The 115343-nt window shown below is 37.1% G+C and carries 86 protein-coding genes and 2 riboswitches (2 of these 88 cut by a window edge); of the genes, 59 read left to right on the forward strand and 27 right to left on the reverse strand.

All coding sequences use genetic code 11. The features are described from left to right. The 9 genes from SVZ03_03740 to putP all read left to right on the forward strand — a co-directional run. Positions 1–725: the 3' portion of a DegT/DnrJ/EryC1/StrS family aminotransferase gene (locus SVZ03_03740; protein MDY6933316.1), read on the forward strand. 376 nt of this gene lie to the left of the window's left edge; the window shows 725 of its 1101 coding nt (coding positions 377–1101); the start codon falls outside the window, past its left edge; the stop codon is at positions 723–725. A 572-nt stretch (positions 726–1297) separates the two neighbouring features. Beyond that, entirely contained in the window at positions 1298–1897 is a 600-nt protein-coding gene (locus SVZ03_03745) for a DapH/DapD/GlmU-related protein (protein ID MDY6933317.1), read from the forward strand. A 563-nt stretch (positions 1898–2460) separates the two neighbouring features. Continuing rightward, on the forward strand, positions 2461–4038 hold the full coding sequence (locus SVZ03_03750) for a hypothetical protein (protein ID MDY6933318.1): 1578 nt from the start codon (positions 2461–2463) through the stop codon (positions 4036–4038). 114 nt (positions 4039–4152) lie between these two features. Continuing rightward, entirely contained in the window at positions 4153–5202 is a 1050-nt protein-coding gene (locus SVZ03_03755; protein MDY6933319.1) for an acyltransferase family protein, read from the forward strand. Between the two features lie 250 nt (positions 5203–5452). Then, positions 5453–6751 carry a polysaccharide pyruvyl transferase family protein gene (locus SVZ03_03760; protein MDY6933320.1) on the forward strand — a complete coding sequence of 433 codons (1299 nt, stop codon included), beginning with the start codon at positions 5453–5455 and terminating at the stop codon, positions 6749–6751. Further along, positions 6735–7925, forward strand: a complete 1191-nt coding sequence (locus SVZ03_03765) for a Coenzyme F420 hydrogenase/dehydrogenase, beta subunit C-terminal domain (protein MDY6933321.1) — start codon at positions 6735–6737, stop codon at positions 7923–7925. The genes SVZ03_03760 and SVZ03_03765 overlap by 17 nt, the downstream gene beginning before the upstream one ends. 77 nt (positions 7926–8002) lie before the next feature. Next, a complete protein-coding gene (locus tag SVZ03_03770; protein MDY6933322.1) occupies positions 8003–9154 on the forward strand; it encodes an oligosaccharide flippase family protein in 1152 nt (383 codons plus the stop codon). Between the two features lie 45 nt (positions 9155–9199). Further along, positions 9200–10642, forward strand: coding sequence for an O-antigen ligase family protein (locus tag SVZ03_03775; GenBank protein ID MDY6933323.1), 1443 nt, complete (start codon positions 9200–9202; stop codon positions 10640–10642). A gap of 311 nt (positions 10643–10953) precedes the next feature. Further along, complete coding sequence (gene putP / locus SVZ03_03780; protein MDY6933324.1) at positions 10954–12432, forward strand: sodium/proline symporter PutP; 1479 nt, start codon at positions 10954–10956, stop codon at positions 12430–12432. A gap of 29 nt (positions 12433–12461) precedes the next feature. Here the strand turns inward: putP and SVZ03_03785 are convergent, their stop codons facing one another. Then, a complete protein-coding gene (locus SVZ03_03785; protein ID MDY6933325.1) occupies positions 12462–13490 on the reverse strand; it encodes a nitroreductase family protein in 1029 nt (342 codons plus the stop codon). A gap of 157 nt (positions 13491–13647) precedes the next feature. Continuing rightward, a complete protein-coding gene (locus tag SVZ03_03790) occupies positions 13648–15246 on the reverse strand; it encodes an AMP-binding protein (protein MDY6933326.1) in 1599 nt (532 codons plus the stop codon). Between the two features lie 587 nt (positions 15247–15833). Here SVZ03_03790 and SVZ03_03795 point away from each other — a divergent pair. The 4 genes from SVZ03_03795 (at position 15834) to SVZ03_03810 (ending at position 19081) form a co-directional block, all read left to right on the forward strand. Then, positions 15834–16226: an SCP2 sterol-binding domain-containing protein gene (locus tag SVZ03_03795; protein ID MDY6933327.1), complete on the forward strand. Its 393-nt coding sequence runs from the start codon at positions 15834–15836 to the stop codon at positions 16224–16226. Positions 16227–16276: 50 nt separating this feature from the next. Then, positions 16277–17524, forward strand: coding sequence for an acyl-CoA dehydrogenase family protein (locus SVZ03_03800; GenBank protein MDY6933328.1), 1248 nt, complete (start codon positions 16277–16279; stop codon positions 17522–17524). Positions 17525–17648: 124 nt separating this feature from the next. Then, positions 17649–18824, forward strand: coding sequence for a CaiB/BaiF CoA-transferase family protein (locus SVZ03_03805; GenBank protein ID MDY6933329.1), 1176 nt, complete (start codon positions 17649–17651; stop codon positions 18822–18824). 107 nt (positions 18825–18931) lie between these two features. Beyond that, positions 18932–19081, forward strand: coding sequence for a hypothetical protein (locus SVZ03_03810; GenBank protein ID MDY6933330.1), 150 nt, complete (start codon positions 18932–18934; stop codon positions 19079–19081). 80 nt (positions 19082–19161) lie between these two features. On the opposite strand, the gene SVZ03_03815 is transcribed toward SVZ03_03810, so the two are convergent. Beyond that, positions 19162–20262 carry a hypothetical protein gene (locus SVZ03_03815; protein MDY6933331.1) on the reverse strand — a complete coding sequence of 367 codons (1101 nt, stop codon included), beginning with the start codon at positions 20260–20262 and terminating at the stop codon, positions 19162–19164. A gap of 564 nt (positions 20263–20826) precedes the next feature. On the opposite strand from SVZ03_03815, the gene SVZ03_03820 reads away from it, so the two are divergent. The 5 genes from SVZ03_03820 to SVZ03_03840 all read left to right on the forward strand — a co-directional run bounded on the left by SVZ03_03820 (position 20827) and on the right by SVZ03_03840 (position 25502). Then, positions 20827–21744 (forward strand): hypothetical protein, encoded by a 918-nt coding sequence (locus SVZ03_03820; GenBank protein MDY6933332.1) that lies wholly within the window; start codon positions 20827–20829, stop codon positions 21742–21744. Positions 21745–21832: 88 nt separating this feature from the next. Further along, positions 21833–22480: a hypothetical protein gene (locus SVZ03_03825; protein ID MDY6933333.1), complete on the forward strand. Its 648-nt coding sequence runs from the start codon at positions 21833–21835 to the stop codon at positions 22478–22480. A gap of 118 nt (positions 22481–22598) precedes the next feature. After that, the gene (locus SVZ03_03830; GenBank protein MDY6933334.1) at positions 22599–23096 is read left to right on the forward strand and encodes a sigma-70 family RNA polymerase sigma factor; all 498 of its coding nucleotides are present in this window, start codon (positions 22599–22601) and stop codon (positions 23094–23096) included. Next, a complete protein-coding gene (locus tag SVZ03_03835) occupies positions 23093–23863 on the forward strand; it encodes a hypothetical protein (protein ID MDY6933335.1) in 771 nt (256 codons plus the stop codon). The genes SVZ03_03830 and SVZ03_03835 overlap by 4 nt, the downstream gene beginning before the upstream one ends. Position 23864: 1 nt before the next feature. Then, positions 23865–25502 carry a caspase family protein gene (locus SVZ03_03840; protein ID MDY6933336.1) on the forward strand — a complete coding sequence of 546 codons (1638 nt, stop codon included), beginning with the start codon at positions 23865–23867 and terminating at the stop codon, positions 25500–25502. A 94-nt stretch (positions 25503–25596) separates the two neighbouring features. Here the strand turns inward: SVZ03_03840 and SVZ03_03845 are convergent, their stop codons facing one another. From SVZ03_03845 to SVZ03_03870, 6 genes are all read right to left on the reverse strand, one after another. Further along, entirely contained in the window at positions 25597–25731 is a 135-nt protein-coding gene (locus SVZ03_03845) for a hypothetical protein (GenBank protein ID MDY6933337.1), read from the reverse strand. Between the two features lie 48 nt (positions 25732–25779). Further along, a complete protein-coding gene (locus tag SVZ03_03850) occupies positions 25780–26034 on the reverse strand; it encodes a hypothetical protein (protein ID MDY6933338.1) in 255 nt (84 codons plus the stop codon). A gap of 273 nt (positions 26035–26307) precedes the next feature. After that, positions 26308–26952, reverse strand: coding sequence for a pectinesterase family protein (locus tag SVZ03_03855; GenBank protein MDY6933339.1), 645 nt, complete (start codon positions 26950–26952; stop codon positions 26308–26310). Positions 26953–27680: 728 nt separating this feature from the next. Further along, a complete protein-coding gene (locus tag SVZ03_03860; protein MDY6933340.1) occupies positions 27681–28472 on the reverse strand; it encodes an outer membrane lipoprotein-sorting protein in 792 nt (263 codons plus the stop codon). After that, a complete protein-coding gene (locus SVZ03_03865; protein MDY6933341.1) occupies positions 28469–29803 on the reverse strand; it encodes an MMPL family transporter in 1335 nt (444 codons plus the stop codon). The genes SVZ03_03860 and SVZ03_03865 overlap by 4 nt, the downstream gene beginning before the upstream one ends. Before the next feature lie 123 nt (positions 29804–29926). Then, on the reverse strand, positions 29927–30877 hold the full coding sequence (locus tag SVZ03_03870; GenBank protein ID MDY6933342.1) for an MMPL family transporter: 951 nt from the start codon (positions 30875–30877) through the stop codon (positions 29927–29929). An 888-nt stretch (positions 30878–31765) separates the two neighbouring features. On the opposite strand from SVZ03_03870, the gene SVZ03_03875 reads away from it, so the two are divergent. Together SVZ03_03875 and SVZ03_03880 are read left to right on the forward strand one after the other, a co-directional pair. Continuing rightward, positions 31766–33208, forward strand: coding sequence for a hypothetical protein (locus SVZ03_03875; protein ID MDY6933343.1), 1443 nt, complete (start codon positions 31766–31768; stop codon positions 33206–33208). Between the two features lie 211 nt (positions 33209–33419). Continuing rightward, a complete protein-coding gene (locus tag SVZ03_03880) occupies positions 33420–33755 on the forward strand; it encodes a hypothetical protein (protein MDY6933344.1) in 336 nt (111 codons plus the stop codon). A 221-nt stretch (positions 33756–33976) separates the two neighbouring features. Here the strand turns inward: SVZ03_03880 and SVZ03_03885 are convergent, their stop codons facing one another. Beyond that, positions 33977–35398, reverse strand: coding sequence for an FAD-binding protein (locus SVZ03_03885; GenBank protein ID MDY6933345.1), 1422 nt, complete (start codon positions 35396–35398; stop codon positions 33977–33979). Between the two features lie 105 nt (positions 35399–35503). Next, positions 35504–36715, reverse strand: a complete 1212-nt coding sequence (locus tag SVZ03_03890) for a pectin acetylesterase-family hydrolase (protein MDY6933346.1) — start codon at positions 36713–36715, stop codon at positions 35504–35506. A gap of 345 nt (positions 36716–37060) precedes the next feature. Between SVZ03_03890 and SVZ03_03895 the strand changes: the two genes are divergently transcribed. The 6 genes from SVZ03_03895 (at position 37061) to SVZ03_03920 (ending at position 43210) form a co-directional block, all read left to right on the forward strand. Next, positions 37061–39316 carry an adenylate/guanylate cyclase domain-containing protein gene (locus tag SVZ03_03895; protein ID MDY6933347.1) on the forward strand — a complete coding sequence of 752 codons (2256 nt, stop codon included), beginning with the start codon at positions 37061–37063 and terminating at the stop codon, positions 39314–39316. A gap of 215 nt (positions 39317–39531) precedes the next feature. After that, on the forward strand, positions 39532–40050 hold the full coding sequence (locus tag SVZ03_03900; GenBank protein MDY6933348.1) for an SH3 domain-containing protein: 519 nt from the start codon (positions 39532–39534) through the stop codon (positions 40048–40050). 37 nt (positions 40051–40087) lie between these two features. Further along, positions 40088–40954, forward strand: a complete 867-nt coding sequence (locus tag SVZ03_03905; protein MDY6933349.1) for a M48 family metallopeptidase — start codon at positions 40088–40090, stop codon at positions 40952–40954. A gap of 51 nt (positions 40955–41005) precedes the next feature. Beyond that, positions 41006–42331, forward strand: a complete 1326-nt coding sequence (locus tag SVZ03_03910) for a hypothetical protein (protein MDY6933350.1) — start codon at positions 41006–41008, stop codon at positions 42329–42331. A gap of 357 nt (positions 42332–42688) precedes the next feature. After that, positions 42689–42856, forward strand: a complete 168-nt coding sequence (locus SVZ03_03915; protein MDY6933351.1) for a hypothetical protein — start codon at positions 42689–42691, stop codon at positions 42854–42856. After that, positions 42857–43210 (forward strand): hypothetical protein, encoded by a 354-nt coding sequence (locus SVZ03_03920; GenBank protein MDY6933352.1) that lies wholly within the window; start codon positions 42857–42859, stop codon positions 43208–43210. A 7-nt stretch (positions 43211–43217) separates the two neighbouring features. On the opposite strand, the gene sppA is transcribed toward SVZ03_03920, so the two are convergent. From sppA to SVZ03_03950, 6 genes are all read right to left on the reverse strand, one after another. Then, complete coding sequence (gene sppA, locus SVZ03_03925; protein ID MDY6933353.1) at positions 43218–45707, reverse strand: signal peptide peptidase SppA; 2490 nt, start codon at positions 45705–45707, stop codon at positions 43218–43220. Beyond that, the gene (locus SVZ03_03930) at positions 45691–48090 is read right to left on the reverse strand and encodes a SpoIIE family protein phosphatase (protein ID MDY6933354.1); all 2400 of its coding nucleotides are present in this window, start codon (positions 48088–48090) and stop codon (positions 45691–45693) included. Before SVZ03_03930 ends, sppA begins: the two co-directional genes overlap by 17 nt. Beyond that, positions 48083–49561 carry a hypothetical protein gene (locus tag SVZ03_03935; protein MDY6933355.1) on the reverse strand — a complete coding sequence of 493 codons (1479 nt, stop codon included), beginning with the start codon at positions 49559–49561 and terminating at the stop codon, positions 48083–48085. The genes SVZ03_03930 and SVZ03_03935 overlap by 8 nt, the downstream gene beginning before the upstream one ends. Before the next feature lie 187 nt (positions 49562–49748). Continuing rightward, on the reverse strand, positions 49749–50390 hold the full coding sequence (gene tmk, locus SVZ03_03940; protein MDY6933356.1) for a dTMP kinase: 642 nt from the start codon (positions 50388–50390) through the stop codon (positions 49749–49751). Continuing rightward, positions 50387–51784, reverse strand: a complete 1398-nt coding sequence (locus tag SVZ03_03945) for a glucose-6-phosphate isomerase (protein MDY6933357.1) — start codon at positions 51782–51784, stop codon at positions 50387–50389. The genes tmk and SVZ03_03945 overlap by 4 nt, the downstream gene beginning before the upstream one ends. Positions 51785–51927: 143 nt before the next feature. Then, positions 51928–52776, reverse strand: a complete 849-nt coding sequence (locus tag SVZ03_03950; protein MDY6933358.1) for an EI24 domain-containing protein — start codon at positions 52774–52776, stop codon at positions 51928–51930. Positions 52777–53518: 742 nt separating this feature from the next. Here SVZ03_03950 and SVZ03_03955 point away from each other — a divergent pair. The 6 genes from SVZ03_03955 to SVZ03_03980 all read left to right on the forward strand — a co-directional run bounded on the left by SVZ03_03955 (position 53519) and on the right by SVZ03_03980 (position 60374). Continuing rightward, a complete protein-coding gene (locus SVZ03_03955; protein MDY6933359.1) occupies positions 53519–54586 on the forward strand; it encodes a hypothetical protein in 1068 nt (355 codons plus the stop codon). Between the two features lie 66 nt (positions 54587–54652). Beyond that, positions 54653–56257, forward strand: a complete 1605-nt coding sequence (locus SVZ03_03960) for an NAD(P)H-hydrate dehydratase (protein ID MDY6933360.1) — start codon at positions 54653–54655, stop codon at positions 56255–56257. Positions 56258–56358: 101 nt separating this feature from the next. After that, positions 56359–57132 (forward strand): exodeoxyribonuclease III, encoded by a 774-nt coding sequence (xth, locus tag SVZ03_03965; protein MDY6933361.1) that lies wholly within the window; start codon positions 56359–56361, stop codon positions 57130–57132. A gap of 136 nt (positions 57133–57268) precedes the next feature. Next, positions 57269–58072: a TIM barrel protein gene (locus SVZ03_03970; protein MDY6933362.1), complete on the forward strand. Its 804-nt coding sequence runs from the start codon at positions 57269–57271 to the stop codon at positions 58070–58072. A gap of 160 nt (positions 58073–58232) precedes the next feature. Then, positions 58233–59060 (forward strand): ATP-dependent sacrificial sulfur transferase LarE, encoded by an 828-nt coding sequence (gene larE / locus SVZ03_03975; protein ID MDY6933363.1) that lies wholly within the window; start codon positions 58233–58235, stop codon positions 59058–59060. Between the two features lie 258 nt (positions 59061–59318). Next, a complete protein-coding gene (locus tag SVZ03_03980) occupies positions 59319–60374 on the forward strand; it encodes a CapA family protein (GenBank protein MDY6933364.1) in 1056 nt (351 codons plus the stop codon). Positions 60375–60516: 142 nt separating this feature from the next. On the opposite strand, the gene SVZ03_03985 is transcribed toward SVZ03_03980, so the two are convergent. Then, positions 60517–61464 carry a histone deacetylase gene (locus SVZ03_03985; protein MDY6933365.1) on the reverse strand — a complete coding sequence of 316 codons (948 nt, stop codon included), beginning with the start codon at positions 61462–61464 and terminating at the stop codon, positions 60517–60519. Between the two features lie 125 nt (positions 61465–61589). Continuing rightward, positions 61590–61745 carry a hypothetical protein gene (locus SVZ03_03990; GenBank protein ID MDY6933366.1) on the reverse strand — a complete coding sequence of 52 codons (156 nt, stop codon included), beginning with the start codon at positions 61743–61745 and terminating at the stop codon, positions 61590–61592. Positions 61746–62117: 372 nt separating this feature from the next. On the opposite strand from SVZ03_03990, the gene SVZ03_03995 reads away from it, so the two are divergent. The 8 genes from SVZ03_03995 to SVZ03_04030 all read left to right on the forward strand — a co-directional run bounded on the left by SVZ03_03995 (position 62118) and on the right by SVZ03_04030 (position 69842). Next, positions 62118–62915 (forward strand): MotA/TolQ/ExbB proton channel family protein, encoded by a 798-nt coding sequence (locus SVZ03_03995; GenBank protein ID MDY6933367.1) that lies wholly within the window; start codon positions 62118–62120, stop codon positions 62913–62915. Continuing rightward, a complete protein-coding gene (locus SVZ03_04000) occupies positions 62908–63351 on the forward strand; it encodes a biopolymer transporter ExbD (GenBank protein MDY6933368.1) in 444 nt (147 codons plus the stop codon). The genes SVZ03_03995 and SVZ03_04000 overlap by 8 nt, the downstream gene beginning before the upstream one ends. 57 nt (positions 63352–63408) lie before the next feature. Continuing rightward, a complete protein-coding gene (locus tag SVZ03_04005; GenBank protein MDY6933369.1) occupies positions 63409–63789 on the forward strand; it encodes a biopolymer transporter ExbD in 381 nt (126 codons plus the stop codon). Positions 63790–63827: 38 nt separating this feature from the next. Then, complete coding sequence (locus SVZ03_04010; protein ID MDY6933370.1) at positions 63828–64475, forward strand: energy transducer TonB; 648 nt, start codon at positions 63828–63830, stop codon at positions 64473–64475. Between the two features lie 11 nt (positions 64476–64486). Beyond that, positions 64487–67009 carry a TonB-dependent receptor gene (locus SVZ03_04015; GenBank protein MDY6933371.1) on the forward strand — a complete coding sequence of 841 codons (2523 nt, stop codon included), beginning with the start codon at positions 64487–64489 and terminating at the stop codon, positions 67007–67009. A gap of 109 nt (positions 67010–67118) precedes the next feature. Then, entirely contained in the window at positions 67119–67490 is a 372-nt protein-coding gene (locus SVZ03_04020; GenBank protein MDY6933372.1) for a hypothetical protein, read from the forward strand. Beyond that, positions 67480–67872: a hypothetical protein gene (locus tag SVZ03_04025; GenBank protein MDY6933373.1), complete on the forward strand. Its 393-nt coding sequence runs from the start codon at positions 67480–67482 to the stop codon at positions 67870–67872. Before SVZ03_04020 ends, SVZ03_04025 begins: the two co-directional genes overlap by 11 nt. 479 nt (positions 67873–68351) lie before the next feature. Further along, positions 68352–69842 carry a hypothetical protein gene (locus SVZ03_04030; GenBank protein MDY6933374.1) on the forward strand — a complete coding sequence of 497 codons (1491 nt, stop codon included), beginning with the start codon at positions 68352–68354 and terminating at the stop codon, positions 69840–69842. Between the two features lie 1354 nt (positions 69843–71196). Here the strand turns inward: SVZ03_04030 and SVZ03_04035 are convergent. The 3 genes from SVZ03_04035 to SVZ03_04045 form a co-directional block, all read right to left on the reverse strand. Next, positions 71197–71397 carry a hypothetical protein gene (locus SVZ03_04035; GenBank protein MDY6933375.1) on the reverse strand — a complete coding sequence of 67 codons (201 nt, stop codon included), beginning with the start codon at positions 71395–71397 and terminating at the stop codon, positions 71197–71199. Between the two features lie 210 nt (positions 71398–71607). Next, complete coding sequence (locus SVZ03_04040; GenBank protein ID MDY6933376.1) at positions 71608–71775, reverse strand: hypothetical protein; 168 nt, start codon at positions 71773–71775, stop codon at positions 71608–71610. A gap of 110 nt (positions 71776–71885) precedes the next feature. Next, positions 71886–74381, reverse strand: a complete 2496-nt coding sequence (locus SVZ03_04045) for a COR domain-containing protein (GenBank protein MDY6933377.1) — start codon at positions 74379–74381, stop codon at positions 71886–71888. A gap of 1392 nt (positions 74382–75773) precedes the next feature. Here SVZ03_04045 and SVZ03_04050 point away from each other — a divergent pair. Beyond that, on the forward strand, positions 75774–76709 hold the full coding sequence (locus SVZ03_04050; protein ID MDY6933378.1) for an alpha/beta hydrolase: 936 nt from the start codon (positions 75774–75776) through the stop codon (positions 76707–76709). A gap of 115 nt (positions 76710–76824) precedes the next feature. Here the strand turns inward: SVZ03_04050 and SVZ03_04055 are convergent, their stop codons facing one another. The 5 genes from SVZ03_04055 to SVZ03_04075 all read right to left on the reverse strand — a co-directional run bounded on the left by SVZ03_04055 (position 76825) and on the right by SVZ03_04075 (position 84681). After that, entirely contained in the window at positions 76825–78639 is a 1815-nt protein-coding gene (locus SVZ03_04055) for a response regulator (GenBank protein ID MDY6933379.1), read from the reverse strand. Positions 78640–78690: 51 nt separating this feature from the next. Then, entirely contained in the window at positions 78691–80328 is a 1638-nt protein-coding gene (locus SVZ03_04060; protein MDY6933380.1) for an ATP-binding protein, read from the reverse strand. An 18-nt stretch (positions 80329–80346) separates the two neighbouring features. Then, a complete protein-coding gene (locus tag SVZ03_04065; GenBank protein MDY6933381.1) occupies positions 80347–80895 on the reverse strand; it encodes a YfiR family protein in 549 nt (182 codons plus the stop codon). Positions 80896–80982: 87 nt separating this feature from the next. Then, positions 80983–83070, reverse strand: coding sequence for a TonB-dependent receptor (locus tag SVZ03_04070; protein MDY6933382.1), 2088 nt, complete (start codon positions 83068–83070; stop codon positions 80983–80985). A gap of 126 nt (positions 83071–83196) precedes the next feature. After that, on the reverse strand, positions 83197–84681 hold the full coding sequence (locus SVZ03_04075) for a diguanylate cyclase (protein ID MDY6933383.1): 1485 nt from the start codon (positions 84679–84681) through the stop codon (positions 83197–83199). A 505-nt stretch (positions 84682–85186) separates the two neighbouring features. Between SVZ03_04075 and SVZ03_04080 the strand changes: the two genes are divergently transcribed. From SVZ03_04080 to SVZ03_04165, 18 genes are all read left to right on the forward strand, one after another. After that, positions 85187–86974, forward strand: a complete 1788-nt coding sequence (locus tag SVZ03_04080) for a VWA domain-containing protein (GenBank protein ID MDY6933384.1) — start codon at positions 85187–85189, stop codon at positions 86972–86974. Next, positions 86971–90570: a cobaltochelatase subunit CobN gene (locus SVZ03_04085; protein ID MDY6933385.1), complete on the forward strand. Its 3600-nt coding sequence runs from the start codon at positions 86971–86973 to the stop codon at positions 90568–90570. The genes SVZ03_04080 and SVZ03_04085 overlap by 4 nt, the downstream gene beginning before the upstream one ends. A 31-nt stretch (positions 90571–90601) precedes the next feature. Beyond that, positions 90602–91984 (forward strand): radical SAM protein, encoded by a 1383-nt coding sequence (locus tag SVZ03_04090; protein MDY6933386.1) that lies wholly within the window; start codon positions 90602–90604, stop codon positions 91982–91984. Positions 91985–92238: 254 nt separating this feature from the next. Next, entirely contained in the window at positions 92239–94302 is a 2064-nt protein-coding gene (locus SVZ03_04095) for a TonB-dependent receptor (protein ID MDY6933387.1), read from the forward strand. A 79-nt stretch (positions 94303–94381) separates the two neighbouring features. Then, the gene (locus SVZ03_04100; GenBank protein ID MDY6933388.1) at positions 94382–97840 is read left to right on the forward strand and encodes an Ig-like domain-containing protein; all 3459 of its coding nucleotides are present in this window, start codon (positions 94382–94384) and stop codon (positions 97838–97840) included. Between the two features lie 144 nt (positions 97841–97984). After that, the gene (gene cobD, locus SVZ03_04105) at positions 97985–99118 is read left to right on the forward strand and encodes a threonine-phosphate decarboxylase CobD (GenBank protein ID MDY6933389.1); all 1134 of its coding nucleotides are present in this window, start codon (positions 97985–97987) and stop codon (positions 99116–99118) included. Further along, positions 99115–100080 (forward strand): adenosylcobinamide-phosphate synthase CbiB, encoded by a 966-nt coding sequence (gene cbiB, locus SVZ03_04110; protein MDY6933390.1) that lies wholly within the window; start codon positions 99115–99117, stop codon positions 100078–100080. The genes cobD and cbiB overlap by 4 nt, the downstream gene beginning before the upstream one ends. A gap of 23 nt (positions 100081–100103) precedes the next feature. Continuing rightward, positions 100104–100310, forward strand: a riboswitch (cobalamin riboswitch). Positions 100311–100572: 262 nt separating this feature from the next. Next, a riboswitch (cobalamin riboswitch) is annotated at positions 100573–100784 on the forward strand. Positions 100785–100994: 210 nt separating this feature from the next. Beyond that, a complete protein-coding gene (locus tag SVZ03_04115) occupies positions 100995–101819 on the forward strand; it encodes a sirohydrochlorin cobaltochelatase (GenBank protein ID MDY6933391.1) in 825 nt (274 codons plus the stop codon). A 54-nt stretch (positions 101820–101873) separates the two neighbouring features. Then, the gene (locus tag SVZ03_04120) at positions 101874–102704 is read left to right on the forward strand and encodes a DUF2162 family putative transporter (protein ID MDY6933392.1); all 831 of its coding nucleotides are present in this window, start codon (positions 101874–101876) and stop codon (positions 102702–102704) included. Between the two features lie 270 nt (positions 102705–102974). Further along, a complete protein-coding gene (locus tag SVZ03_04125) occupies positions 102975–103586 on the forward strand; it encodes a MotA/TolQ/ExbB proton channel family protein (GenBank protein ID MDY6933393.1) in 612 nt (203 codons plus the stop codon). Positions 103587–103610: 24 nt separating this feature from the next. Next, positions 103611–103964: a DUF2149 domain-containing protein gene (locus SVZ03_04130; protein ID MDY6933394.1), complete on the forward strand. Its 354-nt coding sequence runs from the start codon at positions 103611–103613 to the stop codon at positions 103962–103964. Between the two features lie 229 nt (positions 103965–104193). Beyond that, the gene (locus SVZ03_04135; protein ID MDY6933395.1) at positions 104194–106377 is read left to right on the forward strand and encodes a TonB-dependent receptor; all 2184 of its coding nucleotides are present in this window, start codon (positions 104194–104196) and stop codon (positions 106375–106377) included. Positions 106378–106557: 180 nt separating this feature from the next. Beyond that, the gene (locus SVZ03_04140; protein ID MDY6933396.1) at positions 106558–110436 is read left to right on the forward strand and encodes a cobaltochelatase subunit CobN; all 3879 of its coding nucleotides are present in this window, start codon (positions 106558–106560) and stop codon (positions 110434–110436) included. Positions 110437–110454: 18 nt separating this feature from the next. After that, the gene (locus tag SVZ03_04145) at positions 110455–112296 is read left to right on the forward strand and encodes a TonB-dependent receptor (GenBank protein MDY6933397.1); all 1842 of its coding nucleotides are present in this window, start codon (positions 110455–110457) and stop codon (positions 112294–112296) included. A gap of 12 nt (positions 112297–112308) precedes the next feature. Then, complete coding sequence (locus tag SVZ03_04150; protein MDY6933398.1) at positions 112309–112917, forward strand: transposase; 609 nt, start codon at positions 112309–112311, stop codon at positions 112915–112917. Positions 112918–113006: 89 nt separating this feature from the next. Continuing rightward, on the forward strand, positions 113007–113522 hold the full coding sequence (gene cobO / locus SVZ03_04155; GenBank protein MDY6933399.1) for a cob(I)yrinic acid a,c-diamide adenosyltransferase: 516 nt from the start codon (positions 113007–113009) through the stop codon (positions 113520–113522). Further along, positions 113519–115045, forward strand: coding sequence for a cobyric acid synthase (locus tag SVZ03_04160; protein ID MDY6933400.1), 1527 nt, complete (start codon positions 113519–113521; stop codon positions 115043–115045). Before cobO ends, SVZ03_04160 begins: the two co-directional genes overlap by 4 nt. A 250-nt stretch (positions 115046–115295) precedes the next feature. After that, a protein-coding gene (locus SVZ03_04165; protein MDY6933401.1) for an addiction module protein crosses the window boundary here: on the forward strand, positions 115296–115343 show its 5' end (the start). 168 nt of this gene lie beyond the right edge of the window; only the first 48 of its 216 coding nucleotides appear in the window; its start codon is at positions 115296–115298; its stop codon lies off the right edge, out of view.

Consider the following 115343-nt stretch of genomic DNA (forward strand, 5'->3'; position numbering starts at 1 on the left):
ATAAGACAAAGGCTATAATGTTGGTGCATCTTTATGGTCAACCTTCAGATATGGCCCCAATAGTAGAAATTGCTAAGAAATATAATCTTAAGATTATTGAAGATGTAGCTCAAGCTCCTGGAGCGATGTATAATGAAAAAAAGACTGGCAGCTTTGGTGATGCTGCAGCATTCAGTTTTTATCCTGGCAAAAATCTTGGCGCACTAGGTGATGGTGGATCCATTATTACAGATAATGATCATCTGATGGATATTGTAAGAGCCTTAAGAAATTATGGCTCTCATAAAAAATATGAAAATAATTATAAAGGAATAAATTCACGACTTGACGAGTTACAGGCTGCTATATTAAGAGTGAAGTTAAAATTTCTTGATGAAGACAATACTAAAAGGGATTATATTGCTAAATATTATTTAGAGAATATAAAAAATCCAGCAGTGACACTCCCTTATGTAGCTGAATATGCTAAACATGTTTGGCATTTATTTGTAATCAGACATGCTGAGCGTGATAGATTAAAGGAATATTTTTTAGAGAAAAAAATTCAAACATTAATTCATTATCCAATACCACCTCATAAGCAGAAGGCCTATCGGGAATGGAATAGCATGAGTTTACCCATTACTGAGCAGATTCATAATGAAGTAATCAGTTTACCTATTAGCCCTGTTTTGGAACAAGACGAGGTTGAGAGGGTAGTCAGTGTAGTGAATGATTTTAAGTAATTCACATTCAGCTTCTTTTGATTGTGAACAAACAATCTTATATTTCAGGTGAAGTTAGCATGAGACTTACAACTACAATTTTTATATAGCAGTGAGTGAGATAGATGATCAGAGGTTGAATTATCATGATTTTAATCCTTCCAGTTATGTCTCTTGCTTCCAATAATGAATTCTTCAGCCTTCATGGAATTTTTAGAATTTTAGTTAAATACTTGAAAATTTGTTGTTTTTTTCAATACACTTTATTATTTTATATGAAATTATATATCAATATATTTAATACTTCTTATTTGCCTTAATCCAATCTATCAAATGATTATATAATAGTTTCACTGTGAAAATCTATCTGAAAGGGTTTGGATTTATGTGATTACAATTGAAATAACTACCATTTAGTTCTTTTATATATCATATCATACTGGTTTATTATCACAGAGAAATAAATAGATAAGTTTATTGAATCACTATTTAACATTATTAGTGATCCTAAATATCAATACAACAATTCGATATTGCTTTAGGTTTATATTATTCATAACGCAAGATGAGTTTTCGATTTAGGAGGGCATTGAATGACCGATTCAAGTAATGATCATAAGAGAGTAAGACTATCATTTATTTCGAATAATTTCATAAGGGGAATTATTAAGAAAAGTCATTTTAGAATTACTCGTAGATATTATAGGTTACGATATTTGAAGTGTGGCAAATATGTTGATTTTGGATATCGTTTCAGGTTTTCAATTAAAAAACCATATAAGGCAGTTATTGGAGATAATATATTTATTGAGGAGTTCAATGTATGGAATGCGCAACTAGGCGATATTATTGTAGGAAGTAACTGTTTATTTGGACTTCATAATATTATTATGGGCCCTGTGACAATAGGAGATAGGCTTAACACTGGCCCTAATGTAAGCATTTTAGGACCAAGACATGCTGTATATGGATATGATCTAATTGATGACAAAAGAACAATTATTGGAAATAATGTTTGGATAAGCACAGGATCAATAATTTTTCCAGGTATAACTATTGGAGATAATGTTATAATTGGTCCTGGATCCGTTGTTACAAAAGATGTACCAAAGGATGCATTTTTTCTAGGAAATCCTGCTCGTGATATGTCAAAGGCATTCAAATTTGATTCAGAACAATCTCAACAAAATTGATTATTTTATTCCAGTGAACATATAATTAAGTTATTAATATACTGATATAAATTCCATGTTGCTAAAGGTTTATATCATTATACACATTATGATAGTAATTATTGATTGTTGGTGTAAAAATAGACATATATACAGGTTGTTATATTGCTTTCTGTATTGAAGAATCACAATTCTATGTTGTTTCGAAATTGATTTTTAGAGGTTAAAATAAACTTGAATTAATTAGAGATAGAGTTGACATCATAGTGCCAATTGATATATATATTACCACACTATTGTCCATTTTGAATAACACACTACCAATTATATTTAATTCAGATATTACTACTAAACATATTATTCTTACAAAAAATATATATCCTTTAAAGTTGAAGTAATAATGTGTCAGAGGATAGAGGGGAAAATAACAAATTTATAACACTAACAGAGAGTAAACACTAATTATTTTTTTTTGTTCGTCATCTGAATTAATCAAAATGATATATAATATACAAATATATAATATACAAAAAGTATAAAAAATAATATTGAAGTAGAAGATTATTGTAATGGAGTTATTATAAATGGATACTAATATTAAAGAACTCACAATTCGAGATGTAGCGAATATTATTTTCAGGCATAAGTTTGTAATTATTCTTACCTTTTGCATTATAATGTCTGGTGTTTTTATAGGCATGCAAACCCAAACACCTGTTTATGAAGCGAGGGTAAAGATGCTTATTAAAGGACAGAGTCAAACTTTAGCTGATACCTATCGTGGAATTGGGGCATTTCGTATACATTTAACACAGACTGAGATTGTAAAGTCAAATCCTGTAATAAAACGTGCAGTAAAGGCCTTGAAGATTGATGAACGTCCATTAGATTATGAATTGAATTTTTGTTCTCGATTTAAAAAGCCTCTAATAAGGCATAGAGTTCAATCTATCAAGAGGGAGTTTGAACAATTAAGCCCTAAGGAGCAAAAGGAATTTTTTTTTAAAAGAGCTGTTGGGTATTTAAAACAAAATTTACAAACAGAGTATATTGCAAATACAGATATTTTTATAATCATTGTTAGGGACTTAAGTCCAGAGGGAGCTGTAGCTATAGCAAATGTGATCAGCCGTTCTTATTCAATTTTTGATCAAATGCAACAACTGGCAGAACTTAAACATAGATATGGAAATTTACATCCTTCTGTGATTCAATTAAAGAATAATATTCAAAGAATGAATGATATGCTTTCAGGAGAACCTATTGATGATTTAGAGGCCATAGGTACAGCAAGTGTAAAAATAATTGAACAAGCAACAACGAACTCTTTACCAATTGGAAGGCCTAAAAGACTCGTGTTAATGATTGGTTTATTTATTAGTACCATATTAGGAGTAGCATCTGCTATAGTATTTGACTATATTGATCAGACCTTTAGATCACCTAATGACATTGTCACCTTTCTTCGGTTACCCTTGTTGGGGTCTATTCCTGCAAGACGATTTAGAGAGGATGCATTATTAAAAAAAGAAAAAGCATCAACTCGTTATGCTTATTTTTATGAGGAACTAACTGATCAGATATATATTTTCATGAAAGTACAGAATTTGAAAACTCTTATAATAACCTCACCAGTTCATAATTTAGTGAATACTACTATTGTGCCAAACCTTGGTTATTGTTTTTCTCAGATGATGCAACACAAAACCCTTATAGTTGATGCCAATTTGAGATGTCCAATATTACATACTGTACTAGGTCTTGCTGAAAGTCCAGGATTGAGTGAAGTAATTAATAACAATGATCCAACAAAACACATTGAGGAAATAGATATAAATCTTAATGTTTTACAGGCAGGTGATAATACACTAGAATCTGTTACCATAAGGAATAAATTAAATTTGAATGAGGTTTTTCAAAAAATTAAAGATAAATATGAAGCGATACTGATAGATTGTTCAAATACAAAGTATTTCAATGATATTAATATTTTATCTCAAAATGTTGATGGAGTTTTAATCGTTGTAAACGAAAAAAAAGATCGTCGCCAAGTAGCACAAAGCTTTATCAATCGTTTGCGAAATAATAATGTTAATGTAATTGGAGTGATAATGAATAATCGTAGATTTAAAATTCCAGAAATTATTTATAAAAGACTATAAACAAGAAATATATAAAATTTCGTAGATCATTTATTTAATTATAAGACAGACTGATTATTATTTTATTATAATTATGAGATAAATTAATAGAAAAATAAAGATAACTTATATGAAATGAAAAATATTGATCGTTATAAACATATGGATTTAATGAAGGCATTGGGTATCATATATGTCGTGATTGGTCACACTCAGCCTCCAATTAGAACATTTATATATTTATTTCATATGGCTCTGTTTTTTTTTGTATCAGGCTATTTTTACAGTGATAAATATACATCTAATCCAATAGTATTAATTAAAAAGAGAATAAAGACACTATATTTCCCTTTTTTAAGATATGAATTATTATTTTTATTATTACATAATATCTTATATAAATTGAATTTGTATGATATTAATACTGGTTATAGAGTTTCGGTTACTCAATATACTAAATCAAATATATTTGAAGAAATATTTAGCATAGCTACTTTTTGGAACAGAGAACAGCTTTTGGGAGTTTTTTGGTTCTTTACAGTCCTATTTTTAGTTAATATTATTTTTTGTTTTACTAGATATGTTATACTGAATCTTTTTAGAGTAAAGAATGAATATATTATTTTTGTTATAATATTATGTTTTTTTATTGTTGGCAATCTCCTAACATTTCATTCCGTTTATTTACCTAGAGGTTTAAATAACGCATTTGTAGCATTATTGATATATTATTTTGGTTTTCTCTATAAAAAAATTGAGCACTCAATACCATTTAATTTTTATCTTTCTATTAGTTGTATACTTATGTTATTTCTGAATACTCTTTATGGTAAAGTGAGTTTGGGGCAAAATACTTATTTGAGTCCAGTTTTCTTTATTACAAATAGCATACTGGGAATTTATTTCAATCTTCATCTAGCAAAGATATTGAGTTCAAAAGATATGAAATTGTTATATTATATTGGTGAAAATACAATTATCATAATGGCTCTTCATTTTCTTTGCTTTAAATTAATCAATTTATTGCAAATATATATATATAATCATCCTATTGAGATGATAGCTAAATTTCCTGTTTTGGATGGAAGTAATGGATGGTGGATTTTATATACTATTGTTGGGATATTTATTCCAGTATCTATGAAATATTTGAGTTATAGAATATTTAGCTCTTCTAAAAAATGAATATATTTGTTGTTGCTCTCATAGAGATTCTATCTTTACTCCCAAGTGTAATGCATTTATGTTAGCATACCTTTGAGTGTAATATCCCATTTGCACAAATAAATACCAACCTTTAACAGATACTATAGATACTAAAGAGAAAAATTAAGTATTTATAATAATAAGTCTTTGATATTATTAGAGATTTATGGTTATAAATTATTCATATTAACTGTAAATTCAAGTAATGTATATTGGAGATTATCAAATTATGTTAATAAAGAAAGTGGTTTTAACAGGAGCATCGTTATCAAACGAGAATAAGGGTATAAATGCATTAACCTTAGGTTCAATAATTGCCTTAATCGAGAATAATCCTGGAATAGAGATAGAATTGATAAATCAGAATTATATACATGATAAAATTATTAAACATAAGATAAATATTAAAGGAAATGAAATTGAAATTATTGAAAATTTTATATGGACATCTAAATTTATCTTATGCGCTTTTTTACATATGTTATTCCCTTTTCTTCCATTAAAACTTAAACAGTTTTTGTTTATAGATAACCTGTTTATCTTTTATTATTTTTTTATGAAATTAAAGAGAAAAACTCTTATGATGAACAATCCAACAATTAAAAAATTAATTACTGCTGATTATGTCATCAGCTTAGCTGAGGGTGATAGCTTTAGCGATATTTATGGAATATATGTATTTCTAAGGCAGTCATTGGATAAAGTATTGGCATTAATTTATAAACGCCCTGTTATCATATTCCCACAAACTATTGGTCCTTTTAATTCTTTTATCTCAAATCGAATAACTAAAAAAATAGTCAAGGGAACAAAAAAGATTTATGTAAGAGAAAATCAATCGAAAAATCACTTAATTAATTTGTTTGGCGATCTTCCTAATATGGAGGAAGCAAATGATATGGCATTTTTAATGCAACCTGATGATGTGAAAAACGAAGAGTTTGAATCATTTATTCAAATAGGGATACCTGTTGGTATAAATGTGAGTGGTTTTTTATATAATAATCCAATAGGCATGGATAAAATTAAAAGAGAGGATTTTGATTATGCCTATATTACTGAAAGAATAATTGATACATTATTAAATATTGATTCTAAAATAAAAATTGTGTTTATTTCTCATGTCGGAATTGAAGATTTTTCCGTTTCTAAAATATTATTTGAAAGGTATACTGCTCGTGGATATAAAGATCGTTTGTTTCTATTGGATGATTGCTATAGTGCTTCACAGTTGAAATTTTTTTTAAGCCGTTTAGAATTTTTTACTGGAGCGAGAATGCATTCATGTATCGGCGCTTTTTCAACATGTATTCCAACTGTGCCTCAGGCATATAGTTATAAATTTATTGGCATTACAGAGAAATTGAAATTAGGTGAATATGTAGTTAATCTTAAGAATGATTCTTTGGAGAATATTCTTGAGATAATAAAAAGGGGATTTAATAACAGACAAGATATAAGAAAACATTTAATTAAAATTATTCCTGAAATCAAAAAGGAGTCACTTAAGTGTGGGAAGATCGAATAAAAAAAATATTACCTACGTAGTATCATCTGGACTTTGCCTTAAATGTGGATTATGCTATAGTATCTGCCCTGAGAATGCAATTGCTATCAAAGGAGGTATCGACAAAAATCCTATTGTAAATAATAATTGTGTAAATTGCTCGAGGTGTGTTAAGGTTTGTCCAGGACTTATACCCTTAAGTAAAAATGAGAAAGAAACTCAGTTAGGGATAGTGAGAAACTGTTATATAGGTTATTCGATGGATAATAGTATTCGAAAATCATCCACTTCTGGAGGTATAGTAACTTCAATTAATATTAATTTACTTCAAGAAGCAAATTATAAAGGCGTAATTTGTATCAGACAAAAAAAAGATAATATTTTTGAAAATGAGGTCATTTTAGCTACTTCAATAGAAGATATACTTTCTTCAAAAGGATCAAGGTATGCGCCTGCTTTTGTATGTGGAGGATTGAAGGACCTTAACATAAAAAAAGGTGAAAAATATGTCTTTGTGGGCAAACCATGTGATATTCAAGCATTGACAAGATATGAGACTATTCATAGGGGATATAATTTTTTAAAAATAGCGCTTTTCTGTTCTCGTACCCCGCCTATGACAGCTACAAAAGAGGTATTGGATTCTAACAACGTTGATATTCAGGAGGTGAGAAGATTACAATATAGAGGTAATGGATGGCCTGGATGGTTTATCGCTTATTCCTCGAAAAAAGATGAAATCAAACTACAGAAGGAGTACCTTGATGTATGGGATAACATACTGTGTAAGATTAAATATTATAATAAAAGATGTATGTTATGTCATGATTGTACTGGTGAGTATGCTGATATATCAGTAGGAGATGCGTGGTTAGATGAATATATAGGCAACAGTATAGGCCATTCAGTTGTGATTACACGTTCTAGTATTGCAGATGATATTGTACGTGAAAATATTGATAGGAAAAATATTATGCTTGGGATGGTTAATGAAGAGACGGTATTGAACTCCCAAAAGAGTCTATTAAACAAAAAGAATAATCTTTTTTTGAAAAGAGTTATAGGTAAACTTATATTTGAAAGACTACCAGAAGAGGATATTCCATTTAATCCATCAACAAACGACGTTAAGAGAATTCCTGGTTTGTTAAAATATTATATACTTCATAAATTAATTTATAGAAAACAAAAATAAAAGTTATGATTAAAAATGGAACAATAGGCTTATTAAAAAAGATACTAGGAAGTAAGTCAACCCAGAGTTTTGTGATTATGTCTTCTGTAGCAGTAATACAATTATGTAATAATGTGTATTTGGGAAGAGAATTAACAAAAGAAGAGTTTGGTTTATACAGTTTTGTATTTCTCAACGTAGCGCATTTATTGGCGATTTTTCTCATTTTTGGACAGGGCGCGTCAGTTGTCAGATATTTTTCTTCAAAGACTATTGAGGATTATCAATGGAAGAAATATTTATTTAAATTTCTTTTATTAATTATCTTTCCACTTATAATTACGTCATTTACTGTTAAAATTATTTATCATTTAGATTGGTTTTGGTTCTATATGATTGCTGGAGGTTCATTTCTATTATGTAATACCAATTTGACAGGAGCATTTTTCCGTGCACGTGGATGGTTTAATCAAGCTATTATTATTGAACGAGCCAATCCGATTGTTTTTTTTATTTTGTTATTATTCTTCTTCCTTTTTGGGAAGATGAATCTGGATATTGCATCATATTTAAAGCTTTTCTCTTTTTTATCAGTTATGCCCTTTATATTTTATATTTTAGCTAATTGGAATGAGGGACAAATTCAAGTAGAAACAAAGATATATTCAGATGGAATCTCTCTTTGGGAATTAAGTTTAACCGTTATAGTACTTTATCATATTGACGCTTTCTTTATAGCAAAATTATTGGGTTATAAGGAGCTGGCGTTATTTAGCGTCATGATTGCAATTATGCGAATATATGAATTTGCCAGTGTATCATTGTTTAGCGTATATTCTCAAAAATTTTCAAAAAACAGGGATATTAATATAAAGCTTTTTTTTAAATTTTTATTAATAATAGTATTATTCATAGGAATATTTTATTTATTATTTACTAATATAATTCTTGAGATACTATTTAAAGGAAAATATTATGCATCATTCATTCTGATTGTATTGTTTACAATCTATGGTTCAATCAATCTTTTATATGTGCTTCCATCCTGTTATCTTGTTGGGCATAGCGATAAGAAAGAGATGAGGCAGATGCTTTTGGGAAATATAATTAGCATAGTTATTAGAATAATAATCATTTATGTTTTATATGATTATGGTTTGTTCGGATTTTTGTTAGCTGGTATTATTTCTATGGGAACACGAACCGGAGTGGGATATTATATCATCTTTAATAATAGAAGTAATGCATAAACATGAGAGTAATTATAATCAAAATTATAAAGTGATTTTTACATTATGTTAGGAAAAAATAATTCAATATCAATATTATCATTTTTGGAAATAATAACTGTCGTTATCATCTGTTTATTTTTTGTATATTTATGCCTTAACGATCCTAAGTCGGTTGTATCTTTGGGTTTTGTCATTTTCTGTATTCCTTTAGCATTCTTTTCAATTAAAAAAACAGATAATTGGTTAGTATCAAGAGATGTTACCGATGAGAAAAAAATGTTAACATATTTTATGTTTATCTATCCTCTATTACCATGTCTTTGGGGTATAAATATTGGTGGTGGAATACCCGTTTTCAGAGCTCAAAGAATAGCTGCATTGATATTGATATTTTATCTGTATAGAAGAGGTTTGTTCAGACAGGTATACACAGATTTTATTAAAGCAAATATATTCACTTATCCAATAGTTTTTATTATCATCTCATTTTTAATAACATCTTTCTTTTCCACAAACATGAAGGGAACATTTTTCTATTTATTCTATTTTGTATTTGAGATTTTGATATTACCGGTAGTTGTATTTACAGTATTTAAAACTCGTAAGGATATTGAATTATTGATAAATATAATATGCCTATCTGCCTTTATCCTTAGTATAATTGGTATTTATGAAAGGATTACTGAATATAATTTTTATTCTGTTTTTGGCGCTTATGATGTATCTCATGCTCACGCTCTAGAACATGCACGGAGGTTCGGATCTATTCGAATCAAAGGACCATTTATGCATTCAATTTCATTTAGCTCATATTTAGCTACTACTTTACCTTTATTTCTATATAAGTATTACAATAATTCTACAAAATTGATTATTTCGTCAGGATTAGTGATGTTTGCATTAATATCTACCCAATCAAGAGGAGGTATAATTGGGGCTATACTTATTTTGGGCATATATTTTACCCTATACGACAGGAAAAATATATTCTACATTTTATTATTATCTATTCCATTAATTGTATTAAATTATGATTCTATTGCTGTTTTTTTTAATCAATTAAACCCTACAGGATCTTCAGACCAGGAATTAGCAAATTCTTCAAAAGCAAGAAGTATTCAATTTGAAATACTTTCAGAGTATATCAAACAGAATATAATTATTGGATATGGCAAAGTACCTACTCCAGCAATAATGCGGATTCCAGGTAGGTATAGCAGATCTGTAGATAATTTCTATTTGCTTTTAACCTATAGTTTTGGTTTTTTCGGATTATTATCTTATGTATATTTAATGATCAATATCATTATTAAGCCCATAAAAATATTAGGTAAGAAAATTTACAAAGATAAATTAATAACATTATTACTTACTGGAGTTTTTGCTTTTTATATAATTAATACTGTTGTATCATTAGAAGAGTTTCATTTTATCTTTTGGATATATGTTGGCATATTAGCTAGGCTTTTGGTTAACAGATTAAAGGGCCAGAATGCTTGGTGTTGAAATCGATAGGGAAGGGCGAGTATTGAGGAAGATCCCTTGCGAATTTAGATTTTCTATGTTTAAGAAATTATATTTGCTTCCCCCATAATGGTCTATTTCAAGTAAGATAGAGATACATAAAAATGATTTGTTGTGTTATACTAGTTTCTGAGAAATTGATATGTAATCCCTATTCAAGAAATAAAATTACGATATTAGGATCAGGGATAGGGAATAGGGATTTTAAATTCGTCAGACGATGAGTATAAACTTGATATTTTCGTTTTCCCAAATCAAAATCATACCATCCTTCTGATCTATAAATTGAGGTGATTATTTCAATTCCGACATTCTTTACATTTTTAATCTATTTTTCCCTTCTCCTTGGAACAGGTATCTTTTTCTATAAAAGAACCCAAAATATTGGCGATTACATACTCGGTGGTCGAGGTCTTGGGAAATGGATTACTGCCTTTTCCGCCCAGGCAAGCGACATGAGTGGTTGGCTTTTGATGGGTCTGCCTGGGGCAATTTATTTCGATGGTATACCAGCAGTTTTAATAGCTATTGGACTCTTTGTCGGAACACTGTTTAATTGGAAACTCATATCACAACGTTTGAGAATTTATTCAGCAAAAACAGATTCACTGACCCTATCATCCTTTTTTGAGGATAGATTTAGGGATCCTACAGGACTCTTGCGCATAATCTCGGCAATAATAACACTAATTTTTTTTACAATTTATGCATCTTCAGGATTTGTGGCTGCCGGAAAGCTATTTGAGTCTATCTTTCATATCGATTATAGGGTCGCAGCATCAATCGGGGCATTTATTATTGTGCTATATACTTTTCTGGGGGGCTTTTTAGCTGTAAGCTGGACAGATTTTTTCCAAGGATTATTGATGGTTATAGCTATTATAATTGTTTCTGCTGTTGCCTACAACTCAGTTGATGGTTTTAATGGCATTAGGAGAGCAATGATATCCGAAGGTCAATCTGTTAATATTATACCAGGTAGTAATTTTTCTCTTCTGACAACAATATCTACTTTAGCATGGGGATTGGGATACTTTGGACAACCGCATATCCTCGCGCGCTTCATGAGCATCAAATCCAGCAAAGAACTTCCTCAATCGATGAAAATTGCGATCATATGGGTGTTTATCTCACTTACAGGAGCCGTTTTTATTGGATTTTTATCGATTCCCATGTTTCAAGGGCTATCGGGTGGGGATCAGGAAAAGGTATTCATATATATGATTAATTGTATGTTTAATCCATGGATAGGTGGAATAATGTTGGCGGCTATACTCTCTGCAATTATGTCTACTATTGATTCACAACTTTTGGTCTGTTCATCAGCATTAACAGAGGATTTCTATGAGAAAATTATCAAAAAGGATGCAACTCAGCGAGAATTGGTATTTATTGGAAGGCTGTGTGTGGTTGTCATCTCTCTAATAGCCCTCTCTTTGGCCCTAAATCCCAATTACACCATCTTAAGACTTGTAGCCTATGCCTGGGGTGGTTTTGGCGCTGCTTTTGGGCCGCTGATTCTATATGCTTTATTTTCGAAAAGAACAACTTGGCTATCCGCTCTATCAGGTATGATCATTGGAACGATAACCCTAATACTCTGGAAAGAGATAGGGCTTGGGGAAAAGCTCTATGAGATAGTGCCTGGTTTTTTTGCCAATGCTCTTACAATATATCTAATTAACCACATATCGCCAGCTAAAGATCGAGAGATAATACAGGAATTCATAGATGTTGAGGCCAGCTTAAGGGGGAGGGCAGAGGATAGGTGATTGTTTTGGGGTGTAATTATCCATTACCTTTATCCCTCAATCCAATCAACAGGAATCCTGCCACGAGCAACAGGGTGATCAATCTCTCCCTTTGGGTAGCCAACACATATAGTTGTTACCCATTCATATGGATGGATTATGCCTAACTTTTTCTTTAAACTAGGTAAAAATCTTATTGGAGCCTCAAAACCGATGTAGCATGTCCCTAGACCCAGGGAATGCGCAGCTATAACCAAATTCTGTGAGGCAATGCCTACATCTAAATCCGGATTACTTATACCACGTTTATCCTTTAAGACATGAATAACAACAGGAGCGCCAAAGGTAAGGGTTTCAATCTGATTCATCTTTTCCACTGCAGGAATTGGTCTCTGATCCATGCCATTAACCATGATATAACTTAGAAGGGACACTACCATTCTTCTCCATAGGCTCTTGCCGTTGAATAATCGCTGAAGGGGATTGGTAATCTTAATACATTGCTTATCAACCTCTTCAATCATTTTTTTGTCAGTTACCACTATTAACTTAAAGGGCTGACAGTTGCCAGCTGTAGGCGCAAATCTAGCTGCCTCTATGATTCTATGAATTAGCTCTTTTGGTACGGGCTTATCCTGAAAGAGCCGAATGCTGCGTCTTTTTAGAATTACACTCTCTGTTTCAGTCAGATCCTTTTCTATTTCTTTAAAATCTCTATTCAGATCCCTATCTCCAAAGGGACAGGGGGGGATCATATCCCCAAGCTTATCTTCTGGGGTTTTATATCGTCCAAAGAGAACTCTATATTCCCCTTTTACCCTGATGCAACCTGATTTGCAGACTGCTTCGCAATTATTACAACCGATGCAGGCTGTTTCAAGACCCCTATAGCCTGTCATATATGGGATTTTTTTCTCCTCATCCCAATGCAGCCCCTGAGTTGGACAGGTATCCACACATCTTTTACAATGAGAACATTTATCAGCATCAAACTCAACTTCAGGAAATTGGGTTGGTGGCATGTATGCTCCCCTATAATTTTCGAGAAATCTATTGGAGGTTCCTTCTGCTTTTGCCATAGCATCTCTCCTTTAATGAAAATTAACAAGTCATTCAGTTATGATGTTCAACTTCCTTACCGAGGATAATCTCTCCTTAATATGAGATCCTAAGTTTCTGACTATAATAGGAACAGCATTCTGAATAGAGTAAATCGATCTTAAAATGTATGCTAAATTATCTATAATCTATATACTTATATACATTGGATGCATTCTTACTGAATTCATCTCTCAGCACCCTATCAAGATTCTTTTCTGAGGCGGTTTTCGGAATCTCATCTACAACTTGGATATAGGAAGGGATTGAATTGTTATCCAATGTCTTGGAGATTGATCTGAATAGTGCTGTAGGGTCAATTTCTTTGTCCTTTACTAGCACTATTGCAGCAATAATGTCGCTCTCACCAGGGGCTCCTGTTTCTGCAGGAATGCCGTATACGCAAACATCTGATATCTCTGCTAGTTCGCTAAAGATTTTTTCAACAAATTCAGGTTGAATAAAATCGCCATGGCGTCTCAGACCGCCGCCCTTTCTGAAATCAAAATAGAACCAACCATCAGCATCCCTGTGACACATGTCCCCTGATCTCTGCCATCCTCCCCTTGTTTTTGCCTTGGATGCCTTTTCGTTGCGGTAATACTCTACCTCTGGATCACCCTGAACAGGTCTGAATATCAACTCGCCAACCTCTCCTGGTTCACATTCTGTATCATCCTCGCGAGCAATCTTCATCTCATATATAAATTCCGGGGGCTTCCCAAATGAACCAATTGGTCCTGTGCCCGGGGGATTGTAGCATAATCCACCCTCAACGGCTCCGTACCATTCAAATATCTTGACATTAAAGCGTTCTTCAAACTCCTTCCAGATAGTCTTTGGTGTGCCGGCGCTTACCACAAGCCTAACAGGATTGTCCGCATCATCCTCTTTTCTAGGCTCGCTATAGATACCCATCATCATACCCCCTAATAATGAGAAAGTAGTGCATCCATATTTTCTACAGATGTCCCATATCTTGCTTTTAGTAAACTTTTCGCTAATTACCGCTTTTATACCCTGGGATAGAGAGGTAAAAGCTGTAACAGCTTGGGCATTTCCATGGGTAAGCGAGAGACCAGTATAGGGTATATCATCTTTTTGGTATCCAAAGATGTTGCCAAGCAATCCATAAAACATATACCTGTCTGACCTCATAACAACACCCTTAGGATCTCCGGTTGTGCCTGATGTATATATAATTTGACCAGGCCTTTTGGGATCAAAATCTACTGTTTCAGCAGGCAGTTCAGGATCTTCATTACCAAGCATTTGACTTATGTTAAAAAAATTTGAAGCGATTGGTGTTTTGTGGTGATCCTTATAGATCACACCCCGAAAGGATACGTTGTCAATCTCATTAGATATCTCTTTAATACTATCTAAAAATTCTCCTGTGCACAATATCCCTTTAGAGTTGGAGTTTATTATCTGATAGGAGAGTTTTGAACCCCTTGATCTTGGATCAATTGGAATAACAGTTGCGCCAATAGTAATCGCCGCAAGCATAGCATAAATAAATTCCGGGTGATTTCGCATTATTAGTGAGAAGGAATCACCATCCCCAATACCATGAGAGAGTAGTATCCGAGCTAATCTGTTCGAGTTTGAATATAAATCCTGAAGTGTAATCCTCTCATCTGATCCATCTGAGTTAACAAAGATAAAGGCTTCTTGCTCAGGATTGAGATTTTTGAGACCTAGCAATTTAAACATTGGAAGGTTGTCAATATCCATAGTTAGCCTCCATACTATTTAATTAAGAATGAATTTTCGTTTTCATTTTCTAATCATTTATCTCTTTTCACGCTATAATATATCGCATTCCTGTATATGAAATTTCTACACAAATTATTTTAATGACAGAAAATTACATACCATTTTAGCTTAATTGTAGAAGTGATGAAATCCTTCTAAATCTTGTTTATATCATCCTGCCTTGTTCAGGGTTTAGGAGTATTCAATTATAACCGGATCAGATAAAATCTATTTTTATATTGATATTGATTTAGATAGATTATTAATCGTAGTCTTATAATACTACTCTTTTTTACAAATATTATGATAATATTAATAATTTATTTATGCAGTATAATTTAACTTAAATATATTCTGCTTCTGTTTTTTCATATATTTGAATTGTTACTCCACATTTCTCATTGACAAGCCACTAATCTATAAATACTTTGCTTTGTTGTAGCTTACTATTTCGTCTTAAACATAACAAATTGTATTAGTATTGAATATGTGTAAATATATGTAAATGTTTGTATATATTTGTAATATTTACACATATTCAATAAATGAAGTATGAGGAGGTAGGGATGTCGGTTTTTAAAGATACTAAGCATATTGAGATGATACTTGGTGAATTTTGGAATGAATTGCATGAGAAGATGGGACAGGATTTTCAGGATTCTGATCTATCGATTTTGTTTGTTATTAAAAATCCTGATACGCATCTATTTGTCGCCAAAGATGGAGTATCCATTGGTGATGAGGCGAAGGGAAAGAAGCCCACAATAACCATGACAATGACTGGTGAGGCTGTTCATAAGTTTTGGCTTAAGAAATTAAATCTTGTAAAGGCTTTGGCCAAAAGAGAGATCAAGACAAAGGGGCCTGTTACTAAGGTGATGAAATTTATGCCAATGGCGGATCCAGGTTATGAACTCTATAAGGAATATTGTGAGAAATATAATCTTCCCTTAGAATAAAAGAATTAATATATTTTGAGATCAATTGGAATAGATTTGGAGGTAGGGGTATGAATTATTTTGATATTAATGTTGATTTAGATGATGATGATATTGCGTTAAGGGATGCCGCTCATACATTTGCAGCAGAGATCATGAGACCTATAGCAAGGGAGTTGGATACGATGAGCGCTGAGGATGTGATTGCGGATGGTTCACCATTGTGGGATTTTATCAGAAAGAGTTATGAACTTGGATACCATAAGGTATTGCTGCCCGATTTATATGGTGGATTGGGACTAACGCCTTTACAGAGCCATCTGGTATTGGAGGAATTATCGTGGGGCAGCGTAGGATTGTCAGTTGTAATAGGTGTGTGCAGCTTTCCAGCTTTTGTCGCGATTATGTCTGGTGATGATGAACTCATTGATGAGTTTGCCAAGCCATTCAGTGAGTGCACAGATGGAAGCATACGCGGATGCTGGGCTATTACAGAACCAGACCACGGTTCAGATACTCTGATCGGTCATGGGGAGTCCTTCTGGCACGATCCAAATGTAAGGGGTAATGTACAGGCGCGGCTTGTCGGGGATGAATGGGTCATTAATGGGCAGAAATCTGCTTGGGTTTCATGCGGGACCATCGCAACACATTCCGTGCTTTTCTGTCAGATCGATCCTTCTTTGGGTATGGCAGGTGGCGGAGTATGCATTTGTCCTCTGGATATTAAAGGTGTTTCCAAGGGTAAGCCGCTTGAGAAGATGGGGCAAAGGGATCTAAATCAAGGAGAGATATACTTCGATGATGTCAAGATTCCTAAAAGGTATATGATTTGTGAACCAGATTTTTATCCGGAGATGCTTGAAATGATTTTAGGAACTGCTAATGCGGGGATGAGTATCATGGCAACTGGATGCGCTAGAGCCGCTTTTGAGGAGGCCCTTGTTTATTCTAAGGAGAGGGTTCAGGGCGGAAAGCCAATAATTGAACACCAATCCGTACGGAAACGTATTTTTGATATGTTTGCCAAGGTGGAGACATGCAGGGCTCTCTCGAGAGCAGTGATGAATTTTACTCTGAATACTTCACCTCCATTGGTTGAGTATTCCATAGCTGCAAAGACAATGACTACACAATTATGCTTTGAGGTTACAAATGAGGCGGTTCAGATGCTTGGAGGAAATGGGCTTACAAGAGAATATCATACTGAAAAGTTATTCCGAGATGCAAGAAGCGCATTGATCGAAGATGGTAATAATGAGGTTCTGGCAATGGGTGGAGGAAAGGTTATAGCGGAGACTTATCCAAGGATTGAATAGATATTATTAACGGACTTTTGATTGTTAATATTTTCAATCATAATAATACTAAAACGTGCTCATTCTATTATTGAGAGGAGAGAATTATTAAGAAAATATAGCAAGAAAGAGTGAGGAGTTACCTATGGCTTCAGCATTAGAGGGTATAAAGATATTGGATTTATCTCGGTTGCTCCCTTTTAATTACTGCACATTGATGCTGGCTGATTTGGGAGTTGATGTTTTAAAGGTTGAAGAACCGACATTAGGGGATTATATGAGATGGTTTCCCCCAAAATTAAAGAATGAAAATGCTATTTTTTTAATGGCTAATCGTAACAAGAGGAGTATGACCCTGAATCTAAAGGATGCCAAGGGTAGGGAGATACTCTGTCAATTAGTAAAGGAGTATGATGTCTTATTCGAGAGTTTTAGACCTGGCGTAATGAACAAATTAGGGGTTGGCTATGACACGCTAAAGCAGATTAATCCTAGACTAATTTTTTGTTCCTCAACAGGTTATGGACAGGATGGCCCCTACAAGGATAGACCTGGACACGATATGAACTACATCAGTGTTGCCGGTATTCTTGATGCCACTGGACGTCATACAGGAGCGCCTGTGATTCCAGGGATTCCAATTGCTGATATGAGCATTGGAATATTCTCAGCCTTTTCAATTTTAACAGGTGTTATTGCCAGAGACAGAAACGGCAAGGGCCAACATATCGATGTGTCTATGACTGACTGCATGGTGTCATATAATATGATAAATATCGCTCAACATCTAATGAGTAAATTGGTGCAGAATTCAAACGAACTCAATGTTATAGGGGAAGCTCCCTATTATAATGTGTTTAAAGCCAAGGATAGCAAATACATCTCATTGGGTAACATTGAGGAGAAGTTTTGGGTGAATTTTGTGAATCTTATTGGACGAGAAGATCTCAAGGAACATCAATTTTCCATAGGAGAAAAGAGGAAAGAGGTCATGGAGGAGATACAAAATATCATATCTACAAAGACTAGGAGAGAATGGTTGGATATATTCGAGGGAGAGGACATATGTTATGCCCCTGTCAATGATATAGAAGATATGATGAATGATCCTCATGTAAAGCATAGGGATATGTTACTGCATATGGAACATCCTGTAGAGGGAAGAATAACGTCAGTTGGCTTCCCTTTTAAATTTTCTGAAACGCCGGGAGAGATAAGATCGCCTTCACCAACCTTTGGTCAACACACAGATGAAGTTATGAAGCGTTTGGGATACAATGATGACGAATTGAAGGATTTGAGAGACAAGGGTGTAATATGATTATCATTCATCATTTTGATTGATAAGGTGAAGGGGTATCCCTAGAGTATTCAGCATAGAATTTTATCAATTGATATAAAAATATTTACTGGAATATAGGAGAATCAGTGAATACACATTTTATAACTACAGGCATAACATTTGGGACAGCATTAGCAATTACTATAAGCTATACATCCAATGAATCCATTATCTGGGCAATAATACATGGTATCTTTAGTTGGTTGTATGTTATCTATTTTGCTTTATTTTATTAGGTTGATATATTAATAAAAAAAACCCCCGCTTCTACGGGGGTATGGGTGGGAGGAGGCATTTATATCAAAATTGGTAGATATTATTCCCAAGCCAGATCTTCAGGGGAGGAAGGATATTCATCAGTCCAGTTTAGACAGTTCGTTGTATCCCTCACATCGATATAATTTGCTTCAGTGTCGGATTCTGCATCCAAATTGGAGGTAGTGGCTTCCTTTGGCCAACCATCATCTGTGGTTCCGCTTTCACCCTGGGTATCCAGGGTGGAGGGATCGTATATCTCTTCTTTTGTAAGAATCACATAATAGCCTTCAGTTTCGTCCAGATTGCTGCCATCATTAGCTCCTGTGGAGCTATCAGCATTATCTGTTGCTCGAACCGCAATCTTGCTTAAGTCCTCAGCCACGCTACCTCCAGCTAACACACACCAGCCTGTAGCTGCATTGGTCTTTTGGGTGAGCCTGAATGTATTCTCAGTAGTGTTACCCTCAAATTTGTATCTAATCTTAAATACATCGGTTTTGTCTGCAATGCTCGCCAACTCAATCGAGATGTCGCCAGTGGCATCATTTCGTGTTGCGTGACAGATTGTGTATCCGGTTTGAGTTTCCTCATCAGAAACATATTGGTGTTGGCCATAACATACTATATACTCATTATTATCATCAATGCCAAAGGCTATTCGAATGCTGATTGGCAAATCATTGTTAGTGCCTATAATGGTCAATTGTGTATCTACATTATTTTCAGTTCCTCCGAAATACGGAATAGTAACAGCTTCGGTTATCTCTTCAATGGTTGCAGACATATTCTCATATGTATATGTACCTGGACTGTCGAAATAATTTGAAAAGTTATTTATCCAATCAATATAATTATCAACAGTCTCCACTGGACCGTAAACGCTTTCGTTGCCGCTATCTGGATGAAACAGCTTTTTGAGCACCCCATATGTGGCATTTGTGCTCCATCCATCCCCTCCGTCACTGGTTATCCACTGTTCCATCACCCTTGATGAACCCAAATCAGGGGTGCATGATTTAACATCATCAAGGTATGGACTCAGCCCGTCGTCTGACGATCCTATTAGGGGTGTAGTTGAAGAATCATCATCACTGCAGGTAATGATTCCAGATAAACCCAAAATCATAATAAACAAAAATAACTGTACATAGGTTTTCATTTTTTTAATCCTTTATTGATTTAGTTGTTTGCTTTATTAATATTTATTATAACATAGATTTTTTAAAATTAAAGTTTTTTTTATGTTTTAATTTATAAGAAGAGATATGGATAATGAATAATTTGGTTGTAGGGCTTTTCGATAATAATAAACATGAGGATTAAGATGTGATGCTTACTTCGACTGTCTGAAGCGTAGGTTTTAAATTCGCAGGATTTTTTATCCGGTTAACCTGTGATCTTATCTAATTCTTAATAAGCCTTGTCAAAAAATAAAGTCATTAGGGTTAAGGTAGTAAATATACATTATTTTTTATATAAATTCATACTGTAGGATAGTCATATTTGTCAATCAATCTGTAATTTTGGACAATAACTCATGGAATTTATTTCTTTTCTTGAGTACCTGAATGGGACAATTCCAGATTCAATTAAAAAAATACATTTCGAAGTGACACTTTATCCGAATAATGTGTTTAAATAATAAAGACCTGATTTATATAAAAAAGGTAAAATTGAATCACATTAATTGTGAATCATCTTTAAATTCAATAAGGAGAAGGCAATGAAGAGAATACTAATTATGATATTTCTATCACTTGGTTTGGTTGGAAATTTATTGTGTAATTCCGAAGATGAGAGAGAGGTTGAATCTTATGAACACGAGTCTGATATTGATAGATTTGTGGCAACTGAACTCGCTGAAGGCCTGGTAAACCAGGAGAATGGTTTAACCAAAGAGATTGAGGATGTCAGCAATGTTGAGGAAGAGACAAGTAAACAGACAATGGGTATAATAGATAGGAGACATACGACAACGGTTACCTTTACTACTGAAATTGACGCATTGACCCTCTTTGAATGGTATGATGAAGAACAATATTATAAACGCTACCTTAAAGATGGAAGAACCATTGATGTATCGTCTATATATTATACTGGCGTGATTGATAGTTATGAAGTAATTCTACAGTTATTTTCAAGCCAGGATGGGACAGGTGATGGCATGCAGGCAGATCAGCTATTCACATTGGATGATATGGTACATTCTCTCAAATATGAGCGGGCGGTTCATGCTGAGATCAAGACTATTTGGAGAGACATTACCCGCGATGCCACTATCCAGACCAGTCTAACTGTAACAGGGCTTAATGATTATATAGAGACCTTCTCAGTATCAGGAACACGCACTTCACAGGTTTACGTAGACCGAGGAAGAGTGACTGGCGATTGGACACTAACCTATGAATTCGATGACGTTACTTGCAGCAGTGAGATTGTTGTAATAGATGATGTCCCAGTGATCACAACCTTCTATGAAGGAACAACATCAGCGACCTTTGTTGGAACCTATACTGGTCCCAATGGAACACTTGACATAAATAAAACAGCGACTATAACCTTTAACCGTGAAAGAACTGTAACTATTACTGTTAATGGTGAGACCATAACCGTTGATGTCGTTACCGGTGATGTTGAATGAAGTAATAATCTTGAGTGATATTTAAAATGACCCCCGCTTAATATTTAATTGGGGGTCATTTTTTTTTACTGATATTAGGAGGGAGTCAATGAGTATATTGATAAAAAAAAGCGTGATTTTACTTGCAATTTTAATCTTTAATGTTTCTTTGTTTGCTGATAATGATCATAAGTCAAAAACAAAGACCAGTTCTTTATTAGCTTTCAATAGCGGTTCACTCTCAGGTTATGTCGCCCCTGTAGTTAGTGCGATGCAAATAGGCGATACAGGCAGTCGATTTATTGGATATCGGGGTGGTCTTATCATCGATTATAATACGGTAATTGGGCTTGCTGGGTATAGATTAAGCAATCCAACTAAGCGGGAGGAATTTGCCAATGTAGATTATATTGGAGATGAACCCTATATTTTTCTTCGCTATGGCGGCCTTTTGCTGGAGTATCACTTTTTTGCCAGGAGCCTTTTACATTTTTCATTAGGAACTACCATTGGTAAGGGAAGATTGGATTTCCTTAGCGAGGAAGAGTATAATGAGAATAATCGCAGGAGACTTGATGGCGATTCATTCTTTATCGTACAACCCGAAATAGCAACATACTGTAATGTTACCCGTTTCTGTCGTCTGGGGTTGGTATTTTCATACATGTATGTTAAGGGAATTGATAATAATGAATTTAAGGATGAAGACCTTAGGAAGATGAGTGGGGCCTTATTTATTGCTTTTGGATGGTTTTGATTTTTTAATTAAGAAAGGTTTGCCGGTTTATGTTAGAAAACTTATATTGTAATATACTGAATTTTCTCCTACCCTGGCTTATGCAGTGGAAAAAAGGTATTTAAAGGGATAGCTTTTAGTGGCAAAGAAGAGTGAGATTGATATTGAAGAGTTTTATCTTCGCTACAGCCCAATGGTCTTCAGAAGGTGTCGATATTTATTAAGGGATGAAGACAGCGCTCAAGATGCAATGCATGAGGTCTTTGTGCGGTTGCTGGAATATCAAAATAGATTAAAGGATGCTTACCCGTCAAGCCTGCTTTATACCATTGCGACCAATGTCTGTCTAAACATTATACGGGATCAAAAACGGCACAAAAGAGTGGAAGGTAATGATATCCTCGAACAGATCGCTCAATCAGATCTTTTGCGGGAGCGGTTTGAGAACAGGGAATTTTTGAATTTTCTTTTTTCTAAGGAAAAACAAACAACTCGTGAGATTGCTGTGATGCATTATGTTGATAAAATGACTTTGAATGAAATATCCCGGCGCACAGGTTTATCCCATTCAGGTGTTAGAAAACGGTTAAGGAAACTGAAAGATAATGTTAAAGCTTTTAGAGAGGATGCGCTATGAGTATTATATTTTCTGATCTTGATTTAGAGCAATATCTTCTTGGAGAATTAGCTGATGATATTTATAAACAAATTGAAAATGCGCTATTGCATGATAAGTCACTACAACAGAGAGTCGATTCCCTGAGGGAATCTGGAAAGCAAATATCAATGGACTATCCACTATATCCAAATGTAGCAATTATAAGAAATGCTTATGCAAAGCATTTAAAAGCAGGAAAATCGGTAAAAATCCTTTTTAAAAAAATTGCCCTATCTTTTGCCGGATCCATAGTTTTATTTTTACTAATTATGCCGGTAATTTATATATCAAATGATATTGGTGATTCTGAGCGATCAAAGGGAAATCCAGCACAGCTATTCATCTATAAAAAAACAGGTAATTCTGTACATAGATTAAAGGAAGGAGCAACGGCGCGAGAGAATGATATTTTACAAATAGCGTTCATTTCTGAGAAGCAGCCATATGTGATGATAGTTTCAGTTGATGGGAATAATGCTGTAACATTGCACTTCCCCGATTCAGAAACCGGTTCATCTGGAGTAGTTCTACATAAAAAAATGGTTATACCAAATTCATATACCCTGGATCGTGCACCGTTATATGAAAAGTTTTTTATGATTACCTCATTAAATAAATTTAATATTCCCGAGATGCTGAAATTTATAAAAAGAGAAATACAAAATAATCCTGAGAATCCGGTTTTGAACCTAAGAAATAACAAGAATTTTTCTATTAGTGTTTTTTTTCTTAATAAGGAAAAGTAATATGAAAATGCCTGTAGTGATTATATGTTTATGTATGATAATATCTGTCAGGGGGAGGGTACAAGCAGAGTATTTTACCAAAAAGAACGCTATTCGTCGCTTTACTATTGTAGTGGGTGCGAATAATGGCGGGCCCAATAGAGAGCTTTTGAAATATGCGGTTTCGGATGCCAGATCATTTCATTCTGTTATGCGAAAGATGGGCGGTGTTTTCTCTGCAGATAGTATACTGGTATTGAATCCTGATAAACGGAATTTTTATTCTGCGTTTCGCAGAATTTATCATGCCGTGAAACAGAAAAGGAAACAGTATCGAAAGACGGAACTTATATTTTATTATTCAGGCCATTCTGACGAAGAGGGTATTCTTCTGGGCAGGGAAAAGGTTTATTATACAAATATTAAAGAGGCTCTTAAAAAAATTTCCGCTGATGTGCGAATCGCGATTCTTGATTCATGTTCATCAGGTGCCTTTACTAGAATAAAGGGAGGCAAAAAGGGCCTTCCATTCCTGATTGATTCAGCGTATGATATGCGCGGAGATGCTTTTATGACTTCCAGTTCTTCGGATGAGACCTCCCAGGAGTCAGATAGAATCAGGGGGTCATTTTTCACATATTATCTCATTATTGGGTTGCGGGGCGCGGCAGATGTAAGCCGGGATGATCGTATAACGCTGAATGAGGCATATCAATATGCATATTCTGAGACTCTGAATAGAACCGAAAAGACAATGCGTGGGGCTCAGCATCCACATTACCATATTCAAATGACAGGAACCGGAGATGTGATACTGACAGATATCCGCAAAAGTACCACCCGGTTAGTCTTGGCAAAAGAGATAGACGGTAAATTTTTCATCCGGGATGATAACAATAACCTTGTTGTTGAATTCAATAAACCGTATGGGGCCTCTACACAATTAGCCATGGCACAAGGGAATTACACAGTTATAAATGAAAATAGAGAATCAATTTCTCAGTCGCGGTTTAGATTGAATAATCGATCATCTTATATTCTCAAGCAATCTGATTTTTTACCAGTCAAAAGAGAGTATACAGAGGTGAGGGGGGCAAAGCCTAACCAGAACTTTCCTGAAAAGGTAGTGGATCCTTTTAAAATTGGGGGTTATGGCTCAATACTGATAAGATTTAACCGTATTGCTGAAACACGCTCCTCTCAGTATGGTATCCATGCGGGTGCAATATTGAACAATCGTTATATCGTTGGATTAGGTTGGTTTCGACTTAGTGCGCCAAGGGAACAAAAGGATATTGCTCATCAAGAATACAGTGCTGAGTATCCCTATGTTGATTTTCGCTATGGTGGTATCCTATTTGAATATGTTTATAAAAGAAAGGGTAGTTTTACAACTACAACCGCACTCTTAATCGGCAGAGGATCAATTGGTTTTACAGAAAATAAGGCATATGATAAATATGCAGAGGATGTGCATGGGATGAAGGGATTTACTGTAATTGAACCGGAAATAAAGTGTATTTGGAATGTTTCAAAATATATTGGGATTGGAACAAGCTTGTCTTATCGATATGTATCTCGATTAGATAGTGAATATTTTAATCATACTGATTTACGAAGCCTGGCTGTTTCGATTTTTATAATAGGTGGGACTTTATAGTATAGGTTGGTCCCACTATAAATGCTGGTTGCCCAGCACTCCCTGCACAGATCTAATCTTTTACTCATCAGTTCCTTTAGCAAATGGCGCGCCTTCAAGAATACTGAAAAATTTTGTATACCACGCCAAACATGAGTGTTCCCATATCCCCCATCTTTTCCCCTGGCCAGAAAGCCGCCATTAGATGCAACTGTGGCAGTGCTTTCATTATCGCTTGATCATACCTCATATAAGTCACCCTCCCACCACCAGAGCCGGCGGTTAGCTAAATTAATAACTAGGGGCAACCGGTTGCTTGGAATGTATCATTTCGAGTAACGGCTACACAGCTCACATTGCCTTGAGCCACACCGCCTACCAATAGACAATCAATAAGCGTTACAGGGCCACCTCCACCACTTGTTAAAACTGTATTGTTCGCGCCTTCTATGACGCTCTCTGTCACTATTGAATCAGCGCCAACACTGCTTTCCAGACCGCGGTTATTTGTGCTTTCATTCTCGGCTAAGATGCTGCACCTTTCGACCTCCAATCATGTAGAATCTTGATAAGTGTATATACCCATAGGGTTGGTTCCACCACGTCTGATAAAGGATCCACCGCGCAAAATCGCCGTTGCGCTACCACTGTTGTAAAGACCATAATTACTGTTACCCTCTTCAGCTAAGGCTGTGACGTTTTCAACATCTAAAGTAGCACAATCGTAATTGTAGAGGCCCCTGGTGCTGCTTCCGCCTTTCCAGGTAAAAGTGCCGCCCCACAGCGTCGCCGCTGCGCTATCACGATTGCGCAGACAGCAGTTTAATTAACTACCGTTCTTACTCAGAGCATTAATATTTAAAAGCTCGATGTTAGTACCGCTGCCTGAAATACATATGGCATAGTTGTTTGAGCCGTTTCCATGTGCTTTTACCATCACATCGGCAATCTGAGTGAAGTTGGCACTATCCTCGGTCAACAGGGCTGTGTTATAGGTGAAGTTGCCGCTGTTCATCATTGTTAAATCCCGCAGGCTTGTGTTTAATGTTAACACCAGCGTGACCTCGGAAAGTGGATAAACATCATCGCCTACCGTGCTTGTTATGATAGTCATTTCCTGGCCAGCTCCCTGGATATGGACATGGGGTTTCATCACCACAGTTTCACTATACACGCCAGGCGTAATCCATATAAGGTAAGGGTTGTCGGCATCCGCATCACCGATGCTATCTATCGCAGACTGGACGCTGGTATAGTTGCCGCCTTTTTTGGCAACTACAATCATGTTTTGATAATGAGGCCCTTCATTGCAGATATTTTCAGTATTGTCAACTTCCTCAGGATCTAGCACACCATTGACATTGTCATCAATACCCGTCTCAATCTGGATGCCGCCATGGGGGCATGTGCTCCCTGAAGGTATACTTGAAATGTTAAAAGTCGGATATGGATTAGTGGGTGGATAATACATTATCTTATCGCTTGAATCTTCTTTACAGGTTGTGTAAGCGAGCACCCCAAAACAAACTAAAAATACTACAATAAATCATTTCATTTCTAAACCTCCTTATAAATAATTATATTGTGTATCCTCTAAGTATTTCATCTTCAATTCAACAAATCATCCTCAGACGCCTTTACATGTTTCAATCAATTTAAGTATATCCTCCTAAAAAAAATCAATATTAATTTGATACCATTTCCAAAATATGGCTCTGTATCTGAATATTATGTACATATTTTTGTATCAATCCCCCGCATTGAGTAGGTTAGTTCAAAATATTAAAGGGAAGACGTCTCGTAAGATGTTGATGGAATATCAGAGTCTGAGTAGTGAATTTTGGGGACACCATATTGAGCTCGTTGATATTTTATAGCAGGCTATGGGACTATAACATATGAAGTAATAATTGATTTTTAGAAATACAGAGCAAGGAGCTTATGGTCGACGATTTTACGGCTAATGAATAGAGAGTAGGCTTGCAGCCTGCTAGTGGTTTTTCAAGTTACCACTTTCAGGCGGTAGTAGTTGACTTTTCTCAATATATTTACGAGCTTGGATTCAATACTATCCATAGTAATTAATTTAATTCCGTTCTGTTTGAATGTAGGGTCGAGTTTGGAATCCGTTACTACAAAATATAATCAGAAAGATTCTCTTTTCGGAATTATATTTTGTCACTTGCTATATGATAATTCTTATCGCAATGCTTCTTTACTAAATTTTTTGTTAAATAATTTTATATCATATTTAATTGACTTTACATGAATTTCAGATTTTTCATCACTATCTGGAATAAACATGATAACCTTAAAGGGTGTCGGATATTTGCCTACCATCTTGATTTTATGATTTTCCATATATTTTATCAATTTTCCTTCCACATAAAAATTGGAACGAACCGGAAAATAATCAGATACTCGTAAAAACACTTCCATTCTATCATATTCTATGTTAATTTCCTTTACTAGGTTAATTTCTTTTGGACGGGCCTCAATTTTATAACATTCATATCCTAGCATATTGACGATACCAAGATTTTTGGCTTTAAAATATTTGTTATATTCGGTCTTCCATGAAAGAATAATGTTCTCACTGGGTTTTAAACCTCCAATTGAGAAGTGCGAATGAATAAATGATTGTAATTTATGAATTCCAATGATCCGTTTGACTTTTCCACTTGATAGTTTCACCCATTGATTGGTATGACTGTTCTCTTTTACATGGATCAGAATTTTCAGTCTTGATGGCCTGGTCACTGATACAAGCATTTTTCCGCTGGTGAAATCTTTCGATCGCTTTGTAATAAAGGAAATATTATTGATTGATACATGATCATCTTTAAACACCTTTAAAACAACAACCGATTTTCCGCTTATGGGAAATGGTTTTTTCCTTACTTCTTCAATGATTTCATCAGCCGTCAATCCAAAAGCAAACGGCGCATTCCAAAGTGATAGTATCCATATGATAAAAAAATATCTTTTCATTTTTTCATCTGCATTGCCTTCAAGCCAAATCGTTTTCCTGAAGGCCGCTTGTAACTAACCTCGGATTTCTGAGCATCATCTATTGGGATTATTTTGGGTTTAAAAATAATGATCAGTGCAGGAAGCAACAGCAAATCACAAATAAGGGCAAAAATTATGGCAAAGGAACTAAGCGCGCCAAATGTTTTTGTCGGCAATATTGACCCAAATAGTAGAATGATAAATCCTGAAAAAAGGACAATGCTGGTTACAGTCACTGGTTTCCCCACTTCTCTAAATACATGTAGAAGAGAAGCATTTATTTTATCGTGAGACACAAAATATCTTCTCAAACCCACGACAAAATGGATCGTGTCATCTACGGCAATACCAAGGGTGATACTTGCAATCATGATGGTTGAAACATCCAAAGGAAGCTTGAGCCAGCCCATAATGCCGATGGTCACAAGTATGGGGAGCAGGTTGGGAATCATACATAAAAGGGTTAACGAAAAACTTCTGCAAACAAATAGCATCATAAAAAGGATGATGACAAATGCTACAGAAAAACTTCTGATCAGGCTTTGCTTCAAGCGATGCTCCATCTTCACGTAGAGCGTTGTAAGCCCCGTAAAATTGATGGTATGATTCTCTCCCAAATTTTTTTCCAGATATTCGGAAATGTGAATAGCTTCACTCTTGGCCTCTTCATTTGATCCCCATTTCGCCTGAAATGTAATCGTTGCCTCCATTTTATCAGGGGATACCAGTCTCCCCATAATCCTTCGATCACTAAGCAGGTAATAATCGAGAATCACCATATTGTCATCGGGTATCTTGTAAAATTCCACCTTGTTTTCATTGAAAGCACGGTGTACCTCTTTCATGTAATCCATTATGGAAAAAGATGTTTCAAATTTATCAACTTCTCTTATAAGGTCTCCTTGTATCTTTTCTAATAATTTTAAGCTATCAGGATGTGTAAAATCATACTCACTTGACTTCGCTTTAGCGACTGCCACAAATGGAACCGACCCGCCAAATTTGTTCTGAAGGGATTTTATGTCCTGTTTGATCGAATTGCTATCCGGTAGGTAGTTGATAAAATTTGTTTCATACTTCAAATTCGAAATACCAATGACCGTTCCAACTATAATAATTGAAAAGCCTATGAGAACTTTCTTGTAATTACCGATGACAAAATAACACAGGCCTAACAAAATTTTTAATAAAGTGTCATTTTCACTCTTTTTTCCAGATGTCATGGGTATTTGCCCCCCATAAAAGTCTTCCATCCACTGAACGACTTTTTTCGAAAAGGCAAGGGCCGAAGGAAGAAATGTAATGGTCATGACAAATGCGATGAGGATACCAAACCCTGTATAAATGCCTAAAACTTTTCCAGGCCGCACAGTGCAGGTGACAAATGCGAAGAATCCAACCGCAGTGGTCAAACTGGTTAAAAGACAGGGGAGCTAAAGCCGCTTGGTAACGGATGAAACGACTTCCAAATGATCATCCTTTAAGGGATTATACCGATCCCGAAAGTGGGAAAGGACATGGAGTGAATCAGCAACAGCAATAACCAAAAGAATGGGCCCGATGGATGTTGTTACTATATTTAACGATTCTCCGCAAAGAGTAAACAGTCCAAGTGAGAGGATCAATGTTATGAATAGATCCATCTGGCATAGGATAGAGAGCACTCCGTTTCTAAGTAAAAACACGACCAGAATAAAAATAATAAAAAATACAATCGGTGTAAAAAGGAGAAAATCCCTTTGAGAAAGCCGGCTTATTTCACATTCAACATATGGAGGGCCTGTAAAAATAAGCTTTCTATTCTTACCTGCTATTTTCTGAGCTTTTTCTCTTATTTCTAATATGAGTTTCTGTTTTTTAATATTATCTTTAAACGGCATAAGTTCCATAACAATGATGGTATCTCTGCCATTTTTGGAAACCAGCCAGCCAGATAGAATTTCATCTCCAAGAATCGTATTTTTAATTTCAAGAAGCTTTTCCTGATTTAAGGCGCCATTTGGCACCAGCTTTTGAAATGCGATATCCTCCTCATCTGCCATGTAGGTTATATGCTCGGTCAAACTAAATACATTGGCAACGCCCAGGGTGGATTTTGCCATGCGTGAGATTTTTCGTATGATCTCGATGTTTTCAGTAGTAAATATATCCATGTCAGATATGACAATAGCAATGATCTCCTCGCTGCCAAATGTTTTAACAAACCTTTTATAAAGGACGAGATCCGGATCATCCTTTTCAAAAAAAATGTCGATATTGTTTACAAAAAGCTGTTTTGTAAACATCTTCTGGGCAAACACGCATCCAGCAGAAATTGCTAGTACTGTCGTAATTATAATAATCCACCGATAGTTTTTAATGATAATGTCAATAAAACGGTTCATATTCAAAAAAGAATATTTCCCCTCCTGGTTAACTGTTTTTTCCTAAAACCGTAATATTTGTAAATCCTTCTTGATCAAGATATCGGGTAGTTGTTAAACTGGAAGCATTGGCTTTCACAATGGATATTTTTTATCCTTGTTTATAAATCGACTTGAAGAAAGAGACATAACTTATTGAACAAATATGGTTATTTATGTACAAAACATTTAAACCTGTCAAGCGTATTAAATTCTATCATTCTAAAACCCCATTTGAAGGCCATTGTCTCTGGCAATTGTAAAAGGAATAATAAGATAGATAAATCCTATTATAATTCCAACACAATCCAGAATTTTAAGAGCGGTCTTACCACCTTTCGAATAGCTTTAATTCCAACAATAAGAGGTATGTTGGCAATCCTGATATTGCTTCATAATACGTTTATACCCAACGTGCTACCTCTTTGCTTGATTCCCTTTGATAGAAAAACAAGATTGGCTGGGTGAAATGAAGAACAGCAGATCTCAATAATACATACTGTTAATGTCGACTAGACATTAAAGCTAACAAAACTCGAGGCTATAAATGCTGTTCTGCAATGATCGTTCATATTCCCATCCTCCATTTTGGCCAAAATGGTTACATAAAGAATCCCACAGAATAGCCAGAATTCCATAGCATAAACACAAGGGAAAGCTTATTCTGATCACACGAGCAGTAGTAAGTGAGTCTTCTCGTCTTATGGGTATGACAATGGATGTGAAGGCCAAGAGTTCCTTAGTTGTTGATAAGGTTTTACAATTTTATATTGACTTAATGTAGCGAATGTAAGAGAGTTATTTAAAAATTGTAATTTATTCCTACCTAACAAGTCAATTCAATAATTACTAATTAAGTGTAGCTCCGATATGAAAACTGTAATCATAACTATCATTATTTCATCAATAGGTATAGTTGTTTATAACTTTAATGATGCATCTCGCTGTCTTGCCCCAAACAAGATAGCGATGGAATCAGTAATGAATATTATCAATGCATATCCAAAGATGCAGAGAGATAAGAAAGCTAAAGAATTTTTAGACTTTTTAGGTGACCGTTTGGATTCATTTGATTTTATGGATATTTATGAAAGCTCCTATTTACTACCAAGGGATAATGGCTATCGAACTCTATCCTTTCAGGGATATAATAAACCAGAAGTATGTCTGATTAAATTAACGAATATAAGATTTGATCAAGCTCATCTACTGAATGCAGGGGATTTTATTTCAGAATTTGGGCTAAAAAAGAATAATCAGTCTATTGTAGGAGACCGTTCGTTCACAACTTATATGAAATCAAAGACATCATGGAGTCACTTTTCTCATATGAATCTGTTTACATTTCTGGAGGGTATAGCGAAAACCATTGACCCTACTAATGTTAGAAATCTAAAGCCCACTGCAAGTCTATTGTATACAAATCTTACTGATGAATCGCGTACGGTAATTGATGAATTCTATAAATCATTTCCAAACTTTTCAAATTTTATAAACCGCTATATCTCATTACTCTCGTTGATAAAAATTAAGACTTATAACAAAATTCCCTATACCCATTTAAACTCTACAGGTATTTTTAAGAAAAAAATGATTAAAAAAGATTTCCCTGAATTAGCCGATTATTTGGATGATCTTTATAATAAATTCAAATTGTATTTTGAATTAAAAAACAGCAATGAACATACAATTCTAAGTCTAATGAGTGATAGTATAGAATCAGCTACTGTATCTCTCTACACACGTTCAGGCAAGATAATCCCATTTGACAATAAAGGCGCTCCAATCTTTGATGAAGAATTTTCTTTACCAAATATAAAGCATGCTAAATACCAGGCTATAATGCACTTTTTTATGAAAAAATTAGGAATGAAGCTGAATATTGAATCCAGTGCAGAGGCAGAACTACTTAACACTCCTACAGGTGTGACAATAAAAGGCAGGCTTATGAAAATAAATAACACAATATCTGGAAGGATTTTTGGGATTATAAGTCCTTCTTTAATTGACATTTTTATACCGAGTAATATAGATCAGCTTACAAAAAAATTCTCCCGTGTTATGATAGAGGCTAATAATGGAGAAGGCTCCTTTTTAAAACATGATTGGGATACGAGTGATCCAAATAATGTTATTACACACCTTTTATTAAAGAGTGAATTCCTTGACAAATTTTTTATAAGGATAGGAATGCGAATGATGTGGAGACTATTCAAACCAAGCATAGAAGCACGAGAGGATTTGGAACGATTTATTATTCAAGGCTTTAATGCCCTTTTATTGGATATGAAGAATAAAATGAATAAAAGATAGCACTGTCAAAGGCACATCCAATAATTATCAGTTAAGTTATTCTTAGAATATTCTATCCTAAACATGCACAGAATTCAGAAATGAGAACTTAGGAGTCATCATGCCTTCTCGGGGCAGCCAAAACGATGAAGATTGAATCTTCTCAACCCCCTGCATTCGCAGTGGCAGGCCTTAGTGTGTTATAATAAATAAATCTCTATTGGAGAATAACATGTCTAAAAAGCTAGTATCTTTATTTACGATTTTTATATTACTGATCTTTTTAGTTGGATGCGCTCATTTTGGCACTGGAATTAGCCCTTCTTCTACACCTGTAAGGAGTGAATGTCGAATTCTGGGGCATGCTACAGGTGAGTCTTCATATTTTGTTCTGTTATTTGGTTTTCCTTTTGGGGAGCCTGATTATGCAGCGGCTATTCAGGATGCAATCAGCAAAGTAGGGGGTGGAGATGCTCTTATTAACGTTTCATCCTATCAAACATTTGTTTTTTTACTTGTTGGATATAAGGTATATATTAATGTTGAGGGTGATGTGGTTAAGAAATAATTGTCTATTTGAAAATTAGGATGCATATTCCTACTGTGTTAACTGAAAAAACAAAGGAATTCTTCCATGTACTAAATTTAATCATCTTAGCAGCTTCAGGATCGTAAGCATCCTTGTTGTCATACTTTCCAATAGGACTTTTTATGATCAGCTTTACAAAAGTTTGTAAGATTCAGTTTTAACACAGTCTATAAGAGAGTAGTGTTTAAAGAGTGGTTCTTTTATTCCATAAGTTGTTCGTTTGCGGCTTCCCTTCCAGCAATGCGACCAAAGGCCAGGCATTCACCCAGGTTGCCGGCGCCTTGATATAGCATACCGAAAATGGAACCCAATTCTCCAGCGCTATATAATCGAGGGATGGGATTACAATCTGTATTTAGAATTTGTGCTTTATGATTTCTCCTCGGACCGCCCTGAGTGTTCAGGAGACATGGCATGAGTTCCATTGAATAGTATGGCCCTGGCCCAATAGGTTCAAGAGTATCATTAGGGCGTTGATAATCATCGTCATGCTTCTGCTTACAGTAATGGTTATACCTGTTAACCGTATTCTCAAGGGAAACCATATCCACGTTAATCTTCTTTGCCAGACCAGGGAGGGTTTCATCAGAAATAATCCAGCCACGGTTTATCTCTTTAATGTTATCATCAGACCATTTATATTTACCCTGGTTGTATCCTAAAGTCGTGATGCCAATTGCGCCTGTTTTACGTGCATGATCATCAAAGATCATGTAGCAGGGGATGCGAGGGTATTCATGGCTATGTGGATCAAAATAATCAACGATAAAATTATAGGCGTGTATTTCGGCTAATTCTGAGGCAAAGCGTTTGCCTTGTTTATCCAAATAGATGTAATGATTGGATGGAGGTCGAATCATGAAAGCGGCCTCAAATTCAGGGGCCTTGAAACCAAGAGGAGTGGAGACGCTGGATGTATGCCAAAGATCTGCTCCAATGCGCTGGGCCATGCGCAAACCATCCCCAGTATTTCCGGGCGATCCAAAGGAATGATATGGATAGCCTTTCAGGTAGTTCATCTTCATCCAGTCATTGTATTCGAAACCACCACAGGTGAGTATAACCGCTCTATTGATTTTTACAGAAATCTCTTCTTCACCTTTCAAAATTACAACTCCAATCACTCTGCCTTTTGTATCAGTTATAATATCCTTTGCTTGGGCATTATGATAGACTGGAATTTGGCGTTTTTCAACCTCTGTGCGAAAAAGATGCCAAAAGGTGTTTTCTCCTTCCTCTTTACTCCCCTTTATTAGCAATTTTTCAATGGAATCAGATCCCGGCAGATGAGGGAAAGCGGCTCCTCCATATATGACTGTGCTAACCTCAAAGGCTTCAATCCATTCCCTGTTTTTCATACACTCATGAGTAAAGGTTCGAATCATCTCAGGCTCAACCATCTGTGAAACACTATTGCACAGATTATCCAGATATAAAAAACCTTGGTCAAAATCCTTGATATTTAAAAATCCGCCAAGGGAGACATTGGTATTTCCGCCACCGGTTTCCATCTTCTCAACAATTAAGACATGGGCTCCCAGATCATGAGCAGTAATGGCTGCTGTTGCACCTGCTCCGCCAAAGCCGATTATAAGCACTTCAGTTTCTTCATTCCAGTTCATATTATCTCCTTATGGATGTAATACTAATATACATTTGTTTTTTCTCGCTTGAGGCGTAAGATACAATGAGTAAACTTTCCTCTCTATCTTCATTCAAACATATAATTAGGGACAGGAAACAGGATCTGAACAATCTTCACACTCCAGATTGTTCCAATTGATGGATCCTCTATTTAACATCGAATTGATCCAGTCTATAAAGGGAATACCGGTTGAGTCTTCAGTATAAAATCGGGGAGACATCATTATGGTATGGTAACTGCCTGAAGCAATGTAATATCTGTAATTATCAGCCTCACCCGCCGTTGAATAAGCATATTCCAACATCTGATCCCTCCAGGCAAACCATTCATCAGGCCAATCGTCTTCCCAGGATTGCGGGTCATTGATATTCTTCATGATATAGTAATAAAAGGTCTGATTCCAGTCCCAGGCAGTCGTAAACTGGGCTATGCAGGAGGAATTATAATAGTTAGCATAATCTTTATACATTACTTCAAAAGTCATGTCTGGTGTGTAACCATCCTCATAACCTGGAATCCAAGCAGGCAACTGAATATTCCAGTTGTAGATGGAACTAACTTGAAATTCCTCTGTAGAGACGCCATTCCCCGCATCGCCAAGAGTGAATATCCTTGATTCTTGAAAGGCCTCCTTAATAAAAGGGAAATTGACAATTGCGCCATAGGCTCCTGCGCTGCTGCCAGTTATGAAAATCCTGTTAGGAAATTTAAATGTATTTTTTATCCATTTTAATACTACTTGAAAGTTGACATGTCCTCGATGCCTTATTGTCCATGATTCAAACGGAAGTGATACCAAATGATCCTGATATTCATTATCCTTTGCACCCCAATGTATGTCACCTGTGCAGTATGGAATATAGACAAAGTGCCAGTCTTTAAAGGGATTATGTTCATTGTCAGTATCAAATATTCCCCTCCCTTCGGTATTGTCGAATATATCAATAGATGAGGCTTCTTGAGTACATGTGGGTACGTATAGACAATTCATTGAATCCCAGCATGCTCCTCCTCCCTCGAAATAGATGATCAGATTATTTGTTCTGCCTCCCTTAGCGAAGAAGGTAAACTTGGGGTCGCAATCAGGACAAGCCAAACATGATGGAGTTAGGCCTTCATATTCGAAATCAGGATAGAGTTCAGCAGGATCGTACTCAGTCCATTTTTCTGGTAAGTCTGGGCCAATAATAAATTCACAGTTTAAATATAGTACAATCATAAGCATGAATATAGATGCAAGAATGGAGCTTAAGAAGCGTAAAACAATTGATGTTTCTCTTACTTTTTGTTTCATTTTTATCCTCCATTTTTTTTATCCCACATTAACACCAATAAATCATGAAAACCAAATGTCAATATAAAATATTGAATATTTTTTTATAGAGAATGATTTTTCTATAATTGCATAATACCCTTTGTGCATACCAACATCGTATTATTTATTTTCTTGTAATTATCTATTATTTATGATTATAATTTATCAATACCACATGGTGTTTTGATGATTTGTTGAGATTATTATAATTAGAAATATTATACTTTTCAATCATCTCATTTTACTATGAGGTGGATTAACATAAGAATAACTCCTTCACATTGAAAGGCAATAATTCTGATTGATCAGATATTGGGATCATTGATGAGTAACTTTGATATGTCGATGAGTGATAAAATAAAGGGCTTTAGAAAGTTAATTGTATTTACGATACTATTTATCATCATAGCCAGTATCGGGACATTCACATACATTTATATTGGCGATTATATCAATTGGAAATCCTATGATTTTTTTGTAAAATATATAGATAGTAAAAACAAAAATCCACATAAGGATATAGTATTATTACTCATTGATGAGAATTCCCTACAATATGGTCATAAGATCGGCCTTGGTAGATGGCCTTGGAGCAGAAACATATATCCTGAAATCTTGAATTATCTTAACCTTACTGATCCTCCAATCGGGATTTTTTTTGATATCTTCTTTTTTGAATCTGATCTTGGCAAAGGAAATGATAGCTATTTTTCTCAAGGGGTGGCAGCCAGTGGAAATGTATTTCAAAATATGCTTCTTTTCCACAATCCAGAGAGAGAACACTCTCTACCTCTACCTCCAGATGTTATTAAAAATTACACACTCAATATAGAATCTGTTGAGAATATACATTTTACTAAAAATAAGGAAAATGAATATTCTGTGCCTCTTCCATGTCTTAGATCAGATTTTCCATGTGATCTTCCGGAGGATGAATTAAAAAGTGTTTCTCCCACAGTAATGGGATTAAATGTTGCTTCATTTAATCCAGATAATGACGGCGTGTATCGGAGGGGTCGAATCCTCTTTAATTACAGGGATTATTATTTTTCATCAATGGCGCTTTCTGCGATTATGGCCTATACCTCGGAGAAGAGGGTAAAGATCTTGCCTGGTAATGTGATTCAGGTTGGAGAATATAGAATACCTGTTGATTCAGAGGGGAATTATCTTGTAAATTATTATAAGAAGCAGCATCGAATACCTGCTTATAGCATGAGCGCCTTGATGCTATCCGCCTATTATCTGGAACAGGGTGAAGTGGATAAGATAATTATCAGGCCTGATGAATTTAAGGATAAAATTGTAATCATTGGTGTATCAGCATCGGCTGGTCAGGATTTAAAGAATACCCCAATAGATGAGACTATGCCAGGACCTGAGATCCAGGCAAGTATTATCAGCAATATACTGCAGCAGAATGAAATAATACAGGAAACGAGGTTCATAACCTATATAATTCTATGTGCAGTTATACTTATCTGTATCGCTTCAGTCTTGTTTATCAATTCCAATATTATTAAGGTATTGGTGCTAATTGGCATTATGCTAGGTTATGCTTGTGTGAATATTTGGCTGTTTACGATTTATAATTATCAAAGTCCAATAATCCTGATTCTTGGAGCAGGTCTTTTCTCATCAGCAATCTCTTTTATTTACTTGAGTATGACTGAGGGGGCGGAGAAGAGAAAGTATAGTAAAATACTGGGTAATATGATTGATCCTCACATAGTAAGCGAGGCCCTGAAGGATTTGGAATCACTGAAAAGGGGCGGCGAGAAGAATATAACAGCCTTCTTCTCCGATATCGCATCATTCTCTACAATTAGTGAGAAATTGAGCAGCGTAGACCTTGCAGCCTTGCTGAATGAATATCTATCAGCTATGACCATTATCCTAAAGGACAATTGCGGAACCTTGGATAAGTATATAGGTGATGCTGTTGTTGGAATATTCGGTGCTCCTATGGAAAATCCTGATAATGCTGTTCAGGCTGCAAAGGCATCCCTTAGGATGATAGAAAAGCTGTCGCTATTGAGGGAGAAATGGACAATGGATAATGCCTATTGTTATGAGGCGCAGGGGATGCATGTTCGAATTGGACTGAATACAGGCATGGCAAAGGTCGGTTTTATGGGTACGGAAAACCTTGCCTCCTATACTATGATGGGTGACACGGTTAATCTTGCTGCTAGGCTTGAGGCTGCTGCAAAAGATTATGGCGTCGCCATATTAGTGAGCGAGATGACTAGAGAATCTATATATAGACATATGATTCTGCGGAAGCTGGATGCTGTTCGTGTTAAGGGGAAAAGTGAGCCCGTTTTTATCTATGAACTCATTGGAGAGAACGGGGAGGTGCCACAGAATATCGTAGAATCAACAGGGCTATATGAAGAGGCATTAACACTGTATACACAGAGGAAGTGGGGAGAGGCTATTAACATGTTTGAGCAATCAATGAATGTGCGATGCATGCCTGATAAAGCAGTTGAAATGTTAATAGATAGATGCAGACTCTACCAAGGTGAACCACCACCGCCTGATTGGGATGGTGTTTTCACTAGAGTGCATAAATAATTAACGAGTTATACGATATCCATTGATGAATATTTTAAATGAGTCATTTCTATTTGTCGAGAAAGGTATAGCATTACAAATAACAAAATTAACAAGATAGTTTTATTCAATCATCGGACGCGTTTAAACGCGTCAAGATGCGCATAATATTGGCAGTTCTTTCATGTGAATAGCAGGGATAGGGTTGCTTATAAAAGATAGGAGGTATGATGAACATGAAAAGATGTGCTGTAACAATTTTTGCATTTTTATTATTTTCTTCCATTCTGTCAGCAGAGGCATTATATGTATCATCCATGAAAACGAGTCTATACAGTAAGGCCAATAGAAAATCTGCCAAAATTATGACACTCAAAAGGGGGGCAAGATTAAACCTTCTATCAACTAAGGGCCTTTGGTTGCAGGTTAGCTTTGCTAATAAGAAGGGATGGGTGTCGAAAATGGTCACTAGCAAGAATAAACCAGGCCCACGATTATCTATCCTTGGAAGCGCTGGGCATAACGCAAGGATACATGCTAGAAAGAGGGCCTCCTCTGATGTAACCGCCGCTTCTGCAAGGGGACTGGTTGATGATGATGCCAGCACTTCTTCAAAGAAGCGATCGCGGTCGTCAAATAGAAAATCAGATGGTTTTGATCCTGCGGTATTGTCGAAGATGGAAGGATTATATATACCGGAAAAGAAGCTATTGCTCTTTCTGTCTGAAGCTGGCATACAGAGTATAGAGCATTAAGGTTTATTTTGATTAAATATAAAAAGGGGGATCTATTGTGGTAAAGATAAGCACTAAAATTATTCCATTAATATTACTATTTGTTCTACCCAATCTTGTCTCAATAAGCTGTCTCTCCGGTTCAAGCAAGAGAAGAGAGGAGCATGAGGCTCGTGAGAGGATTATTAGAGAGATTGAGTATGGTCGTCTGCTTGCTTATCAGATTGTCAAAAAGTATCCTTTGCTTGAGGATGATAAAGCAAATTTTTATGTTAATAAGGTTGGCAAGAGCGTAGCTCTCTTTGCCGGAAGGACAGACATCGAGTATTATTTTGCAATACTGGATACTGATAGCATAAACGCCTTCGCTACTCCAGGCGGTTACATCTTTATTACTAAAGGAGCTATTATGCTTATGAAGAATGAGTCAGAACTGGCTGGAGTATTGGCGCATGAGATAGGGCATGTTAATTGTAAGCACATTATGAAGGAGTTGCCTCCACCAAGGGAAACCGGCAGTTTCGTTGACAGAGCCGCTTCATTGCTCGTTGCACGAGGCGCTGTTGTATCTTCTGCTTTTTCAGAGGTTGTAAATAAGGCCGCGCTGCTTCTCTTTAGTAAAGGATATAAGAGAAAGGATGAATTTGAGGCTGATAAATATGCCCTATATTATACTGCTGAAACTGGTTATTATCCTAAGGGATTAGTTGATTTTATTAAACGAGTTATGAAATACAAATCAAAGAATTCAACCGCTGTTGTCTACAATACTCATCCTTCGTCTAAAGATAGAATTGATGCGTTACAGAAAACAATTATCGCTGAAAACTTTGATCTCAAAAGGCCTAAGGTCAAGGATAGATACTGGAATGAGTTAGGTCATCTAAATAAAAAGGAGATTAGGTTATCTCAGCAACATGAATAAATCTATGATTATTTGCTAGCGCGAGTTTTTTTAATTCAGAGGAGTTATTAAATGAACAGAGCAGATATAAGTGATGTAAAGTTTTTTACATGGATAATTGTATGTATCATTATGACTTTTGGATTTATGAATAACAGAATTTTATATGCTGATGGATTGGCTACAATTGATTATAATTACATTAATGATCTAATTGGAGATAGAGCGACAGGTATGGGAGGTGCTTATACTGCTATCTCCGATGATCCCTCAGGGGCATATTATAATCCAGCAGGTCTAGTGTTTGCCTTTGATAATCAGATATCCCTTTCCGTCAATAGTTATAAAGAAAGAAATATTAAATTTGAGAAAGCTGTTGCTGATAAACCATATACTCAGGATATCTCTTCCTTCTACCCCAGCTTCTTTGGAATTGTGCAGTCGCTTGGATCTTTTAAACTTGCTGTTACTATAATAAATATGAATAATGAAATTCTTGATCAGGATGATTATTTTCCTGGTATATCCATTCAAGGATTTCCGGCAATGTCTAATATTAATTATAACCTTAATGACAATACCCTGCTTGGAGGTATCAGCTTGGCTCATTTTATCAATGATAGCATATCAGTTGGCGTGACAGCTTATGGTTTAAGAAGACGTACTGAACAAATTTTAAATCAGTTAACAACTGTTGATGCTACAGATTCTAGCGGTAATCCAATAACATATTATCAGATTCTTAATAATTATATAACTGAAGTTATTTATGGCTCTGTTTTTGAATTTGGTATGCAATATATGCCAATGGACCGCCTCTGCTTTGGAAGTAGCGTTACTATGGGAGTCATTTTCAGCCATGACTATGAACAGCAATATTTTAAAAAAGATATTAATGCTGATAGTTATTATGGGTATCCATATATATATATGACATGGTATGATGATAAAATTGATGTTGATCTGAATGATGATAAATTACCTATGGTAATTAGGGTCGGCACTGCATATTTCCCTACTAAAAGGATTACAATTTCAGCAGATATTATTGCCCATATTGGGAACAAATATTATCATAATAGCGTTAATGATACCTATAATGGAGCAGTGGGTGTAGAATATTTTGTTACAAATTATCTACCTGTGCGATTAGGTTTTTTTACAAATTTTGCAAATACCCCTAAAATTAAGAATAATATCACTGGTCAACCGATGCATGTAGATATGTATGGCTATTCTATGAGTTTGGGTTGGCAGACAAAGAGTTCATCAATTTCTCTTTCTGGATTCCTACAAACTGGAACAGGCAAGGCACAAATTATTTCTGAAAGTTATGAGGTTCAAGATGCGAAGATATGGGCATACTCTATCTCCTTAACCGGATCAGCAAGATATTAGAGAAAAGAATATCTTAATAAATTTACTGATAATTATGAGCAACATATATTTGTATTCTATACTGCATATAAAAGATCAAATAATCATCTCTTTCAATAGCAGGAGAACTTCTTCTGTGGCTCTTTGGTAATGCTGTATCAAAATATAATTGACTTTTCCCCCGAGTAAAATCAATCTTATCTACAATGAAGTGATTCTAAATGCTAAGAATAGCCTATGAGGAAATACCCACAAATTATTTATAGATCGATACCTATGCATTTTAGCTTTATTATGTGAAAAAGTCACTTTATCCTAGGTATTATGTATGTTGAAGAGATATACTTAGAAGGGTTATCTCATATTTTGGAGGAGTTCATGACTACAATACAAAAGAGAACATTTTTATCTTTTACGGATTTTATTCAGAGGTTTGGTCAAATTTTTAAAGGCCCGACATTTCTAATGACATTTATCAAGGTTGATAATCGGTTAAGAGAGAAGATATTATTAACCGTTTCAATCGCAAATAATTGTTACACCTGAATGAGCGCACATTCTACACTTGGAAAGTGGTATGGAATATCAGAAGAGGATATTGATAATCTCATATATTTAGATCCTGATAAATTCAATTATCGAGAATGGCTTGTACTTAAATACGCACAGGATTGGACATTTCTTCAGGGAGAGGAACCTGTGGGTAATTACATGCAGGATCTTAAAAAGCATTACAGCAGAAAGGAGTTATCATATACACTCAAACTCATGAAGGCTATGCTCTTTTCAAACTACCTGTTCAACCTTTTAAGAAAAAAGCTATGGAGATCTGATATCGAAGGGATTTGTGTGGGTGATTATTGTAGTATTAATCATAGCAATACTAGGAAGTTGAGCTGATTTAAAGTTATTTTATTACTATTCTATATGGGAAGTAGTAGAGATAGGATTCATCATCAAATTGCAACCCCTCTATATTTTTCAAAACCGTACTTAAATGCTTTGGAAGTATCCTATCTTTCACTTTAAGACCAAGTAATTCCATCATTGCTACCTTTTTTCCTGGCAGATGCTTCACCCTATAGTTGCCTCGGATATTTACCAAGCTCTTTGCGTACTCTATAGAGGTAATAATGCCACCAAGACTATCGATTAGATCATTTGCGACTCCCTGATTTCCGCTAAAAACCCTTCCCTCAGCAACGTTTGGGATTAAATCACTTCCAATTTTCCGCGATTGCATAACCTTTTGTGTGAATTGCTCATAAAAATAATCAACCCCTCTCTGTAAGACCTCGCGCTCTTTCTCGTTTAGACCCTTAGACTCTGAAAAGATATCAGCGAATTCGCTCATCTTAATTACTTCTTTGTTGATTCCGAGCTTTTTATACAAATCCTTTAATGATAACTTGCCTGAAATCACACCAATAGAACCTGTAATAGTGCCCTTGCTCCCATATATTTTATCTCCGGTACAGGCTACATAATATCCACCTGATGCAGCGGTATTCCCAAAGGAAAATACAACCGGTTTTTTGTATCGTTTCTTCATGTTGATGAGATAATTCCACATAAGATCTGAGGCAACGGCAGAACCTCCACCTGAATTAATCCTAATAATAACCGCCTTTATAGAATGATCCCCAAAGGCCTGTTCCAAGGCTTGTCTATAGGTTTCATCACCAATTACATTCACTGGAATACCTGAGGTTCTGGCTTTTCCTCTTATTATTGAACCTGAAACATGGATTATTGCTATTCCAGGTATCCTTCCCCATTGGTAATTTCTCTTCTCCTCAAGCAAATATTTTTCCAAACTGACTATTGAGGCAATTAATGAATATCTTTTAAGTATACTCATCTCTGCATCACTCGGATAGGCTATAACATCAATAAATCCTGCTCTTTTTGCCTCTTCGGGAGACATTATCCCCTTATCAAAGAGTGCCTCAATTCTTTCTCTGGATATTCCTCTATCTTTTACTATATCTATAAGATAGGTTTCGTTTAAATCCTTTAGAAGTGAAACAATATTTTCTCTATATTCCTCGGACATTTTATTTCTTGTAAATGGTTCATTGAAGGATTTATACTTTCCTCGTTTAACTGATTCAAATTTAATTCCTACTTTTTCAAGCAGATCCTTGAAGAAATAGACTTCAGCATTTAAGCCTGTTAGAGAGAAGGAGTTGCTTGGAGTAAAATATATCTTTTGAGATGCTGATGCTAAGTAATATTCCTTATTCCCTGATGTTGTGAGAACCGCAAAGACCCTTTTCCCGCTGACAGAAAAATTTTTCAACTCATCTCTAAGTTCCTGTATCTGGGCAAATCCTAAAGCGGCTTTGTCTATTTTCAGGATTATACCGATAATGCCATCATCCTCTCTTGCATTTTTTATGGAATTTATAATGTCATAGAAGGTTGGTTTATTTTTTCTAAAGAAGCTTTCAGCCTCTATCTCATTGATATCGTCCCTTAAGGATATGCCCAAAAGTCTTTTCGTCTCAAGAATTGGCGTACTATGCTTTTCTCCGGATATAGAGACACCAAAGGTTGAATAATTTTTTGCATCCTCCTTGTGATGTGAACCATACAGGTCAAGGATTATAGAAGAGCCTCGCATACCAAGAGGCATGGTTAATCCGAAGTTAATATTTTTATCTTTATCAGAACTTGCAAATATTGCGATATCATGCAGGAGTCGTAAGTCTGCAGAAACTGTAATATCAGATTTTTTGAATTTTTCTCCGGCTAATCTATGCGCGTCAAGTGAAATAGCAACATTTTCATATAAGGGTTTAATGGATATTGAATAGACTTCACTTCGATTTATGGTATCCTCCGTTATCCTGGGTTTGTTCAGGTCTCTGGTCACATATCCAAGTGATAGGTATCTGAAGGGTCTGAATAAAAGTCCCAAGGATAGGGATTTATAGTCATCATATTCGTTATTTATGCTTTTTGTGAAGGAATAGTCCAAACCAAAACCAATAAAATTGTTATAGAAGAAGCCCTTTGATATTTTGAAGAATTTTGTTTTGATGGATTCTATACTTTTAAACCTTTCATCATATAGGTCGTTTAACCATATATACGAAAAGGAAAATCCCGCAATATTTAGTATAAATAGGTGATTGCTTACCCTCTTGTCATTATAATTAAATAATCTGTATGCTAAAGATGTGGCTGAGGAGATATCTGAGAATGTGGGATTTATAAGCGGAGCAAAGGAGTCATGTGTATGGCTTATGGAACGATCGGGTAGGGGTAATTTAATGGGATTTTCAATCTCAGCAAAAACAGTGAAAATAAAAATATCTAAGATTATGAGAAAAATAATAGAGCAAACAATTAATAATTTGGATAGAAGCAGACATTTAGAGAATCTCAACACCGATAAGTGTAATGTCGTCTTGAATTGACTCATGTAGTTTGTTTTTGTTTATGTGTTCGATGATTGAATTCAATTTTCCTTCGACATCAACCTCAATGTTTTGAGAGATTGTGTCAAGAAGGTTTTCCTCTATAAATGCCTTATTTGTTTCATCATTATGGATTTCTACTATGCCGTCAGTATATAAAATTAGCTGGTCATTTTTCTTTAGGGTATATCTGTATGAAGGATATTCTGTATCTGGATCAGCGCCAAGTATCTTTGCTCTACCTGGAAGGAATAACAGGTTCTTATTATCATTTCTAATAATAATTGGAGCCAGATGACCAGCATTGATGTAGGATAGAATTCTCGTCTTCTTATTAAATATTCCAATAAATAGAGTGATCAATTCAATGCCTTTATACCTTGATATTAGATAGTGATTCATCTCCTTAACAGTATTCTCAATAGATTTTTTATCCTTTAACATGACATGAGCGATGATGCTTATTACTGAGAGGGTCATTGCCGCCTTAAGTCCATGTCCTGAAACATCTCCTATAATAATAGCAGTCCTATCGTTATCTATATTAATAAAATCAAAGTAATCACCCATAACCTTAAAATAGGGTCTGTTGTAGAAGCTGATATTCAATCCTCTTCTTTCCGGAGCCTTTTTGGGAAATAATCTAAGTTGAATGTATGAAGCAACATCCAGTTCTTCTTCATATCTTTTTTTATCAATATAGTCCTGTAGCAGAATGTCATTCTCTATTAATTGATATAGCTGGCTAGCTGCTGTCTGTAAGTAATTCATCTCATCGTTTGAATAAAGATCCTCGTTTCCCTTCTGTCCAATTAGCAATGCTGCCTTTACATCCTCTTCCCTGAAGATTGGCATTGCTAAATAGATGTTTCTCTCTTCAAGGAATTTACAAATACTATCTTCAAGCATGTAATTATTCATCAATGAATTTTGTATAATTGTAGCCCTATTCCTTTTAAAAAATTTTAACAAGTTCGAATCCTTTGATAAATTCTCAACATATCCATTCAGATTTTCGTATGAATTGTACATTGAATCATCAAATAATACTAATATCATAAATGATGTATTGATTAGACCGATTATCTCAGAAAAAATTTCTTCCATAACAATAGCGATATAATTCTGATTTGAGAGATGCTCAGGCGAGGTCACCCTTTCCGCAATTTTCTGCAATGAATAAACAAATTCTCCCCTTTTTCTAAATCCTATGTTATTTACACTTATTCCTATAAGTCGCTTTGCATCAAGAAGAAAGAGTAGAAATAATACTAAAATAGTATAGTAGATAATCATGTGAAAGGTCGAAGTATCTAATTGAGAAATATAATAAAGATTTGTTGAACCAATTATTGCTAGTAAGCAGTTCACTATGAATGTCAAGACGTTAGTTTTGTGAAAGGAATTGAAATTATGGTATGTGTATTGAAGCAATCCATTCCCAACTAATAGTGGAATTGCAAGAGTAAAGCTTGCAAAAAGAATTATAGAAATATATAAATCAAAATATATTAATAAGAAAAAGCAAATAATGGGTATAATGGTTCCAACTAGTATGCCTATTGCAACTGTTACAGTAACCTTGATCATATATTTATTTCTTTCTTTTATTGTAGCGTAACAGATGTTCCCAATCAAGAATAATGAGCAGAGAAATAAAAACATTAGTAGATGAGGATAGGGTAATAATCGATCAGGATCCTGTAGTCTATAGATTGAAGATATTACTATAAATATTGCATATCCTATTAATGATAATGTCGCATAACGGATGGCTTCCTTGTTCAAAATGCGATATCCAGTATGAATGCTGCTATAACCAAGCATTATAATTATTGCTAGCCATATCATTTGTGCATTATTAGAAAAAATATGCTCAAAAAGTAAAAAGTAGAAAAGACCAATCAATAATGTTAAGTTAAAATAGATTTTTGCTTGAAACAAATCAGGATTAATTATTTTAATAATATAACCCCATACATAGTGAATGTTTGCGAAAAGAATCATGAATAGCATAAGCCATAATAAATCATAGTTGATGCCTCTATTGGGTATCTTCTTCTGGATCAGTGCCCCATTCTGTTTAATTACTATCTCCAATTCTTTTAAATCTTTGTATCTGGTCAGCAGTTTAATAAGGTTCGATTTGGTTACAGGCTCTCCCTCAATTTTTACAATCCTACTCTTATATTTGATAATGTCCTCCACTGAGGAGGTATTGTAAAAGAATGTATTTCCTACAATTATTCTTTTAAAAGGATAAATTTTTGATAGTTGCACTGCTCTATTTATAAAAAAGATATTTAATGCTATTAGAAATAAAAGCAGGCTCAGATTTATAATTTTTTTAATCAAGACACTCCTCAAACCTAATGAGTATAAGAAGTTTATCCATCTCTTCGTTATCATCTTTATTTGTTTTTAGGATGCTCTTTATTAAGATCGATTTAATCTCATTTAAAGAAGCCTGATAATTATTGTATAAAATGCTTGAGTACTTAGAAATATCATCATTTATAATTTTATAAAAGATCTCGCAGGTTATGATTACGATTTCACCTGATCGAATTGTAATGGTATTGTCTTTACTCTTCCCATTCTTCTTTAATGATTGGATGTCCTTTGAGTTTTTATTAAATAACATGGGCGTGGTATATCTGTTATTAAAATAAACGAATTTTCCATTTTGATTCAAGGATGAGTGAAATATCATTAGGTCGTTATCTAAGAGATTTTTATCCTTGATCATTTTTTTTAATTGTAACACCGCCTTCGATGGCTTAAAGCCTAATCTGGCATAACTCTGATTAGCTGCCTGTATACCGGGCATGAGAACTGAGGTGCCCTTAATATTCTCGCGAATCCTGAATGTCGATATCCTTACTTCATCCTTTATCTTGTCATTAGTGAATACGTCATAATATTCCTTTGTAGTTAGGGAGGTGGTTTTATGATAGACTATGATTGAAATTCTACCAACCTGAATGTTCGGATTAGGGAATATTTTTTTCTGGATTTTTGAAGCTAATTCATATTCCTTCTCCAATTCCTTCTTTTCAAGGAAATGTAGGAAAAAGAAGCTGTTTACTGATAGAATTGCAATCTTGGAAGCAAATATTTTAAGAAGCCTCTCCTCTCCCTTTTCACTTATACCAGTTACTGAGGGAATCGGAAACCAATTGATAATTCTCATGAATATAATCTCAATTTTCGAATACTTCCTTTTCCTGTCACCAATTACAATAATACCAAGAAATGTCTCTTGATAATAGATAGGCACAATGAGTTCGCCATTAAATTTTTCAATTTCATTGATAACAGCTTTTAGGAAGGGGACTGATGGATCCAGCTTACTCTTAATAATTATATCATCAGGTCCATTAATGAGTTTATATAATATATTATTTAATTCAATTTTTGCCCCTCTGATAATTCTTCTCTTTTTGTTTTTATGATAAAAGATGTCAAATTTATCGCTCTTCTGGTTGTAAAATACTATTAAACCCATCCTGGCATTGATCAGTTCAAGAATTTGATTAAATGTTGATCTTAACATTTCATCAAAGAATTCAACATTTAAAATTGAATCAACCGTTTGGACATATAGATCCTCAAATTTGATAGGGATTATAACTGATCCTATCGTTTCATGTATAAAACTCAATAATGGGAGAGAGCCAATAATAATAATAAAAAAATATGCAACAAAATATATGCCACCCAGCCCTATATTTGACAGAGATATTGCTATGAATACTAATATTAATATAAATAATAGGTCGAAGCTATAAGCTAAAAGAAGATATACAATTCTATTCTTTAACATTATCGAGTATCGCTGTAATAATAACGAAGTTGTTTGAAGTTATACTTTCGAGGATGATATAGGTCTAAAATTACTCCTATTATTAGATGAGATGACTATATCCCCTATTATTTCAGCAGTTGGATTATAATTGTATTACTTCCACACATTACACCTGAACAAGTGGAGAGTAAGATCTATTGTTCTCTTACCCCAAAATGAGGAGCTTTATACTTTTATTAATATCATTAATTATACATTGAAATGATTCTTCAACTGTTTTTCTTCCATCTATTATAAAAAAAGAATCATCTGTAAAAGAGAGATATAGCTTCCGCACTTTTTCTAAAAAGGGTTTTCTTTCAAATATATCATGGGAATTGTATATATTCCTTTTGACTATTCTCTTTAAGGACTCTTCAGGATCAATATCAATAAGATATACCCGGTTGGGTTTTGGGAATCCCATCTCTATATTTTGAGTTAATATTGATTCAGGAGATATGTCAGAAACGCCTTGATAAGCGATATTCGAATAATAATATCTATCCATGATTATCAACTTACAATTTGTTAACGCAGGGAGGATATTCCTTCTAACGTCCTCCTCCCTGTCCAGCAAAAAGAGTTTCAACTGTTCATGAGCATCAGGCATTGTTGATCCGCTCAATAATTTCCTTATTTTATTGCCCCAAATTCCATTTGTGGGCTCAGCAAGTTTTACTACAGGCACACTCATGGCGTTGTAGTATTCATATGTCATATTACAGAGAGTGCTTTTGCCTGATCCATCAATTCCTTCAAATACTACGAAAAGGGGAAGATTATAGCTGCAATTGTCCCCTCTCATAGAATATATTTGTCCGATTTAATAAATCTTTTCTTGAACTGATCTTCAATATCCTCATAACCAGGTCTCTTCAGGAGTCCCCAGGTGATCCTTTTCCCTTGTTCGACAGCTGGTTGATTAAATGGGTTGATATTGTATAGATAACCAGCATAAGAAGTCTGCATCTCCAATATCATTATTAATTCTCCTATCTCCTCTGCTTGAAGTTTGGGAAGGATTAATGAGGCATTAGGCCTTGATGTTTCTTTTAACACAAGTTCGGTAGCTGATTCTTCAAATCTATTCAACTCTCTTAAACTTTTATGTGATAGATAATCAACCTCAGGCATTCCCTTATAGAATTCTGGTATTGTAACATCAATTTCGAAATCTTCAATTTTAAGGAATGTAAATACCTTATCATTCGGTCCCTCAAGATAGAGCTGTAATTGGGAATGCTGATCAATTGTACCCAGGGCCGGTATTGGTGTTAAACCCACTTCAACTATATTGTCGTTTATATCCCGATTTTTCCCGAGAGACTCGGCCCAAAGTTGTCTATACCAATCAGCAAAGAGATAGAGCTTCCTTGTGTAGGGTATAAGTACATTTATCCTCTTGCTTTTCCGTTGATCAAAGAGATAGTGAAAGGTTGCGTTTAGAAGCGGAATATTATCTTGAAGTTGCTTGCCGTAAAATTGTGAAATGGCATTTCTTGCACCCTGCATGAGCCTTTTTATATCAATCCCAATAAACTCTGCCATAACAAGGCCAACTGAAGATAGAATTGAAAATCTTCCACCTACATTAGAAGGGATTGGAAAGGTCATAAATCCCTCTTCGATGGATATCTTTCTTAAAATACCTTTTTCTGGATCAGTTATCGCAACAATATGATCCTGATATTTGCTGCCAACATCCTCTTTTAAGAACTCCTTTAAAATTGCAAAATTAGCATTAGTCTCAGTAGTCCCCCCTGACTTGGATATTACAATAAATAGAGTCTTCTTAAAATTTAGAATATCTTTCATATAGATAATTTCATAGGGATCAACATTGTCAAAGAAGTAGACCTTATACCTTCCATCTCTATCTTCTTCGCTAAGTTCATTCAAATACAGATGAGACAGAGAGTTTTTTAGGGCCTGAGGACCTAATGCTGAGCCTCCAATACCGATTATGGCTATTGTACGAAACCTATCACCAATGCTCGATCTGTATTCTTTCACTCTTTTAATAATGTCTTCATCAAAGGGGATTTCAAGAAATCCCAATGCCCCTTCACCTTTTTCTCTATCCATCCTTTTCAGTGCATCATCAGATTTGGCCTTTATTGAATCTATCTCTTCCTGTGAGATGCCATGTTCACTTCCAATATTCTCTTTCATAAAGTAGTTATAGTCGAATCTAATCATAGCCTTTTCTCCATAATATTTGAATAAGATACAGTTTTTAAGTTTTTTGGTATTTATTCAACAGTAATAGATTATATACTGATCAACATAAGCGGTATAAGCAAACCAGCTTGAGATTGAATCTTTAGCCTATGTTTTGATGATTAGTATGTATGACCAGTTATTAAGAATTCTTCTCCACGATTTTCTCGTATCTCTCTTTGTAATCTTGGTTGAATGTTTTCAATAAAAAGCATAGTTGCGCCAATTGTTCCAAGATTTAGTCCTAGGAATCCTAATATGGGGATTAAAGAAACGATCGAAAAACCAAGACCTAAACCCATTGTCATAAACTTATACTCCCAAGCTATCTTTAGTTTATCTCTGAATAGAAATTCTCTTTTATCGAGTGGAATTTCTATAAAGGAAAAGCCCCAAAAGAATAAGACACTCATGAAACTCAAAATTGAGTAGATTATGCTTCCTGCAACAGGAACAAAATTAAGCAAGAATATAATGATATTTACAAGTGTTAATAATATAAGAAGTTTTAGTATATTTTTTACGGTTCGAACGATGTCAGAGAAGAGTTTAGAGAGAGTATTTTTTTCTTTAAAAGTGGTCATGGTCATCAATGCCTCAACTTTTGAGGATAATGGATCGTTAAATGGCGCAGTGATGATACTTCCGGTAATGGAATAAATAAAAACAATAATAAAGGCAAGTATAAGGAAGATGATAGGTGATATTAACCATCGAATTATCTCCAGATACCATATGTCGCCTTGTGGTAAAATATTTAGAATTTCCGGGTAGATGAATATATATGAAAAATAAATAATAGTGGAGAGCAATGCTAAATTCAAAATAAAGGGGATAATGAAGTATTTCTTTAAGCCCTTTTGATCCCTTGTCATTTGTAATGCACGAAAGAATGAGGCTATACCCTTCACAAGGGTTTCTGCTGGTTTATTATAACCCTTCTCTTTAATTAAAATATCCTTAAGTTTCATCTCATGTCCTTATCGCATATATTTCAAATGGGTACCCAGGGCAAATGAGAATGTACTCTGTTATTAAAGGTTTTTTGATTTAGTGATTCTTAGTTATCGAGTGTTGTGAATAATATAACACTAAAATTGTGGAAATATATTGTTGCTAATATCCTCTACAAATCGCCATAAATAAGAAAAGAGATACAACGTAACACTCATTTATGTTAGGAAGTATTAGTGTAAAATTCAAGCCATTTTTTGTGAAAATCGAGAAGGGCAGGTCCATATATTCACATTCACAATCTCCATAGAATTCAGAAGAGGACTTTTGGCCGAGAAGATAGTATTCAGATGGGGGTTAATTCATATTCTGTAAAATACATAAAGTTGGTGTATTACACGCTGAAACACCTACATTTTGTAATCCCTGTATGAAGACCTAAATAATATTAAAAGCCAGGACACCCACAAACCGAATTGTGAATTAGATGGCTTTGCTATACGAGGTTCACTGGATGATTACTCAATGGATAATAATCTAAGAATTGATTCAACTATCAATTAATCTCAGTTTTTTTGATTGCCTTTCTAGTAATATTTTATCTAAACTGGTGTCTGATAATATTGATTTTATTATTTCATGTAGTATTTTTTAATGAGTCAACTTTTTGCGAGCAATGTAATACCAGGGACCTGCCCTGGCTCTGTTGATTTTGTGGAAAGGGATCCTCAATAGTAGTATTATCAAGGAGTATTTTTTATGAAAAGCCGCATAGCTATTATCGTTGTTATTCTACTTTTTTCATGTGGTAGATGGAAGGTAACAAAGTTGAGATCTCATAATGTATGCACTATCAACAATGGGACGGATAGTGGGAATGTAATGCTAAAATACGATGAGGATGGATTATTAGAAATCTCTTTTTATATACATTTTTATAATAATAATATTTATGCCATAGATAACATATTGAAGAGAATTCAGAAATTTAAGATGGATGGCACACCCAGACTTGTGATCGGTGATAAAAAGGATAAACCCTCCAAGACTGGTGGAGTAAGATATTCTTATTTTAATTTCAGCATAATTGGATCAATAGCGATAGATTCCAATGAAAATATATATGTTCAGAATAGATTTGCAGCATCAAAAAGACATCGTAGATCGAGAGTAAAGAAAGATATGGACTACTCTCCATCTTACATCTTGGTATTTAATAAGAAAGGGAATTTACTATATACATTGGGACAGAGGGGAAGGTCTGATATTCCCTTTTATTATATTGATAATATTGAAGTGGATAGATTGAACAGGCTCTTTGTTGTATCAAGATCATTTGATACTTGGAGTGTTTTTAGATTTACAGATAGGAAAAGGGATTTTCGAATAAACGTGGGGGAGATCGATTTCAAGGAGGCTAAGGGGGATGATTTTTATATCGGAAGGATAGAGAATATCGATGTATTTCACAATGGAGAGAGTTTGCTCGTGTCTGTTGCATACTATCATGAATTAGAATTTAAATACAGAAAGATATATGAGTATTCCATAAAAGGGGAAGGCATCAAACAGGCTATTATTGACATCCCTGAACCGAAAAATGTGCTATTTACTTCTATTGAAGATAAACTTTTGTATCTCTGGGATGTGGATGGTAAAAAAGTGAAATTTATAATTTGTAATTATAGCGGCGATATTATAAATAATGTATTGATAAAGTTTCCCAAAAGGAATAGACATTATGAGAGTATTCAAGCTGATAAACTTGGAAATATTTATTCTTATCATGTTGAAAAGGATGAGATAAAGATATTCGAATGGAGATAAGAAATGTAAATAGGGTTATTACTTATTGAATTCGCTGAAGTTATAAAATAAATGGAGTATGATTGGATGAAGGTTGTAAAGGCTGAGGAGATGCAGAGGATTGATAAGATATCTATTGAGCAAATAGGTATTCCTGGCGAGGTATTAATGGGATATGCTGGGAAATCAATTGCAGATTTTATCGAGGATAATCTTGCTTGTAAAAAGAGTGTAGCGGTTTTTTCCGGCACTGGAAACAATGGCGGAGATGGATTTGTTATTGGATATCTATTGTCTAACAAGGGTTTTAATGTTGACATATATATTGCAGGCAGCATGGGGAGGGTTTCAGAGACCTCTAGGATATATCTTAATGTGTGTATGAATTATGGAGTTGAGATTATTGAAGTGGGGGATAATGCAGTTCTTAGGGAGGTGGATTTAGAGAGATATGATCTCATCATAGATGCTCTATTGGGAACAGGCTTCAGGGGAAGTGTAAGGGGAATAATCAAGGATATCATAGAAATGATCAATAACTGTGGTATAATGATACTATCAGTAGATATTCCCAGCGGATTACCATCAAATGGGGAAGCTCCGGATGGGGTGGTAATTAAGGCTGATTATACAGTAACGATTGGACTTCCAAAGGTGTCTTTAGTAATATATCCTGGCAGAAGGTATACAGGAGAGTTGCATGTCTCTGATATTGGATTCCCTTCTACAATTACTAATTCCAGTGAATTGAGAATTGAGCTTATAGACAACAGCTTTGTGAAGAAAAGGTTAGATTTCGCCAGAGATTGCGATGCTCATAAGGGGATGATCGGGCATCTCCTCCTCATAGGCGGATTTGATGAAATGGAGGGCGCCATAATTATGGCTGCTATGTCTGCTTTTGAGACCGGCATCGGCCTTTCTACTCTGCTGACAACTAAAAAGGCAAGATCAGTAATTGCTGGCAAAATCCCTGAACTAATTACTAGGTCCTTGGATACTCTAGGCCTACCTGATTTACAGGAGTGCGTCAAAGATAATGATGAGAATTACAATGAAGAGGATAGGGATCTCTGCCGAAGTATAGAAAGCGATTTGGAGTCCTTTTTTAATGAAGATAGACGATATGATGTTCTCTTGATCGGCCCTGGTATGGGAAGGAGTAGATTGTCTTCAATAGTCTTTAATACAGTAATTGATAAATTATCCTCTTATAACATAAAAAGTGTAATAATAGATGGTGATGGTCTATATCATCTCTCAAAATACCTGAAGGTAACAAAACTACCTGAGGACATCACCTTTGCTATCACCCCACATTTTTATGAGGCTTCAAGATTGATGGGAAGATCTGTAGATGAGATAAAAAAAAATAGATTGGATGCTGCCATTGAATTATCAAGGTTGACATCAGCGGTGGTTCTTCTAAAAGGACCATCAACTATTGTGACAGATGGCACAGAAACATTGATTAATACTAGTGGAAATCCTTCCCTTGCGACTGCTGGTTCTGGAGATGTCCTTTCTGGCATTATTGGTGCATTGCTCTTAAAGGATATATCATCTTTAGATGCCGCAGGGATAGGGGCATATGTACATGGAAGGGCTGCGGATATATGTGTTATGGAGAATGGGATTGACCTTCTGAAGGCAACGGATGTAATTGATCATATTAGAAGTGTGTTCGTGTAACTTCTTTAAAGAGTCGTAATCTCCCTTGGCAATTTGGATTGCCGCCTTTCCCCGTTTTATTATTGTTCGTTTTTCATAATTATAGGATTAGTTAAGAAGAGATGAAGATCGCGAGTTTTAATGCCAACTCAATCAGGGCCAGGATTCATGTAATAATTAGATGGATTGAGAAGGAGAGGCCAGATGTATTATGCCTTCAGGAAACAAAGGCTAAGGATAGCGATTTCCCCCTTAAAGCGATCGAATCCACTGGTTATGATGTGGTATACAAGGGTGAAAAATCCTATAATGGTGTGGCTACATTGAGTAGATTGCCCTTTGAAGGGGTATCCTATGGTTTTGATGGCGATGGAAATGATGAGGGCACGCGACTAATCGTGACTCAGGTTAAGGGGATACCTGTTGTAAATACCTATATTCCGCAGGGCACAGATCCTTCTTCGGATAGGTTTCAATATAAGCTGAAATGGTTTGATCGGTTGCTCCAATTTTTTGATAAAAATTATACTAAAAATAATCCTTTATTATGGCTGGGCGATATCAATGTGGCTCCAATGGAGATAGATGTGCATGACCCTGTAAGACTCCTTGGTCGAGTGGGATTTCATCCGGATGAGCACAGAGCGCTGCAGAGGGTCAAGGATTGGGGTTTTGTCGATGTTTTCAGGAAACACAAGGAGGGTGCAGGGGAGTATACCTTCTGGGACTACAGAGTGCGGGATGCTGTAAAGAGGGGAATTGGTTGGAGGGTGGATCATATCTTGGCTACAAAACCTCTTGCCGATAGATCAGTTGATGCATGGATAGATGTTGAGCCTAGGCTATGGGAGAAACCCTCAGATCATACCTTTCTAGTTGCTGAATTTAGGGAATAACAGAATTAGACCATTTTGATTGGTGAAATATTTCACGTTTATCATAATAATAAATAGAAATACTAGACTCTAACGAGTATGTTTATATTTCCAATGATTCATTTGAATATAATTATAGGGTGTGAATTAATCTATAATGAAAAATAGTGATTTTTTATCAGGCACAAATAGGAATATTTTCATCAACATGCCTATCAGGAAAATCGATGATAGATATATGGAATTGATAGAGTCACATCGTTTTAACCTTGAAATAGGGATAGATTATTATTCTCTAGATCATTACTCGAGTAAAGACTTTGGATATCTCGCGGATAGGCTATTGAATCTCGGTATAACAATGACAGTTCATGCCCCTTTTAATGAATTATTTCTTGGCAGTCCTGACAGGTTGATCAGGGAGGCTTCATTGAGTAGAATAGATTCTGCCTTTGATGCTATGTTCTACTTCTCTCCAATCTCTGTTGTCCTCCATCTTAATTATGAAGAGAAGCGCTTTGGATATATGTATGATGAATGGTTTTCGTATATTATTCCAAATCTTATAAGGTATGCTGAAAAATGCGATAAGATGGGAGCAATTTTAGTGATTGAAAACGTATATGAGGAGACTCCTGATGTTATCTCCAGTGTTATTGAGAGGATGCATGGTTATCCTGTTTATCACTGTATTGATGTGGGGCATATCAACGCTTTTTCAAGACTCGATGTGAAGGAGTGGATTGATATGATTGGGAAGCATATCAGGCACTTTCATCTACATGATAATGATGGAAGTAAAGATGCTCATGATCCCATTGGCAAAGGTAATATCGATTTTACAATGATCGTTGATTTCATTGATCAGATGAAGCAACCCCCAATTATAACTCTAGAACCCCATACGGAGGAGGATCTTTGGAGCACTTTAGAGGGAGCGACGAGGATTGCTTTATTATAACAGGGGTAAATATGATGGGCGAAGAAATGATTTCTCATCATTATGTGTTCATGAATTCAGTAATTCACTCAAATTTACACACCGAAAATATAATTATGATCAAGATTGGCTGGATTATATCTAACTGAATAAATAATGGGAAGCAGTTTTAAAACCTGAATTGTTATCAATACATATGGAGATTAGAAAGAATATTGAAGGGCTAAAAAATCTACTTGAAGAGCATCAACCAATAATTGTCGCTCTTTCAGGAGGTATGGATTCTTGTTTTTTATCCTATATGGCAAATATGGTCTGCGGAAATAATATGATGGCAATAACCATTGATTCGTCGTTTTCTATAGAAAAGGAGATAGAATATGCTAAGGAGTTCTCCACAAAATATAATATTAAGCATGATATCATTAAGGCAGAGCCATTAAAACTGGATGAAGTGGTGAAGAATGATCGTTTTCGATGCTATTATTGTAAAAGGTTAATTTTTACAACGATCATTGAACATGCCAATGTCATCGATTATAAATATGTTGCTGATGGCACAAATCTGAGCGATGATGATGACTATAGACCTGGGTTAAGAGCTCTTAATGAGTTGGGTGTTATCTCGCCTCTTGCTATGGCAGGGTTAACAAAGGATATGATAAGAAAGGCATGTAGTTTATATCATATTACCATTCCCTTTCATAACAATTCGTGTCTTGCCTCCAGAATCCCCTACGGAACATCAATAAGAGAAGAAATACTAAATATGATACGGAATGGAGAGAAATTTCTTGAAGTGATGGGATTTTATCCTGTAAGATTGAGATATCATGATACAATAGCGAGGATTGAGTTGTCAAAGACAGATTTGAAGAGGATTGTTGATGATGAGTGTTTGAGTAATAGGATTATTCTACGCTTAAAGGAGATAGGTTTTTCCTATATCACTTTAGATATTGAAGGATTTAGGTCTGGCAGTATGAATATCCCACTCAGGAATGTGTGATACTTGACCTATTCTTCATCATATCCGGGTGTAGTGCCAAGGGCGGCGATCAAGTATGGATTATAATTTGTTATAATGATGAGGCAGCGCTTATTTCCATGTTGCTAATGATGTGGATTGATTAATTCTCAATATGATGAGGGTTAATGTGATCCATTTTCATAAATGTCTTGACATGTCTGGTATAAATCTTTTGCAATTTTATAAAAAATATAGCATCCTAGCTATATCAATTATATAAGGTGAATTTTATTTTTAATGTTATTTAGATTTCTAACCCTGCTTTTGATATCTACCCTTGTCTTAGGATGTTCATCGAAAAATACAAAGAATCCTGTTAATGAAGATGTCAATATCCTCTTCTGTGGGGATGTCATGCTGGATTGGGGCATTAAGGATATAATACAGACTGAGGGATATGAATATCCCTTAAAGGAACTGAGGCATCTCCTATATAAATATGATTATCGGTTTTGCAATCTTGAATGTCCTATTTCAGAGATAGGCGAACCTCATCCAACAAAGAAATATATCTTTTTAGCAGAGCCTTCTGCGTTAAAATTGTTAAAATATGGGAGGATTGATGGTGTAAGCCTTGCCAACAATCATGTAAACGACTTTGGGGAAGTCGCACTTATAAATACGATGACTAATCTTTATAATAATGGTATTAGTTTTACCGGAGCAGGAATGGATATCGGTTCTGCTCATCTTCCTATTTCGGTTGAGATAAGGGATATTAGATTGGCAATCTTTGCATATTCCACGATAGCTTATCCAGAGTCTTTTTCAGCAGATTCCAGTCCTGGTGTAGCGAGGGCAGATATTGATTTTATTAGAGAGGATATAAAGAATTATGCGAGGTATAATGATTTTATTATTGTTTCTATACATTGGGGAAGAGAATATTCCGATTTCCCAACCAGACATCAGATAGAGTTGGCTCATGCAATAATTGATAGCGGGGTTGATGTAATCATTGGTCATCATCCTCATGTGTATCAGGGAATAGAAATATACAATGGAAAACCGATTGTATATTCCCTGGGAAATTTTATATTCGGTTCCATAAATGAGGATATTCAGGATAACATCCTTGTGGGAATAAAATTATTGAAAAGTGGCCTATATTCATTGAGTGTTCATCCAATTAATGGAAACAAAAGCACTGACAAGCGATTTCACCATGAACCTCTTCTTGGTGAGGATGCTGAGCATACACTCAAGCATATTTTATGGATTTCTGAGCTATTAGGTATGGAGTTTGTAGAAAAGGCTTACATTAAAGACTCAATCCTCACATATCTATTTTGATTGAAATGTTATCGATCTCTATTGAAATAATACTTCATTACATTAAATCTATAAGAGGGAGAGTTGTAAATTGATGTGTGCTAGTTTTACTTCACTACTAAGGATGTAAAGCCTTAATGTGAATATTAAACTGTCACTTCTTTTAATCATCCTCAACAAAGGCCTTCATCATAAGATACACACTATCCTCCAGGGCATCAAGATTATACCCCCCCTCAAGGAAAGAGATAACTCTCTTATTTGAATATTTGTTTGCTATCTCTTTGAGCATTTTTGTAAACTGATAATACATATCTGTGGACAGATATATTGATGAGAGTGGATCGGATATATGCGCGTCAAAACCGGCAGAGATGAGTATTATCTCAGGTTTAAAATTCTCAAGTTCAGGTAATATCTGTTTGTTAAATGCTTCTAAATATTCCTTATCACCGCTACCCGCCCTCATGGGTATATTGAGTGTATAACCCTCTCCATCTCCAAAACCCCTTTCATTGCTGGTTCCTGTTCCTGGATAATGAGGATACTGATGAAGGCTGATATAATATATTGAATTATCGCTTTCAAAGGAATGCTGAGTACCATTGCCGTGATGAACATCCCAGTCAAGTATTGCTATTTTTTTAATGTTATGAGCAGATTGAAGATATTTCGCTGCAATGGCAATGTTATTGAAGATGCAAAAACCGGCTGCATAATCATTCTCTGCATGATGACCTGGTGGGCGCACTGCACAGAATCCATTCTCCGCTTCTCCCCTCATTATATAATCACACATATTCAGGCATCCTCCCACTGCATATAGGGAAACCTCATAAGATCTGTCAGAAACAACGGTATCCATTGAATCAAGATAGAGTATTCCGCTTTCGATCTCCTTCTTTACTCTTTCAATATATTTTCTTTCATGAATCAATTCAATATGTTTAACATCCGCTGGTATAATATCCACCTGTATCAAGTCTTTATAAAAGGGACTCGATTTTAATTTCTCATCAATTGCCAACAACCTCTCACTCCTCTCCGGATGTCCCTGTTTTGTGTCGTGTTCTGTATAAATTTTATTATAGAGATATGCTGTTTTTCCCATAAATTTGCTCCAATTTGAAGTTACTTTTCTATGTATAGTAATGAATCCTATGAAATCTATATTACAACATCCAGAATGACTAATTTTTATTCAAGTAATTAATTTACTCAACTTGACTGACTTTTTTAGGCAGCAACAAGCAGTCGAGATAGTTCTTTTAAAACTGAATTTTGATTTGGCAACTCCTTTAGATATTTTGCTGTATCATCCCAGGATATTGCAATGAGAAGCACTAACATACGAAAATATTTGAAATGGTCAAAACTAAATTCAGTTTTCAAAGAGCTAAAAAATATCCAGACTGGAGGGAAAACGGAAGATTTTGAACATAAAGGCAAATACTCCTATGAAAGTTTGGTTAGTTACCTCATTCATCTGTAGTTTTGCCTTTTTTATTTGTTTTTTCCATCCATATGATTATAAAAAGTCAGTCAAGTTGAGTAAATTACTGTTGACTCTTGATTCTATTGCTGATTTCTTTAACCTCATAATAAATGGCCTTTATCCTTTGTATGGTTTTGTTTGATTACTCTCCATATTTCAGGATAATGGCTATTCTTCAACTATAATCTATATTCAAATAATATTATTTTGCACAATTGAGGTAGTATTATCCACGATTAATATTTTATTTGTATATGTGGAGGTTTATTATGCGCATAAGAATCACAAAACTGATAATTATCAACATTTTAATATTCTTCATCTCATTCTTTTTTATTTGCATGTTACCCGTCTATTCTCAAACAAAAAAAATAGCACCATCACAGGAAATCAGAGAAATTAAAGGTGAGTCCCAAATCCTTGATGAAGAGTCTCTTCAAGAAGATTTTCAGTCTACTCAAAAGGCTGAAGAAGATTTGATGACCGAGGATAAAGGCGAGAATCTCTTTTCTACCGTCACACAGGGCGGACCTCTAATGATATTTGTTGTCCTTCTTGGAATTATTTCCATCACTCTTATTATAGAAAGAATAATATTTTTTACCAGAAACAAAATGTGGAATCCCAGACAAATGGAAGCGTATCTGACTGAAATGGCTGAAAAATCAGAAACCCTATATCATGAAGATATGGAGGATGAACTACGAAGTACCTTTCAAATATATGCGAATAGTATGGAGAGAGGGATGGCCCTTCTATCAGGTATTGGGAATCTATCTCCAATAGTAGGATTTCTCGGGACGGTTATTGGTATGATCAGCGCTTTTGCAGCTATCGCTGCTGCCACATCAGTTAATGCTAAGGTCGTAGCAGTTGGAATTCAGATTGCACTTGTAACAACTGCGGGCGGACTCATGATTGCAGCGCCTGCGCTAACCTTTTACTATCTTTTTACCCATATTATTCAGAATCGTTATACGCGTGCTGAAGAAATTATAAACAGATTCTGTGAAAAGCTTCCAAGGCTTTCAGAAAAGCTAACAAAAGAAGAAGTAGCGGATGGATAGAAATAACATTATTCTACAATTAATTCGCAGGCACAAAAAGCAGAAGCTCCTAAACGAACATAAGGCATTTGAGTCTACCTCGATTGGTGATCTGGCATTTCTGCTTCTCATCTTTTTTATTGTAACCGGATCCTTTGTCATTCGACAGGGAATATTCTTTTCTCTGCCGTCACGTAGCGCGGGATCTATAAAGCTTGAGGAAAAATTTATAATCGAAGTGTATCCACTCAATAATGGTTTTCAATATAACGGAGACATCCTTGATCGCGAAGCATTCAAAAAAATACTAATTGATCACAAAAAAGAGGCTATAAACATAGTTATTATCATACTAATGCAGCCTGATGTAAAGTATGACCATCTTGTTGATACATTGAGCTTAGCTAAAGAAACTGGCATAAAGCGGGTTTCACTAAAAAATATTGGCACAGAATAATTAATGAATAATAATTCTTTCTTGAAAAAGCTGGGACACATATCCATAGGCTCGGCTATGGCGGATTTGGCGCTGCTTTTACTCGTCTTTTTTATGGCTTCAACAACTACCGAGCCCCCAAAGGGTGTTGAGGTGGAGCTACCTCATGCGCGAACAGAGGGAGCAGAGCAGGACAGCCTGTACATCAGTATATCAAAAGAAGGATATTTTTATTTTGATGGCAAGGCTGTAACACTTGAGGAATTGAGTGATAATCTCGCAATGCGACAGGGCGAAAAAGACCATGTCATAGCGATTACTGCAGATAAGAACCTTGACTACGAGGTAGTGTCACAGGTATTGCTGGTTCTTCAAGAACAGGATTTTCTAAATGTTGTTTTCATGTCTGAGCCGAGAACAGGCGTTGTCGCTATATCAAGAGCAGCGCTTTCTCGATAGAGTACATCATAGCCGAGAATAGAAAATAGGCCAAACAAGTGATTGAAGAAACCATTCAAGATAACACAGGCTTCCTTAGCAGAGTAAAAAGGTTGGAGGAGGGACATCCCTATTCCTTTTCGTTCATTTTGGCTCTACTGTTTGTCTCCTATCTACTCTTTTACACCCCTTCACTTGAAATTAGTGAAGAGGACTATACTCCCACTGAACATATACAATTTATTGATATTACCCAGATTGAAGCCAGAGCCCCGAAACGCATCGTTAAAAAACAGTTTTCAATTAAAGAAGGGGATGTGTCTGAGAGCGCCGCAAATATCGAACGCGCTGTAGGCACTTCAGATGACCCGAATGCAGTTGACATCGCATTTTTCCCGAATATCGCTCCACCAAAACCTATTGGAAAACTGAAAAAGCTGTATCCAAAGATTGCCAAGGAGATGAATATTGAAGCAATTATCAATGTTGAACTACTGATAGCTACGAACGGAAAAGTAAGGAACGTCGATATATTGGGAATAAGATTGACCAAGGCTCTCCCCACTAAAATGCACATAAAAATATCATCAGTATTTGCGCGAGATGCTCGGAAAATACTCCTTGGAGCTCAATTTACGCCTCCCATAGTAAACGGGAAAAGGGTGCCAATAAAGATGGAATTGCCACTGCGATTCAGGCTTGAATAAAGGAATTACAAATGATAAATTATTGGGGGAAAATATTCACTGCTTTATGTATTGTAATCATTTTTAGTCATATATTCATAATACTCACCTCTTCAGCATATGCACAAAATGAAGAAGACCTCACTCTTCGAGGTAAAGTATACAACAGTGTGACAAAAAAACCGCCTGATTTTGCAACCGTTATCATTATTGAAGCAAAGGTTAAAGTCCAAACTGACTATGATGGCTCTTACGAGATTACAGTTCCAGAACCTGGAGAATATACTGTCATTGTACGCTCCAGCGGATTGAAAAAACTCGAAATAAAAATAACCATAAATAGGAATATGACTCGAGATTTTCGTCTAAGACCCATTAGCATAAAAGGAGTAGCGCTAACTATTACTGAAGAAAGAGATATTCAGAAACTCTCCCGTCAAACCCTATCAGCCCGCCAATTAAAGGAGATGCCAGCATCTTTCGGTGACGCCATTAACGCCCTCGCTTCTCTCCCTGGAATTATTCGTTCAGGAGGATTTGAAGGGCCCCTTGTTATTAGAGGCGCAGATGTCAAGACAAACAATTATTTCATAGACGATATACCGATCTATCATCCTCTCCATTATGGCGGCATGCATTCGGTTATTAACAATAATATCATGAGCGAAATAGACCTCTATGCCTCATCGTTTTCGGCTGAATTCGGTTCTGCTATAGGTGCTGTCATTAATATTAACACAGTTGATGACGTTAAAGAATTCAGCGGATATGCCGACATAGCGCTTCTCAGTGCAAATTTTTTGATCCAGACACCGATACTGCGTGATAAAGAAGACGATATATTTGTTGCCTCACCAACATATGAAAAAGAGGGCAGCAGTGATGAGAAGGTGGGTTATTTCATTGCCTCTGGAAGATACGGCTACTTCGGGCTTCTTATGCCAATAATGATGCAGAATGATGATCAAGAAGTAGCGCCAGAATATTGGGATTACCAGGCAAAGTGCAAATACTATATAAACAGCTCAAATTCCGTGACACTACTTTTTATGGGAAACAAGGATTTTCTTAGATTCAAGCAGAAAAAAGATCCTGATCCAGGATCGGACCCTCTATTACAAAAGTTAGAGTTTAAAATGGATCAGATGTCGCACAGCCAGGGGATCTATTATACCTTTCAACCTTCAAAAAAAATCAAAAACAAACTGCTGGCTTACAGTTCGCTAAAACAGAGTTATTTCTATTTCAATTCAGAGAATGAAGGAGTGGCAGACTATTTTAAGGATTACAATATGACATCCAATCCTTATATTTTCGGATTGAAGGATAAGACGGAGTTCGAATGGTGGGAAAATCATGCCACACTGCGGACAGCCGTGGAATACACCATATATTATTTCAAGGCACACGGCAAATCGCTCATGCCTCGCGGTTATCAGGATGTTGTTGATCCGGCAGACCCTGAGTTGTTTTACTCCAGAGGAGTGATAGACGAAAGGATAGTAAACCACGTTATTGGAGGATATGCTGAAAACAAGTTCACTTTTGCCAGATTGACAGTGCAACCAGGCATTCGATCCGATTATCTCAAACGGTCAGATAAAGCTACACTTGACCCCAGGATCATGGCAAGTTACGAGTTCCCAACAGATACTACAATCTCTGCAGCAGGAGGGAGATACAGCTACTTCTTCCAGACAAATCCGTTTATATTCGATCAGATGCCAGAGCTTGCCGAGATCGGTGAAGAGTTGAAGCCTGAAAAGGCGATACACCGAGCAGTGGGGATTGAGCAGAAAATCGGTCTTTTCACTGTCAGTGTCGAAGGCTTTAACAATAAATTTTATGACAAACCAGAAGCTTATCCCCATACAGATTCTGATGGTTCCTATCTCCAAGGCCTCTGCACCGGCAAGGTCAAAACATATGGCACAGAAATCATGCTTCGTAAAGATAGAATGGAAAATCAAGATGGTCTATTCGGATGGCTAAGCTATACATATACTCACTCCAGATACAAATCAGGACTGCCGACTCAAGCTGGGCTCTATGGCATAGTTGATGAGAATGGCGACTACGTAAATCCAGTAGGAGATCCATATGGCGACCAGTGGTTCAACTATTATTATGAACAGCGGCATTCACTCAAACTGATAGCTGGCTATGTATTCGGTAGTCATACAGTCAGCGGGCGTTTTCAATTCTATTCTTCCTTCCCCTATACGCCCATCATCGGGTCAGAACAGGATACAGACTACTACAATAGGACTGGATTGTACAGGTATGTACCGATTACTGGAAAGAGAAATTCTGCTCATTTCCGGTCACATCACACGCTTGATATACGGTACAGCTACAAAATACATCATTCATGGGGTTATGTGAACTGGTATGTAGAGGTTATAAATGTTTATAACAATGTAGCAATTAATGAACATAAATGGGATTACAGAATCCCATATAGTGAAGATAATCCACATAATGCTGGAGCTGATCCTGATGATGAGATGATGGTCGGTATTTATCCGAACTTCGGTGTTGAGGTAAAATTCTAATATTTGTGACTGCCCAGAAAGTATGGGTTTTTTACTCCAAAGGAGGGGTTGATTGTATAATTACTCATTATTTAACTACTTGCTAATATTTTAACAAAAGGAGTGTAATATGTTTTGTATAAATAAAATATTTCATTTTATTCTAATAGCAATCTTCATAACCAGCTTAACTTCATGCATAACTTCTCCGGTATGCATAACTTCTTCAACAACCCCGCTTAACAATACAGCAAAAATAGAGAACTTAGGTAAAACTGAAGGCAGTGACAGCGCCTGGTCGCTATTTGGTTTATGGATGTTTGGTAAACCAAATATTGATACGGCTATTAAAGAAGCGGTACAGAAAAGAGACGGTAATGCGCTGATTTATGTGAGATGTTATGAGACAATTTCATACTATATTCTCTTTTCTATCACTACCGTAACGGTTGAAGGTGAAGCCATAAAACTTAGCGTTGCTGGAGCAGAAAATGTCAGATAAGAAGGGAGAAATTATTCTTAAATATTCAAGTATTTCAGCTACTATTTTTTTTGCGATTTTACTATTTGCGGCGCTGTCCTTGCAGGGATGCTTGAGAGTTCATACCCATGTAAAAGGGCTTGAACCGCAGGCCCACGAAATTGGCTCTAAAAACTTTGAGGTGTTGGGCCCTGTTGAAGGACAGAGCAGCAGTTTCAATCTTCTCTGGATTTTCCCCGTTACCCCTATAGCCAATTTTAACGAAGCCATTGATGATGCGATCACTGAAAAGGGAGGGAATAATCTCATTGATGTTCATTGTTGGCACGAAAGACAGATATGGATTGTTGGCAGCATCGATATCCTTCATGTGAAGGGTAAGGTTATTAGATATAAAGAATGAACCAGAAGGTCAGATTTCAAGCTCACATACAAACTAGCAAGTTCGATAGTGGTTGTAAGCATTGTAAATTTTCATCATTGTCAACTTTGCATTTGTAAAATGACTTCTTATACTCTTCAACTCTAGTATAAGCAATTATTGTAGGTGCTGATTTATCAATCCCGATTAGAAGACTAAATCAACACAATCATATATTAATATAATGACAGCTTCTACTCTGACGTAAGCGTGGGCTCGGTATGGAGCACTCGTCATTATCAACTGAAATTATCCAATCCTCAGGTGTAATAGTTAAGATAATATCTGGTAAGAGTGGGATAGAATTAGTAGTGGAACGTGAGTTAATAGTAAAAAAAAATAGACTTTCTCCTAGAGATTGCTTTTTTATAATTATAAAAATTTTAATTTAGAGAAATTGCTATGAAAAAAAACTATTTCTACAATTTACTCTATTTTCAATGATTTTTTCATTCTTATTCTTGAAGTGTGGGTGTACGGAGGATAAGGATGTAAAAGATTCAGTTAAATACAATAAGTTTGGGATTCAGGAGGCGAAATGGGCTATTTGGGACGCTGAGCCATATTTTCAGACCTTTACAATTGAGCAGGGCAAAGAGATGTTTGATTATCTTAGAGAACTCAAGGTGAAAAATTCTCGTTATACAATATTTTGGTATTTTGTTGAAAGAGAAAAAGGTGTATATAATTGGGAGCGTCATGATGCGTTAATCGACTACCTGCATAATGAAATCGGGATTGAAGTTATCATTTCAATTGGACATGGAGGTGGAGATAACTCTTTGTATGGTTGCGGCCCTTCACTTGTTTCTGACACAGATTATCATCAGGCATGGCTAAACTATGTAGATGAACTAATAAAGAGATACGGAGATAAGGTAAAGAAATGGGAGATTGGGAATGAAGAGGATAGCGATATATTCTGGGATATAGAAGGAGGTCCTGCTTCCAATCCCGATCAGTTTTCAGATCATCTAATCTCAACTGCAAATAAGATTAGATCAATTCAGACCGATGCCTATATTATCATGGGAGGAGTTACCATGATAGATAAGGATGGTTATCCAAATGCTTGTGAAGATTGTGCAGGGGATTCGTATAGTTGTGATTTTTATGGGTGTATTGAATTCTTAAAGGAATGTTTTAATAATGGTGTACTAGATTATATTGATGCAGTTGGTTTTCATCCATATAGAATGAAGCCTGAGATAATGTCCATAGTGGGAGCGAATTATGGAGAGATTTTGGTATTACCTCCTGATGAACAAAAGCCTTATTACTGTGATACTGGTGTTATCTGTAGCTTCGAAGATGGGATTCAATATATAAGGGATATAATAGCAGTAGACTATAATAAACCGAATATTGATCTCTGGGATACTGAGTCAGGTTTTATAAACATTAATTATATAACTGAAAAAAGTCTCAATGCACAGATGAAATTTATTACTCGTTCAATGCTTGTAGAGCATGCAGCAGGATTAGAAGGACTTATCTGTTTTCGTTTAAGTGTGGAAGATCCTTGTGTTAATACCGACAGCTATTTCTCAGGCCTAATCGAGGGTGTGAGTACTCTTGAACCAAGGCCTGCATTTAATGCATTCAAGGTACTCGCACAGCATATTGGAGCAGTATCAGTAGTATATCAAAGAACAATAAAAGGAGACTTTGAGGATGATAATCTTAGAATTGAGCTATATTCAGATAATGGCAAAGCTGTTATAGCATACTGGTACTGGATTGATTGGAATTATGATGAAATAAGTAATACACTAAAGGATACAAAAACTATATCCTTTGAAATCGACGGAATAGAAGAACATAATTATGTAGTAAAGGATATTCATAATAATGTAACAATGCCCGTTACATTTACAATGACAGATACTGGAGTATCATTTACAAATTTACCAATAACAGATTATCCATTTATTATTTATGTAGATGATTAAACTTTTTGGCAAATGTTCACTGGTTCAGGGTTAACCCTAAATAGTCAAAAATCCTAAGTAGCTTCGTTTTCAGAAAATCCTGAAAAAATTCTTCTTTTGTTAAAAAAAAGTTGGGGGATGCAATTCAATTTACAACATTGAATGGGACATTCTCATTTTGTGATATTTTCAGACTTTGTTTATAATAATAATTCCGCTGAGATGAGATAATGAATATTTATTCACTCAAGCGAAGAAGGTCAAGCTAAATATGATAATTCGTTAATTGTATGATGATGGGGTAGATTTAATATTCCACAACCCAAGGATAATTTGTTCGTTCAAAACAAAAAGTGCCTGACTCTTCAGAACTTAAATCAATTGTAATTGGTTCAATAATATTTACAGTATATTCAATAGATTGAACATTTTCAATATTATATTGAAGGTCATACAGGCATGTACAAAAACATCCTCCTATACCATCATCATAAGTTTCATATTTATTGATATAAATGTTGTTATCAATAATTGAAGTGTCAGCAACAATAGAACCGGGGCAACAATTATAGCATGCATTTATGTGATTGATATTAAGGATTTTATCAATGGCATTATATTGATAGACAATGCATTCTTCATTTTGTTGAATATCTTTAGAAGATTTACATACACCAAAATTTACAGTTATTCTGTTTTATATCCTCATCATCTGAATTACAGGAAATAAAGGAAATGACTAAAAGAGATATAAAGAATAAATTAAGATATGATTTCATAAAAGTCCTCCTTTTTTTTAATTTTTGTGTATTGATATCCGTTATTCATTAGGGATGCAATAAAAATAAACAATAATCGGGAAAGTCAATGCTTGCATATGACGTTTGCCAATATCCAAGGCTGAGACCGAAGTAAGCAATTTAAGTAAATCGACCAACGGTAGCGAGACAGGGCATCAGTTGTTTGACGAATTATTGAGCATCTTGAAAGATCGTTAGATTTAATGTGAAATAATATCAATTGATTTTACTTCAATGCCAATTGTTGAATTAGGGACATTCATGCCGGGGAATGAAATACAACCACTTCCCCAAATATATAAAAAAGTATTACATAAAAAGCTACTCAATATTTTGTCTAACATATGTATAAACGTAATATTGCGTTTGCATCACCTTAGCTTTTACAAAAGATTCCCATATAATGCTAATATTGAGAATCAAAGTTAGATCAACAATACGATATGTATATTTCATCAAGAAAGAATGGTCAAGCTAATTATGACATTATCACAATTATTCCCCTCCCATATCGCCGCGTTTTGACCTGTGGGTGCAGTTTTAACCCGGCTGTGTCCAAGTGCATGCTATACGCTTTAATTGTTTTGTAATTTGTCAAAATCAACAAGATCTTGAGGCCGGCCACTAGCACGCTTATTGCTCAGAAGGTCATCCTTTGAAATGAAATTGACTTTTAAAGAACCGAGGTCAGCAATCGCGCGGTTCTTAAAACATGTTTCAAATCTAACACCATCAATCCACGTGAGAATCTCCAAGCGAATTGGAGGAACTCCCATTCTTATCACCTTTTTTTCGTTCAAAAACAAATGTTTATTTAATTCAGGGAGAACAAATCCAAACTCATCAACCATCCTTGATGCATTTCTTTCATTGATTGCAATTCATATATCCATATCACCTATTGCTCTAAAATACCGTTATAGCCTACAGCATATCCTCCAACCACAAGATATTCAATCTTCTTTGAGTTCAGCAATTGTGAGAACTCATTGAAGTCTCTCGGAAACTCTATCATGGCCAAACATCGCCTTTCTCATCAATTTTATAGCTTCGATTCTTTCAATTGGGCTACGACCAATCCAATAATTTGAATCATCTGCTTCATGCAAATCAACTACTTCAAAAACATCTCTTCGAATTTTTTCTTCAACCATTTTTGCTCCGTAAAACGACCAAGCTGAGTCGATTTGGCGAGTATATGATCCAAATTCAGTCTCCAGCGCCTTGTTATACGCTATCCAAACACATAAACAATGGAAAAGACCTAAAGCCCAGGCAGCACTTTCTTCAACTGCTCATCAAACTGGAGTTTAAGATCATCAATATTTTTATATACAGTCTGGTAATGGCCAAGCTCTTTTAATTTTTTCTGGAAAGCAAAGATACTTTGAGTGTCTTGTTCCTTCAGGTCCCCCGTATTGAAAGGAGCGTTTTTGAAATAGGTATATATTAAAGGCTTTTTCGTTTTCTTAAACTGGCCAAAGGCTGTTTCGAATTCCTCCAAAGTAAACCTGCCAACCTTTGTGAAAAACAGCATGACAAAGATATCAGAATTGCGCACCGCATTGTTATATTCATCCTGCAATCGAGTTTTGGACATGGCGTCAACAAAATCTTCCCAGATTTCCAATTCAAGAAAGATATTATCTTTGATCAAATGCTTGTTTGGTTCACTGATGAAGATCCGAAATTCTCTTCGGTCCTTCTCCAACTCTGCGGATGAGGCCAGAAATATCGTTATTTTTTTAATACGCGCTTCTTTTTCTGAAATTGACTTCTCCTTTTCCAGGAACTCAATCCCAGATAGGAGTTTGTCTATATCCACATTGTGAAAACTTTTTAGACATGGCAGATGGCTTATTTGCTGACGCGCAGCCTTCGCATTGATCAAGGTTTCATACTCAAATAAATGCGGCTTCTCGGAACCTTTGCATTCGCTGCAAACGCAGGGAACCAGCTTTTGTGTTTTTAACTTCTTGAACTGCCTATTAATCACCTCTATTTTGCGGATAATAACAGCCCTTATATCTTCCCTTCTTTTTCCTCTTACTCGAATTTGTATCAGCTTGCTTTCGCTAACTTCAATCACTTCGGCCAGCGTATCGCCAAAATCCAGCACCACACCGTAACGCCAAACCAACTCATCTTTGATTTCATCTTTCATCTCTACGATGAACTGCCATAAAATACCTGCAGGCATGAAGCTCTCGTACACAAAATTGAATTGAATATTTTCTTTGCTATCCCATTTGTAGTCAGGAGCATCGTAGGGAAGCATTTGCGGAGCAATAATGAAATTATCGTTTTCATAAACCAGATAGAACTTCTTCATCATGGCAATGATTTCAGAAATATAGTCGGTATACTCGTCATCGAAGATTTTCTCGATATCTTCACGTGTAAACCTGCCCTTTTTTTCAGCTAATTCCGGATCATCAATGATCTTATAGGCGCCGTCCAGAATCCATTCTTTGTCTAAGAAGATGATGTGGTTTAATACATCGTTATCCCTAAAATGCAGAAACACGCCCAGATCGTGGAAATACTGGCAAACTATGTCCTGATCTTTGTAATCCACAAGCTTATGTCTTCTGCAAATTTTCCGATAATCTTTCAAGGTGATGACTTTATCCGTCTCTTCTGTATTTGCTATATCGTCTCTTATTCTTTTCCAATTGGCTGGAATAGGGTCGCCAATATGCTGTAAATGGCTTATTTCATATTTCAATTTGTCGATGAGGTCGTTAAGTCGATTATCCGGCTTTTTAAAATTGACTCCCCTTTTATCCTGAAGAATGTCAAAACGAGTGCGAAGATTATGATACGGCAGGTCGCGTTTACGGTCCTCCATTTCATTAATGACAATAAGCACAGGGCTTTCTTCGCCAAAAAGTTCCACAGTGTGCATCCAGTAGTAAAAGTCCGTGTTTACTTTACGAGCGTCTGCCACAATGGCGTAAAGGGAACGATGACTCAAGAAGAAACGGTGGGTGGCTTTATAAATAGCCTGACCCCCAAAGTCCCAGATATTAGCAGTGATTCCCTTTTCCCCCAGGTCATGGATAGAGTAGGGGAATTGCCATGTATCTACGTCTATCCCGTGGGTAGTTTCTTCTTCTTTTGGTAAATCAGCATTTATATCGATTATTTTACGGGCAAGGGAGGTTTTACCGGCTCCAGATTCGCCTAGAATCAGCAGTTTGGCTTCATAGATATAATCAGTTCCTTCTTCCCCAATATCTATGAAGTATTTTCTGACAGCAGCATTGCCCTGCTCAACAACATCCAGCGGTGGGCTTTCAAGAGGATTGCCGTATAAGTTAATACATGCAATTGAAAATCCATTGTCTATTCTGATATCCAATCCTTTTTCAGCAAGCCAGGGTTCAAAGGCCTTGATACTATTGTTTGATAAATTAATCCCTGTGAGCCCTTTGAGTTCCTTTAGAAAAGAGACATCGCTTATGTCAGCAGAGCGTAGGCTTAGAAAAGTAATGTTCCTAAATCCGGCTAGAATATCCTGCGGAAGAAGAAAACATGGCGCATAATCCAGCGCCAATCCGACTATACTGTCATCTCTGTTGATACAGTAAGAGCGACTGCCTTTATATGGAAATTTAGGAGAAAGGAGGTATGAAAGAGAGTAGTCAAAAGGATTAGGCGCGTAGAAATCTTTTTGCGCTATTTTTTCCGGTTCCACCTGTTTTAACTTGTAACCAAGGATTTCTTCGATAGTTTGGATGCGTTCTAAATCTGTCATATATAACTCCCACGGTTCATGATTATAAAGAACAAGTCATTTGTGGTAGCGTATAACGCCATAGCAACAATCCACAGTGAATAGCAATCCTCTATATCAGTATCGCTGTCACCGTTTTTTATTTTTTACCAGTCACTAAAACAAGCATCTTTTTCGAATATGGCATTGCCAATTACGTCATGCGAGTGCCCAACGTTGGCGATCAACGGGAGCAAATTTGGGCATGGCAAAGCGGAGCTGGTACTTGTTGTTAGATAAAGATTGGAGATTATTGACAAAAAATATCTTCATGAAGCTCAACAAGATTTCCAGAAATATTTTCTATCCTTTTAATATCATTCTCAATATCTAATAATGATATTTTCGATTTAATTCTAAAATAGCCATTTCCCTTTTTAATGAATTTAACTCTTGATTTACAATACTCATGATATATTGTATTTATCCAATTTGAATGAATATATAGTTTCCGTCGAATTCTTAACTGATCAAGCGTTTTGAATATTGTATTAATTCGTTCATTTATTTTTTCATCAGATTTATTAAATAATCGTAAGTTTTCTAAATAGATAGCTTTAGGACTTTCAATTTTCTTATAAAAGCTGAAATCCTGTATTAAAATCCATATTCTTGAATCTTCCCCACGATGATTCATTATTTCTAATATGCATTCATCAATAAGTCATTCTAAAGCATTAAAATCAATAACTATAGAACCAAGACGATTCTTCAGTTTCCGATAAAAGTTGAAATTTAAAGACTTGTCATCTATTAGTTCTACATCATAAATTATTCTTTTTTCATCATCTAAATAATCTGGTAATAGATTAAACAAATTTAATCTCCAGTTTTCATCTAACATATGTATAAACGAAACATTGTGTTTGCATCACCTTAGCTTTTACAAAAGGTTCCTGAACAATGCTAATATTGAGGATCAAACCCTATTTAACAATACAAAATGTATATTTTATCAAGAAAGAATGGTCAAGCTAATTATTGCAGGAACAGATGAATGATTAACCGGAGCTATGATTCCTTTTTACATATTGTAGGCATAAGCAAAACTATAGAAGACAAGCCTGAAGACCACAAGAAGGGCATAGGGCAGGTTAATCATCACAGATAAAATAATACTATATGTTAATGTATAGGAATCAGCCCAAAGTTTAAATGGATGCAGCAAATATCTATCATAGTCAAAAGGTTCTTGCCATTGTATTCAGAATGAGTTGATAATCTTCCTTTAGTTCCCCTCAGCTTTCATAAATGACCTTACAATAAATAATAGTTTGATCCACAGCTATATAAGATAAACTAACTTGACTTTTATTTGATGATATATATTATTATAGAGAAAATATGTCACATAATTTCTGGGAGGAAGGTTGTATGCTTAAAAAGATAATAATTGGTCTTTTGATTATTGCATTGATCCCAATTGCAATTTATTTCTTTTTCCCAAGTGTTTTAGTTGATATTACTATGTATGCGGAAAGGAGTGCGGCAGGATTAGAGGTTAAATCCATTCAACTAGATGATCACAAAGTAATGTATGTAGAGGGAGGGAAGGGAGAAACCCTGCTCTTTATTCATGGATATGGGCAGAATAAAGAGAATTGGAATAGGATGGCAAAGTATTTAACTAGAGATTATCATGTGGTTTCCTTGGACCTGCCGGGTTTTGGTGAAAGCTCAAAGATTGAATCAATGAATTACAATATTACAGAGCAAGCTAAGAGATTGGATGCATTTTGTGAAAGGGTGAATTTGGAGAGATTCCATATTATTGGGAACTCGATGGGTGGATCACTCGCCGGTTGTTATGCATTATATGCCAGAGAAAAGGTGTTGAGCCTTGCCCTCTTTAACACAAGCGGTGTTCCAAAAGCAGAGAAAAGCGAACTCATGAAAATGTTAGATGAGGGTGGCAAGAATCCCTTTGAAATTGAAACAAGAATGGATTTTGATCAATTTCTGAAATGGGTCTTTGTCACAGTTCCGCCTATACCGGGACCTGTAAAGGATTATTTTATTAAACAGGCAAAAGAGAACAGAGAATTTCTTGAAAATATCGGCGAAGACCTTATGGATGAAAAATATGCCATTGATACATCTGGGCTTAGAAAGAATAAAATAAAAACTTTAATTTTATGGGGAGATAAAGATAGGCTCTGCCATATTTCAGGGGCCTATATTTTACATAAAGAGATTCCGGATTCGAAATTAGTGATACTAAAAGATTGTGGTCACGCTCCAATGCTTGAAAGGCCTGAGGAAACAGCAGAACATTATGTAAATTTTTTAATCGGAAAAACTAATAATTGAATTGGTAAATCATAATCTTTCAAGTATGATGAAGAAGTAAATATTATACTCATAAGATTATTGATGTATGTTCAATTGTGCAAATATTACACAATTAGCTGAAATTGTCCAACATTCATGAGTGGTTGAAGATCGATACCTGATCTTTACCACTATTTTTGGCATTATAAAGTTCCCTATCAGCTATCTCAATTAACTCTTCCATTGTTGTAGCATCAAATGGTGAAAATGCTATACCAATGCTGATAGATAACTTATCTGGCAATAAGAGTGATTTATGCGAAAAAGCCATCTCCCAGACTGCCTGTCGAATCCTTTCAGCAATGATTGCTGCTTCTTTACTACCAACATAGGGCATTATAATAGCAAATTCATCACCTCCGTAACGGGCTGCCAGGTCTACTTCTCGAATGTGATCTTTAAATAGCTGCGCTATTTGTTTTAGCAATTCATCACCAGCAAGATGTCCAAGTGTGTCGTTATATAGTTTAAAATTGTCAATATCGATCAACATCAGCGTTACAGGGTGCTTTTGGCGTAGAGACCTTTTTATCTCTATATCCAGTACATGTTTAAAATAGGTATGATTGTATAGGTTTGTCAATTTATCATTGATGGCCGCGTTTAAAACAGTTTGGAACCTGCCGCACAGCTCATCCAGATAAGCCTTCTTCTTGATTAAGGCATTTATCCGAGCCATGAGTTCCTGTCTATCCACTGGTTTAACCAAAAAATCGTCAGCCCCAAGTTCAATACCCTTGATTTTACTCTCTATATCGCATAAGCTTGTAACAGCGATTATCTGAATATTCCTTGTCTCCTTCATCTCTTTCAAGCGCTTGCATACCTCAAATCCATCCATGCCCGGCAATAGCATATCAAGCAGGATGAGATCTATCTCTTTATGCTGCGCAAGCGATATAGCGTCTTCTCCATTTTTAACCATCTCCAATTGGTAGGCTTCATCAGATAGATAGTGCATGAATAACTTTATATCACTCTCATCATCATCAACCAGAAGAACGGATGGAAGATTTGTAGGTAGATGATCCTGTGGCGGATCTTTCAACTTGCAGCTTGATTGTTCCATAAGAATAGGGTCCGTAAAGAATTGTTCTGATTGAGTACGGGATGACAGTTGTTCCTGATATTCCTTTAGAAGAAGCAGAGAGTTAACCCTTGTCTGAAGTTCTGCTGTATTCACAGGTTTATTGAGAAATTCATCAGCTCCCACCTCTAAACCCTTAGCCTTATCCTCTGCACCTCCCAGGGCAGTGACAAGAATGACTGGGATATACATGGTCTTGGAATTTTTTTTCAATCTTCTAATAACCTCATATCCATCTATTCCAGGCATCATGATGTCCAGCAGAATCAAGTCAGGACATTCTTCGTAAACCTTCTCAAGGGCCTCTTCACCATTATTAGCCTTGATTATTTCATATTTGTCTGCAGGCAGCATAGCAGCCAATAGTTTGAGGTTAATCGGATCATCATCCACGATTAAAATCCTTTTCCTATAATTATTTGCGCTCTCCTTACGTTGTTCCTTGCTGTTATCCTTTTGAATATATTTCTCAATTTTATCAGGAAAGGTTCGTGTATCTATTGGCTTGGTTAGATAGCCTACACAACCAGATTCTAAGGCCTTGACATCATCTCCCTCCATTGCATGAGCAGTTAATGCTAATATGGGTATATCTTGTAATTCAGGATCCTGCTTGATAACACGGGTGGCGCTCAATCCATCCATATCAGGAAGCTGAATATCCATCAATATGAGGGATGGGTGCTGCTTGCGGGCCAACTGGATTCCACCCTCGGCATCAGAAGCAGATAGCACATCATAATCAGCAAGCTCAAGAACGCTTCTTATAAGCTTCAAATTCATTTCATTGTCTTCAATAACAAGAATATCTGCTTTTCCCATATCAAAACCTCCATCACTTATAAAGCCATAGCACTGAACATTAAGTATCTCCTAAATAGGGATTATAAAAGTGAAGCAACTCCCTTCTCCCTCTCCCTTACTCTCCGCCCATATTCTTCCATTATGTAATTCGACAAGTCTCTTGCTTAGCGGTAGTCCTAAACCTGTACCTTGATAATTGCGAGTAAATGATCCATCCACCTGCTCAAAGGGATCGAATATTCTATCCAGATCCTCTTCCTTTATGCCAATACCAGTGTCAATGACGGATATTTGTATAAAATTCCCTCCATTAACATCTATACCATTATTCGGCATTGATAAAGTAATCTTCTTCCCTTCCTGTGTTATAAAATTCCCATCCGTATATGTTAGATGTCGAGCAATTAGGGATACCGATCCCCCATCCGGAGTAAATTTGACTGCATTGGATAGGAGATTATAGATTATCTGTTTCAATTTGCGCTCATCAGCATTAATATAATCTGGGATGCCGTCAGTGTTTGATGAAAGCATCAATCTATGTTTTAAAGCCTTTTCCTTAACCATTATAATGCTGTTTTCTAAAAGCTTATCTATCTTAATTTCTGTTGGTTCCAGTTCCAGTTTCCCTGCCTCAACTTTGGAGAGGTCCAGTATGTCATTGATCAGTGAGAGGAGGTGATTGCTGCTTTGAAGCACATCGCCTAAATATTCTGTCTGTATATCATTCAGATCACCGAATTTTTTATCCACAACCAACTCTGTAAATCCAATAATATGATTTAATGGGGTGCGAAGTTCATGACTCATGTTGGCCAAAAACTGCGATTTGGCGTGGTTTGCGGCCTCGGCCACGTCCTTAGCCCTCTTTAATTCATACACAGCCTGTTCTAGATTTTTGTTGCTATTCATGAGTTCTTCGGTACGCTGTGCTACCTGTTTTTCAAGCTCATCTCTGTTTTTCCCAAGTTCTTCATCGCGCACCTGAATCTGCTCCAGCATTTCATTAAATCCATCAATAAGCACGCCAACCTCGTCATCGTTCCGCTTTTCTGCGCGTATGGTATATATTTTATTTTCAGATACGGTTTTCATTGTCTGAGTAAGATATAATATGGGTTTTGAGATAACCTTTTGAAATTTTGCAGACAACAGATAAGCTATTAGTATGGATACTAACAACATGATACCGCCGATAACAAAGTATAAATTAAGGCGCGAATAAAGTGCATGCAGATCAGATCGCAGATAAATAACACCTATGGCATCACCATCAAGTATAATTCGTTTTGATAGATCCAGGTTATCTTGAAAAAAATAATATGTATCTACGATCTTTTGGGGCGAAGATATATTTTTGCTTAGATCAGGTTCACTTGAAGGATCTGATTTTGATTTGTCTCTATAATATTTGGCAAATAACTTGCCTTCTATATTATAGATATAGGCAGAGATGATATGAGGATCAGCTTTTAGCGCTTCAAGAGTCTCTTCAGCAGCTTTTTTATCATTAAAGATCAGAGGAGCTGCGCTATTGGCTCCGATAACCTCAGCCAGGATTGAAAGATTTTCTATCATTTTACTTCTAAAGGTGATCAAATCATGTACAGCAAACATTGCATAGGCTATGCATAAAACGATGATGCTCGTAAGTATAATGATCCATTGAAGCTTAGCTTTGATAGATATCTCGCTGAATCTGCGCATTAACAGCAACCTCCTAATCTAATACTTTACGATACGTGCTAATTTCAATAGTCTTGAGCTGATTTTTATCCCTGCAAGCTCAGATCTTAAAACATTGATCTCAATATGTATCTTGCCCTTTATGGTTTTAAGATTTATGATTCCGCCATATCTTGTGAAATTACTCATGTCACTGATTGTCAATACTTCAAGACCCTGTAGTTTGGCAAAGATCGGTTCCAGGTTGTCTTTCTCGGATTTGCTTATAAAAAGAATGTGGCATTTTTCAAATTCTTGGAGACTTCTGCTACGTTTGATTACAAGTTTTCTACCATTGATGGTTTTGCCCCTAATGGAATTTATGGCGTTTCCAAAAGTATCTTCCCCGATTATATGAAGGACGATATCAGATTGGTCATTCTTAAAAGCCTTCGGCGACCAATCGATAAACTTGGCAATATTATATAAAAAAGCCGCCTTGACAAGATACTCATTGTATGAAGGAGAACGAGCGTATAGTGCTTGAAGATTAAGCGTTAAGATGCATATTATAATTAAAGTAATAAAACGAAAAGGTTTGCCCTTCATTACGGTATTTGCATAATAAAGTAGTAAATGGGATTTATGGTTAAATTTATCTGCAACAAGCATACTCGATTACCCTCAATTTATCTCCTAAAAGCGACATATGATCTTTCCATATACGCTCCTCTCAATCTCTGTTGGAGTAGTTAGATAAAGCTCTTGCTTGTATTCTATATGACGGTTTTCAAGCAGGTTCTGGCCAGTAATGGATATTTCAATATTCTCAATTGGGATCCAACCCAGACGAGCATCCATTGTAATGTATCTATCCACATCCTGACTTGGAAGCTCATCCACAAAGCGCAGCCACAAATCGAACTCTATATTTTTCGGTAGATCAATGAATGATCTTATAGATAATTGATGATGAGGGCTTTCCCCTGCTCCTGCCTTAGAAATCGTGTCAAGACTGCTGTTATCCAGTTCCAGATGCATTATAAGGTATGTGTATGCAGTCTTAAGGCGCCACCAATCGAAAGCCTGCCAATCAACGGCAAGTTCTGCGCCATAGGTCTCTCCCTTCATCTTGTTGCCGATAAAATAGGGAACGACCAGATGTTGAGGTGCTGGCAAAGGTTCAATATAATAGAACATTGAAGGTTCAACAGTTCTAAGATCATCATACACATTATAAAAGCCGGCCGCGTCAAAGGCTAAAACGTGCAATGGTTGAATTCGATAACCGATTTCATAGGCATATAGCTTTTCAGATTCGAAATCAGAGTCCCCAATCATGCTTATTGCAGTAACAGGCGCTCCGGTATACAACTCATCCGGTGGGAGTACAGACTGAGTAACTTTTATGTCATGCTCACTTCGACTGGGCGTCCTTACTGCGCGTGATGCAGAAGCCCATATCCAGTTGTTATCATCAGGCGTTAACAGAAGTCTAGCATTGGGTTGAATTTCAATACCAGTATAATCATTATACTCAAACTTGGAACCCAGGGTAAAGCGCAACAGATCCTCTACAATGGTAATATCATCCTGTACAAATGCGCTGAATAGATTATCTTTTCTGCTTTCCGGATCTAATGTAATGGTAAAGCTGTTTCCCATCTTGTCATGCAAGAAACGGTAACCGAGTCCCCAGACAATTTCATGCCGTTTGCCCAGTTCTATCCGGCATTGAAAATCAAGGTCAAATGTATCACGGAATTCATCTAACACATCACTATGTCGATCTGATAGGTCATAATACATCTGCAGTTCATAATCAATAGAATCTGAGAGGACATGCCTCCAACGTGTCAGGATATTAAATCCATAAAAATCAACCTCTTGATCAACAATGTTCGTGTAAGGAGGTGTTAGGCTGGCCATAACCCCCCTCTCCATAGAGTTGCTCCTGGAGACATCCCCCTGAAGAGTAAAAGTATCATTGTCTGACAGCATCCACTCCATTTGAAATCCCCCAATAACAAAGTCCCAATCATCAGAGGCTTCATTCCCATCACTATCCACAGAGGCGTCCCTGTTGTAGTATTTAGAGAAGACCCGGTAGTAGAAATCTTCACCTATTTTTCCGCCAAATCGAACTCCTCCCAAACCTCGATCCTCAGTGCCAAGTCCGCCATATATTAAAATATCCTGCGTATCCTGGGATCTCTTTGTGATTATGTTAATTACTCCATTGACCGCATTAGCGCCCCAGAGGGATGCTCCTGGACCACGGATAACCTCAATGCGTTCCACATCTTCCAATAGAGTATCCTGAAGCTCCCAGTATACACCAGAGTAGAGAGGGGAATATACGCTGCGACCATCTATGAGGACCAGAAGTTTGGAAGCGAATCGTCCGTTAAATCCGCGGGAGGATATAGCCCACTTGCTTGCGTCAACGCGCGCAACTTCAAGTCCAGGCACCATGCGAAGCGCCTCCGGGATGCTCGTAACACCTGAGCGCCTAATGTCTTCCTGGGTAATTACAAATATTGCTGCTGGAGCCTCGGATATCTTCTGGGGCCTTTTCGAAACCGATGTAATATTTATATTCATCAGTTCCTCGAGACTCATTTCAGTAAGATCAGAATTCAACTCCTCCATTTGCGAAAGATCTTGAGCCCAGGAGATTGACATTCTTGACGAATACATTGAGATAAGTACTAGGATTGAATAGAGCCCTACAGTAGTTATCAGTTGCGAATGTTTTTTCCCAATAAATGAAATAATCCTCATTGCGACCTCCTCTTATATCCTTGAAAGCTTCATTATGGCCTGATTAGGCCTTAATATGAGTGACTACAAAAATCTGCAAGGGATTCTCTCACAGGCGATCTTCATCCTATCAGTTTCTGTAAAATATTATTCCACCATTTTTATAAATTGCTCAACAATCTCTTTATCTAACTTTCCATACTCAGCTTCCTCGCGAAGAACAGTTAAGGCCTTTTCCTTAGGTACTGCTTTATGATAGGGTCTGTCCGAGAACATAGCATCATATATATCCACTACTGCCATAATCCTGGCTACAATAGGAATTTCATCCCCCTTCAATCCATCGGGATAACCTGAACCATCCAGCTTTTCATGATGATACTGAACTGCATATAAGGCTGATCCCAAATTCTCTTTTAATGGTAGGCAAATCTTATAACCTGCATCAGGATGAGATTTTATAACCTTCCATTCATCTGGAGTTAAGGGACAGGTCTTTTTCAAGATTTTATCAGGTATCACTATCTTGCCTATATCATGCAGGATTCCTCCAAGTCTTAGAGCCGCGGTCTCTTTCTTTGGTAGACCCATCTTTTTACCAAGTGCCTCCGTCATATTTGATACCCTCTGTATATGTCCCTGGGTATAGGGATCCTTGGCCTCAACAGCGTTTGCAAGAGAGAAGAGAACGTTTTCTATGTCGATTAGATTTTTATTGAGGGATTTTACATTTATCAAGGATTTAATACGCGTTAAAAGCTCCAATTTGTTGGGTGGTTTGGTGATAAAATCATCGGTTCCGGCCTCAATACCCTTAACCCTTGACTCTATGTCGTCTAAGGCTGTCAGCATAACTACTGGAATCAGCCGAGTGTGTTCATCCTCCTTTAAACGGCGACATACCTCATAACCATCCATACCAGGCATCATAATATCCAGCAAAACCAGATCAATTTCCGCCCTTTTAATAGTTGATAGAGCATCTTCGCCACAGGATGCCTTGATTACATCATAATCCAATGATAAAAGTAATGCTTCCTGGAGTTTTAAGTTTTTTGGATCATCATCAACTACCAATATCCGTGATTTTTCATGATCAATAATTTTTTCTTCATCATCTAAAAACTCGATTCTGTTCTTGCCCTTTAGCTTGGCTCTTAACAAAATCTCATCAGCCTTCTTGAGTAGGCTTTCCCTGTTTTTGGCATTATGGGGAAAGGAAACCAGACCCATGCTAACAGTTGGCGTTTCTTTTGAAAGCATTTCCACAGCATGTCTGATCCTCTCCATTGATACTAATGCAGACTGGTTATCAGATTTAGTGAGGATAACGGCAAAAACATCTCCAGAATATTTCGCTGCAAGGTCAGCCAGACGAATGTTGTTCATGATGATTGAGGCTATCTCTTTTAATACTTGATCCCCTTTCACATGTCCATAACGCTTGTTGTAGCTGGCAAAGGAATCGACATCTATCAGCGCTAAAGCGAATGATTCACCATAACGGTCAGCCCTGTTTATTTCACGCTCTAATGACATTTGAAAAAATCCATGAGTAAACAGTCCGGTAAGGCTATCAGTAAGCGGAGCGTCAATTTCTTTTTCATAATCTATCATTAATTGCTTATCCATTAATGCCAGTTCTCCATTTGTTCATTGATATTGACCTAAATAATCCTATTCAATTTAATTCATTTTGTTGTGTATGTTTATCAATGTAGATCAGTGAACCAGAATACATTAACCATAGAATGTTTACACTATTACTTATAAGCGATTCAAAGACTAAAAGTCGAATGTCTATTTCATTAAATCCAAGTAGGAAGTAATTGCATATGAGTTCATTTATTTTATTTATGAATATTTACCTAATATATAGTAGGTATAAAGTGTATTAAATATGAATAATCTTAACATATTATTTGGTTATAGTAAATAAAAATATCCTACCCTTTCATCTATTAAAAGAGAATGAGTTAAATTAGGATTGTTTTCAATACGATACTGATATAGCTTTTGTATTTATAATAAATGGATATTTATCAAGTCTCGTAAAATAATACTTGCATAATGCTACAATATATAAAAAGTTGTTATTAAATAATAAAATTAAATATTTTGTGTTATGAGATAGGAGATGCATCATAAATTTGTCACATTCCCGTTTGCTGCGATCATTGGTCATGATTTGATGAAAAAAGGTCTGCTGGTTAATGCAATAGATACAAGTATAAGCGGAATACTTATTAAAGGAGATAAGGGCACAGGAAAATCTACTGCTGTAAGAGCGCTTGCTAAGCTGCTGCCGAAGATAGATATTGTCAAGGATTGCGCATTCAGGTGTCATCCAGGGGATTTAAGGCTCATGTGTCAAGCGTGTCAGGATAAATATAAAAAAAATGGGGGGCTGGTATCAATAAAAAAGAAGATGGAGGTTATTGATATGCCCTTATCCGCTACTGAGGATGTAGTTGTCGGCACAATTGATATAAAGAATATACTAAGCGACGGCATAAAGTCATTGGAACCAGGCATACTTGCCAGGGCCAACAGGAACATTCTCTATATAGATGAGGTAAACCTGCTTGAGGATCATCTTGTAAATATCCTTTTAGATGCATCCGCAATGGGCGTAAATATTGTTGAGAGAGAGGGGGTATCCCTTTATCACCCGTCGCGCTTTATTCTTATTGGCACAATGAACCCTGAAGAAGGGGAATTAAGACCGCAGCTTCTGGATAGATTTGGCCTATGTGTGGAGATGAATGCGCTCACATCCAGCGACCAACGGCTTGAAGTGATTAAGCGGCGGAGTGAGTTCGATTCAGATCCATGGAGATTTGAGGAGAGATTCCGTGAAGAAGAGGATGCTCTTAGAAAAGAGATTGTAGATGTTCAATCACTTTTCAATAAGGTAGATATTTCTCATGAGATGCTGGAAAAGATAGTTAAAATAACCACACATCTTGGGATTAAGACGCACCGCGCTGATATTGTGATGGAAAAGACATCCAGGGCTCTTGCTGCTCTTGATAATAGAGATTTTGTGAGCGAACAAGATATCAATGAAGCAGCCCTTCTATCACTTCCCCACAGAATGCATGAACACCCTTTTGATAAGAGCAAGGCTCCGACAAAAGAGACTCTTGAGACATTTTTAAACTCAAAAAGCAAGGATGAGATTTTTGACTTTGAAAGAGATGCTAAGCTCAAAAATGATGTGCTTAATATTAACTCAAATAACATAGTTAAAGGGAGACATTCTTCAAAGGCTCAAGGCGGCAATGGACTATACATCAGGGCAAGAGAGAGCAAAAACCCCCAGAGCCTGGCAATTGATGCCACCATAAGAAAGTCTGTAAAAGATACAGGCAAGCTTCAAGTGAGAAGCGATCATCTGATGGAGAAGGTAAGAACAAGCAACGGGAAGGCCCTCTACATTATTCTGCTGGATTCATCCTCCTCTATGAGAATGGAGAGGAAGATAGGATTCGCAAAAACACTGGCCTGGAATATACTAAGGGAATCATATAAAAAAAAGGATAAACTATCGCTCTTTGCATTCCGTAACGAGGATAGCAAAATGTTGGTCCCTCCAACTACGGATGTATCCAAAGTGGAAAAGGCCCTGGAGGAACTCCCAATCGGCGGGAAAACACCACTTACCACTGCGCTCTATAAAGCATTTCAAATGTCCATGAAGGAAAACGACACAAGCACCACTGTGATATTGATATCTGACGGCAAGGGGAATATTTTTATAAAAAACAGCATTGAAGAAGACATCGCCTTTTTATCGACTTTAGCAAAGGGCACAAATTTTATAATAGTTAATTCTGAAATCAAAAACAGGAGTATTGGTATTCTTGAGGATATGGGAAGAACTCTGAATGGAAAGCATTTTTATCTTGAGGATGTAATATGAAAAAGATCATTGCTCTGACAACCATAAATAATACCCTTTCCCTCAGGGAGGCCATGCAGGACATCAGGAGAGAATACGGAAATATTGTAGAGATTAAAAAAATATATTTTGATGACTATGATAATCCTGATGTTTCGCTTCAGAAGATCGAAGATGAGATCGACGCCTCTGATATAATACTCATTGACATAAGGGGGGATGTAAGGGTCGGAAGAGAACTGCCATCTATCCTTGAGCAGAGGAACAAGACAATCGTTGTTCTTGTTGCAGGAAGCGTGAATATATTTGCTTTAACCAGGATGGGCAAATTCAGGGGAACTAGAATATTCAATACAGAGAAGGACAGGGATTTCAATTTAAATGAATATATCCGAACTAAAAAATTTGCGGAACTGACAAAGAGGCTGGCAGGATTTTTGCCGGTGGGCATGATAAGGGATATGCGAAACTGGATTATTGCTCAGGAATATTATACAGAGGGGAACCCTGAGAATTTCAAAAATCTTATCCTTTTTTTATTAAAGAAATATACTGATATAAACGGGATAAAAAAGATTTCCCCGCCAAAAAAGCAGCCGCCCTTTGGTTTGTACCTGCCGGGGAAGGGCCTTTTCGAAGATATAGAAGAATACAAAAAAGAGATTAATTATGATACTACTAAAGCAACTGTTGGAGCGCTTATATACAACGGAATGCACTTCGATGATACCCGGCCGGTTGCGGATGCCCTGTATAATAACCTGAAAAGGGATGTCAATTTGATCTTCCTCTTTTCAAATGTGGAGAATAACATTCATGCCATAAGAAAATATCTTAAGAATATAGATCTATTCATCAACATGCAGTATTTCAGGGTACATGGCGGACCCTTTGGAGGGGATCCGGAACTGACATATCAATTGTTTCAGGAAATTGACGCGCCGTGTCTCATAGGATTGAGATCATATGAGAGTGATTTGCATAAGTGGAAAGAGAATAACCATGGATTAAACCCCCTTGAAACGGCTCTTGGAATAGTACTGCCTGAGCTTGATGGAGGAATTGAACCTGTATTCCTTGCGGGTCTGAGAGGCATTGACGATCCAGATATCGGCAAGATTAAAGAGATTCGTGTTATAGAAGACCGAATTGAGAAGCTTGGCAGGAGAATCAAGAAATGGCTTGCCTTGAGAATAAAGGATAATAGGGATAAAAGGATAGCAGTAATAACCTATAATTATCCTCCCGGGGAAGAGAATGTCGCAAGCTCCGGGTATCTGGATGTATTTAATAGCCTTGAAATATTTTTACAAAGTATGCGGAATAAGGGCTACATGGTAAATCTTCCTGAGGATATAAAAGAACTGTTTTTAGGACAGGGAATTGTTAACAGCCCGAAATACTATGAGAGATCAGGTTTAAGAGTTTCAAAAGAGAGATACATTTCATGGTTTAAATCGCTCCCTGACACCATTCAGCGTGAGGTGATTGAACGCTGGGGCGATCCACCTGGGGATATAATGACTGACGGTACGGATATATTGATTCCGGGCGTGATTCTGGGAAATATTTTTCTTGGGGTTCAGCCATCCAGGGGTGTGCATGAGGATATGGATAAATCATATCACGATAAAGACCTGCCCCCTCATCACCAATACCTTGCATATTATATGTATCTTGAAAATGATTTCAAGATGGATGCAGTTGTACACTTCGGCATGCACGGCACCCTGGAGTTTACAAAGGGCAAGGAGGTTGCCCTCTCTTCCATTTGCTATCCTGATATCCTGATTGGCAGCGTTCCAAATATCTATTATTACTGGATTGGGAATACATCAGAATCAACTATTGCCAAGAGGCGCTCTTACGCTCTCTGCATATCTCATGCATCTCCACCCATGAAGGCAGGCGGATTATACGAAAAGTATATAGTTCTTGAGGATTTGTTAAATCAGTATGATGCCGAGAAAGAGAATAAAATACATGAGCTGATAGCAGAGACAGCAGAGGAGATGCATCTTCCCTGTGACCCTGAGGAATTAAGGAAAGAGCTATTTCGTATTAAGAGAAGGCTTATCCCATTTGGACTGCATATTATGGACAGCCGGCCTGAGAAGGATGCGCTTGTATACTATCTGATGGGAGTGCTTCGTATTGAGAGGGAATTCCCATCATTATATCGTTTATTGGCAGAAGAGAAAAGTCAGAAATGGGATATGATCAGGCACACAGCAATTGAGGATAAGCTGGAGCAGGAAATGAAAGTTGTTATAGAAGATATAATTAACAATACCCCCCCAGAATGGCTGCCCGAGGGTTATGCAGAATCTGTTAAAGATATCGCTGATAGAGTAAATAGTTCATGCGAGAGTGAGGGTTTATTGAGAGCCCTTGATGGTAGATATATTGTTCCCGCATGCGGAGGAGATCCCATCCGTGATCCTGAGGTTTATCCCTCCGGCAGAGGGATGTATGCCTTTGACCCCAGACTCATCCCCACAGTGGCTGCTGAGATGAGGGGGGAAAAGGCTGCGGGGCAATTATTGAATACCTATCTTTCTGAACACAGGGAATATCCTGAAACAGTAGGGGTTGTGCTCTGGGGATTTGAGACCATGAAGACAGGGGGAGACACTATATCATTAATTTTATCTCTAATAGGTGTCAGGATAAAGCACAAGAAGAGCCCATGGTTTAAAGAGCTTGAGCTTATTTCTTTAGATGAATTGAAAAGGCCCAGAATAGATGTTGTAATTACAATCTGCGGTATATTCAGGGATACCTTTGCCTCGCATATTGATCTTTTAAACAGGGCTATTGATATGGCGGCCATGTCTGACGAATCAGTGGAGAGAAATTTTATAAGAAAGCATTATCTGAATATAAAGGATGAGATGAAGGATTCTGCAAAGGCCAGGATATTCGGGCCATCACCCGGGGAATACGCTACTTCAATGCGCACAATGGTTGAAAACAGCACATGGGATGATGAAGGGGAACTGGTAAGACATTATGATGACAGCATGAGCTATGCCTATTTTAAGGGCAGGGCAGAGAGGAGCGAGCATGCATTTACACATCTATTAAAATCCATTAACCTCATAACCCAGGAGAGGGATAATACTGAATACGAGGTTACAGATCTGGACCACTACTATGAGTTTCTGGGAGGGCTTTCAATAAGCGTTCAGGATAAGAGGGGCGGAAGGGCTGATGTAATGGTTATAGATTCAACTGAAGACGAGGTGGCTGTTGAGGACCTTCAGCTTTCTATTGAAAGGGCAACAAGGACGAGGACACTCAACCCGGCCTGGCTGAAAGGTATGCTGAAGCATGACTTCCATGGGGCGAAAAATATAAAGGACAGGGTTGAATGCCTCCTGGGATTTTCCGCAACAACAGGAAAGGTGAAAAACTGGGTTTTTGATAAAGTAGCTGATCGACTTGTTTTTGATGAGGATATGAGAAGGGAACTGCAATCCAACAATCCCTATGCAGCTATTAAGATTTGTGAAACCCTGATGGAGTCTCAGCAGAGGGGATACTGGAATATTGATGAGGAAAAGCTTAAGGAGTTGAGGGATATAATACTGAATATGGAAGGCGAGCTGGAATAATCCGATTGGGAGTAAGAGGATATTGTAAGATATGGTAGAAATAGTATTAAAAAAAATAACTGAAAGAATGATCCAGAGGTTTAATGGGAACAGGCTTCCGAGAATAGATCCTGTTTTCCATAAAGCAGAGAAAAGGGAATTGGGATTATATATTCATATACCATTCTGCAAAAGTTTTTGCAGCTATTGCCCTTTCAGGAAGTTCCCATACAATGAGAAGAGGGTAGTAAGTTATATCGAAGCGGTAAAAGGAGAGATTGATCTGTACAAAGGGAGGCTTGAAGAAACAGAGATTGGCGACATTTATTTTGGAGGAGGAACACCGAGTCTTGTGCCGGAGGGCCTGGTGGAGTTATCCAGGCACTTAAAATCAAGGTTTCCTGTAAAAGGTGCCCTGGGATTTGAGGCTAATCCAGCTGATATAAGCGGCAATGATTCTATATGCAGAAAATTGAGGCAGGCTGGTTTTGACAGGGTCGGCATTGGGGTGCAATCCCTGAGTGATGATGTGCTTAAAAGAGCCCATTGCAGGCATAACTCCTCACATTCTATAAGAGCTATAAAGAGGCTGATGGGAGAAGGATTCCACTTGAGCGTGGACCTGCTGTTTGGACTTCCGGGTCAGACATTTGATGATGTTATCACTGGCATTAAGAAACTTGTTGAGTTGGATGTTCCACAGATATGTGCCTATCCGGTTATAATACCTCCTCGTTCTAAGCTCAACGAGAGTATTAAAAATGGGATGCAGGTGCCGGGTCGGAAAGATAAGAAGAAAACCTATTTAGCTATTATAGATTACATGTCTCAAAAAGGTTACAATACGGGTGTCTGGCAGTTTACCAGGAAGGATGTTGGGCGGGATTACGCTACATGTGCTCGGTCCGATGAATCAATCGGCCTTGGTGTGAGCGCTTTCTCAATTATGAGTCCCTATATGTATATAAATACATATCTCTTAGATGATTATATAAAAGCTATTGCTGAAAAAAGACTACCCATAGCTGCGGGAATTGATCTGCGATTTAAGTCTGATTCCTCGGTTAAAGATTCCAGGGACTGTGATATAGATGAAAAATTGAGCAATAAGCACAAAAAAGATACAGTGGAGCATCTGGCTGAGATTAAGTCAGTGATGAGCTCTATCGCAAGAAGAGGAGAAACAACAAAGAAAAATTTTGAAAAATTTTACAGGATCACATCTTCGCATTTAAGCTTTAAATCCACATTGAAATTATTGAAAATCCTGGGAATAGTAACTATAAAGGGGGATCTGATAGCTCTTTCAAAGAAAGGCAACTACTATTTTTCGGTTATGGCGGAAAATTTTATGCCTGTACCAGGAAAATATGGGGATGAAGTACTATTTAGCGAGCCCTTTCCTGAGGAATTCGTTTTTAGGTTTATAAAATAAAAACCTTGTAATTATAGTAAATAAATTACCTCTAAAAAATTTTTATTATTAAAATATCACTGTCTTCAAAGCTTCACAAAATTTTAAAATCTATTTAAAAAAAGGTTGACGGGGATACGCGAATTTAATCAGATATTACTTAATTAAATTTAGTAGCACTAAATAACATTAGTTATATATTTTTGCTACTACCGCGCGTTAGTTAAATTTTACCCGGGAAAATAGAAAAAGGCATGATAATTATGAAGTTTCGCATGAATAAAATTAATCTAATAATTATAATTATATCAATAACGGCCCTGCGGGCAGTGAATGCAGCTGGGGAAGAAGAGGCTATTGAGCTGAATAAGATTGTTGTCTCAGCTACGAGATATGAGAAATCTTATTTTGAGACTCCAGTTTCTGTTAGTGTGATAGATAAAAAAGATATACTTGAGAAGTCCCCTCAGAACGCAGGGGAACTCCTCAAAGAGGTTGCCGGCGTGGAGATACATCACGATTATACACCGGGCATCAGCAAGGCAAGAATAAGAGGTTTGTCCGCCAGCAGGGTGGTGACGCTTGTTGATGGAAAGAGATGGAATTCTCATATAAGCAGCCTCACCGGAGGCGACTACCTGAATTCCATTGATGTTGGCCAGATAGATCGGATAGAGGTGATACATGGCCCGGCCTCTATACTCTATGGTTCCGGTGCTATCGGAGGTGTCATCAATATCATTACCAGAAAGTCTGCGGCAGTTAAAGAGAATTATGCGGATGTAAATTTTTATTCCAGTTATGGGAGTGTAAATGACTTTATAGCAGCTGGCGGTGAGGTAGAGTGTGGGTATGAGAAGCTTAATATTCTTGTAGGTGCCATCAAAAGAAGTGCTGGAGATCTGGATACTCCTGAAGGGAAGCTTGAACATAGCAGTTTTGATTCTTTTAATATGAATTTTAATACAAGATATGCCATTGGGGATAAACAAAGTCTTTCTCTTTCAGCTCAGCGCTTTAGAGGAGAGAATATTGAGACCCCCGAGTCAAAGGGGGAGGAATTTTCTCTGATAATTGACATTCCCCGTTTAAATAGGGATATGGTCTATCTCAGTTATGATGTGAGGGAAATAAGATCGTGGTTTTCATTTTTTAATTTGAGCTTCCACTATCAAAAAGAAGAGGTGAAGTATATCAATAGCACCAGGCTCGGCACGCTGGAATCAGGTTATTCAGAGATATTGCTTGAGGGCGTCATGGAGATCGATACCTTTGGCGCTCAAACTCATGGAATTTTCTTATATGAAACCATCTGGCCTCAGACCTTGACTACAGGGATGGAGTACTATCATGATGAGGCGAAATCACCTCTTAAAATGAATGGGGAAGATAAGGTGGTAGTTGACGGCAGCTATGACAGTGTTGCTGTTTTTGCTCATGATGAGATTAAACTACACAGGGATTTTATAGCTACAATAGGCGGAAGATATGACTGGTGCTATGGTCAAAATGAAACCGAAGACAGGGAAAAGGCTGAAAACAGGGCTTGGGCCCTGAGCGCGGCAGCAGGCCTCCTCTATTCCATTACTGATCATATAAATTTTTTAGCGTCTTTTTCAAGCGCATTTCGCGCTCCTACGCTTGAGGAGCTCTTTTACTACGGCGCTGTTCCGGGCGGCGGCACCCTGGAAGGCAATCCTGACCTGGATCCTGAGATAAGCCTGAATTATGAAGCCGGTATGAAGATAAGGCATTCCAGGATTGTCTGCGGAATATCAGCATATTTAAATAAGATAAATGATTATATTATAATGGCTGAGTCAGATGAACCTGGTGTAATGACCTTTAGCAATATAGGGGAAGCAGAAATATGGGGCATTGAGAGCAGTCTTGATTTTATTATGAGCCAGAGTTGGTCTGTCTTTTCTACGCTTGGATATACAAAGGGTGAGGATAAGACAGGGGATGATCCGCTTGAAGGCATACCGCCCTTAAAGGTTATCCTGGGTTTGAGGTATGATAAGAAGAAGACGCCGCTTTTTGACGGCAGGTTCTGGTCGGAGATTTCCGCCCGTATCTATGATGAACAGGATAGAATACCTCATGATTGGACCGAAGATCAGAAGACACCTGCATTCACTGTGTACGACTTCAGGATGGGATACAATATCTCTTCCGTCAGTATCATTAAGGATATTAATTTTATTTTTGAGATAGAAAATTTGGGAAACAGGAAATATAAATCATTTCCGGTAATATACATGAAGGATTTAAACTGGGATGATTCTTTGATTCAAGCTGGCAGGAATTATAAATTTAGCTTTCACTGTAAAATATAAAAGTATTAAAATTTTTAAACAAGAACCTCTTCTGGGGGTTTATCATTACAAGTATAATTTCAATAATAGGGGCAGTGTTATGAAAAAAGAAAAATATGCGCCTTTATCAATATTCCTACTGATTATATTTTATCTCTTTGCATCAGGATGCGGAGGTGGTTCAGGCAAGGGAGGAGATGCCTTGAATGTTGGAGGTGATTCAACTATTAGTAGTATCAGTGACCAGATAGAAGGCGAAGGTTATAATGAAGTGACACTTGAGGGCGACTATTATGGCTCAAGTTATACATATTCAAACATCTACTTCAATATTCGCAAAGGCGAGCTTGTTCCTGAGAGCAGCAGTAACAGCAAGGAATGGGGTATTATGATCAAGGGTTCATATATTTATACTAACAGCGGATCAAGCGCCTCGGTTGAATACGGAGAAGGCTCATTGGGCAATGGAGGGTGGTATTTCACGGGCCTTACAGGTCTTGACGATCTCTCAGCGATAACAGTGGATGATGTCAATAAGGATATCTTTCGTGAGGATTATCGCGCATGGATAAATGAGAATCCCTTTACCATGGGAGAGGTGAATTGTAATGGTATGCTGTTGCTTACAACAATTGATGGATCGGGGACCAGAGATGATCCTTATATGTACGATACATCTAACATAGAGAATACCTCCGATGATGAGGCAATAATTTGGATGAGGGGTATTCCGCCCGAATGTTATTCAACAGAACGAATTTATATAATAAGATGCGCGGATGGTGTAAGTTATGGAAAGCTGATGTTTGGAATGCTGGAGCAGGATGATTATTTTACAGACTGCAAATACAATGTTACCTTATATTACAAAAATCTTACACCAGGGGATGATATAGATACAACGCCGCCGACTATTGTGTCAACCTTACCTGAGGATGGAGCCGGCGGCATATCGGTCTCTGATTCGATATTTGCTCTTTTTAGTGAGGAAATAGATACCGGAACAATTAATACCAATACCTATAAGGTAAGTAATGGAGCAAGCGAATTATCCGGCACGGTTGAATACAATAATAGCAAGAGATCAGCCTGTTTTATACCATTAAGAGTTTTAGATTATGAGACCACTTATACTGTAACGATTAGTACAGGCGTATCTGATATTGCCGGGAACAATATGAAGGATGTCAAAGAATGGAGTTTTACCACTGAACGTAAGCCAATTGATGTACCGCCTACCATTACAGATATCTTTCCTGAGGATAACGCCGTTAATGTGCCTATTTGTACAACCATATCAGCTATCTTTGACAAGGATATGGATGCTGATACTATAAATGCCGACACATTTAAGATGAATAATAATGATGGCGAGTTTGTTGCAGGAGAGGTGGAATATAGTAAAAGGAAGGTCACTTTTAAACCCTTAAACGACCTAGATCATGAAACCGTTTATACTGTAACGATTACAACAGGGGTTGCTGACACTGCCGGGAATAATATGGAATCTAAAAAGGAGTGGGTCTTTACTACAGCAGAAACAGGAGGATACGGATCTGGTTATGAAACGATTACTGTTGAAGGCACTTATTATGCTCTGAGTTATTCATACTCGAAGATCTACTTTAACCTTCGCACAGGTGAAGAGGTGCCTGAAAGCGAGAGCGCTACCATGGAATGGGATATTATGATCAAGGGCTCATATTTTTATACTAATGGCGGGTCTACTGCATCAGAGGATAATGGAGAAGGCTCCTTTGGAGAGGGCGGATGGTATTTTACGGGTCTTGAAGGCCTTGATTCACTTTCCGAGATAACATCCAATAATGTAGACCAGGATCTATTTGAGGAGGATTATCGCACATGGATAAATGAAAACCCTTTTACCCAAGGCGAGGTAAACTGCAATAGGATGCTGTTACTCACAACAACCAACGGATCAGGCGCTGAAGATGATCCATATGAGTATACCACATCAAATATAGAGGATAAAGATGATGATGAGGCAATTATATATATGAAGGGTATACCCCCCCAATCCTATTCCACAGATAGGATATATATAATAAGATGCACTGACGGAACTAGCTATGGAAAGCTGATGTTTGGATCGATGGAACAGGCGAGCTATTTTTCCAACTGCAAATATCGCCTTGAATTTTATTACAATTGTCTTACGGATCAGACATCAGAGGATATAACACCCCCGATAGTAGTATCAACAGCCCCTAAGAATAATGCCACTGATGTTTCAGTAATATCATCTATTGTGGTTAGGTTCAGTGAAGAGATGAACATCAATACAGTAACTCCTGATAGATTCTGTGTAAGCGATGGGACAGGATATATTGATGGGACAGTGGAATACAGCAATAAAGAAGCCCGCTTCGCACCTTATAACCTTGATTACGGCGCTGACTATACAGCAACAATCAGCAGGGATGTTGAGGATCTTGCCGGGAACTGCATGGAAGAGGATTATGAATTCAAATTTCAAACCACCTCTACCCCCCCACAATGGAAGGTTCTTGGGTATTCAGGCATCTCGGACGGAGAGGCAAAGGAGACAAAGATACATGTCTCAATGGGCGTTCCTTATGTCGCGTATGTAGATGCTGAAAATGGAAGCGGTGCGACAGTAAAGATGTATGAAGGCGGGAACTGGATGACTGTTGGCGAAGCCTCCTTTTCTGATAATGAGGTGGAGTATATATCATTATATGTAGATGGGGATACCCCCTATATAGCGTATAGAGATAAGAGGGAAGGACTCTTTATTAACACCGGAGCTCTAACAGTAAAAAAGTATGGAGATGGCAACTGGATTAGTGTTGGAGATGATCGCTTCACTCCAAACAAGGTCAGGTACACATCACTATATGTGGATGACGGAGTCCCCTATGTCGCCTTTCGCAGTTATTATACTTCATACTTATGGTCTTATTACAGGGCAATGGCAATGAAATTCGACAAGGGAGACTGGATTTGGCTTGGAGGCAATCATGGTTTTTCAGAAGGAGATGTTAAGGATGTTTCCTTTTATATTTATAGTGGGATTCCTTACGCTGCATATTGTGATAAAAAGAATGATAATGAAGCTAAGGTAATGAGGTATGATAATGAAAAGGACACATGGGATATTATGGGAGATGGAAATCTATCTGGAGGCGGCGCGGAATACACCTCGCTCTTTGTATGCGACGATATAACATATATAGCGTATAGAGATGAAAGTATCAATAACAGGGCGACGCTCATGATGTATACTGATAACGAATGGTATGCTGTTGGGGATCCGGGATTCTCTGGTGGAGATGTCCAATATATATCATTGTTTGTCTATAACAACATTCCTTATGTTGCATATCGAGATGGTAATCTCTATAATAAGGCAACCCTAATGGGATATATTAATGATGAATGGATAGCGATTGGAGGCGATGGATTCTCAGATGGAGAAGTCAAGGATGTCTCGCTATATATATATAACGGAATTCCTTATGTCGCCTTCAATGATGCAAGCTGCAATGGCAGGGCGACAGTAATGAAATTTGAGTAATATTCTCTTAATGGATTTGTTTTAATAAAGAGTAGATCCTTACAGCAATCCTGTTTCAAGAGTGATGGTAATTTTAATATTGACAATCTTCATCAATAGCATATGGCATGTCAATAATGTCGATCTCAATAGCGAAGGCAACAGATGGATTATTCTATTTTTAATCATGGAGGGAACATAAATGAGGCTATAGAGCTATGCAAGTTGACTAGGGACGAAATAATTGATTTCAGCGCGAATATAAATCCTCTTGGTATCCCTTCTTCAGTTGAGGTAATTATAAGGAATACTCTGGATGATATCCTTCATTATCCTGATCCAAAATATAAGAAGCTAAAGGCTGCCATTGTAGAGTATTTAACAAATGAAGAATTGCATTGTAATGATGATTCCTCTGTCTCTAATAATAGAAAGATAAATGAGGATAACATCATAGTAGGAAATGGCTCCACAGAATTGATATACCTCATAGCTAATACCCTGAGACCTGAAAGTGCATTATTATTATCCCCAACATTTACTGAGTATGAGAGAGCGCTAACTAATATTGGATCACGTATTGAATATGTTGAGTTGAATGAAGAAAATGGATTCGATATTCCTATTAATAAAATAGTCGATAGAGCGGATAATTTTAGTATCATCTTCATCTGCAATCCCAATAATCCTACATCCCGAATACTTCATAGAGATAAACTAATCTATTTAGTCGATTACATGAAAAGTTGTTGTTCGATGATAGTATTAGATGAGGCATTTATTGATTTATGTATTAGGGAAAGTCTAGTTGATATTGCAGCGTCTATAGATAATCTTTTTATCTTTCGATCCTTTACTAAATTTTTTTCTATTCCAGGGATTAGGCTTGGATATGGAGTGGGTTCGAGTAGTCTCATCAAGAGGTTGCAACGTTTTCAGGAACCATGGTCTGTTAATGTTTTTGCTGATAATCTTGGTATTAGTCTGTTAAGGGATAGAGAATTCATTACCAATAGCAGAAATATGATGATAAGAGAAAAGGATTTTCTGTATGAGAGGTTGATAAAGATTAATGGATTAAAACCATTCTATCCTGATGCAAATTTTGTATTGATAAAGATCGAGTCTAGAATCACTTCTCAACAAGTAAAGGAACAGATGTTAAATAGGGGTATTTTTATTAGGGATTGCAGTAATTTCAGAGGGCTTAACGATAGCTTTATTAGGATTGCAGTACGAGATAGAACTGCTAATCAGAGATTGATAGAGGAGCTTTCTTCAATAATAGCAGAGACATGATAGCCTGGAAGCTTATTGCAGCCTTTATATTAGATATATTATTCGGTGATCCTTATTGGTTTCCTCATCCAGTAAGGATCATCGGAAAGTTTATTGAGGTTTTGGAGAATTTCTTTAGAACTCATTTTAGAAAGTTGAAACTTTCAGGCTTTTTTCTTGTGTTACTAATAGTAGGTTCAACTTATTTTACTGTTTATTATCTAATAGTATTATCTTCATTAGTTTCTCCTTGGCTTGAGTTTGTAGTAGAATGTCTTTTAATATATACAGCCATATCAGCAAGGTGTTTAGGCCAAGAAGGAATGAGGATATATAAGCTACTAATGAATGGCGATGAGGATGAAGCAAGAAAGGCGCTTTCTATGATCGTTGGCAGGGATACGGAAAAACTTGATGAGAGTGAGATCATTAGGGCAACGATTGAGACTATTGCAGAAAATACTGTGGATGGAATCATCTCGCCTTTATTCTATGCCTTTGTGGGGGGTGCGCCTTTGGCATTGGCATATAAAGCGATAAATACACTTGACTCTATGGTGGGCTATCGGAATGAAAGATATTGCGAGATCGGATTTTTTTCAGCAAAGACAGACGATATAGCAAACTGGATGCCTGCCCGCCTCTCTGCAATCCTTATACCTGTTGCTGCCCTTTTCCTAAGAATGTCCTTAACAGGATCGATTAAATCAATCATCAGAGATGGCAGAAAATCTCCCAGTCCGAATTCGGGAATCTCTGAGTCAGGATTTGCAGGCGCAATAGGAATTCAACTTGGAGGAATTTGCTTTTATAATGGAATCAAACATGAGAAGCCGATCATTGGTATTCTGAATAGAACAAGGAAGAGGAAGGATATAAAAATTTCTATCCGATTGATGTATGCTGTATCAATTGTAACTATTGCAATAATGATTTTGATTATATTACTTGGAGAATGTAATTTTCCCTTGACATCTTTCTGACCTAAAATATGTTGGTATTAAGTTTAACCTATGACTTCCTGGGCTCTTCAGATGAAGATTAAAAGGGAATCCTGTTAAAATCAGGAGCGGTCCCGCCGCTGTAACCGGGAACGAAATCCACGAGATGTCACTTTTCGTTTATTTGCATTATGCAGTCAAGGCGAATGGGAAGGCGTGGTTAGTAGAATGATCCGGGAGCCAGAAGACCTGCCCATGAAATTGCGCTGAATGCTTGTACTATTTTCTAATACAATAGTGATTCAGTCAAATTAGGGATAAAGCAAACTGGGTGCAATCCTTAATATCCTTAGATGGATTTAAGGATTTTTTTTGTAGGGGCGCAGGTCCCTTCGCCCCTAGGGGTGTTCCAACGAATTTTTGAATCCTGTAGCGACGAAGTCGCTTATTTTGAAAGCAATGATATACACTTCTTTTTAGAAATTATCAGCTATAGTTTTTCGTGAAGTGTATCAGAGCTTTTTTGTTATTTGAAATTCTATAAGATATACAGGTGCTCCGCTTAACAAGGAGATAATAGGGAAACCCGTTTAATTCGGGTGCGGACCCGCCGCTGTAGCCGGGGACGAAAACCGTATGATGTCACTGTTCGTTGTTCTTTTTGATATTTGACAAGGCGAATGGGAAGGCGCGGTTAGTAGATCGATCCGGGAGCCAGAAGACCTGCCTGTGGATACTTGCCGTATTTCTTCGGTAGTAAGAAAGGGTAAGATAAGTTCTGTGGATAAGAAAAGGGGAATCCCCAGTCCGAAAGGGTCTGGGGATTTTTTTATGTCGTAATTTACGAAATGCTACCGAAGTTGTGGAGGCAAATCTACCATAAAGAAATCATGAAAGGGATTATGAGAAAATTCTTAATTTTAATAACTTTAGTCAAATGTATTGCAGGATGCAGTTTGATAGAGAGTGGGGGTGCAAAGAAGATGATGAACAAGAAGGGTATTCTAGTGGTAAGCTTTGGTACCAGCTATGCTAAGACGCGGAGGCTTACTATTGATGTATGCGAAAATAGAATTGCTAAGGCCTTCCCTGATTACGAACTAAGGAGGGCCTTTACCTCAAATATAATAATAAAGAAGCTTAAGGAGCGTGATAATATTTTTATAGACAAGGTAGATGAGGCGCTTTGGAGGATGAAGAGTGAAGGATTTACCGATGTTATTGTTCAACCCCTTCATATTATTCCAGGAGAGGAATACAATGATAAGGTTATATCTATGGCTGAGAAGTTTAATGGAGAATTTAAGAGGCTTGTTGTTGGCAAGCCCCTTCTATTCGAGTCAGAGGATTTTATGGATGTGATAAAGAGTATTGAAAAGCAGGTTCCAAAACTCCGTCCAGCAGAAGCGGTGCTCTTTATGGGACATGGGAGTCATCATCCAGGGAACTCTGTATACATGCAACTGCAGAATATGATAGATGAGAAGAACCTGCCTGTATATATTGCCACAGTTGAGGGTTCTCCCCTGCTTGATGAAATAATACCCAGACTTAAGAGGGATGATATTGAGAAGTTAACGCTTATGCCCTTTATGCTTGTTGCAGGGGATCATGCAATTAATGATATGGCAGGGGATGAGGAGGATTCATGGAAAAATATCTTAGAGAAGGAAGGTTTTAGGGTGGATCTGTTTCTTCATGGTTTGGGTGAAAATCCCCTTATACAGGATATTTTTGTCAGGCATACAGGGGATGCAATTTCAGGAAAACTTAGAAACTAATCATTAGGTGTTTAATTTAGTATCAAATGATAAAACGTGAATGAGGTGAGAGAGATGGATGAGTCTTTATTGATAGCAGGGATTACTGTTGCTGTATCTGCCTTTGGAGTAAAAACAGGACTTTCGGCTTCATCAATACTCTATAGCAGAGATCTTTCCGCAATTAGAAGGATAGGCCTTCTGACCGGGATATTTATTTTATATCTATTGTTTTTTTTAATTATTACTCTTTTGGTTTTATATCTTCCTTTGCAGACATTCATTGAGAAGTTGATCAAAACTTTAAGTTACGGGATGATCATACATATCATAATTGCCCTGGGAATGTTCATCTGGGGCATAAGCCTCTTGAGTCATAAGAAGGATGGAACAAAGATGAGCAGTCGAATAGGCGCTCTATACCTGAGCCTTCCATGCCCGGTTTGCGCTATGGTTATTTTTATTACAGTCTCCATGACACACAGCATTTTCTCAATTTCAATTATTTCATCATCCCTTATGCTATTTGGCATATTCTTAAGTGTTGTACTTCTCACAATTTTATTACTCCTTCCGGTGCGTAAAAGGATAGAGGGATCCGGCGCATACTTTCTAGGAATTGTTATGATGATTATATCTCTATATTTTGTTTTAACTGTAATAATAGCGCCAATATATCAGGAGGCAAGGGATGTATACAGATTAGTTTCAGTTACTTCCATTCATGATCCTATTGATTCAACATCCCTTATTATACTAATTTCAGCATTTAGCATATTATTTGGATTTGGATTTTTAAGCGGTTTATTCAGAGAAAAGGGAAAGCTTAATTTGAAGGTTCGAATAATTGACTTAGTGATAAAACCTGCAGAGCTTTTAAAAGAGACCGGAAAGTTACGGAATTAATACGGGACTTATATATACCCATAAAGGGCATAATTGACGATTTTTTATTAATGTATTTTTGCCGCAGATTTTCGCAGATAAACGCAGATTTTTATTTTTTTTGAAGATTTTAAGCGATTGAAACTAAACAGCCAACGAAAATTTTGTTTAGTTTGTAAAAGTTCATTTGAATATACAATCCTTTTAAATCTGCGTTCATCTGCGGCATAAAATCATAGTTTATCACCATCTTAAGTATAATCATTGGAATGAAGGAGGATGCATCAAACAATGGGAATTTTGCAGACTATTATATATACTATCTCAAGCGGACTTTTATATCCGGTTATGACCCTGCTCGTTCTATTAAGCATATGGATAGTTATTCTTGCTGGAGGAATATTATCCGAATGGATAATGAGACTTCGTCTTAAAGGAAATTTTGATATTTCTGGTTATCTCAGCTATATAAACAAAAATAAGAAATTGCCTGATGAGGTAGAGCATCATATCCCCTTAAATATTCGGATTTACACACGGAAGCTGTCGTCCCTTGTTAAAGAACGAGGGGGTTTCCTCAACGAAAGGATCGAATCGTTGATACAGGATAAGGAGATGAAGCTTTCGAAAGAGCTAGACCGCATCCGTTTCATCGTTCGCGCAGGGCCTAGCCTTGGATTGATGGGCACACTCATCCCAATGGGTACAGGTCTTGCAGCAATGAGTCAGGGAGATATGGCGCAGATGAGTTCCAGCCTTATCATAGCATTTACAACAACGGTTGTGGGCCTGGCCATTGGGATAACAGCCTTCCTTTTCAGCTCAATAAAGAACAGATGGATTCAGCAGGATATAAGGGATATTGAGCTTATTACAGAAGCCATGACCGGATCTGATGCATAACCGGATAAAACGCTGGGGTGATATATGAGATATCTAAAAAAACGGCGATACTCAAATTTTAATAATTCAAATTCGGATGAAGACCCTTTAAGCGGCCTTGCCAATCTCTTTGATGTAGGTCTTGTTTTCATCGTAGGTCTCTTCCTGGCACTTGTGAGCACTTATCATCTTATGGATTTCATGTCAGAGGAGAGCGAGATTACTGTAATGAAAAAGAATAATGAGGGCGCATGGGAGATAATCACAAAGCAGGGCAAGGAGATTAAGGTTGAAAAGATATCAGAGAAGAAAATCGGTGGCCGCGAAGGGGAGAAGCTGGGGACTGCCTACAGATTGAAGAATGGAAAAGTGATATATGTGCCTGATCTTAAAAAATGAACATTGAATATTTTTACATAAACCTAAAGGAGGACAGAAAAATGAAATAGTAATGATGCAATTGATATACTTATGTATTGGATATAAGAAGTTTGGAGTATATGTCTCCTATTGGCAGTTTGCGGCTCCTCAATAGGAGACAGGGCTTAAGAAAAATAGAAACCCCTTAAGCTTAAAGGCAATTATATATTCTTTTAGCTTAAGGGCAAGCAAAAAAAGGAGAAGGATAATGAAGAAGATCAATGCCCTTAAGACAATTAGGGTTCCATGTATTATTTTTTCCCTGATTTTAATTGGATTTAATATACAAGCTCAGGAGATAACAGATCAGAATACAAATTTTAATAAAGTAGCAGCGGAAGCGATTGAAGATGTTTCGGAAGAAAATGAGAGCATTCACGAGCTTGAAAGGGTTGTGGTGACTGCCACAGGCAAATTGAGGATGGTGGACACGCCAGGCAGCATCTCCATTATTACAAGCAAGGAGTTAGAGGATATAGGGGCGAAGGACATTGGCGAGGCTCTTGATAAGATACCTGGTGTTACAGATACAACTTCTGGCAATTCAAATATTGCGGTGCGCGGTGTACAGAGCACAATGGCAGGCGGGCCTATTATACTAATTGACGGCGTGCCCCAGAAGATAGGCATTAGCGGGTATCCGCAGTTTCAATTTATACCGATATCCCAGATTGAGAGGATAGAGGTTTTGCGTTCAGCAGGCATAGCATACGGTCCTGGCTCTTCCAGGGGCCTTATCAGTATTATTACAAAGAGGGGCACAAAGAAAAAGCCTTTCAGCATATACGCTTCCAGCTCTTACGGTTCATGGAACAGCTATGACGGTAATGCCAATATCCAGGGGAGACTCAGTCAATTGGATTACTTTTGTGATTTTGGATATTCATACACTGAAGGGTATGAAGATGAGATGAGAACGCGCCTTGGTGGGCTTGCTAAGCTTGGTTATAATCTTACTGGCAATACCAGGATAGGTATAAGCTCTGATATAATAGATAATGAGTATCAGACTGCCTATGGCCTGGGCAAGTACAGGTGGCAGCTGGAGAATTACAGACGCGAAAAGCATTTTCCTGTGAGTGAAACAGATCCAACACTCTTATGGCATAATTCAAGGGACCAGGATATTGCAAGTTTTGCTTTAGATTTCTCTCATACAGGAGAGAAATTATCTCTAAAATCCTCTATTTCACGAAGCAACTTTGATGAAAAATATAATGCCATGGCAAAAAAAAATACCTCCCCAGATAGCGCCTATATAGATGAAAAGGATCAGATTACCTATGTATACACCCTCTCAGCAGGGTATCATCAGAAATTGGGGATGCTGTTCTATTCTCCATCAATAGGTTTGAACATCGAAGATATAACATTCGATTCTGAACGGTCCTATCCTTTAGACCCAGATCCAGGTGATAAGTGTGACGACTATGATATAGATATCGAACAGAAGATTTATGGCTTCTTCTGGGATAATGACCTTCTTTTTGGGGATCATATCGGATTTAAGATCGGAGCACGGATTGATAGGGTGGAATTAAAGTATGAAGACAGGTCTCCGAATAAATTCGATACTGATGAAACCCTTTTGGGATGGTCTGCTGCCCCTTCATATCATTTCAATGATCTATCCACACTGTATGTCTCCATAGGAAAGACCTTCTGGTTCCCCTCTGCAAGATATTATGCATGGGCGCACCAGTACGATTATGAAGAGAATCGTCCTGAGGACATGAAGCCTGAGGAGTCGTTAACCTATGAGCTTGGGTATAAACATATGATCCACAAGAGCGTGAATATATCACTAACAGCCTTTTACACTGAGTATAAGGATAAATTTACCAGTGTGTATGATGACACCAGTTTCAGGGGGATGAAGAACACTGGAGAGGCAGAGTATAAAGGCATTGAGTTGGAGGCTGACGGCCGCGTGCTGTCATGGCTGGGTTACCGCGTTGCAGGATCCTATCTAAAGGCTGAATGGACAAAGGGCAGGCAAAAGGTCAATGAACATCCCACTAATGACAGGATCGTTTCTGACCTTGACGGATACGATGTGTATGGCGTGCCTAATTGGACCTATCTGATCGGTCTTGATTTCTATCCTATCAAGGGATTGATGATGGGCATTGATGTTAATGGATCAGGGCCCTATTATGTCGATTATCTGAACCGCATAGAATACGATGCAAAGACCACTGTTGACGCGCGCATCAGCTATAGGTACGGCAGTCTTAAGGTATGGGCGCTTGGCAAGAATATTCTGGATGAGGAGGTTGAGCGGGTCTATAACAGCACTGGCGCTCTTACTGAAGAGAATGGAGAGCCCAATAATAGATATTATGTTCAGGATGGAAGGTACCTTGAGTTCGGAGTATCTTATAGTCTGTAAGATAGATTGTAGGGGCGAAGGGCAGGGGCGAACAGCCGTTCTCCGCTACATAAAGCAGAAGTCCCATTTCATTGTGGCAGGGCAGTCTTTATCATTGCATTGCCCTGCCAAATATTTTTGAATTTATATATATTTTCCTAGGGGCGAAGGGCCCTTCGCCCCTACAGCTTAAGGAGCGATATGTTGAGGTGGTTGAAAATAGTGATGTTGCCGATTATCCTATCGATTTTATTATGCGCTGCTGCCTCTCAAGGAGCGTTAAAGAGGCAAAAGATCGGCATATTTCTTGGTGTGTCAGAGACTTACAAGATAAGCTGGGCCATATCTGAGGTTGTGAAGAATCCAGAGATTAAGCATAAGTATGAGTTTTATTATTATACAAATAAGGATCTTGAGCGCGGCAGGATAGACCTCAGGAAGATCAGTGAGTCAAAGATTATCCTTGTGGACATTATGCACAGGGGGCTCACCGACTTAATTAATAAAAATGCAGACTTTGATAAAACCTCTGTGTATGGCCTTCGCCAGAAAAGGGGCAAAGGTAAAATTATATATGATACTGAGGTGAGAAAGTATTTCAGGCCATCAGTAAAAGAGAACCTAAGGAACCTGCTCCTTTACCTCTTAAACAGGGATTGCAAACTTGACGTTGCATATAAAAAGCCTCTCTCAATGCCAGAAGTTGGGATATTCCATCCCAAGAGCAGGAAGATATTTTCTAATTTTGACGAATACCTATCCTGGTACAAAGAGAGCGGATTATTTAAACCCAACGGATTCTGGCTAGGCTTGCCCGATTATTCGGCCCATGCATTTCCAGGAGAGACAGGCAAGATTGTTAGTTCTATTATAGATAAACTTGAAAGCGCTTCAGTTAACGTAATCCCTGTATACTCTTTTCCAGCCCATCTCTCTGTTGAGCGATTTTTTTTCGATAGTAGCGGAAAGGCAAGGATTAACCTTATTGCTGCATTGTCATTTAAGTTTGCTTCAACAGCGGATAATAGGGCTATGGAGATATTGCATAGACTGAATGTGCCTGTTCTGAGTCCGATAAGGCTCTCCTATAACTCCATTGACGAATGGTGGGAATCCCCCCAGGGGCTGGGGCAGATGTCCATATCCCGCACAGTATGCAGACCTGAGTATAACGGGATCATTGAGCCCACAGTTATTGGAGGCAGACAATTGATTGATGATAAGGGAACAGCCAGTGATGCGTATGAATACCAGCCGATCGAAAAAAATATTGCCTTCCTTGTTGAGAGGATCAAGGCGTGGAGAAATCTTCAGACAAAGAAGAATCGCGATAAGCGGATTGCAATTATATATTACAACCATTCTTCAGGCAAGCATGATGTAGGGGCAAGTTACTTAAATATATTCAAGAGTCTAGAGGTAATGCTAAAGCGGATGAAAAAGGAGGGATATTCTATTAAGGGCGAACTTCCATCGGAAAACAGGATTAAGGAGCTGGTACTGAAGAGCGGGCGCAACATCGGGTCTTGGGCTCCTGGGGAGCTGGATGATCTTATTGGGAGCGGCGGCGTGATTGAGATCCCCATATCTCAATACATGAAATGGTATAAGAGCATGGATGAGAATTATCGCAAAAGCGTGGACAAGGAATGGGGCAAGGTTGAGAAATCAAAGATAATGATAAGGCACAGCAAAATAATCATACCCAATGTTGATCTTGGGAACATTATACTGCTACCGCAGCCCTCAAGGGGATGGGGCGATGATCCTATGAAGCTGTATCACTCAACAGAGCTTTACCCCCATCATCAGTATACGGCGTTTTATCTTTATCTTAAATACGGATTTGAGGCAGATGCAGTTATTCATCTTGGACGGCACGGCACGCATGAATGGCTGCCAGGCAAGCAGACAGGACTCAGTCTGTCATGTCCGCCAGAGGTGCTAATACAGGATCTTCCCAATATCTACCCGTATATAGTGGACGGCATTGGCGAGGGTATTCAGGCAAAGCGCCGCGGCAGGGCAGTAATAATCGATCACCTTATCCCGCCCATGAAGAGCGGAGGAGTCTATGAGGAGTATGCAGAGCTTTCATCCCTTATTGATGAGTATAACCGCGTTATTTCCAGAGACATGAACCTTGCTCAAGTGAAGCGGAAGCGGATTGTCAAAATTGTAAAGGAGATTGGTATAGACAAAGATCTTGAGTTAAAAACGATAGATGATCAGGCAATAGAGGCGATTGAGCACTATCTGCTTGAGCTGAAAAGAAGCATTATACCTTACGGCCTGCATACCCTTGGCATTTCGCCTGACGGAGATGGGTTAGAGGAATTCAGCAGGCTTATAAGTAAAAGGAACCAGGATCTTGCTATTGGAGAGATAAGAGATAAGCTATCCCTATGCGGAATAGCTGAAATGGATGCTCTGATAAATGCCCTTAAGGGAGGATATATAAAGGCAGGTCAGGGGAATGATCCTGTAAGAAACTATGAGGCTCTTCCTAGTGGGAAGAATTTTTATGGATTCGATCCTGAAAAAATTCCCTCCAAAGACGCATATCTGCTGGGCAAGAAACAGGCCATGGATATGATAAAAAAATATCAGAAAGAGAATGGCGCATATCCTGACAAGATCGGTTTTGTGCTCTGGGCGTGCGAGACACAGCGAAATGAGGGGATAAATGAGAGCGCTATTCTGTATCTTTTAGGTATGAAACCCCGTTGGGATAAGAACAACAAGATCAGGGGCGTTGCTTCCATCTCTGGGAAAAAACTTGGCAGGCCCAGGATCGATGTGCACATCCAGGCCTCAGGCCTGTACAGGGATTCCTTTCCAAATCTCATTCTGCTGTTGGATGAGGCTGTGCGTCAGGCTGGAAAATTGACAGATGTGGATAATTTCATTGCAAGGCACAGCAGTAAGATAAAGCGGCACCTTCAAAGCAAGGGATACAGCAGGGATCAGGCTGAGCTATTAAGCGCGATCAGGATTTTTTCAGCAAAGCCAGGCAGTTACGGGACAAAGGTATCTGAGATAGTTCCGTCCAGCGGTTTATGGGAGCATGATGATGATATTGCTGATATCTATATTGATATGGTCTCATTCGGATACAGCAGGGATATTTGGGGCAAGCCCCTTGAAGGAGTATATAAAAAGAACCTTGAGGATATAAGGGTAACTGTGCACAGCCGCTCTTCCAATGTATATGGTCTGATGGACAATGATGACGTGTTTCAATACCTTGGCGGTCTATCCATGGCAGTCAATAGGGTCAGCAATAATTATCCTGATGTATTGATCTCCAGACAGCAGGAGCGCGAAAGTGTTTATATTGAAGATATTGAGAAGACTCTGGGGAATGAACTTCGGTCGCGTTATCTGAATCCAAAATGGATAGAGGGCATGAAAAAGGAAAACTATGCGGGTGCAAGAGAGATGGCTGATTTTCTGGAAAATATGTGGGGCTTTCAGGTGACTGTGCCCTTTGCTGTTGATGAGGAAAAGTGGAGGGAGGTATTTGAGGTATATGTTGAGGATAAATACAACCTTGACATTGAGGAGTTCTTTAATGAGCAGAATCCCTGGGCATTGCAGTCCATGAATGCGCGTATGCTTGAGGCAGTGCGCAAGGACTATTGGAATGCGTCAGAAGATATCAAGAAGAGATTATCTAAAGATTACGCAATGAGCGTTATTGAGAAGGGCCTTGCCTGCTGCGATCATACATGCAACAATCCTGCTTTAAATCAGATGGTTGTAAATATCATATCAATGTACGGTCTTTTAACGCCTGAGCTTATAAATGAATTTAAGGCTGTTTTTTCAAAGGCAGCCTCTAAAAGTCTTGAGGAGGCAGTCAGAGAAAGGAATGAGCTTCTTGAAAAGCTTGCAGGCAAAAAGGTAGAAAAGACGCAGAGCATAAAGAATGATACTGAATACATCGAAGGATACGAAATGATAGAGGAGAAGAGAGAGGATACAAAGATCACGTCCTCTGGATCGTCATGGGCAGTAATTATTATTGTGCTCTGCATAATCGGGCTATTCGGATATGGATGGATGAGGAAAAGATAAACAGGAGTCAGTGAGATTATGAGATTAAAGCCATTGCTAATGGGTTGTGCTTTCCTGTTGATTATATTATCATCACCAGATTACAAATGTTTGATAGCTGAGGAAAATGATCGTGATCCCGTAGGGGCGAAGGGCCCTTCGCCCCTACAACGCAAAATGACAGAAAAAAAAATACATTATAAAGAGTTTATTGAAAGTCAAAATAGTTCCAAAAACAAATCCGATGTGATAATTATTACAGCAGAGGAAATCAGGAATATGAATGTGCGCACAATAACAGAGCTTTTGAATCAGATACCCAATGTCACTGCTGGGGAAAGCTCTATTAAGCTTCGCGGTTCCTATAAAGTCCGTGTTCTGCTTAACGGACGTCCCATAAACGATCCCTTATCCAAGCATAGCTCTATCAAATGGAATCTGGTATCCCTGAAGGATGTGGAGAGGATAGAGATACACAAGGGCGGAGGCTCTATAGCCTATGGGGATGACACAAGCGGAGGCGCGATCATCATAACAAGCAAGAAGATCATCGGTTCAAAGGTGAGCGCTGAGACCTCATTTGGCAACCTATGCACGCAGAATTATTTTCTGAATTTTCAGCAGGAGATTGGCGATTGGGGTTTCGGTATATCCGCTGGTCTGGATAAGACAGACGGTTTTAGAGATAACAATGATAAGGAAAAGAGACGTGCAGGCGCAAGGGTAAGCTTTAAACCCTGGATAAATCATATGTACGATCTGTCAGTAGATTATTCTTGGGAGGATGCTGGCAGGGCAGGCCTGCCCCAATTCTCAACTCCAAGGGCGCGGGTTGAATCCGAGGCAGTAAGCTCAATACTACTCTGCAAGCTCGGCAGGATTAAGATCGGCACCCATTACAGCTACTTTGAAAAGAAAAACAGTAACCCAGACAGCTCAACAAATCCTCTAACCAGTCTCAATGGCTGGTCATTTGGAGAGGATTTGTCGTCAGGTTTTTCCATAAGCAAGAACTGGTCAGTAAATACAGGTTTTAACATTGAGGTTGATGAGATTGAAGGCAATAAATTTGAATTGCATAGGGAAGAGAAGCTTGGGGTATTCATATCAAACAATTTTCGGTTTTCAACGATCCCGCTTAACATGACCATAGGTGTAAGATCAAATTTTTATTCCGAATTTGCTACGCAGGTTAATCCTGAGATCAAGGCAGGTTTTGACCTGGGCAAGGTTGATTTGCAGGCTGCTGTCAGCAGAACAAATAATATCCCACCGCTGCTGAAAAGATACGATGAGACATCCACAACTCGTGCGAATCCAAGTTTAGATGTTGAAAAGTCGATGAATTACAGCGCGACAATTTCATTCAAGCATAAGAAGGCATTTCATTTCAGTCTATCCCCATTTCTGAATACTATCAAAGACAGGATTACATATGTGAGGGAAGATGACGGAACTGGTATGTATGAGAATTTTGGCGAGGTTACTAGGAAGGGGATCGAGGCTTCCCTATGCTGGGTGATAATAAAAGGTATAAGTGCGGCTTCTTCATATACATATCTCATAGCAAAGGATGAGGAGACTGGATATTATATTACATGTTCCCCAAAACACACAGCAAGGCTTGACCTTAAATATAAACCTTTGGATGAATTGTCCTTTATGTTCAATAATAAATATGCATCAGATCAGTTCTCCAGATCTGATAATTCTGAATCAGTATCATGTTATTATGTTGCAGATTTTAAGGCTGAATATTATCTTAACAGATTGAGATTTTTTCTTAAGGTTGAGAATATGTTTGATAATGATTACCATTACGGGGATGGCTATCCTGCGCCTCCCAGGGAATATCTTGTAGGTTTAAGCTGCGATTTTTAGCGGAAGGTTGTTATGAAGAGTTCATTTGTACATAAGAGATCTTCAATACGTTTAAGGGATTACGATTATTCAAAGGCAGGGGCGTATTTTGTAACCCTATGCTCATATAAGCGTGAGCCTTTATTTGGAAATATTATTGGTGAAGAGATGCATTTGAATGAATTCGGAAAAATAGTTGAATCTGAATGGTTGCTCTCATCGGAAATACGTTTGGAGATCGAATTGGATGAATTCATTGTAATGCCGAATCATTTTCATGCTATTGTTTTTATCCAAGATGTCAGGATAGATGATAATTCACCGATTGTAGGGGCGAATGACCCTTCGTCGGTTGTAGGGGCGAACGGCCGTTCGCCTCTACAGATGAAGCCTAGATCGCTTTCATCCATGATATCTGGATACAAATCGTCAGTCACATCAAAGATAAACATGATAAGAGGCACCAGGGGTAAACCCCTTTGGCAGAGGAATTATTATGAGCATATTATACGAAATCAGAGGAGTTTAGATTTTATTCGACAGTATATTGTGAATAATCCCTTAAGATGGGCATATGATAGAGACAATCCTGATGGAAAGCCCGATAGGGAAGAGATCGATTTTTGGAAGAGATATAGCTGATTGATGCTGATTGTTATTTGTGGGGCGAAGCGCTCTTCGTCGGTTGTGGGGGCGAACAGCCGTTCGCCCCTACAGATTGATAAGATATTATGAATGGATATATACAGGTTTACACAGGCAACGGAAAGGGAAAGACTACAGCAGCAATAGGACTGGCTTTGCGCGCTGCTGGAGCAGGACTTAATGTGTTCATCGGCCAGTTTATGAAACTTGGCGATTACAGTGAGATCAATGCATTTCGTATGTTAAGTGACAGTATTAAGGTTGAACAATTCGGCAGAAAGCGAAGAATAGGACAGGAGATGGAGGAGGCGGATAGAGTCTGCGCACAGAAAGGACTGGATCGGATAAAGGCTGTTATAAAGGATGAGAGATATGATCTTATAATTCTGGATGAGATAAATTACGCAATGGGCATGGGGCTTATCAGCACAGATAAAGTCATTGAAATAATAAAAGGAAGACCTCCTGATCAGGAGATAGTTCTCACTGGAAGAGATGCGCCAGGAGATATTATTGGAATTGCTGATCTGGTCACTGAGATGAGAATGGTGAAGCATTATTATAATATTGGAGTAAGATCAAGGAGGGGCATTGAGAGATGAGGGCAAAGGCTATTCAGGTTTGCGGCACAGGCTCAGGTGTGGGCAAAAGTGTGTTGGTTGCAGGACTATGCAGGATATTCCTTCAGGAAGGATTCAGCGTTGCTCCCTTTAAGGCGCAGAATATGGCACTTAACTCTGCTGTAACCTCAGAGGGACTGGAGATTGGACGCGCTCAGGCCATGCAGGCTGGTGCGTGCAGGATTGAGCCTACAGTTGATATGAATCCCATACTGCTAAAACCCACAAGCGATATTGGATCCCAGGTAGTTGTCCTTGGAAAGCCCCATAAGAATATGAAGGCAGTGGAATACTATGAGTATAAGGCAAAAGCTCTGGAAATTGTAAAGGGATCGCTGGATAGGCTGATGTCACAGTACGATATTGTTGTTATTGAGGGCGCAGGATCGCCTGCAGAGTTCAATCTCAAGGAGAGGGACATCGTTAATCTTAAAGTAGCAAGTATGATTAACGCTCCTGTTATCCTTGTGGGCGATATAGACAGGGGAGGCGTGTTTGCATGGCTTGTGGGCACCCTTGAGCTTCTGGAAGAGTCGGAGAGACATATGATCAAGGCATTCATAATAAATAAATTTCGCGGTGATAAGGCGCTTCTCTATGACGGCCTATCCATCCTGGAAGAGCGCACTGGCAAAAGTGTTATGGGGGTAGTGCCATACTTCAGGGATATCCATATTCCAGAGGAGGATTCTCTATTTTTTGAAGAGCGGGAAGCCCTCCAGAGAAGAGAACAGAATCATGATATAGATAATGATAAAGTCACCATTGCAGTTGTAAGGCTTCCTCACATATCTAATTTTACAGACTTTGATACCCTTGACGCAGAAGAAGGGATTCGATTGGAGTACACAATGGACTGTGATCGGATAAATAGGGCTGATGTAATAATTATACCTGGATCAAAGAACACCCTTGCTGATATGCAATATATTGCAGATAACGGAATTGCTGAAGCAATAAGAAGGAGGGCAGAGGATGGAGCTTATATTATCGGCATCTGCGGGGGGTACCAGATGCTGGGTAGGGGATTATCTGACATGTCGGGTGTTGAATCAACAAATAAAAAAATAGATGGCCTTGGGCTTTTGGATATTGAAACAGATATTATGGTAGATAAAAAAACCTTTCAGATCCAGGGTAAGGATATAAGAACTGGAATGGCAATTAAGGGGTATGAGATACATCATGGCGAGACAAGGAGAAGCAGTAAAGCAAAACCAGCTTTTCTCATTGAAAAGAGGGGAATAGAAAATGTGCACATTGAGGATGGTGCAATGAGCGCTGACGGCAAAATATTCGGCACATACATTCACGGCATATTCGACAATTTTGCATTTAGGAGATGGCTTATTAACAACATTAGAGGTGAAAAGGGATTGGCAAAATTAACAGGCGGTGAGGGATTTAATCAGGATAATGAATACGACGCTCTTGCCGATCTTTTGCGCTCTAATCTGAATTTGGATTTGCTTTACGATATTTTGGATTTAACAGATAAGTCATAATTAAAGAATATCGTTGAACATTAAAACATGATTGCACAATTCTTGGCTTGACTATATTGTTCCTTTGTGAAGACTGATATTGAGTTCCAAGCCTTAACTGAACATATAGTCTGATCAATGGAAAATCAGTGAAAGGAGAGAGACAATGAAATTTATTGTTACAATTGTTCGGGATGAAGATGGGATGTCCCATAAAATTAGAAATACAAACCACTGAAAATTTAAAAGCATTATGAATAGGAGAAATATTATGGAATCGGTTAGTCAATTAGCAAAAAAAGCTGCCAGGCTTCAACCA

Source organism: Spirochaetota bacterium, assembly GCA_034190085.1.
Taxonomy (GTDB): Bacteria; Spirochaetota; UBA4802; order UBA4802; family JAFGDQ01; genus JAXHTS01.

Coding starts and splice junctions, on each gene's coding strand:
- SVZ03_03960 (MDY6933360.1), top strand. CDS start 54,653: ATGAAGGTTGTAAAGGCTGAGGAGATGCAGAGGATTGATAAGATATCT.
- SVZ03_03800 (MDY6933328.1), top strand. CDS start 16,277: ATGAATTATTTTGATATTAATGTTGATTTAGATGATGATGATATTGCG.
- SVZ03_04130 (MDY6933394.1), top strand. CDS start 103,611: ATGAGATATCTAAAAAAACGGCGATACTCAAATTTTAATAATTCAAAT.
- SVZ03_04085 (MDY6933385.1), top strand. CDS start 86,971: ATGAAAAAGATCATTGCTCTGACAACCATAAATAATACCCTTTCCCTC.
- SVZ03_03910 (MDY6933350.1), top strand. CDS start 41,006: ATGAACAGAGCAGATATAAGTGATGTAAAGTTTTTTACATGGATAATT.
- SVZ03_03785 (MDY6933325.1), bottom strand. CDS start 13,490: ATGGCAAAAGCAGAAGGAACCTCCAATAGATTTCTCGAAAATTATAGG.
- SVZ03_03950 (MDY6933358.1), bottom strand. CDS start 52,776: ATGAAACTTAAGGATATTTTAATTAAAGAGAAGGGTTATAATAAACCA.
- SVZ03_04095 (MDY6933387.1), top strand. CDS start 92,239: ATGAATAAAATTAATCTAATAATTATAATTATATCAATAACGGCCCTG.
- xth (MDY6933361.1), top strand. CDS start 56,359: ATGAAGATCGCGAGTTTTAATGCCAACTCAATCAGGGCCAGGATTCAT.
- SVZ03_04015 (MDY6933371.1), top strand. CDS start 64,487: ATGATAAATTATTGGGGGAAAATATTCACTGCTTTATGTATTGTAATC.
- SVZ03_03820 (MDY6933332.1), top strand. CDS start 20,827: ATGAAGAGAATACTAATTATGATATTTCTATCACTTGGTTTGGTTGGA.
- SVZ03_03840 (MDY6933336.1), top strand. CDS start 23,865: ATGAAAATGCCTGTAGTGATTATATGTTTATGTATGATAATATCTGTC.
- SVZ03_03870 (MDY6933342.1), bottom strand. CDS start 30,877: ATGAACCGTTTTATTGACATTATCATTAAAAACTATCGGTGGATTATT.
- SVZ03_04005 (MDY6933369.1), top strand. CDS start 63,409: ATGGCGGATTTGGCGCTGCTTTTACTCGTCTTTTTTATGGCTTCAACA.
- SVZ03_04020 (MDY6933372.1), top strand. CDS start 67,119: ATGTTTTGTATAAATAAAATATTTCATTTTATTCTAATAGCAATCTTC.
- SVZ03_04055 (MDY6933379.1), bottom strand. CDS start 78,639: ATGGGAAAAGCAGATATTCTTGTTATTGAAGACAATGAAATGAATTTG.
- SVZ03_04000 (MDY6933368.1), top strand. CDS start 62,908: ATGGATAGAAATAACATTATTCTACAATTAATTCGCAGGCACAAAAAG.
- SVZ03_03755 (MDY6933319.1), top strand. CDS start 4,153: ATGAAAAATATTGATCGTTATAAACATATGGATTTAATGAAGGCATTG.
- SVZ03_03860 (MDY6933340.1), bottom strand. CDS start 28,472: ATGAAAAGATATTTTTTTATCATATGGATACTATCACTTTGGAATGCG.
- SVZ03_03745 (MDY6933317.1), top strand. CDS start 1,298: ATGACCGATTCAAGTAATGATCATAAGAGAGTAAGACTATCATTTATT.
- SVZ03_04025 (MDY6933373.1), top strand. CDS start 67,480: ATGTCAGATAAGAAGGGAGAAATTATTCTTAAATATTCAAGTATTTCA.
- SVZ03_04100 (MDY6933388.1), top strand. CDS start 94,382: ATGAAAAAAGAAAAATATGCGCCTTTATCAATATTCCTACTGATTATA.
- SVZ03_03775 (MDY6933323.1), top strand. CDS start 9,200: ATGTTAGGAAAAAATAATTCAATATCAATATTATCATTTTTGGAAATA.
- SVZ03_04150 (MDY6933398.1), top strand. CDS start 112,309: ATGAAGAGTTCATTTGTACATAAGAGATCTTCAATACGTTTAAGGGAT.
- SVZ03_03750 (MDY6933318.1), top strand. CDS start 2,461: ATGGATACTAATATTAAAGAACTCACAATTCGAGATGTAGCGAATATT.
- SVZ03_03920 (MDY6933352.1), top strand. CDS start 42,857: ATGAGCGCACATTCTACACTTGGAAAGTGGTATGGAATATCAGAAGAG.
- SVZ03_03885 (MDY6933345.1), bottom strand. CDS start 35,398: ATGAACTGGAATGAAGAAACTGAAGTGCTTATAATCGGCTTTGGCGGA.
- SVZ03_03835 (MDY6933335.1), top strand. CDS start 23,093: ATGAGTATTATATTTTCTGATCTTGATTTAGAGCAATATCTTCTTGGA.
- SVZ03_03805 (MDY6933329.1), top strand. CDS start 17,649: ATGGCTTCAGCATTAGAGGGTATAAAGATATTGGATTTATCTCGGTTG.
- cbiB (MDY6933390.1), top strand. CDS start 99,115: ATGATAGCCTGGAAGCTTATTGCAGCCTTTATATTAGATATATTATTC.
- SVZ03_03815 (MDY6933331.1), bottom strand. CDS start 20,262: ATGAAAACCTATGTACAGTTATTTTTGTTTATTATGATTTTGGGTTTA.
- SVZ03_03875 (MDY6933343.1), top strand. CDS start 31,766: ATGAAAACTGTAATCATAACTATCATTATTTCATCAATAGGTATAGTT.
- SVZ03_03880 (MDY6933344.1), top strand. CDS start 33,420: ATGTCTAAAAAGCTAGTATCTTTATTTACGATTTTTATATTACTGATC.
- SVZ03_03995 (MDY6933367.1), top strand. CDS start 62,118: ATGCGCATAAGAATCACAAAACTGATAATTATCAACATTTTAATATTC.
- SVZ03_03970 (MDY6933362.1), top strand. CDS start 57,269: ATGAAAAATAGTGATTTTTTATCAGGCACAAATAGGAATATTTTCATC.
- SVZ03_03770 (MDY6933322.1), top strand. CDS start 8,003: ATGTCTTCTGTAGCAGTAATACAATTATGTAATAATGTGTATTTGGGA.
- SVZ03_03890 (MDY6933346.1), bottom strand. CDS start 36,715: ATGAAACAAAAAGTAAGAGAAACATCAATTGTTTTACGCTTCTTAAGC.
- SVZ03_03790 (MDY6933326.1), bottom strand. CDS start 15,246: ATGGATATTGACAACCTTCCAATGTTTAAATTGCTAGGTCTCAAAAAT.
- SVZ03_03980 (MDY6933364.1), top strand. CDS start 59,319: ATGTTATTTAGATTTCTAACCCTGCTTTTGATATCTACCCTTGTCTTA.
- SVZ03_03760 (MDY6933320.1), top strand. CDS start 5,453: ATGTTAATAAAGAAAGTGGTTTTAACAGGAGCATCGTTATCAAACGAG.
- SVZ03_04135 (MDY6933395.1), top strand. CDS start 104,194: ATGAAGAAGATCAATGCCCTTAAGACAATTAGGGTTCCATGTATTATT.
- SVZ03_03955 (MDY6933359.1), top strand. CDS start 53,519: ATGAAAAGCCGCATAGCTATTATCGTTGTTATTCTACTTTTTTCATGT.
- SVZ03_03915 (MDY6933351.1), top strand. CDS start 42,689: ATGACTACAATACAAAAGAGAACATTTTTATCTTTTACGGATTTTATT.
- SVZ03_04120 (MDY6933392.1), top strand. CDS start 101,874: ATGGATGAGTCTTTATTGATAGCAGGGATTACTGTTGCTGTATCTGCC.
- SVZ03_04125 (MDY6933393.1), top strand. CDS start 102,975: ATGGGAATTTTGCAGACTATTATATATACTATCTCAAGCGGACTTTTA.
- SVZ03_03935 (MDY6933355.1), bottom strand. CDS start 49,561: ATGTTAAAGAATAGAATTGTATATCTTCTTTTAGCTTATAGCTTCGAC.
- SVZ03_04035 (MDY6933375.1), bottom strand. CDS start 71,397: ATGGGAGTTCCTCCAATTCGCTTGGAGATTCTCACGTGGATTGATGGT.
- SVZ03_03945 (MDY6933357.1), bottom strand. CDS start 51,784: ATGATTAGATTCGACTATAACTACTTTATGAAAGAGAATATTGGAAGT.
- SVZ03_03985 (MDY6933365.1), bottom strand. CDS start 61,464: ATGGGAAAAACAGCATATCTCTATAATAAAATTTATACAGAACACGAC.
- SVZ03_03855 (MDY6933339.1), bottom strand. CDS start 26,952: ATGTATTATCCACCCACTAATCCATATCCGACTTTTAACATTTCAAGT.
- SVZ03_04090 (MDY6933386.1), top strand. CDS start 90,602: ATGGTAGAAATAGTATTAAAAAAAATAACTGAAAGAATGATCCAGAGG.
- SVZ03_03895 (MDY6933347.1), top strand. CDS start 37,061: ATGAGTAACTTTGATATGTCGATGAGTGATAAAATAAAGGGCTTTAGA.
- SVZ03_03795 (MDY6933327.1), top strand. CDS start 15,834: ATGTCGGTTTTTAAAGATACTAAGCATATTGAGATGATACTTGGTGAA.
- SVZ03_03845 (MDY6933337.1), bottom strand. CDS start 25,731: ATGAGGTATGATCAAGCGATAATGAAAGCACTGCCACAGTTGCATCTA.
- SVZ03_04060 (MDY6933380.1), bottom strand. CDS start 80,328: ATGCGCAGATTCAGCGAGATATCTATCAAAGCTAAGCTTCAATGGATC.
- SVZ03_04145 (MDY6933397.1), top strand. CDS start 110,455: ATGAGATTAAAGCCATTGCTAATGGGTTGTGCTTTCCTGTTGATTATA.
- SVZ03_04045 (MDY6933377.1), bottom strand. CDS start 74,381: ATGACAGATTTAGAACGCATCCAAACTATCGAAGAAATCCTTGGTTAC.
- SVZ03_03825 (MDY6933333.1), top strand. CDS start 21,833: ATGAGTATATTGATAAAAAAAAGCGTGATTTTACTTGCAATTTTAATC.
- tmk (MDY6933356.1), bottom strand. CDS start 50,390: ATGAGAGGGGACAATTGCAGCTATAATCTTCCCCTTTTCGTAGTATTT.
- SVZ03_04050 (MDY6933378.1), top strand. CDS start 75,774: ATGCTTAAAAAGATAATAATTGGTCTTTTGATTATTGCATTGATCCCA.
- cobD (MDY6933389.1), top strand. CDS start 97,985: ATGGATTATTCTATTTTTAATCATGGAGGGAACATAAATGAGGCTATA.
- SVZ03_04140 (MDY6933396.1), top strand. CDS start 106,558: ATGTTGAGGTGGTTGAAAATAGTGATGTTGCCGATTATCCTATCGATT.
- SVZ03_03865 (MDY6933341.1), bottom strand. CDS start 29,803: ATGACCATTACATTTCTTCCTTCGGCCCTTGCCTTTTCGAAAAAAGTC.
- SVZ03_04070 (MDY6933382.1), bottom strand. CDS start 83,070: ATGAGGATTATTTCATTTATTGGGAAAAAACATTCGCAACTGATAACT.
- SVZ03_04065 (MDY6933381.1), bottom strand. CDS start 80,895: ATGAAGGGCAAACCTTTTCGTTTTATTACTTTAATTATAATATGCATC.
- SVZ03_04040 (MDY6933376.1), bottom strand. CDS start 71,775: ATGGTTGAAGAAAAAATTCGAAGAGATGTTTTTGAAGTAGTTGATTTG.
- SVZ03_03900 (MDY6933348.1), top strand. CDS start 39,532: ATGAAAAGATGTGCTGTAACAATTTTTGCATTTTTATTATTTTCTTCC.
- cobO (MDY6933399.1), top strand. CDS start 113,007: ATGAATGGATATATACAGGTTTACACAGGCAACGGAAAGGGAAAGACT.
- SVZ03_04075 (MDY6933383.1), bottom strand. CDS start 84,681: ATGGATAAGCAATTAATGATAGATTATGAAAAAGAAATTGACGCTCCG.
- SVZ03_04080 (MDY6933384.1), top strand. CDS start 85,187: ATGCATCATAAATTTGTCACATTCCCGTTTGCTGCGATCATTGGTCAT.
- SVZ03_04160 (MDY6933400.1), top strand. CDS start 113,519: ATGAGGGCAAAGGCTATTCAGGTTTGCGGCACAGGCTCAGGTGTGGGC.